Origin of the sequence: Ensifer sp. SL37 (assembly GCF_026672675.1) — a bacterium.
Classification (GTDB): domain Bacteria; phylum Pseudomonadota; class Alphaproteobacteria; order Rhizobiales; family Rhizobiaceae; genus Ensifer; species Ensifer adhaerens.
In genome coordinates, this window is sequence record NZ_JAPPRN010000002.1 from 574,550 (window position 1) to 661,389 (window position 86,840).

Below are 86,840 nucleotides of genomic sequence, written 5' to 3' on the forward strand. Positions count from 1 at the left end.
TCACGATTAGATTATACGCAAATAAGATCCGGTGGGTCGCGTGTATAAAGTGGCGAATAATATTAAATCGTGATTCTGGATATGGCGAAAAATCGCCATGGCGCTCATTTTTTATTATTACTATGTGGCTGCTCTCGCAGTTTGTTCATTGGAACATGCATTCTGTGCTGAACAGAGCGTCGCCAATTGCCGATCCCGCTTGCGAACGTTCGTGAGTTTGTCTGTCGCTTGCACCTCGGGTGGCGATCTCGAGGAGTTGCAAATTCCAGCGTCCGTCCGGCTTCTTATTTTACGGGTTGCGGTTGAGTGTGGCGCCTCCGCTGATGCTTCTGTCAGGGAACCCCGGAAGCGGTCGAGTTGCTTTCTGGCTGTTTTGGGCGAAGCAGGATATCCCAAACGAGCCCGCCAAGTGTCGCTCCAAGGAGCGGCGCGCACCAGAACAGCCATAATTGCGTCAAGGGGAGCGCGCTATCGGCAAAGAATGCCGTTGCAGTCGATCTGGCCGGATTGAAGGATGCGTTGCTCACCGGGATCGAGACGAGGTGGAGTAAGGTGTAGCTGAAGCCCAGGACCAAAGCGGAGCTGCTGGCCGGCGCTTGCGTGACTGCCGCTGCGATGCTGACCGATAGAAAGAGCGCGGTCAAAACAATCTCACAAACGGCAACCGCTACCCAGTCAAACCCACCTGGAGATCCCAAATCATAGCCGTTGGAAGCGAATGCGCCGGCGACGAAAGCATCCTGACCCGACGCTATGATGTAGAGCACGAAGCTTCCCGATGTCGCACCAGCGCATTGTGCCGTCCAGTAAGCTGGAAGGAGCTTGCAATCGAATCGACCCGCAATGACATGACCAAGGGTTACGGCAGGATTGAAATGCCCGCCAGATATGGGACCGAAGGCGTAGACTATTGCCATCATCGCAAGGCCAAAAGTCAGGGATGTTTGTAGAAGGCCCGCGAAAGCGTCACGCCCGGCAGCGCTCAGAACCGCACTTCCGCATCCCGTGACGATCAAGGCAAAGGTCCCAACAAATTCCGCAAGAAATGCCCTTACCTTGTCGTGTGGCCCCAGCATGTTGCGCATCCAACTACGTACGATACCCGGCTGACCAAAATACGCGAGCGTATCAGCTACCTTTACCAGCGCCGCAATTGCGCGCTCAGGCGCACGATCTCATAGATCGACGCAGCTCGAATCTAAAACGCTGTGACATCGGAATTCGGCAAACGCGCGCCAGCATTAGCTTGTCGACATGGATCAACATGCGAATCAAACCTCTCCCCTGGTTCCTCTTGACGCATACGGTGTGCTTTGCCTGGCGTTATATGCAAATAGGGAGGCTTGCTACCCTGCCAGTCCAGCGAGATTGTTTGCCAATCGGGCGGCAACGAAGGGCTCCGTAATTGCTTTGCTTGAACTGCTTGAGGATTGCCGTGGATGTTCAAATTGTTCAATAGCGACCGGCCAGTCGTGCGCTGCTCCACATCTGATGGCTTGCGGCGGACCGGCGCGCTGTCGATGGCCAGCACCAACTTTCGCGCAATGGCACGCTCGTCGAGCCCTCCGGTACGAGGCGAGGCCAGGAGCCACGAGGAACGACAACCCGTCGTGCGACCCGGCGCTGGGGCGGTCATCGAGCGCTTGCGGCAGAACTTGGAGCGATCGCATTGCCTCTGCGCGCTGGCAACGGTTTGCAACCTCACGCCATTAAGCTCAACCGTCAAATTTGGCCAAGGGATGTGTCCAGACAAGCGAGCCCCATAAAAGCCCCGGAATTCCTGAGGGTGAAGCGATGGGACATTATCGCTTCACCCGGGTTGAAAAGTCACTTGGAAGCGGACGCCTTGCGCCTGCTTCATGCCTTGGCGCGCAATACGCCTATGGTCGAGCATAGCACCTTGACAACTGACATCATTCATAATCGGCTGAGTAACGCGATGGGTCGAATTGCGCAGGGATATAGCGGTCATGTTCACGGGAAACGCGCGATCTGGACTCGCCCGAAAGAGCTCGGAAATAGAGCCGATCGTTGAAGCCCCCGGCAGGTCTGGAGCGGGTTTGATATGTCAGCTTCTCAAACACGTCGGGGTTGTTGCCAATGCGCAAAGGCGCCGCGCCCAGCGGCCAGTTCGAGACCTTGACGATGCGCGTGTGAAAGGCAACTTGTCTCAAGTGACCGCGTGAAAAGCGCTCGTCGATGACGAAGTAGCGCTCGCCGAGCTCAGCGCTGTCGTTTAACTTCGCAGCTTCCTTCATGTTTTGTTCGAGTTTACGCTGGTGCTGCAGAGGGACTGGGACGGTTGCAAAATCCTCGCGGCTATCTTCATATTCGGAATAGGACGAGAACGCATTGCTGTTTTCTCCGCTCTTCGGATCGTAGGCAATCTCGCGCGTCAGCATGCCGGCTGCCTTCTCGTTGAAAGCCTTGTAGCCTGTCCCCTTATGTAGGGCGGAAAGTTCACCTTGCGTTTCGAGCAATGCCGCCGGTTTCTGAGTGTCGACCGCTCCTGACCTCACGCCATGGCGCCCACCTTCATGCCGCTGCGCTATAAACTTGGCATCGCTGACGGTACCGTTGATCCCCATCCCTACGCCAGCCGATTGTTGAGCCGTGTCACGCCAGGAGTCCCGCAGTTTGTCCTGCGCTTCCTCGTGCATTTTGCCGGCCTGTTCGAGCCGCGTTGCGGCGTCTTTTTGCTTTGCGCGATCGGCGGCCTGAAGATGCCAGCGACCTCCACCTGCACGCGTTGCGTTGTGCGCGGCAGCTCGCATGGTGCTATCAAAGTCCTTGCGTGCGACGTCCACCACATGGCCAGTGGCCTTTTCCGCAACCTTTGCGTCAACGAGCCTGCCCAAACCACGCAGAGCCGTCACAGTACCAATGGCTAGCCCACCGATATCTGAGACGACCCCGAGAACCGACTGAAGGATGTCAAGTGTTGCCTTGGTGTCGCGCGCATCAATGGTCTTGTTGAGTGCCTGATCGTTTTTTTCGATGAGGTCTGCAGCTGACTTGTAGAAGTCGTCGGTTGCGGCGCTTATTTGGTTTTCGAGATCGGTTATTCCGGTTTGGCCGCGCCCTTCGGTAACGATATCGATGAGGCGAGCTGGATCGACGCCCTTGTTGTAGGCCTCTTGCATCGCTTTATGATAGTCGCCGAACTTCTGTTGCAGCGCCTGGCCGGCAGCGACGAGCTGCTTGAGGGTGTCGCTGTTTTGTCTTTGCACGCTGGAGGGATCGACCCCAGATGCGGTTGCGGAAAAACCGTTTTCTGGCATGTCCCGCAAGTCATTGATCACATCCGTGAGCTTGCTGCTGACTTTGGCGATGGCATCCTGACGATGCCCTTCGACGCGGTCGAACAGGCCTTGGGCTTCATCTGCAGAAACTCGGCCGGATATGAGGCGTTCTGCGAAGCGATCTCCTGCTGGATCCCCAGGGCCGGCGCCAACATTTCCCACCAGATTGTTGCCGGTGACGATGCGGTAGTGATCAATCTGTTCTTGCGATAGGTTGGCCGACAGGCTCAGGTCACCGCCGCCTTCATTATCGCCAAGGTTTATCGCCGGAGGACGCGAAAATGCATCGCGCTTGCCAGCGGACACATCCGATACCGCTCCTGAAGCGAGCTTGAATGAAAAGTCCGGCGCCTGATTGTTGTCGACTGACAACTCTACGGTGGCATTTTCGTCTGGGACAAAATCAAAATTGAATACACCGTCGTCGCTGCCGTCGTCACCATCTTGAATGTTGCGCATACCATTACGGTCGCGAATGCTCAGCTGAGCCCCCACTTGAATGTTGGAGCCCTTAAGCATCGCTCGTTGCGAGGCATCGAACGGATTTACCATTTCGGCTTGTTCGAGAGGCGCTTGCGGCGCTGCTCTCATGCCCGTCTTGGTTCCGGCAATTGGAGTGCGTGCAGAAACGGGCCCGGTTTTCGAGATGTCGCCCTGGATCCCGCCCTGAACCTGGGGCGGTAGTGTAGTGCTGGGATAGCTGGACGAGATTGTGGTCATAGTCGCTCCTGTTTGCAGATGATTGCAGTCGTGCAGGCGCGCTCCGATTCCAAGCAATATTCGTGTTGATATACGTGCCTTACTCTGTCACGCCGAACTGCGCCTACGTGACGCAGGTCAACATCAATAGATAAAATACAACAATACAAAATAGTAATTCTTACGAGAATGAGGCCTTGCAAACTGGATTTGCATGCCTTCGATCATGCATTTGGACTTCGTCATGGAACCAATAGGTGCGAACTTCTTCGGGCGGTCGAAAACGATACGCGGCGGACGTACTGAGGGTCTGTAGCCTGCGTATGTCCGGTTCTTTAGCCTAATCCAAAAGTGCCGAGATAGACCGTGGAAGGCATTAGAGTGCCGCCCATCCGAGCGGGCGACTTATCTTGGAATGACCGCAACTTTCCTGAAGATCAGGCGCGGCAGCGGCAAGGTGATAACCGAGATTGGCAGTCACGGACCATTTAGACGTTCTGGGGTGGTTTCAAGGCCTGATCAACGCTCGGGAAGAAATAAGGCTGTCATCTTTTTGAGACTATCGTTTTACCTTTGACAGCCGGCGACGATTGATGCGTGGCTCAGTCGGAGCCCCGTTCGTAAGCGTCTGCTAGCGATCAGGCTGAAAGCTTGCCAGTCGCCGGTCTTGCGGGACAACTGGGAGGCCGATGTATTTGCCTTTGCAGGTGCCTGCGCGGCTGCAAGGTGGCGTGAGCGCTATCAACGTCCCGACGGAAATGTCGAGCAGCACTTTGATCACGCCTGCATCTTCTCTCACGATGATGTCGTTGCCCGCCTTAACTGCAACATGTCGCTCGAGTTAAACGCAGGTGCGCATCGGCGGCCGCTTTGTCTGTGCGGTCCGACATGGCGAGCAGTTGCCAGATACCACATTCCCATCTTATGAGCGGTCGACACGTTAGCGATTTTGCCGACCGCTATCGTTTTGTCCTTCCCGATTCTGGCTGAGAATTGGCATGCCTCCACCTTTCGTGGAGGCATGCTTCTCGGCATCGGCCGGATTACCCAGGCGCAAATACGTCTGGCTTAGTTGGAGCCGGCTCCCGTACCGCTCGCCAAGCTCTCTACGACCTGGTCGATCGAGAAACTCCCAGGCTTCTGCCTCGGAGGAAATTCCTGGAAGGTGGAGAGGAACTTGCCAACATATTGCTGTGCCGGGACCAGCAGGAAGAGGTGTTCGACACGCCAGCGCTCGTAGTCCATGCCTTCATGGTCGGCCGTTTCAAAAGGATCGGAACGAAGATTGAACAGCTTGGGCACACGCAGCGGCACGAAAGGCTCCTGCCAGACGTCGAACCCTTCCCCGCGTTGCTCGGCAAATACGAGCTTCCATTGATCGAAGCGCAATGCGACCAGGGACCCGTCGTCATTGAAGTAGAAGAACTCGTGGCGAGGGTCAGGTCCCTTTCCGGCGAAGTAGTCCATCTGGTTGTAGCCGTCGAGGTGAACCTTGAAGGTCTTGCCGCCGACCTCAAGTCCGACTTTAAGTTTGTCGGCGATATCGGGCTCGCCGATCGCCGCCATCAACGTCGGTATCCAGTCTTCGTGGGACACAACGTCGTTGAGGATGGTGCCCGGTTTGATGACGCCTGGCCACCGCACCAGCGTGGGAACACGGTAGCCACCCTCCCAATTCGTGTTCTTCTCGCCGCGGAAAGGCGACTGTCCGCCATCGGGCCATGTGAACTTTTCAGCGCCGTTGTCAGTCGAGTACATGACGATGGTGTTCTCGTCCAAACCCAGTTCCTTGAGCTTGTCGAGAACTTGGCCTACATGGCCGTCGTGCTCGACCATGCCGTCCGGGTAGATGCCGAGGCCAGTCTTTCCTTCACTCTCTTTCTTCAGTCGCGTCCAGATATGCATGCGGGTGGAATTCCACCACATGAAGAATGGCTTGTCCGCATCCTTCGCCCGCTCCATGAAATCCAGCGCTTTTTCGGTGACCTCGTCGTCGATCGTCTCCATGCGCTTCTTCGTGAGCGGCCCCGTATTCTCGATTTTCTGGGTGCCATCCTCGGCTGCCCAGGAATGGATGACGCCCCGCGTTCCATACCTCTTCTGCATTTCGGGGTCTTTGAAGTAGTCGGGATACTCTGCTTCGTCTTCCGCGTTCAGATGATAGAGAGAGCCGAAGAACTCATCGAAACCGTGGGCGGTCGGCAGGTGCTCGTCACGGTCGCCCAGATGGTTCTTGCCGAACTGACCGGTCATATAGCCCTGAGCCCGGAGCAGATCCGCAAGGGTCGGGTCGCTGGCTTGCAGGCCCTCCTTGGCTCCCGGCAAGCCAACTTTTAAAAGACCGGTGCGAAAAGGGGTCTGGCCGGTTATGAAGGCTGCTCGACCCGCGGTGCAGCTCTGCTGGCCGTAGTAGTCCGTGAAGAGCGCGCCGTCTTTCGCGATGCTGTCGATGTTGGGTGTCTTGTAACCCATCATGCCCTGATTGTAGGCGCTGATGTTCCAAAGCCCAACGTCGTCGCCCCAAATAACGAGTATGTTCGGCCGCTTCTGCGGCTGGGCCAAGACCGGTTTAGCCATCCCGCCTGCCACCATGGCTGATATCGCAAAAGCCGAGGCCGCGCCAATAAGAACATTGCGACGTTTGATGCACAGTCCCGCTTGCTTCTGATTGATTGGCGGTTCAGCCTGTTCTTTGTTCTTTGTTCTTTGTTCTTTGTTCTTTGTTCTTTGTTCTTCGTCACGAGCTCCGTTCAAAAGTTGAGATATCAAACCATGGGGATGCCTCGACGACATCGCGTGGCCGGACCCGACATGAAAATGGGGCCGCTTCGACCAGCTACCACACAAAGCGGCTAATGGTGCAATAAGGCGCGGCCCCATGGAGGACGCCAAATATTGAGGCCATCTCGAAGCAACAAGCTTCTTTGCCGATAAGTAATAGTGCCTGTACCTCGGTCGTGTTCCTCCTAGTACCTCTGCACAGAGGATTTGACGAGTTGGTTGGGTTGCAGCGTGGGTAGGCAGTTGTTGCTGACGAGCAGTTCGATGCTGCGGGCGACGCCGGGTTTCCTTCGGATTAATCCGGCCCGCTCGAGGGAGAGCACCATTTGGTGGACGGATGGTGGGGTGACGCCGAAATAGCGTTGCAGGTCACGCTCGGCCGGCGGCCGTTCGTTGATTTGGCTATAGGCCCAGATGAAGGCGAGGTACTGGCCCTGCTTTTCGGTGAAGTGGGGTGGCGCTGCCGGCTGCCCGTCAAGTAATTGATTCATTTTTCGATTCATCCGGAACCTCCGCAATTGAAGGAGGCTTTCCGGATGAATGTACGCCATCGTGTCGACCTCGACCAACCCGAACGCGACGAACTCTTGAGCATGCTGCGCGGCGGCAAGCACCCGGCGCGCAAGCTCAAGCGGGCGCAGATCCTGCTCGCCGCCGAGGCGGGGCTCAGCGACGAGACCATCGCCGCAACGGTGGCGGTCGGCGGTTCCACAGTCTACCGCACCAAGCGTCGCTTCGTGGAGATGGGCCTGGAGGCGGCGCTTGGCGAGGAGCCGCGCCCGGGCGCGCAACGCAAGCTGACCGGCAAGGAGGAAGCCCTGCTGGTGGCCACCGCCTGCTCCAGCCCGCCGCCGGGCTGCGCCCGCTGGACGCTGGAGCTGCTGGCCGACGCGTTCGTCAAGCTGACCGAGCACGAACAGCTGTCGCGCGAGACGGTGCGCCGGCGCCTGGCCGAGAATGATGTCAAGCCATGGCGCAAGGACATGTGGTGCATTCCCAAGATCGATGCCGAGTATGTCGCGCGCATGGAGGATGTGCTCGACCTCTATGCCGAAGCGTCCGACCCGCAGCGGCCGGTGGTGTGCTTCGACGAAAGCCCGACCCAGCTCATCGGCGAGGTGCGCCAGCCGATCCCGGCCGAACCCGGAAGGCCGCAACGCTACGACTGCGAGTACAAACGCAATGGCACTGCCAACCTGTTCGTCTTCCTCGACGCGCACCGATCCTGGCGCAAGGTGAAAGTCACCGAACGGCGTACGGCCGAGGACTTCGCCCACTGCATGCGCGATCTCGTCGATGTCCATTATCCCGAGGCCGCCTGCATCCGCGTGGTGCTCGACAATCTGTCGACCCACACACCCGCTGCGCTCTACCAGGCCCTGCCGGCCGACGAGGCGCGCCGAAGCCTCAGAAGGCTGGAATTCCACTACACGCCCAAGCACGCCAGCTGGCTTAACATGGTCGAGATCGAAATCGGCGTCCTGCGCGGCCAATGCCTCAACCGCCGCATCGAAAGCCGCGACCGCCTCGTCGACGAGGTTGCAGCCTGGGAACGCCGACGCAACGCCAGTGGTGCCCGCATCAAATGGATGTTCTCTACCGAGAAGGCCCGCGTCAAGCTGGCCAAAGCCTACCCAAAACCAACGGCCAAAGAATCATAACCTCTGTGCAGAGCTACTAGAAAAGATCGGACCCTTGGCCGGTGCATCCCCTCAGGGACACCGGCCATTTTTTTCTTGCATGATCCTTTGGTGTCGGGCCGGCCTGCAAAATTGCCTGGGCGAAGCACAGCAACCAGCTGTCGACTTGCACACCGTCCGATAATCTCTTCTGGAAGCGTTTCTGCGTTTTTGTGTTCGATGAGGCGCGGTCGGAAGCGGGATTGTCTTGGGCTTGCTGATAGGGCAGTCACATTGCATGCTCAATAAGAGCAAAGCCGGATGGCACGCCGAGTTCCATGGTGGCGGACGCCACCGCAGCGGTATGGCGCCACGGTCGCCTGGTTTGCGTCTAATTACGAAAACTCAGGCCGTTCCGAAAAGGAGGCAATCCGCTATCGCGCCAAGGGACAGGCCGATGATCAGCGGCGCAGGTTCGTGTCCATCGAGCCACGCGATAGGGACCGCCGATCATGGTCTGTGCTCATCCCTTTTGAATCTTGTTCATAGGTTTTGGTAGGAGGGCGCTTCCTGCGCCGCAAAACCAATGCGCGCTCGCCGAACTCCAAATGGCGATGTGCTCTTAAGAGAAGCGCGTCACATGGAAAGGCCTGGGTGCATATGCGCTAACTTAAGGTCTTCTGATGCCTTCTGGCGGCGTTTGCCTGGCTTTCGCGACGTCGCGGGGGATCGCAGATATGGCGCATGACGGTGGAAAATCGCTTGGTGATTTTCTTTGCCGTCCGCACTGTCAATATTGCAGAGAGGATCGTATGCTTCAGGAGGCTATGCAACCTCGACAACGACAATGACCTGAGCGCCTGAGATGTCGTCTTCACAGGGGGGAGAGTCGACAGCGTCGGTGACGGCCTCGTCGATCAACAGCGCTACGATTAGATGCGCCATGAGCCAGCTTCGTGCGAGACGCTCGTCCCTGGCTGGCAGTTTGTGGATGCCCAAGCCGCTCTTTAAGCGTTTGAAGGCAATCTCTACCTGCCAGCGCAGCCGATAGGTATCGAGAACATCCTTGGCGGTCATCTCGCCGGCCGATATCGACGTCAGCAGAAGCAGAAACCTTGACGTAGCAACCGTCAATGGATGCATTGCTTTGCCATCTGCGCGTTTTTGATGTCGGCGGCGGGCGGCCTTTTCTGCGCGAGCCGTCGCTTCCTCGTCTTTCCGCCGGACAATGAGCCGGGCATGAAACAGCGGTTTGCCGCGGTGTTTGCAGCCGGGGCCGGAATATTCGACCCGCACCTCTTGTTCGCAAACGTCACCGGGCATCATCGTGCTATAAATTGTATTCCAGTCAATCAACCGGCCATCGAGCGACGTGAGCCTGACATTGGACCAGGCCATACGCACGATGAAGTCCGCCCCGGCGGACACGACTTTTTGGAGCGCCGGAGCGCGAGCATAGGCGCGATCGCCAAGAACGATGTCGCCCGGATTGATGGGTACGCGTGAAAAGCTTTCGCCACCGTGAACGTCCGTGAATTCCAGATGCGTGAAGCGGGCACGTGCCGGTTCGTATGTCGCGTGAAGCCTGAAGTCCGTGCCGTCGCTGCCGGGCCGCGAGATGGAACTGCCATCAACAATACGCAGCCGGCGTGTGCCTATAGAACCGACCGTGTTAGAAACATTCCGCAGCAGCGCTCCGGCGATGTCTCCCAGCCAGTCGGCCAATCCGCGCAATCGCTTCAAAAGAGCAACGTCGGAAATCGCCGCCACATCATTCAGACCAGCCCAGGCGGCGGCTGAACGCAAGCTCATGCCGCCGGGCCCGTAAGCCAATGCCAGCCGCAGCAAGGTCGCGGCGTCACCAACACCACGTCGCCGCACAAGCGCACCCGAAGTACGCGCGGTCGCGCCGAGATCAATGACACGCTCCAGCTTCAACAGCAGCCTGGACCAATCGGGATCGATGGAATCAGTTGTTCGCATCTACCTTATGAATCACAGACAGATTCAGGCCGTCTAGCCCTTAAGTTAGCGCATATGAGGCCTGGGTGCTCCTTCTCGGCGAGCAATTCAACCAAGTCCACAACCTTTTGCCTGATATCGCTGTTCTTGATCAATACAAATGATCGATTGAGCGATATGCCGTCGATGGACGCCAGAAAATCCAGTATCTCATTTTCTGAGTGTGGCTCAGGCCCTTTCTGCGCGTCGATTTCGTCGAAAAAGAACCACGGCTCCACACTCAGTGCCTTGGCGATTTGGTCGAGACGGCTCGCCCCGACGCGGTTGCTTCCCTTCTCATATTTTTGAACTTGTTGAAAGGTCACGCCAATTGCGTCGCCCAGATCTCCTTGTGTCATCCCTTGCCACAAGCGCTGATTGCGGATGCGTCGCCCTATATGAGCGTCAATCGAATTTGCACTCTTCTTCCGTGCTGCCATTTTCAAGACTTTCACTTTTCAATCATTGAATGCATTTCCGCGTCCTGTCTTGGTATTGGCTCTGGACGGGCTATATATGTTGGTTTCGGCGATATATGCACGGCGAAAACCACGTGAATTGGGATAGGTGTTTTCAGTAGGGTTTCCCTTGCGCCAATATCCACCTTCTGTTCAGGCCTTGCTCTGGCCATTTGTTGTGGCAGCTCGCCTCTTCACAATGCCTTCCAAGTCAGCTGGTTCTGCAAACTCTCGGGGGTTCCGGCTGCATGCCGGGAAGAAGCTTCCCCTTCGTCCGTACCTCTCGGCCGAAAGAGCTGGGTGCGACCGTTCTTGATCGCAAATAAGCCGTATTACCTGCTTTTCCGTTCATGCAGTGCGTATTGAACTACTCGTCTTGGTTCGGCTTATCGGCATTTGTCGAGATGGACTGAAGTTGAATGCCAGGCCCGTCCGCAAGGGTATAGGGAAGAATGACGCGGACGTTTCTCCTGTTCTGGTCATAGTCGGCTTCCGAGAGTGACGCCTGGGCGATCGGTCTATCGAGCGAAGCAGATTTGATGACGACGGCTTCGTCTGATAGGCGGCCCCTTCTGTCACGTGCCGCTGCGACGCGGATCTTGTATTGTTGGAAATTGCATCGAAGGAAACTGCTTTCCTCACGATAGCGATATGCCGATGGCATCTCGCTATAGGACCTGCCGTCCTTGGTCGAGACCATGTCCGCAGTTTCCTTGCGCCGGTTTTCCAGTATGAAGAGGTCCATCTCAGCCCCGCCGCAGATCGCACTGCAGCGTTCGAGCTGCCGCTCGGCGTCCTTTCGCCCGACAAACTGTGAATTCGGAGTTGGAAAATAATACCCGTCGGAAAGTCGCACACAAAAGAGCAGCATCTTCTTTGAGAACTTCGGGGAGCGCGATCGCTCGCGGCGCGGCTCCGAGCGCTTTTTTTCATTGGTGGGGCGACAACTTTTCGGCGCGCGGCGAGGGGGGGAGCGGAATTCCTTTGAAAGGCCCCCCAATTGACCGATCTGGGTGCGCACCTGTAGCGCACGGCTTGCTAGGTCCCGGCAAGGATCGAAGAAGCCTCCAGATGACCTGAAGGTGCACTTCCTTTGCTGCTGCAGCCGTTGGATTGCACCCAATTGCCTAGACAGCGAAACGAATTGGGGGGATGACCGTACGGCTGTCTTGGGCGGATTCGCGCACAGTTTCTCGTCAGCGGCAGCGGCGCAAAGCGAACAAAGAACAGCCAGGCATACAAGGCATAAAAGAACCATAAGGCGCATAAGTGGGACACCCGCAGCTACTCAAGCAGAGCAAATCGGCCAGTGTCGCACTTGCGGTTGGATCCTGGACGTCATCCACCCAGCCGCACACAATCCCAACAGCCTTAGCTAAGGAGCTTTTGGAATTGTGTGCTTATATGCAAATAGGTGTATTGGGTTGCTTGCGATCGGATATCCGCGGTTCGCAGACGGCGTAAATTGATGTTTCAGTACGGCCGTCGCATGCTGAGTTGTCCTCCGTGCGGCGAGAGAGGTTTGCGCAGGTTCAGCGTAAGGATCCGTATTGGCGTGTGCCTTGAGCCGGCGTTGTGTGTGTGCCGGCGCAACTGTGTTGAAGATGGGAGTGGGCCTCCCGGAGCCGACCTGCAGGGGCTGGCTTCAAACCACTCCATGCTGCTGCGCTCAAGAGGCGTGGTGGTGAGCGATGGAGAAAAGGCGGCGCGCGACGCCGTCAGGTGTGTGACGAGAAGATGAGCGAAAGCGAACCGCTGACGACATATCGAAATGGGTTCAGACGCTGTCAAAACGGGCGTGGGTTAGTGGCGCCCGGAAGAGCATGGACGGCACCTGTTTACGGGCCATGCGGCAGCCGGTGTATAGGCGGCATGATCTCGCCACAGGCTTCAGCACGGAACAAGGGAACCTGGCATGGGATGCCAAGGGAAATCCGCAAGTGACCCAAACCATGAGGGAGAATACCGAAGCCCATGTCAGGGGCGGAGTGACCCGTAGTAGTGATGAAACGTCTGTAATGGACGCGGAGCGAAGGGGGCACGTCGCCCGGTCCGGGATTATGCGTCAACCGGTTCTTCCGGGAGGAGGGGAGTGTCAGGAATTCTGTGCGGTGGGCCGGTTTCATCAGTTGAAGAACCGCTCGCCGAAGATGACGGCGAACTGTGTCTTTGCCTCGATCCACTCCCTCGGCGCGCGCTTCCACTGCTCGGCCGCATTGTTGAGGACCAGATATAACAGCTTCATCGCGGCTTCGTCACCCGGGAAATGGCCGCGCGAGCGCACTGCCCGACGAAGTTTCGAGTTCAACGCCTCGATGGCGTTCGTCGTGTAGATGATGCGGCGGACGCCCTCTGGGAAGGCGAAGAAGGGAACAACGTGTTCCCAATTGCGCCGCCAGCTTTGAGAGATGGCAGGGTATTTCTGGCCCCAATACCCTTCCTCGAAAGCCTCCAGCGCCTTCATTCCAGCCTCGGCATCTCGAGCACGATAGATGGCTCTCAACGCCGGTACGACGGGTTTGCGATCCTTGTAGGACACGAACTCCAGAGAATGCCTGTGAACGGTCGTTGAGAAGTGCGGCTATTCGCTGCCGAGAGTTCCACAGAGGTTTTTCGGCAGTGACTTGCTTGTTCTGAAGCGGATGGGATTGGCTGGCCCCTATGCTTGCCTGCGCGCAGGCAAGCATAGGGGCCAGTGCGTCGAGAAGTATACCAAACGGCTTTTGGGTGAAGGGGTGAGGACTGGTGCAGCCGCAGCGCGTGCCGTAATCTTTGCGTCGATTGATGAAGGCAGGCACAGCGCCGAACGAACGGCTAATTCTACCCGGCGCCGCGCCCTACACCGTGCGGAACACGAATGCCGGGTTATTATGGCGCAGACGGAGCCTCGCGTCCATGTCATGACAGCTGCCGAAGGGCGGATGAACATGATACCGGACGCTTCTTTCTCTGCGAACGTTGTCGGACGCAGGTGCTGATCTGCCGATGTTGTGACCGCGGGCAGATTTATTGCGCCGGAGGCTGCGCTCGTGTTGCCCGTGCCGCGCGCCGTCGGGATGTCGCCAGGCGTTATCAGACGAGCCGGAACGGCCGCTTCGCTCATGCAGCCCGCAGCCGCCGATATCGGGCCCGGCACAAAATAGTGACGCACCATGGTTCACTCACCAGCGATGCCGATGTTGATGTAATGGCGGCTTCGGTGACGACACCGAACAAGGCGTCCGACACTGCTGATACGCCGTCCTTGACCGAGCCTGCGATCCCTGAAGGATTGCCGACCGGCGTTCTGGGGCATCATTGTCACTGGTGTGGCCGCTGCTGCTCGCCGTTTGTCCGCCGTGAGCCCCTGCGTCGTCGCCGAGCCATCCCGATGTCCCTATCCAGAGGATGACGATGGCCATATCTGCCGAACTGCAGGCTCAGATCCTGCGCTACCACCATGTCGAGAAGTGGCGGGCCAACACCATTGCCCACCAACTCGGCGTCCACCATCATACCGTTCAATGCGTGCTGGCCCGTTCCGGGCTGGTGCCGCATGGGCCGCGAACTCGGCCAAGCCAGATCGACGCCTATCTGCCGTTCATTCTGGAGACCCTTGAGGCATTCCCCACCCTGACGGCAGCCAGACTCCACGCAATGGTCTGCGAGCGGGGATATCGTGGCGACGGCGGTCACTTCCGCCATATGATCGCCCGCCACCGACCGCGCCAGAAGGCCGAGGCCTATCTGCGCCTGCGCACCCTTCCTGGAGAGCAGGCCCAGGCCGACTGGGGCCACTTTGGACAGATGCAGATCGGTAGGGCACGTCGTCCCCTCATGGCCTTCGTCATCGTGCTGAGCCAATCCCGCCGGATCTTCCTGCGCTTCTTCCTCGATGCCAGGATGGAAGCGTTTCTGTCCGGTCACGCCGAAGCCTTCGACAGATGGGGCGGGGTTCCCAAGGTCGTGCTCTACGACAATCTGAAGAGTGCCGTGCTCGAGCGTCATGGCGATGCCATCCGCTTCAACCCCACTCTGCTCGCCTTTGCCGCCCATTATCGATACGATCCCCGTCCGGTCGCTGTCGCGCGGGGGAATGAGAAAGGCCGCGTCGAGCGCGCTATTCGCTATATCCGCGACAACTTCTTTGCCGCCCGCAGCTTCAAGGATCTCGATGATCTCAACGCCCAGGCCGATGCCTGGTGCGAGGGCGTTGCCGCCGACAGACTGTGCCCCGGTCTCGATATGACCGTCAGGCAGGCCTTCGCCCTCGAACAGCCCTACCTTTTGCCATTGCCAGACACCTCCTTTGAATGGCCGGCCCAGATCGCTGTTTCCATCGGCAAGACCCCTTACGCCCGCTTCGATCTGAACGACTATTCCGTCCCGCACGCCTACGTCCGGTGCAGCTTGAGCATCGTGGCCACGCAGAAGGAAGTCCGCGTCCTCGATGGTGCGAAGGTCGTTGCCTGTCACGTTCGCAGCTATGACAAGGGTGCTCAGGTGGAGGATGCCGCCCACATCAAGGCTTTGGTTGACGAGAAGCGTGCCGCCCGACGACACAGCGCCACCGATCGGCTGGCTGCCGCCGTTCCCGCCAGCACCGCGCTTCTTGAGCGCGCGGCACAGAACGGTCATTCCCTGCATTCCGCCATCATCGGCCTGAACCGGCTGCTTCAGCACTACGGAGCCCGCGAACTGCAAGCGGGAATCCTGGAGGTCCTGGCGCTCGAAGGGCCATCGCCCCATCCCAATGCCGTCCAGCTGATCCTGGAGCGCCGACGGGAACGGCGGCGCCAACCGCCGTTGCTGCACGTCGCGCTGCCCCGGCATGTCCAGGACAAGGACAGTCCTGTCCGGCCCGCTCGTCTCGACCTCTACGACCAGCTCAAGGAAACCTCAGATGACAAGTCATGATCAAAGCGATGCCCTCAATCGCGCCGCCCGGTTGCACCTGCACGGTCTTGTCGCTCACTGGCAGGACGCGCTTGAAGGCGGGTGGGCGCTGACACTTCTCGACTGGGAGGAGAACGAACGCGCCAGGCGTAGTCTGGAACGACGGCTGAAGGATGCCAGGATCGGACGCTTCAAGCCGCTCTGCGACTTCGATTGGTCCTTTCCGACACGATGCGACCGGCAGTCCATCGAAGCGCTCATGCGTCTCGACTTCATCCGTGACGCCGCCAATGCCGTCTTCATCGGCCCCAACGAAGTCGGCAAGTCAACACTTGCCCGCAACATCGCCCATCATGCCGTCCTCAACGGCCACACCGCCCTGTTTACCAGCGCCGGCCAACTGCTGGGCGAACTGGCTGCCATCGACAGCGCTTCCGCGCTCCGCCGGCGCCTGGCCCATTACATCGCTCCAGCCCTCCTCGTCATCGATGAGGTCGGATATCTCTCCTACACCAACCGGCATGCCGACCTGCTCTTCGAGCTGATCAGCCGACGCTACGAGGCAAAGAGCACCATCGTCACGACCAATCGCAATTTTGCCGACTGGCACGAGGTCTTTCCCAACGCCGCCTGCGTCGTGTCGATGGTCGATCGTCTCGTCCACAATGCCGAAGTCATTGCCATCGAGGGCCAATCCTACCGGCTCAAAGAGGCCACCGAACGATCGGAACTGCGCACCGAGCAGAGAAGGGCGCAAAGGCCATGACAAAAGCCCCCGCGAAACCTGGGTTGCCGCTCTCCTTGTCCGTCGAGATCCCGACAACCTGGACACCGGAACAGGCCCTGGCCGTCTTCGAACTGCTGACCGAAATCCGCGACAGGGTCTGGCACCAATACAACGTCCAGATCCAGACCGAGCTCCAAAACCAGCGCCTGCCAAACAAATGATCTGACAGCCCACCGAAAGCACGCTGCCTTATTCCGATTTCTCGGCAGCGAATAACCGCAGTTTTAGGCGACCGCTAACATCATTCCCTGGGCTGTGTTCGAGAAGCCGTTGGCGAAGGCATTGAAGCGATCCGACGGATCAAAGGGCGGGCGTCCGCCGTTCCCGGTAGGGCTGATGTTCAAGATCCTGGTGCTGCAGGCGCTCTACAATCTCTCCGACGACCAGGCCGAGTTCGTCATCCAGGACCGGTTGTCGTTCATGTCTTACCCGACAGGCGATGCACGCATCGCCGATAGGGCGGTTTCTCGGGCTCGGCCTTTCCGACAAGGTTCCGGATGCCAAGACGATCTGGCTGTTCCGCGAAAGCCTGGTGCGGGCCGGTGCCATCGACAACCTATTCGCCCGTTTCGACAAGCATCTGTCACGGTCGGTCTACCTGGCCAAAGGTGGTCAGATCGTTGATGCAACGATCATCCAGGCGCCCAGGCAGCACAACAGCCAGGACGAGAAAGACGCGATCAAGGCTGGTGAGATCCCGCACGAGTGGAAGGACAAGCCCGCCAAGCTTACCCAGAAGGATCGCGATGCGCGTTGGACGGTGAAATATTCCAAGGCGAAGCAGCCGACACAAACGCCGACATCAGCCGCGACCAAGCAGCATGACATCGCCATTCCAATGTTCGGTTACAAAAACCATGCCGGCATCGACCGGGCGCATGGGTTCATCCGGGGATGGACGGTGACGAGTGCGGCCGCCCATGACGGCGCTCAGCTCAGAAACGTCGTCGCCAAGGACAATACTGCCTCGACGGTCTGGGCCGACAGTGCCTATCGCTCGAAGACCAACGAGGAGTGGCTGAAAGACAATGGCCTGAAGTCGGACATCCACCAGCGAAAGCCGAAGGGCAAACCAATGCCGGAAACGATGTCGCGGGCAAATGGGCGACGATCAAAGATCAGGTCCGCCGTCGAGCACGTCTTCGCCAGGCAAAAGGACAAGATGAAGCTCTTCATCCGCACCATTGGCATCAGCAGGGCGACGGTGAAGATCGGCATGGCCAACATCGCCTACAACATGCTCCGCTATGTCTTCCACGAAGGGCGACGCGCCACCGCATGAAGCATGCCGCCCCGAAAGGGCCGTGACACCACGAAATCCAACGCAAAATCGGAAGCAAAAACCGCCAACAGCCATCAAGCCGCGCCGCCGATCACCAATTCAGCAGTATTCGAGGCCTCCGATTGATTGTGAGAGCGTGCCGTTGATCGGTTAAGACGGCGGGCGGGCGTGTACCTTCTTCGCCTATTAGCTCAAATGAAAGGTAGCGGGATCTCGTCCGTCCCTTTGTCGGCTTGGGGCGGTTATCGGTCATTCAGGTGGCGCCTCATCGCAAATCTGACTGACCGGTGGCCCAGCGGCGGCCTGAGCCTGGCGTATTCTTGGCCGCCCGGGCTTTTGGTCGTCGCTGGATGAAACTTCACCGGGCGGTCGAAAAGCGCTCTTTGCTATCAGAAACCCTGTGATGAACTTAGAACATTCATGGCCGTCATTTCCACTTCCACGTTAACCGTCAATCCTGTGAATATCGTCAGTTCGTCGGTTACGCGAAGATCAGTGGAGGCGAGCGGGTCGATGACCGCCAAGGTCTTGCTCTTCGGAGCGCTGACTGCGCCGCGCCCGATCACAGCGCGCACCTGAACCACCCATCTGTTGACTGAAAAACCGCCTGGACAAACCGGGCAGGGAGTACGGAGATTTTCATGAATTTGAACAAGCAGACGACCTGGATCGTCGTCGCGATGATCATGGGCGTTGCCGTTGGATACGGCTGCAACGTGCTCTCGGCCAGCCCGTCGGCAGCAAAGGATATCGCGGACTGTTTCGCCTTGGTGACCGACATTTTCCTGCGCCTTATCAAGATGATCATAGCGCCGCTGATTTTCGCCACGCTCGTTTCCGGCATGGCTGGGATGGGCGATGCCCGGACTGTTGGGCGTATCGGCGGCAAGGCGCTCGGCTGGTTCCTGATGGCGTCGTTGACATCGCTTGCAATCGGCCTCGTTTTTGCCAATCTTTTTCAGCCCGGTGCCAATGTTGGCGTGCCGTTGCCCGATCTTGCGGCCGCGGCGACCCTGAAGAACTCCTCGCTCAATATCAGGGATTTCATAACCCACGTCTTCCCCCGCAACATCTTCGAGGCGATGGCGACGAACGAGATCCTTCAGATCCTCGTCTTCTCCGTATTCTTCGGCCTTGCCCTTGGTAGCCTGAAAGACACGAAGGCTCGCGGCCTGATCGATGTCATTGAAGGTGCAGTCCCTGTTATGCTGAAGGTGACGGACTATGTGATGCGTTTCGCACCCGTGGGTGTCTTTGCTGCCGTCGCCAACGTCGTCACCATTCAGGGTCTCGGCATCCTGATGGTCTACGGCAAATACGCAGGCACATTCTACGCAACGCTTTTTGTGCTTTGGGCCGTCTTGATCGGCGCAGGCTTCTTGGTGCTCGGCGCAAACGTGTTTCGCCTGGTCAGGGAAGTGCGCCAGCCGATGCTGGTGGGATTTTCCACCGCCTCCAGCGAAGCGGCTTACCCGCGCGTCATGGAAAAGTTGGAAGGTTTCGGCGTGAACGAGCGGATCACCGGCTTCGTCCTGCCGCTCGGCTATTCGTTCAACCTCGATGGATCGATGATCTATACGACGTTTGCAGCTCTGTTCATATCCCAGGCCTATGGCCTGCCGCTCACGATGGAGCAGCAGATCGTCATGCTGCTTGTCCTCATGGTATCGAGCAAAGGCATCGCCGGCGTGCCCCGCTCCTCGCTCGTTGTCGTGGCCGCCGTCCTGCCGATGTTCAACCTGCCGGAAGAAGGCGTATTGTTGATCATGGGCATCGACCACTTCCTTGACATGGGACGTACAGCCACTAACGTCCTCGGCAACGCTATCGCCACCACAGTCGTCGCCAAGTGGGAAAACGCCCTGGAGATCTCCGATGAGTACGAAGCAGACAGCCGAACGCGCGAGACATCGGCTGCGGCTGAGTAGGCAAAAACCCGGAACGAGCTGCCCGGTTCACTTCAGAATGCGGGCAGCAGCGCGCACTCACCCTTTGAAGTCGCTCTAGTTGACGATCGTCGCCGGCGTCTTCCGCCCTGCAAAGACCTGGATTTTCGGAACTCCACGAACTGGTGTTTCCCGAGCCTTACGCGATCATCCTGAACGGCCAGATCAACAATGTGGGTCGCCTTTATGGTTGCTGGTGATCCAATTATCTATCGACGGCCATGCTAGTAGCTCTGCACAGAGGTTATGATTCTTTGGCCGTTGGTTTTGGGTAGGCTTTGGCCAGCTTGACGCGGGCCTTCTCGGTAGAGAACATCCATTTGATGCGGGCACCACTGGCGTTGCGTCGGCGTTCCCAGGCTGCAACCTCGTCGACGAGGCGGTCGCGGCTTTCGATGCGGCGGTTGAGGCATTGGCCGCGCAGGACGCCGATTTCGATCTCGACCATGTTAAGCCAGCTGGCGTGCTTGGGCGTGTAGTGGAATTCCAGCCTTCTGAGGCTTCGGCGCGCCTCATCGTACCGGCAGGGCCTGGTAGAGCGCAGCGGGTGTGTGGGTCGACAGATTGTCGAGCACCACGCGGATGCAGGCGGCCTCGGGATAATGGACATCGACGAGATCGCGCATGCAGTGGGCGAAGTCCTCGGCCGTACGCCGTTCGGTGACTTTCACCTTGCGCCAGGATCGGTGCGCGTCGAGGAAGACGAACAGGTTGGCAGTGCCATTGCGTTTGTACTCGCAGTCGTAGCGTTGCGGCCTTCCGGGTTCGGCCGGGATCGGCTGGCGCACCTCGCCGATGAGCTGGGTCGGGCTTTCGTCGAAGCACACCACCTACCGCTGCGGGTCGGACGCTTCGGCATAGAGGTCGAGCACATCCTCCATGCGCGCGACATACTCGGCATCGATCTTGGGAATGCACCACATGTCCTTGCGCCATGGCTTGACATCATTCTCGGCCAGGCGCCGGCGCACCGTCTCGCGCGACAGCTGTTCGTGCTCGGTCAGCTTGACGAACGCGTCGGCCAGCAGCTCCAGCGTCCAGCGGGCGCAGCCCGGCGGCGGGCTGGAGCAGGCGGTGGCCACCAGCAGGGCTTCCTCCTTGCCGGTCAGCTTGCGTTGCGCGCCCGGGCGCGGCTCCTCGCCAAGCGCCGCCTCCAGGCCCATCTCCACGAAGCGACGCTTGGTGCGGTAGACTGTGGAACCGCCGACCGCCACCGTTGCGGCGATGGTCTCGTCGCTGAGCCCCGCCTCGGCGGCGAGCAGGATCTGCGCCCGCTTGAGCTTGCGCGCCGGGTGCTTGCCGCCGCGCAGCATGCTCAAGAGTTCGTCGCGTTCGGGTTGGTCGAGGTCGACACGATGGCGTACATTCATCCGGAAAGCCTCCTTCAATTGCGGAGGTTCCGGATGAATCGAAAAATGAATCAATTACTTGACGGGCAGCCGGCAGCGCCACCCCACTTCACCGAAAAGCAGGGCCAGTACCTCGCCTTCATCTGGGCCTATAGCCAAATCAACGAACGGCCGCCGGCCGAGCGTGACCTGCAACGCTATTTCGGCGTCACCCCACCATCCGTCCACCAAATGGTGCTCTCCCTCGAGCGGGCCGGATTAATCCGAAGGAAACCCGGCGTCGCCCGCAGCATCGAACTGCTCGTCAGCCACAACTGCCTACCCACGCTGCAACCCAACCAACTCGTCAAATCCTCTGTGCAGAGGTACTAGCCGAACCAACTGCTCTGTTCCTGGGCGGTAGCGGCCGGTAGAAAAGTGCAATGACGCGTCGCATCGGCAAGACCGTGCAGTCTCGGTTGGTGATACCCCGCCTGGCACGGTGCGGCCCGTCAACTTCTGATCGCCATCGACCGAGAGCTGCGATCTCGCAGGCTCGTCCCATGACGTAAACTTCAAACAGCTATCGGTGGCGACTGTTGCATCAATAGGTCAGTGTCACAACGACCGTATCGGTGTAGGTGCCGGGGGAGGGAGTTTTTTGTGGAGGCACGCGCCCATAGACCGGCAACACTTGGGCTGCGCCGTTTCCAGTGCCTGGGATGGTACTGCCGGAAGTTGTCGCATCGCCCCACGGCTGAGATCGGTTCGCATCCTTGTAAAGACCGTAGGTCACGGTTTCCGATCCTTTCGACATTTTGCGCGCTGTCGGTGCTGAATTGGCCGTGCCGCCGTTCAAGGAGATTGAATAGGTCGTTCCTGGGGTGCAGGTCGCCGTCACCGAACCGGAGGCGTCGACATTTGTATTGAGCACTCCCCTGGTGCCGAAGTCGATGTTCTGCACGGCAATAAGGCAATTCGCAACAACGCCTGCATTGACGGCAAATGAGGTCGTTGCGACCGTTCCCGTGGCCGAATCACAGTTGCTTCCATTGTTGTAGCGATATCGAAAGGGTGTTTGCGTTCCCGAAAAGGTCGAGATGTATGTTCCAACCTCGGCCGCTGGTTGATTGGGCAATACCGATCCATAGACGGTGATCGCTTCTGAGCCCGTTCCAAATAGGCCGAGAGTTATTGCGTAGGCCGGAGAGCGGTCGGCGTAGGCCCAGCTATAGGATCCCCAGGTCATGCTTCGCGCAGAATCCGAATAGAGCTGATAGTTCAGAGCGCTGGACCCACTCAGCATCTGCCGCGCTGCACTCGAGGATGCGCCTGCGCTCCCGGCTGCGAGATTTGGGCAAAGCAGGACACGTCTGAGCGGGGTTCCGGTGCAGTTGACGTTGATGACCGCGGTAGACGTGGCCCCGGCGCCTGACAGCGTATTGACGGCGCTGAAGTTCATATTGGAGGTGCTGAAGCTGCAACTTTGCGCAAAGGACAAAGAAGGCATCACCAGGGGCAGGACGAAAGCGAAGGCGCGACGCATCCTTTGATCCTCTCACATGCATCTGACATCGTTGACTACAATCTGTTTCCCCGGCTGAGGCGTGTAGGAAAACTCGGCCCCGCACGCGCCTCCACCAGGAAGCATGACGTCGATTGTGTTTTTTGGCCGAAGATTGCGAATGTAGGCATGACCGTCATAGCCGATGACAAATTCGTCGCTGCCGTGCTGTAGCTTGCCTCTGAGGCCTGCTGGAAGCGGCCTTCCACTCTCATCCTTGATCGTGACGATTGCGGCATGTGGAGCGTCTGAAACGCCGAACCTGACGACGACCCCGCTACGGTCTGCAGGAACGACAACATCTCTCGTTGCCGGCACGTCGGCATCGACGGGAAGGTTTTTCGGATCGACCGACACGGTGTTCGGCTCGTAGGAATTGAGGTCCGGCACAAGGATCCGCCCACGGCTGTCCGTTTTACCGACGGGTCTGTTTTGCAGCTGAACTTCGACCCCGGGCGTCCCAACGTCGACGATGGCAAAAGCATCATCGATGCGATTGGTGGCAAAGACGTCGCCGCCTGCGATCACGACGGCGCCGTCCATTTGAGCGGTTGCGCGGACGTCTCCACCATATTGCTGGACGCCGCCTTCGAACCTGGCAAAGGGCGCACGATAGCTGACTGCGGCTTCCCGGTTTGACACTTTTCCTTCCGAAGTTCGAGCGCGCCAACCGACGCTGCCGTTTTCCTGCTGTTCGGATTTGGAAACGTCCGCAATGACGTTGATGCCGTCTGGTCCACTCTCGATGCCCGTATTGGCCGAAATGTTGCCATCGAACGGGACCGAAACGCCGGCAAAGATCCCGAAACTGTCGTTGTCCTCGATATCGGCGAAAGCCGAGGCGTAGAACGTTGCGCGCTTGAAGGTCTGGCTGTAGGAGACGCCGGCAATCCGGTGCTCTTCGCCATCAGCGCTTTCCAAACGGGTGTAGGAGAAATTGAGGCTGGATAGGTCGAGTGGTGCCGGAGCACTGACGGTCACCTGATCGAGCGCGCGGGGTACACCTGCGCCGAAGGCCGGCGTATCCCCGGCATTGTTTTGCGCGGGCGCGGCCGTAACGGACGCAATATCACTGTAATTGTGAAGGGCGCGCTGCATGCGTGCATAGATCGACCAATCGCCGTAGCTCAGTTCCAATGAGGCGTTGACGAGCCCACCGGAGCCGGCGTCGCTTTTACTTCCGGCAACGGCCACCGACGCTACTCCCCATGCTCCAACCGGGAAGGCCGTACCAATGCCACCGTTGAAGAGCTCTTCTCCGCCCTCAAGATGGCTCTCCAAAGTGAGCCAATCGGTCAGCCCATAGCGGGCAGTTGCCACCCCCATGACACGTTCGTCGTAGTCGTCCGATCTAATTCCAAAGTTGCGCCGCGGAGCGCCGGCCTCCACCGAAAAGTCGAACAATCCTGCGCGAAGGAGCAAGTTTGACGAATAGAACGGCAGCGTCTCGGTCGTTTCGCGGCCGAGGCTGTCGCGCAAGACAATGCGAGCCTCACCCAAGCCTGAGAACGTGGGAAAGTTGGTAACCTGAAACGGACCAGCTGGGACGTCGCCGGTATAGTTGCGAACATTCTGGCTGTAGATCTCAAGTGTTGATGGAACCGCTGCCGTTCCTTCAAATGCCGGGAGCGGCTCAGTGACAAGGTCGGACCGGAGAGAAAAGTTACGCTGCACCTGAAGACCGCCCAGATAGACCGGTCGTGTCCAGGAAAGCCCACCGGTGGTCACATCGCCCATTCGATAACTCAACAGGCGATGAGGGTCGGAATAGCTCCAGGTTGTGTTGAGACGGGTGACGCGGTCCAGCTCGCCATCGGAATAACCGGCGAGGAACGACTGGCTGAGTGTTCCATAGGGGCTGAAAATGCGCGCGTCGAACGATCCGGATATCCCTTGAAATATGTTCGCATCGTCTTCAAAAAGGGTCCTGGAGCTGGCAAAGAGCGAGTAGTTGAGCACGCCGCCTGAGCCGGACCGTGGCTCTGGAACGTCACCTTTCTGCTTTTGCCCGAGGTCGATTAGGCGCGGTGTGCGGCCATCGTCCGACGTCGTGACGTAAAGCCGCTGGGCCTCCTCGTCTATGCGGAATGACAGGTCGTCGAGATCGTTCAGCTTGACTGGAGCATCGTCGGCCGCGCCTGCCGGTGGTTTGATCCCCACTTGGCGAAGTTCTTCGGCGGTTGCAGTGAGCGAACCGTCCGGCTGTTGCCGGAACGTGCCGATCATCTTCATCGAAACATTGTTGATGAACACTTCAAGCAAGACGCAGCGCGCGTTCGAATGCGTTTGACGGTTTTGGACCATCACCGGTTCGCCAGGCACTTCCTGTGCGTTTAGTGCCGAGACCGAAAGAATGGTCCCGGCAACGGCGACCCCTGTTCTAATGCTTGCTAATTGCGATATTCGCATCGAATGGTCCGAGATCGCTCTGACCCTGCAGCGTCACTCTGCCGCCGGAGAGTGATTTTGCTTTGCCAATCCGCCACTGCATCGTCGCGCCGCCAAGAACGTAACCGACGAGGCCGCCGCGGCCGCCGACATTTGTCTTTCCGTGCCTGAGCGTTGCGTTCGAGAGACGGAAGCGTTTGTCACCGTTGTTCTTGCCGGTCAAAAACAGGCTGCCGCCATGCTGGCTGAGACCCCATGAGACATCGGAAGCCTTGGCGTCGGGGTTCCGGAAGAAGACGGGAACCGAGTGACGCATGATCAGCGTCACGGTGCCAGCTTGCGCCCGCGAGGCATCCGGCAGCTCGTCCACGATGACGCGGTAGCTTTCTTCCTTGTGGACCGGAGCGTTGCTTGTTCGCACGACCCGAACCACATATTCGGCGTTTGCACCCATTTGGGTGGCCGGTGGGCTTACGACCACGTCTGTGGTCGGCTCGAGCTGCTCGGCGCCGTCCTTCTGGCTCCACCTGAAGACCCGGACTTGGACATTGATGGGACGATCGCTGTCATTGGTCAGGTTGAGCATAGCGGCGCTCTCGGGCGCAGCAAGGTCTAGATTGGTCGGCGCCACTCTCAAGGACGCCGCATTTGCAATAGGCGTTGTCAAATACAAGAGTGCAGTCACCGAGACGCCTGAAAGCATCCGTCGCATTTTCGAGCCTCCGGGAGAGTGTGTGAAAGAGCGTGTGGAGCAGGGACCTAATATGTGACGGTAATCGCCACGGTGTCGCTATAGACACCAGCCGCCGGTGTGACTTGCGGTGGAACCCGGCCATAGACGGTCAATTTTTGCACGTCACCGTTGCCAGTTCCCGCGACGGTATCAGTCCCGATGGTGACACCCCATAGCTGGGTCCGAGCAGCGTCGCGGTAGAGCGCATAGTTGACGGTCGCCGCGGATGGACCTGTCATCTTGCGGACGGCCGTTGTTGCACTTGCACCCGCTCCGGCGCTCAATCCAACATTGTAGGTTTGTCCAGTGGTGCATTGAACGCCAATATTGCTTGCCTGGTCGATGTTGGCAGCGATGACGCCCGCCGTGCCGAAATCGAGATCGCTGGCGGTCTGGATCTTGCACTCCGCCTGGATTGTGAGGCGCACAGTCATATTGCCTGTGGCGGTCGCGGCGAGGGCAGGCCCCATTGGTGTCGATAATGCGAGGCCGACAATTGTGGCGACGCGTAGCGCTTTTAGCATCAGTGTTTCTCTCTCAAAATAAGCAACGAATTGCTCTGATTGTCGCTCTGACGGGGTCATTCAGCCGTTTGCATGGAGACAACCGATCCCACCTGAATGACCCCTGACCGCTCAAGAGGGCGGGTTCGATTCGCTACCATAGATTTAGCCTAATGGCGCAATAAGGGCTTGGGTTGCTGACGCGGAGCGCGCTTGACGCGATAAGCCGCGTTCGAGGGTTGTAAGGGAATTTTCAGAAAATGCATCGCCCTGATAGATGATGACCCCGAAAGCTGGTATTGGTCGTCGTCTTTCATTCCCATCACCGCCATGTTGTGTGACTTGCGTCCTCAATTAACTCAGGCGAAATTGGGGTTTATCCACCTTGTTGGTCTATTCGGATCGGAGATGCCGGACACCAGATTGACGAAGGACGGAAACGCAGCAATTTAGACAGGATCGTTCCCATCAATTAAAGCGTTATACCAGCGATGAGTGTTTCGATCGGCTGCTTCAAGTTCAGCCATTGCAGGAAGAGCCCGGGCGCCATTTGGGTGGCCAGGTTCCTCAGGAAATGGATCTGGCGACGAGAAAATCCCGCAGGTAACAGCGTGGAGACCGGTGGTTGCGGGAACGCGAGGGCTTTGCATTCACGCAAGTTTACCGAAATTCGGGCCATAGGATACTGCGCTCAGGGTTGTTTCCGTGGACCATGCCACGGCTGTGCCAAGAGCGACGCCACGGGATTGGTATTGCGTGGACGGCATTGGGCACATAAATTGATATCGACCAAAAACGAAGGTGTTTTTTACGCTTGCCCGATGAACGAAGGACATCGCCAGGAACCGCATCCACTCGAGCGCCTCAAAGACCAACGGATGGGGAAATCAGGGCTCAACTGGATCGAATTCGTTCGAGTCCGGAGTTCGGTGTGCCCGAGCGCGCGTCACGATTTCTCCTCTATGTCGTTGATCAAGCACTCGCCGGCCGGGCGAGTGACATTAAAGCCTACACGATCGCTACCGAAGTGTTCGGCAGGCCCGGTTCGTTCGATGCGCAAACGGACTCGATCGTTCGCACAGAGGCCGCTCGTATCCGTGAAGCACTCCGGCACTACTACCTGACTGCCGGCAGACACGACGCAGTTGTGATCTCGATCCCCAAAGGCGGATATTCTCCGACCTTCTCTCAGTCTCTGTCGGCAGATTTGGAAGATGTTGGTGAGGCGGCGTCTCAACCGCACCGGTTGGGATGGCGATCGCGGTTTTCCATCATTCTGACCATTGTTGGCGTGGTTCTTCTGGTTGTAGTTTTTGGTAGCCGATGGGGGATGTTGTTGATCGGTGCTCCGGGACAACATGCGGTGGACAACCTTTTGCCAGGCAACCCCGAACTCCTTGTTGAGCCTTTCAAGGATCTGTCCGGGGTTGGCGAATCGGAAATGATCGCGCGAGGATTGACGGCAGAAGTTCTTTCGGAAATTTCCAGGTTTCGGGAGATCGTCACCAGAATGGAAAGGCAGGCCGGCGAATCCAGTTCGCAGGGCCCGGCGCGTTATCGTCTGCAGGGTGAGGTCCAACTCGAGGAAAGCAAACTTCGGCTCAACATTCGCCTGATCGAAGCGCAGGATGACGCGGTGATCTGGGCCAAGAGCTACAGCGAGAGCCGTAAGGTACGGGACGTATTAGACCTTGAAGCGAGCGTGGCTCAAGACGTAGCAATGACACTGGCACAACCATACGGCATTATCTTTGGCGCTGCGGCCGCACGGGTCGCCGGCTCCCAGCCCGAGGACTGGGACGCATACGCCTGCACGCTCGCCTATTATGGGTATCGCACCAGCCTTAATCGCGAGACCCACGCAACCGCGCAGCACTGCCTGTTGAAATCGGTCGAACGTTTTCCGACCTACGCAACCGCCTGGGCGCTCCTTGCCATGACATACATAGACGAGCTGCGCTTTCGGTACCTGTTGAAGACCCAATCCGTTCTACCGCTCGGCCGCGCGGCCCAAGCCGCACGCCGCGCGGTCGAACTAGATCCGCACAATGTCCGTGGTCTTCAAGCCCAGATGATTGTCTTTTTCCTGTTTGGCGACATAGACACGGCGTTGGTTCTCGGCGCACGCGCCTATTCGCTCAACCCCAATGACATGGAGCTGCTTGGTGAGTATGGCTTCCGCCTTGCTGCCTCCGGTCAATGGCAAAAAGGCTGCGATCTTGTCCTGCAGGCGGTCACGCGAAATCCCAGTCCCTATGGATACTTCGCAATGTTTCTAGCGGTGTGCTCTTACATGCAGCGGGATTATCCGGCTGCGGAACGGTGGGCCGCCATCTCGGATCTGCAAAACAATTCACTTTTTCATTTCGTTCGCGCTGCGATCTTCGGCCAGCTTTCGGATACGACTGCTGCGTCCCAAGAGCGGCACTGGATCGAACAGAACGCAGCAGAACTCCTTGACAATGTTCATCGTGAGCTCGCTGCCCGCTTTGTCCTTGCTGATGACCAGGCCCATTTCCTGGACGGTCTGAGGAAGGCAGGGTTACCAATTCCCCGGGCTGCAACAGGCGTCCAAACTCCGGGCCGGCAATGAAATTGATTGTGCTCGATCTCAAGCCGCCCTTGCGCTGCCCTTACGATGCCGCCTCGTTTCTTGTGTTTGATCGACGACGCTGGAGCAGTTTCTAACGCGGACTGCCGGTTCCTCCATAACGACCGCCCTGAACCTGGGTCGCGCTTTCTAACCGAAATAGCGCCTGCGGCATTCCTGATCCGCTGAAAGCCAGACTGACCGGTGCGGCAGGACGCCAACTCGTAGCCAATTGGGTGCATCTTTGTGGGATGCCTCTCAATCGCTGTAGCGAATTCTTCAAGAAACTGTTTCGCGCTGCCTGATCGCCCGCGTCTATCCAGTTTGCCGGGATCTAATTGGGAGACCCAATTAAAAGAGGTTGACGCTGTTTGGACCGACATAAGGTAAACGCGCAAATCTCTGCACCTTTTCATTGATGTTTAGGTGATGGAGTCTGCGTGAGCTATGGCGGGAAATGGGTGACGAGGCCGATCAGGCGGCGCGATGGTCAGGGGTCGTCGTTTCGGCGACACCGTCGGTGAATTTGACGCCGGCGATGACCTTTGGCAACTGATTTTCGCCCTTCAGCCGGCGCCAGGTTTTGGCGGCGCTCATGACGAGCTTGAAGACCATGAGCCGTGCTGTGTTGTGGGACAGGCCTCCCTTGGTTCGCACCGTGCGGTGCCTGACGGTGGCGAAGACGCTTTCGATCGGGTTCGAGGTGCGCAGATGGTCCCAGTGTTCGGCCGGGAAGTCGAAGACGGTCAGCAATGCCTCGTGGTCCTTCGTCAGGCAGTTGACGGCCTTGGGATATTTGGCCTTGTATTTGTCGACGAAGACGGCGATCGCGACCTCGGCGGTTGCCCGATCCGGGGCATCGCGGACCTCCCTGAGATCGGCCTTCATGTTCGGCTGCACCGACTTCGGCACCTTGTTGAGGATGTTGAGGAGCTTGTGTTGGCAGCACCGTTGATGGCGGGTCGAAGGGAATATCTCCTCCAGCGCCTTCCAGAAGCCGAGCGCGCCGTCGCCCACGGCAATTTCTGGCGCAATCGAAAGCCCGCGGGCCTTCAGCCCGACGAGCAGCTCGCGCCAGCTCTGGGTGCTTTCGCGCACGCCGACTTGAAAGCCGACAAGTTCCTTCTTGCCTTCCGGCGTCGCGCCGATGACGACCAGCATGCAAGCGGCATCGTCCTCAGAGCTGGCTCGGGAAATTTGAACAGCGGGGATAAGTGGAATTTCTGCCTGACTTTGGCATAGATGCCGGAAACAGGAGAGACCATGACGAGACGACCGCGCCGGAACCACAGCCCGGCTTTCAAGGCGAAAGTGGCGCTTGCCGCGATCAGAGGCGAACAGACGCTGGTGGAACTGTCCCAGCAGTTCGACGTGCACGCCAATCAGATCAAGCAGTGGAAAGACCAGCTCCTTGAGGGGGCGACGGGCGTTTTCGGCGATGAAGCCAAGACAGAACCGACGACACCCACAGTCGATGTCAAAACACTACACGCCAAGATCGGCGAGCTGACGCTGGAGAACGATTTTTTGTCCGGTGCGCTCGGCAAGGCGGGATTTATAGCGCGACATCGCAGATGACATAGCGAGCGACATCGCTGGTGACTGATTCTACGGCCACATTTAGGTAGTGACTGATCCGTTTCTTTTGATCAAGAGCGATGTCGCTGATCGATGTCGCTGGCGCTGGTGGCCACTGTCGCTGAGTGCCGTTGCTCTGTGGCTGTTCGGCGTCGGAAGCTTTCGACATTCATCTCGAAGATGGTTGCATGGTGCACGAGCCTGTCGATGGCGGCGATGGTCATGGCTTTGTCGGGAAAGAGGCTATCCCAGGCTCCAAATGGCCGGTTTGCTGTAATCATGATGGATCGCCGTTCGTACCTGGCGGCAATGAGCTCGAACAGCACACTGGTCTCGGCTTGGTCCTTGTGAACGTAGGACAGGTCATCAAGGATGAGCAGATCGAATTTGTCGAGCTTGTCGATGGCGGCTGTCAATGCGAGTTCCTGCCGGGCCGTCTGGAGTTTTTGAACGAGATCGATGGTTCTCGTGAACAAAACCCGCAAGCCTTTTTCGACGAGAGCAGCACCGAGGGCCGCACTCAAGTGGGTCTTGCCTGATCCTGGCGGTCCAAACATAAGGATCGTGCCGCCTTTGGCGAGCCAGGCATCGCCTGCTGCCAGCGCCATGACATGAGCCTTTGAGATCATGGGAACGGCTGCGAAGTCGAAGCTGTCGAGGGTTTTTCCGGCTGGTAGCCGGGCCTCGGCGAGATGACGCTGGATGCGCCGTTGCACGCGCTCGGCCATCTCCAATTCGCAAAGCGTGGCCAACAGCCGTGCACTCGGCCAGCCTTCGCGGTCGGCCCGTTGAGTGAGTTCAGACCAGAGGCGTGCGAAGGTGGGAAGCCGCAAGTTCGCCAGCATGAGCGGCAGTTTTGCGACATCGACGGATGAGGTGTTCATTGCATTGCTCCTGCTGTGAGAAGGCGGTCATAGTCGGCTGCTGTGGGCAGCACGACCTCGATGTCGGGGACGCTATTGCCGGCGACATCGAAGCGGGATTGCAAGGCGGCCAGATCGGGCAGCTTCCTTGCGTCGAGGATCATCTCCAATGCCAATGCGAGTTCGGCTTCGCATGCGCAGGAATGGGCAAGCCAGAGAAGGCCGACCATGGTTTTGCAGGCGGTGCGCTGATCGAGCCTCTTGTTCATGGCCTGCCAGGTCCGGGCAAAGGCGGCACGGGGAAACAACTGGTCGCGGTAAACGAGATTGGCCAGCGCTTGCGGCTTACGGCGAAGGCTGTGAATGACATGGCGGTAATCGACGACATGTGCGTGTTGGCCGCTCTTGCCACTGGACGGTGGACGTCCGCGCGGCAGGGTAAAGGCATGGCTGGATGCGAGATAACATTCCAGGCGATCGTCGTAGAGCCGGACCCGCAGGCGGTGGCCGATATAGGTGGAGGGGGCGGTATAGAAGACCCTGCGCAAGGTGAAGCCGCCAGACGACGTCACCACAACGACGGCATCATCGTAATCGGTGGTCTTGCGTTGCGGTAACGCCCTGAGATGATCCATCTCGACGGCCAGTTCCTGTCGGCGCAAGGCATTATGCCTGCTGATCTGCTCGGCGACGAAGCGGCGGTAGTCGTCGAGCGTGGCGAAGTCTGCCGAGCCGCGCAACAGCAACGCTTGTTCGAGCCTGTCCTTCAAATGACCATTGCGGCTTTCAATGCTGCCGTTTTCGTGGGCGACGCCGCGGTTGTTGCGGGTCGGCGTCATCTGGTAATGGGCGCAAAGTGCCTCGTAACGCCGGGTCAGGTCCTCTTGCGTCTCGTCGGCACGGTTGGTGAAAGCCGCCGACAACGAATCGCTGCGGTGCTCAATCGGACAAGCACCCAGGCTCCACAATGCGTTCTGCAGGCCGCTGGCCAGAGCAGTAAAACTCTCGCCGCCCAGAACGACTTCACCGTGTTCCCAGCCGCTGTAAACCAGAACGAAGTGGTACAGCCGATGGTCAAGTGGCACGCCGGCAATGGTCACGCCCAGCGACCGGCAGTCGGTAAAGTCTGACATGCCCTGGCGACCGGGTGGATGGTTCTGGCGGAAGATCACTTCCTGTTGCGGCCCATGGGCGGCTTTCCATTCCCGCACGCGCCGCTCAAGAGTGCGCCGTGCCGCTGTCAGCTCGCGCTCGGGGTAGCGCAGGCAAAGGTCACGCAGAATGGTCACCGGACGCAAGTTCGGCGCGCGCTCGAGAAGCGGAACCACCTCGCTTTCCCAGAGATCGGTGAAAGGATCGGGCCGAGCCGCCGCCGTGGCCGCGTTGCGCCTTTTTCTCGGAGGGAAGGCGCGGGTCTTTGTCGAGCCGAAAGGCGGTGCTGGCGCTAAAGCCAGACATCGCCGCGGCGGTTTCCCGAGGATGTTTTTTGTTCAATCTCATATACAGTCTCGCTTGCTGATCCGTGATCGGTTTGCCTGGCATCCAGGTCCTCTTCCTCGCAGTTGAAGATCCAGGACTTAAGGCAATCGTCGCGGCCGAAGGCGCGGAAAAATCCGCGCCGCGCGGGGCCAACCTACGGACGGGCTACGCCCATCCTCCGGTCGGCCCCGCGCGTCACCAGCGATGTCGCTGAGTAGTCAAGTGCGATGTCGCGCAGCAGGGATTGCTGGGCGGAAAGAAATGATCGACCGCACGCACAGACTGTCGGTCGTGCGCCAGGCGAAGCTTCTCGGCTTCAGTCGTGGCAGCGTCTATTATTCTCCGCGTCCAGTGTCGGACGGCGATCTGGCGTTGATGCGCCGGATCGACGAACTACATCTCGACTACCCGTTTGCCGGGAGCCGGATGTTGCAAGGGCTTTTGAAGGCGGAAGGACTGCAAGCGGGACGGTTGCACGTCGCCACGCTGATGAAGAAGATGGGCATCGAGGCGATCTACCGTCGCCCGAACACCTCGAAACCGGCACCAGGTCACAAGGTCTATCCCTATCTCCTGCGAAAGCTGGCGGTCACCAGGCCCAATCAGGTCTGGGCGATGGACCTGACCTATATTCCGATGGCGCGCGGCTTTGTCTATCTCTGCGCTGTCGTGGACTGGTTCAGCCGGAGGGTTCTGTCGTGGCGGCTGTCGATCACGATGGAGACGGCCTTTTGCATCGAAGCGGTCGAGGAAGCACTTGCTCGGTATGGAAAGCCCGACATCTTCAATACGGATCAGGGCTCGCAGTTCACCTCCGTCGACTTCACTGCCGTGCTGAAGAAGGCTGAGATCGCCATCTCGATGGACGGCAAGGGCGCGTGGCGGGACAATGTCTTCGTCGAGCGGCTCTGGCGGTCGATCAAATACGAGGAGGTCTACCTCCACGCCTACAAAACCGTGTCCGAGGCCCGCGTTGGCATCGCTCGATATCTGTCCTTTTACAACACCCGACGCCCACATTCATCCCTTGACCGGCAGACGCCGGATCAGGCTTACTTCAACGCGCTGACACCGATGATGGCGGCAGCATAATCGAGGCGGAAATCCACTTAGCAAAACGCCCGAAACTGTTCAGACAAACCGAGCCAGCTCTCACACCAGCTGCGCCTCCGTTGGATCGCACCTGCAGATAAGCTTCGTACACCTTCTGCTTACTGATATTGAACGGCTTGCTTTGCGTATCCATCAACGTCCTCCTGTTGCCAGTTGTGTTGATAATATGCCCACCTGATCCGACCTCTTCGCTCCAGCTCCATTACGAGCCTTCATCGCTACTACAAATCGGTCCGTCCCAGTGCTCCGCATCGGTACTCTCGCCTCACGGTTTTCTCCGCTTGTGCTTCTCCCTTTGCATCGGAGCGACTGGTTCCTGCAGTTCCGCGACAATGCCTGCATCCGCTTCACGCCCCCTCAACGCCGGTCGCCGCTTGCCCGGTCACCAGGCATCTGACAAGCTGATCCCAGAGAGACGAGAAATCTCTGGTTTTGACGACAGGTTTCACGTTACGACGCTTCATCGGAAGGTTCATTTTCATTCGTCTCTCGGATGCGTACCGGCCCAGGGTATACCCTGGACTTGGCTCCAACGCTTACGACCACGTCTCTTAAACGCAGCCGCTTGGAGTGGTTTGGACCCAGCTCCTGAAAGCCGAGCCCGAGGGGCCATCCCTCATCATCATCGCAGCTTTACGCACACAGTCTGTCAGGCCATCTAGACCATCCTTTCCGTGTGCTCTGCAGCACACTCTCGTCGCCATGGATGACGGTCTGGGATCGCAACCGCAGCTTCAGTGCGTCATAGACGCGAATGAGGTGTCTCTCGCTCGAACCGATCACCCAATGGCCCAGAGCGCCACGGCTGACAGGAACGCCAGCGCGCTCGAAGGCTTGCGCCAGACGATAGAGCGGCGTCTCGTCGACATATTTGTGAACGAGCGCGAAGGCCAGTGTCGAGGCGGTGGCAATACTGCCTGGCAATGGCTGTGCGGGCATCGGTGCCATAACGATGGGGGTGATGATGCCCGTGCGCTCGCAGTTCCGGCATGCGTATTTGGCCCTGGCGTTCTGCAGAACCGTGGCCTTCACCTCGATATGCAGTTGCTCGGTAACGAGTTCGCCCATGCGATGCATCTGATGGCTGCAGCACGGGCAGACCTTCTGATCGGCGGCAAGGTCATACTCAACGCGTTGGCGGGGCAGATTTGCCGGAAGAGGTTTGCGCCCGCGTTTCTTGCCCGCGGGCTTTTCCACCTCCGGCAATCCCGTATCGGGAAGCTCAGTGGCGTCGGTCGCGTCAATATCAGCGAGACCCTCGTCGTGCCGCCGATCCGGAAACCCACGCGGAGATGATGAAAACCATCAAGGCCCATTCGCCGCAATCATGGGCGCATATCAACATGCTCGGGGAATATGACTTCTCCGACAAAAAGCTCGCAGACAGCTTCGGCATCCTCCCCCTGAAAACAAGCCCTTGAAACCAGGCCGAAAATGGGGGAGCAAAAATCCCCAATTAGGCCAAGATTTCAATGCCTTGGCCGAAATCGTATGTCGCATTCTGCACCTTTGCGGGGACGGACCCAATGTTCGTGAAAGTCATGCGGCGGACCGTGGCCGGATCGACCGAAAACATAGAGGCTATGCGGTCGACCTGATCTTTGGTGAGATCTAAGTGTAGGTTCCGATGCGGTGGCTAGCCTGATCGCCACGATCGTGGAGGCGGAAAACACGCTACGCGGCATTGCCCGCGGCGAGAAACGAACGAAGCCTCGCCTTGGTATCTGTGATTGCCTGGCCGCCCACTATTGCCGCCCCCCGACGGCTATCTGGAGCTTGGAAGGGAGTTTGAAATTCATGTCGGCCGACCGGCAGCACTGGTGGAGATGTTTACCCGCGGCGAACTTGATGCGGCGGCACGGCCGCTGTTTCACTATGAGAGCGCCCCGGATCTTGTGATTGAGCTGCCATTGGCCTTTGTGCGCTGCGCTGACTGGAGCAAGGCCGGCAAACGCGATGAACCGCTCCCGGTCATCCTCGAGACCAGTCAGTCGCCCTATAGCTATTATGCCAAGCGGCTGCTTTCCCCGCGCCGGCGTGGCGCACAACGTAGGCGCCTACTGCATGTTTTTGTCCTTTAATCGTACCCGATTAAAGGACAAAAACATGCAGCACTCCAAAGGTCGCTGTCCGGTACGACGTCGCGGCCTCCGTTTGGTAGGCGCCAGCAACTCCGTCGATGCGATCATCCATTCAGACACGATTGCCCATGCTCCCCTTGCCCTCGCGCACCACACAGCGGAAGCCGACATGCGAGATGGATGTGTCGATCGGCTGCGCCATACGCGCCGCCGGTCGATAGCGCCGGCAGTAGTTAGGGGCGCACAGATGCGAGCCGCCCTTGGTCACTTTGCGTGGAATCGTCATGTCGAGCTGGTGCAGGTTGTCGCTGGCTTCGCGGGTGGCCCCACGGGGTATCGCCGCCGTGCAGCAGTGTCTGTCGATCTTGCCATGCTCCTGATACCAGTCGGCGGTCCATTGCCAGACATTGCCGGCCATGTCGTAGAGCCCGTAGCCATTGGCCGGAAACGAACCCACGGGTGCGGTGTACTCAAAGCCGTCTTCGCGTGTGTTGTGGAAGGGGAATTCACCCTGCCAGATGTTGGCCATGTGTCGGCCGCCAGGGGTCAGTTCATTGCCCCACACGAACTCGGCACCATCGAGACCGCCACGGGCGGCAAACTCCCATTCGGCTTCGGTCGGCAGTTCCTTGCCGACCCATTTCGCATAGGCCTCAACGTCCTCCCACGCGACATGCACGACCGGATGGTCCATAAGCTTACGGATCGAGCTCGACGGGCCGCGCGGATGACGCCAGTTGGTTCCTGGCGCATAGACCCACCAATTGTAATGGTTCCGGATGTCGACTGGCCCGCTGGGTTTCCTAAACATGGTTGAGGACGGAACACGCATTTTCGGTTCGGCGCCGGGATAGGTATCCGGATCCGCCGGTCGTTCTGCCAAGGTCACATATCCGGTCTCTTTTACAAAGTTCGCGAAGTTGCGATTGGTGACGGTATATTGGTCCATCCAAAACCCGTCGACTCGCACCCGGTGTACCGGCGCTTCTTCCGGGTAGTGGTTTTCCGATCCCATCATGAACGGGCCACCTGCTATCCATACCATGGCGGGATACGGGGCGACTTTGGCGTGGTCGCTCATCCGTTCTTCTCCAAGTTGGGGCGCCCACGGACATACGGGAACGACACCATGGCGCCGATGAAGAGGACGGCGAGTGTCGCTTTCTCGTGCGAGAAGTTGAGGCGGGTGATTGCGGTCGTCAACCCGGGATCGCGGGCGTTTGTGGCCAATGCCAGTACCTTACAATGATCGTCGTTCGGCCCGTCGGAAGCCGATCCGCCAGCTTTTTGCTGCGGTTTCGGCAAGCTGGTGACGAGAAAGATGCTGATGTAGATCGCCAGGGGGATAAGCTGTTCCAGCGTCATCTCGGAAAAGGCCGCCTATTCTTCAGTGCGTCGCGGTGGGAAGCAAGCGACGGCTGGCCGTCGCCTGCTGTTTCCGGCGGTGCGCCGTATCGACTGAGCGCCACGCTTGTCGTCTTGATCAGTTGGCGCCGGGACCTGAGCCGCTCGTCAGGCTCTCAACCACCTGGTCGATCGAGAAACTCCCAGGCTTCTGCCTCGGAGGAAATTCCTGGAAGGTGGAGAGGAACTTGCCAACATATTGCTGTGCCGGGACCAGCAGGAAGAGGTGTTCGACACGCCAGCGCTCGTAGTCCATGCCTTCATGGTCGGCCGTTTCAAAAGGATCGGAACGAAGATTGAACAGCTTGGGCACACGCAGCGGCACGAAAGGCTCCTGCCAGACGTCGAACCCTTCCCCGCGTTGCTCGGCAAATACGAGCTTCCATTGATCGAAGCGCAATGCGACCAGGGACCCGTCGTCATTGAAGTAGAAGAACTCGTGGCGAGGGTCAGGTCCCTTTCCGGCGAAGTAGTCCATCTGGTTGTAGCCGTCGAGGTGAACCTTGAAGGTCTTGCCGCCGACCTCAAGTCCGACTTTAAGTTTGTCGGCGATATCGGGCTCGCCGATCGCCGCCATCAACGTCGGTATCCAGTCTTCGTGGGACACAACGTCGTTGAGGATGGTGCCCGGTTTGATGACGCCTGGCCACCGCACCAGCGTGGGAACACGGTAGCCACCCTCCCAATTCGTGTTCTTCTCGCCGCGGAAAGGCGACTGTCCGCCATCGGGCCATGTGAACTTTTCAGCGCCGTTGTCAGTCGAGTACATGACGATGGTGTTCTCGTCCAAACCCAGTTCCTTGAGCTTGTCGAGAACTTGGCCTACATGGCCGTCGTGCTCGACCATGCCGTCCGGGTAGATGCCGAGGCCAGTCTTTCCTTCACTCTCTTTCTTCAGTCGCGTCCAGATATGCATGCGGGTGGAATTCCACCACATGAAGAATGGCTTGTCCGCATCCTTCGCCCGCTCCATGAAATCCAGCGCTTTTTCGGTGACCTCGTCGTCGATCGTCTCCATGCGCTTCTTCGTGAGCGGCCCCGTATTCTCGATTTTCTGGGTGCCATCCTCGGCTGCCCAGGAATGGATGACGCCCCGCGTTCCATACCTCTTCTGCATTTCGGGGTCTTTGAAGTAGTCGGGATGCTCTGCTTCGTCTTCCGCGTTCAGATGATAGAGAGAGCCGAAGAACTCATCGAAACCGTGGGCGGTCGGCAGGTGCTCGTCACGGTCGCCCAGATGGTTCTTGCCGAACTGACCGGTCATATAGCCCTGAGCCCGGAGCAGATCCGCAAGGGTCGGGTCGCTGGCTTGCAGGCCCTCCTTGGCTCCCGGCAAGCCAACTTTTAAAAGACCGGTGCGAAAAGGGGTCTGGCCGGTTATGAAGGCTGCTCGACCCGCGGTGCAGCTCTGCTGGCCGTAGTAGTCCGTGAAGAGCGCGCCGTCTTTCGCGATGCTGTCGATGTTGGGTGTCTTGTAACCCATCATGCCCTGATTGTAGGCGCTGATGTTCCAAAGCCCAACGTCGTCGCCCCAAATAACGAGTATGTTCGGCCGCTTCTGCGGCTGGGCCAAGACCGGTTTAGCCATCCCGCCTGCCACCATGGCTGATATCGCAAAAGCCGAGGCCGCGCCAATAAGAACATTGCGACGTTTGATGCACAGTCCCGCTTGCTTCTGATCGGTCGTCGAACCAGTCTGCTCTTCGTTGTTCATTGCGAGCTCCTTTCAAGGGTTGAAATAACGAAAGACAGGAGGGCTTGCCTTGGCTGGCGTCACCTGACCGAACCTAACGTTAAAAAGGGGGAGGTCGAGAATCGACTAGCACGCATTGTGACTAATGGCGCAATAAGACAACAGGGCCACTGATGCGGCGCGCGCTGACGGTTCATGGAATGAGACGATCCCGTCGATTAATGCATCCTTCTTTGCGGATAAGCAATTGTATCTGTAGGTTATTTCCTGTTGGCCGGTGCATCCCTTTAGTAGGCACCGGCCTTTTCTTGGCGCGATAATGCATGGTGCGCCGGTTCGCCCGGCTAGAGGCAAGGAAACTGCTTTTCATGTTTTCGACTATAAGCAGTGCCTTGAAGAGCGAAGATGTGGAGAGCGCTTCGACCTTGCAGCGAGGGGCCACGCGGTTTTCTTGAGCCGGCTTTTGTATCTGGGCTCTGCGGCCGGATATTCACCCGTGATCCGATTTCTTCAGCGGGACAAGGCGGCTATGTGGCTTCTACCGGTAGAATAGAGCCGCGCAATCATGGTCGCTGCAATTTTCTACGGCGCGCACGGCAACACCGGAACTATACTCACACGTAAGCTCTCGGGATAGGGTGATAGCGCAACCCTCAGGATGAGGTGCTGCCTGGACAAGCTGGCACGTTCCAGGTCCCTACCGCGGTCCCGCGCATTGCCGCGCGAGAAGTGTTCCCTATTGTCGCGCCGTAGACGATCGTCAGCCGGCGTGGGTAAAAGCGACCATACCCGAGCGCAGTTGGGTTAAGCCCGTGGATTTGGCGTCGTGTGGCAGGGGTTCATCGATCGCGACAAGGTTTTTTGGGAAAGACCGCGGTTCGGCCTACGATTGGGCGTCGCCCCAGCGGCGGCCAGAGCCTCAGCGGTTTGAAGCCGCCGCACTCCGGCCGCCGCCGTGCCACCGCTCATTCAGACTGCTATCCCACGCCATCTGAATGACCTCTCACCGCCCCCAGCTCGAAAGGGGCGGGAAGGGGCCTGCTACCCTGCACTGGTCCTAATGGGCGAAGAAGCAACACATCGGTCGATGTGGATCTGGATGGAACGCTTCTTTGCCAATAGGCTTTCGTATTGGCAAAGGTTCTGGACCTTTCTCTTTGAAGGTCGGATGACTTGGCCGGTGGCTCTATTGGGCTCCCGGTCTTTTTTTGGGGGGCGTGCTACGCCGTTGCAACGCCCGAAACAGATTTTTGCTGACCTATGGGCACGTTTCGGTGGAGAGCGACACGCAGTCTCCGGCGGCCCATTGCTTGGTGTGCGGCTGGTCTAGGGGTCGTGCGGCTGAGAGGAACAGGAAAGTGTCGTAAGGATCATTTTGGCTCGATGCAGCGATAGATGGTCGCCGGATGGACATTGAAGGTCCTGGCAACGGCGCTGACTGATTTGCCCTCGCTGACCAGCTGCCGCGCCAGCTCTGCCTGATCCGGGCGCATTTTCTTCGGGCGACCGAAAGCCACGCCACGTTTCATGGCAGCCTTTCTGCCTTCGTCGGTCCGGCTCAGGATGAGGGAGCGTTCGAATTGCGCAATTCCAGCGAAGACTGTCATGATCATCACCCCAGATGGGGATGTGGTGTCGGCCCACGGCTCGTCAAGCGATTGTAATCCAGCTTCTTTTTCGATGATGCGCTCGGCGATACGCAGGAGCTCGAGGGAGTGTCAGGAATTCTGTGCGGTGGGCCGGTTTCATCAGTTGAAGAACCGCTCGCCGAAGATGACGGCGAACTGTGTCTTTGCCTCGATCCACTCCCTCGGCGCGCGCTTCCACTGCTCGGCCGCATTGTTGAGGACCAGATATAACAGCTTCATCGCGGCTTCGTCACCCGGGAAATGGCCGCGCGAGCGCACTGCCCGACGAAGTTTCGAGTTCAACGCCTCGATGGCGTTCGTCGTGTAGATGATGCGGCGGACGCCCTCTGGGAAGGCGAAGAAGGGAACAACGTGTTCCCAATTGCGCCGCCAGCTTTGAGAGATGGCAGGGTATTTCTGGCCCCAATACCCTTCCTCGAAAGCCTCCAGCGCCTTCATTCCAGCCTCGGCATCTCGAGCACGATAGATGGCTCTCAACGCCGGTACGACGGGTTTGCGATCCTTGTAGGACACGAACTCCAGAGAATGCCGGATCAGGTGGACGATGCAGGTCTGGACGATCGTCTGAGGGAAGACTACCGTAATGGCTTCGGGAAAGCCCTTCAGGCCATCGACCACGGCGATCAGGATGTCCTGGCAGCCACGGCTTTTCAGCTCATTCATCACGCGCAACCAGAACTTTGCCCCTTCGGTCTGCTCGATCCAGAGCCCGAGGATTTCCTTTGTGCCGTCCGCCAGAACTGCGAGCGCGACATAAACGGCCTTGTTGCGAACGAAGCCTTCGTCCCGGATCTTGACCCGGATGGCATCGAAGAACACGAGGGGATAGCACAGCTCGAGCGGGCGGTTTTGCCACTCGCCAACGGCCTCCAGAACCTGGTCGGTCACCGCCGAGATCAGGTCCGGCGACACGTCGATACCGTAGATTTCTTCGAGGTGGCCCTGGATTTCCCGCACCGTCATGCCGCGCGCGTACATGGAAATGATCTTATCATCGAAATCGGGAAAGCGGCGCTGATATTTGGCGATCAGCTGCGGGTCGAACGTACCGGCCCGGTCGCGCGGGATGGTCAACGTCATCTTCGAGGTACCGGTCAGCACCGTCTTTTTCGAAGATCCATTCCGCCGATTGCCCGACGGTCCTTCGCTGCGATCGACGGCGAGATGTTCATCAAGCTCGGCGTTGAGAATACGCTCCGACAGTGCCTTCTTCAGGTCATCCAGCAAGCCGTCCTTGCCGAAAACATCGGATGGATCACGACCAGCAAGAAGTTGGTCCAGAAGTTCTTTTTCGATAGCCATGTGATGATTCGCTCCTTTTCATCATCATGGCCCACCGCACAGAATTCCTGACACTCCCGAGCTCGATGGTTGAGCGGGCGAGCCGATCGAGGCGGGTGACGACCAGAACGTCGTCTTTGCGCAGGTGCTCGATGACCTTTTCGAGTGCGGGGCGGCCGCGAACGGCGCCGGAGATTTTCTCTTCAAACACCCGTTCACAGCCGACAGCGGCAAGTCTGTCCTGCTGAACCTCCAGGCTCTGGTCATCGGTAGAAACGCGCGCATAGCCGAGCTTCATGCTGCGACCTCGGCATCTGTGCGAAATCTACTGCAAAAAGATCCGATTTCGCGCATATGATTTGCGAAGTAATTCGCCTTGCTTTCCGGGGTCGCCCACCCCCTTCGCACGATATGCCTACCCGCCACCTCACGGACATTCAGCGCCAGAGTTTTGCCCGCTTCGACGGCGAACCGTCGGCCGATCAACTCGCCCGGTACTTCCATTTGGACCGAACCGACCACGACCTCATCGGGTCTCTGCGAGGCGATCATAATCGGCTCGGCTTTGCCGTGATGCTGACGAGTGTTCGATTTCTGGGGGCGTTTCCGGTCTCGTCGGCCGATATCCCGGCGTCGGTTTTGTCGACAGTGGTCGAGCAGCTTGGCCTTGAACCCACGACAAGGATTGATGCCTATTTCGAGGGAAGTCGACGCGTCCGGCACTTGGCGCTGATCCGGGCGCATTGTGGCTTCACCGACTTCGGCGACAACCCCGCGGCCCGCTTCCGGCTGACCCGATGGCTCTACGCTCTGTGCTGGAGCGGAGATGATCGGCCCGGCCCCTTGATCGAGCGAGCCGCGGCATGGCTCATTGCCAACAAGGTGCTTCTGCCAGGCGTCACGGTTGTCGAACGATTGGTCGGGAGAATCCGCGACCGGGCGAGAGCGGGGCTCTGGCGCCATCTGGTCGCCGGCTTGAGTGATGATCAGCGCGCGCGCATCGCTGGGCTGTTCGACGCGAGCGATACCTCCACGTTCGCCGCCCTGGATGCTCTGCGGACCGTTCCTACGAAGCGGATGCCGACCGAACTCTACCGCCACCTCGATGAGCTATGGCGGGAAATGGGTGACGAGGCCGATCAGGCGGCGCGATGGTCAGGGGTCGTCGTTTCGGCGACACCGTCGGTGAATTTGACGCCGGCGATGACCTTTGGCAACTGATTTTCGCCCTTCAGCCGGCGCCAGGTTTTGGCGGCGCTCATGACGAGCTTGAAGACCATGAGCCGTGCTGTGTTGTGGGACAGGCCTCCCTTGGTTCGCACCGTGCGGTGCCTGACGGTGGCGAAGACGCTTTCGATCGGGTTCGAGGTGCGCAGATGGTCCCAGTGTTCGGCCGGGAAGTCGAAGAAGGTCAGCAATGCCTCGTGGTCCTTCGTCAGGCAGTTGACGGCCTTGGGATATTTGGCCTTGTATTTGTCGACGAAGACGGCGATCGCGACCTCGGCGGTTGCCCGATCCGGGGCATCGCGGACCTCCCTGAGATCGGCCTTCATGTTCGGCTGCACCGACTTCGGCACCTTGTTGAGGATGTTGAGGAGCTTGTGTTGCCAGCACCGTTGATGGCGGGTCGAAGGGAATATCTCCTCCAGCGCCTTCCAGAAGCCGAGCGCGCCGTCGCCCACGGCAATTTCTGGCGCAATCGAAAGCCCGCGGGCCTTCAGCCCGACGAGCAGCTCGCGCCAGCTCTGGGTGCTTTCGCGCACGCCGACTTGAAAGCCGACAAGTTCCTTCTTGCCTTCCGGCGTCGCGCCGATGACGACCAGCATGCAAGCGGCATCGTCCTCCATGCGTGCCTGAAGATAGACCCCGTCGGCCCAGATGTAGACGTAGCGGCGGGCTGACAGGTCGCGGCGTTGCCAGCGATCATAGTCGGCCTGCCACTCCTCCTTCAGCCGGCCAATCACCGAGGGGGACAGGTTCGGTGCGTCCTTGCCGAGTAAGGCGGCAAGCGCCTCCTGGAAATCGCCGGTCGAGATGCCGCGCAGGTAAAGGACCGGCAGCAGAGCGTCGAGGCTCTTCGTGCGTCGTGCCCACTTCGGCAGGATCGCCGACGTGAAGGTGATGCGATCCTCGCCGCAAGTCTCCAAAGCCCGGTCGCGCAGCTTGACGCGGCGCACCGCAACCGGACCGATCCCCGTCTGGATCGTTCTTTCAGGCCCATGGCCGTGCCGCACCACCCGGTCCCGCCCATCGCTCAGGCGTTCGCTGGCCATGGCCGCAAGAAACGCCTCGGCTTCCGCCTCCACGGCCTGTGCCAGAAGCCGGCGCGCGCCTTCGCGTAGAACCGATGTCAGGGGATCATCGAGCGTCTCGGGATGCGGAAAGGAAACAACAGTGCTATCTGTCTTCATGGCGTATCGCTCTTTCATGAGGTTCTGGCAGGCTTGTCACCCGCCTCGATACGCCGCCCTCATCAAACCGTCATCACCCAGTTTCCGTCATAGCTCACTGATATTGAACGGCTTGCTTTGCGTATCCATCAACGTCCTCCTGTTGCCAGTTGTGTTGATAATATGCCCACCTGATCCGACCTCTTCGCTCCAGCTCCATTACGAGCCTTCATCGCTACTACAAATCGGTCCGTCCCAGTGCTCCGCATCGGTACTCTCGCCTCACGGTTTTCTCCGCTTGTGCTTCTCCCTTTGCATCGGAGCGACTGGTTCCTGCAGTTCCGCGACAATGCCTGCATCCGCTTCACGCCCCCTCAACGCCGGTCGCCGCTTGCCCGGTCACCAGGCATCTGACAAGCTGATCCCAGAGAGACGAGAAATCTCTGGTTTTGACGACAGGTTTCACGTTACGACGCTTCATCGGAAGGTTCATTTTCATTCGTCTCTCGGATGCGTACCGGCCCAGGGTATACCCTGGACTTGGCTCCAACGCTTACGACCACGTCTCTTAAACGCAGCCGCTTGGAGTGGTTTGGACCCAGCTCCTGAAAGCCGAGCCCGAGGGGCCATCCCTCATCATCATCGCAGCTTTACGCACACAGTCTGTCAGGCCATCTAGACCATCCTTTCCGTGTGCTCTGCAGCACACTCTCGTCGCCATGGATGACGGTCTGGGATCGCAACCGCAGCTTCAGTGCGTCATAGACGCGAATGAGGTGTCTCTCGCTCGAACCGATCACCCAATGGCCCAGAGCGCCACGGCTGACAGGAACGCCAGCGCGCTCGAAGGCTTGCGCCAAACGATAGAGCGGCGTGCCGTCGACATATTTATGAACGAGCGCGAACAGGCGTGCTGATCCCGGTGCGGTCGCAGTTACGGCACGCATATTTGGCTCGCGCATTCTGCAGAACCGTGGCCTTCACCTCGATGTGAAGCTGCTCGGTAACCAGCTCGCCCATGCGATGCATCGGGTGGCTGCAGCACGGACAGACCTTCTGGTCGTCGGCAAGGTCATACTCGACGCGCTGGCGCGGCAGGTTCGCCGGCAACGGCCTGCGGCCGGGTTTCTTGCCGTCGGGTTTTTCGATCTCCGGCAATCCCGTGTCCGGTAGAGCGACGGCATCATCGGCGTCTTCGCTGTCCTCGTCCCCCTCAAGGGCAGCCTGCTCGGCTTCGTTGAAGATGCGATCCATGTGCTTTTCGCTGCGCGGCGCAAAACGATGCAACTGCGCCAGCGCCAGTTCTTCCTCAAGCTTGAAGACGCGCTGCGCGAGGATATCCTTCTCGGCCTTCAGCGCGGCGATTTCTGCAGCATTCGCCGCCAAAAGCGCCATCAGTTCCGCAACGGTTGGGATGCCGGTTCCTGTCATAGCAGCTTTGAATCTGAGCCGCACCCTTACGTCAACAGCCTTCAGCCGACAAACTCATATTGCCGAACAGGATGGCGCACCATCGCATCGAGATCGATGCCCTCAAGCAGCCAGCGCAACTGTTCGGTATCGAGCGCCACCACCGCCTCCTGCCGCTTGGGCCAGCGGAACTTGTCTTCCGCGGGCATCACCGGCGATCGCAAACAGACGGGTCTCACGATCGCGATTCCGGCGTCGCGTGAAAGGAACGAATATCACCCAGATTGAATTGTCACGAGATACGCCGCAATGGTGAGACCGGCCTGACGGCAGCATCGACAGCGCTGACGATTGCCGCCAGGTTCGACTGGTCGAAATACACGAACTTCACCGTTGTGGGGCGCAGCGCTCCGAATTGGCCGGTCTCCATTGCGCTGAAAGGTCGCTGCGCCAAAGCGCAACGGTATTCGTCCGGTTTTCTCGAGGACTAACCACTTGGCGCTTCGCGTTGTTCTTGTGGCGTTGTCGAGCGCGTAAACCATCTCTCGGCGCTCGCGATCGTCCGCCGGGGGTTAAAACAATTCAAATGGGGCTCCTAGTAGCTCTGCACAGAGGTTATGATTCTTTGGCCGTTGGTTTTGGGTAGGCTTTGGCCAGCTTGACGCGGGCCTTCTCGGTAGAGAACATCCATTTGATGCGGGCACCACTGGCGTTGCGTCGGCGTTCCCAGGCTGCAACCTCGTCGACGAGGCGGTCGCGGCTTTCGATGCGGCGGTTGAGGCATTGGCCGCGCAGGACGCCGATTTCGATCTCGACCATGTTAAGCCAGCTGGCGTGCTTGGGCGTGTAGTGGAATTCCAGCCTTCTGAGGCTTCGGCGCGCCTGATCGGCCGGCAGGGCCTGGTAGAGCGCAGCGGGTGTGTGGGTCGACAGATTGTCGAGCACCACGCGGATGCAGGCGGCCTCGGGATAATGGACATCGACGAGATCGCGCATGCAGTGGGCGAAGTCCTCGGCCGTACGCCGTTCGGTGACTTTCACCTTGCGCCAGGATCGGTGCGCGTCGAGGAAGACGAACAGGTTGGCAGTGCCATTGCGTTTGTACTCGCAGTCGTAGCGTTGCGGCCTTCCGGGTTCGTACGGGATCGGCTGGCGCACCTCGCCGATGAGCTGGGTCGGGCTTTCGTCGAAGCACACCACCGGTACCGCTGCGGGTCGGACGCTTCGGCATAGAGGTCGAGCACATCCTCCATGCGCGCGACATACTCGGCATCGATCTTGGGAATGCACCACATGTCCTTGCGCCATGGCTTGACATCATTCTCGGCCAGGCGCCGGCGCACCGTCTCGCGCGACAGCTGTTCGTGCTCGGTCAGCTTGACGAACGCGTCGGCCAGCAGCTCCAGCGTCCAGCGGGCGCAGCCCGGCGGCGGGCTGGAGCAGGCGGTGGCCACCAGCAGGGCTTCCTCCTTGCCGGTCAGCTTGCGTTGCGCGCCCGGGCGCGGCTCCTCGCCAAGCGCCGCCTCCAGGCCCATCTCCACGAAGCGACGCTTGGTGCGGTAGACTGTGGAACCGCCGACCGCCACCGTTGCGGCGATGGTCTCGTCGCTGAGCCCCGCCTCGGCGGCGAGCAGGATCTGCGCCCGCTTGAGCTTGCGCGCCGGGTGCTTGCCGCCGCGCAGCATGCTCAAGAGTTCGTCGCGTTCGGGTTGGTCGAGGTCGACACGATGGCGTACATTCATCCGGAAAGCCTCCTTCAATTGCGGAGGTTCCGGATGAATCGAAAAATGAATCAATTACTTGACGGGCAGCCGGCAGCGCCACCCCACTTCACCGAAAAGCAGGGCCAGTACCTCGCCTTCATCTGGGCCTATAGCCAAATCAACGAACGGCCGCCGGCCGAGCGTGACCTGCAACGCTATTTCGGCGTCACCCCACCATCCGTCCACCAAATGGTGCTCTCCCTCGAGCGGGCCGGATTAATCCGAAGGAAACCCGGCGTCGCCCGCAGCATCGAACTGCTCGTCAGCCACAACTGCCTACCCACGCTGCAACCCAACCAACTCGTCAAATCCTCTGTGCAGAGGTACTAGGCGGTTTCTCTGAGCTCGCGCACGCCCGCAATCGGAACTCTGCGGATTGCCGGGACCCGGCCTCGCCAGTCCATGTGGTCCCGGTCACTTCCACGGCGAGCAGCTGCCTCCGCGTCTCAGGTGGCCTCGCGACTGGGCGCCACTCCGGGTCAACGTGGATTGCTACGTCTTCATGGCATCCACTGCCCACTCCCTGCTGATCTCACGCACCCGTTTCGGTCTCCCGGATCGCGACCTGCGAACTATAGCTATTTATGAGTTATCTATACAGTAGATAGTCCTAAACTAGACGAATCTTAAGCAGCTCCTTGTTCCGAGAACACTGCGGACACAACGATCATACAGACAAGGTTTGACTATGACTGTGATTTCCTCTGCCTCTTCGACGATCAACAGGATTCCGGGAATGACCGCTGAAGGTCCGGTCCGGCCGGACGGCAAGCGGCCCAAACCGATGGCCGCTTCGCAGTCGCCTTCAGACAGTGCATTGGTGGTGGCTGGCGCCGTCAAGGCATCCTCACCAGTACAGTTCGTCGTGGATCAGCTGCGTGCGGCGCGAATAGATCCCGCAGGGAAAACCTCGATCAAGACGGGTATCGAGCTTAAAAGCCACGGCTATCAGGCCCCTGGCTGGGATGAACAAGATTCGCAAGTCTCAAACGTTCAGGCGGCGATCCAGGGGCAGCTGAAAGGGGTGCCCCCGCTCGACGTACCGTTTAGAGAGCACTTGGAAGCTTTCTATGATGATCCGCATCTGCGATCTAAGTTGAACGTCGCTGTGCCAAAGCTTCTTACCGAGACGGCGCCGCAGGCTCAAGGTCTGAGTGAAAAGGGTCGCAGCACAGTTTTGGGCCTGGCCTCGGGCGACAGGAACTACATCGCGGTTGTCCCGGCCATCAACGGATACCCTGCAAAGAACGCCTTGTTCATTTCAGAACGCAGCAACTTTACAGCGGAGCCATTATCGACGGTTGGCAACAATAACGTTGATGCTGGAGGTCAGCCGCTTGGACAAACGCCAGGCGTGCTGGTGCTGTTTGATACCGAGGGTAAAGTTAACTACCGTGAACTCAACAGCCAGCAAGATGCCTTCGATCTCCTGTCGGATCCGCGGGCCGCCAGGCAGCTGTTGCCCCACTTCAGCCATGCGGCACAGACAGCGCGCACGTCAGGCAACCAGTACCGGAGGGTGCCGGATGTGTTCGAAGCCTTTGAGAAAGGCCGAAAGGGAGAACTCGACAATTTTGCGTTCAGCATCGAGACGCCCAAGCAGGCGAGCGATGCGGGCGGCTATCTGCAAGCACGTGGCAAGCCCTATGACCCTAACAATGGCGGGGAAGGCAAGTCCTATGGACCTGAGAACCTGGGGGGCGCGCTTGCCGACTCCAATGTGTACATCGGCTTGGAAGATGGCATCCCGCTCTTGGCCAGTAAGGCGGACCTCGCTCTGGGAGCGGCAAGCGACCTTTTAAAGAAAGTCAGCGTCGCGGCTGCCATTGCCGCACCAGTTAGCGCCGCCACTCCTCTCCTCGAGGAGGCTGAGGTTGCCGCAGAGACAACAGCCGCAGCAGCGACAAGAGGTGCGGCCTCGGCTCAAGAGGCGGCCGCTGCCGAGCTCAAAGTCGCAGAGGACCTTGCATCGACCCAACCGCAAGCAGTGCCCGCCGAGGAAGGCCTCGAGACGGGGGCGATCACACCAAAAGGGTTCTTCAATCCGCCCAAGCGCGTGCCGGATGGACGGCTGGGTTATCTGGCCAGTCCTGATAAACCTATCAAGTGGCCCGACGAAGACGTTGACCCTGGGCTTGAGCCTAGCTCTTGGGCGTCATCTGACGACGGCGATTGGGACGCAGCTGAGGAAGGTGGAGATGAGGTGGTCGATAGCGCCCGACCGTCACGCTTTTTCGGTGGATCGTCGTCAAGTGAGTCTAGCCGCGCGGGCAGCCCCCTACCCGGCAGTACTATCGAAAACAACATAGAGTCCGATGACGACTTCTTCGCATATGACGTTGACAATGGCCCAGATGAGGCTGATGGCGCAGCTGGAGGCTTCGCTCCCGGCATCGCAAAAGCGAAGGATTTTAAGCTCGAGCAAAATGAACGCGCCGGAGGCCATGTCATTGAAAGGCACGTCGGAAAGAGCGCCGACTACCTTACGAACCGTCTCAGCAACGAACAGGGCCTGCTGAACGCATCCACCTTTCCCGACAAAGCCACCGCCGAGGCGGCCATACGCTCTATGCTTGATCAGTCAAATATCCTCAAATCGGGCAAAATTCAGAAACTGGTTTCCGGCAGAGGGGTTGTGGCTGAGCATGGCGACGTCATGGTCGTAGACGCGACGTTCGACCAGGACATAGGAACGGTCTTGGTTAAGGATGGCAAGGAGATGGTCGCAACGAATAAGGTCCATATGTATCTTAAGCAGGAACCTGACGGGAAGTGGGTTGTTGAAACGGCATACCCCGTGCTTGAGTATCCGAAGATCGATTTGTCTGGCCCAGGAAACAAGACTATCGCTTCCGTCCAGGTGCAGGAGCCGATTGCTTTGAGCGGTTACTTGGAAGCAGGCTCTGCGTAACGCATCGTCGTTGATGAAGCGCGTGGTCTGCACGGATTGTGGTACAAGGCTATCGGGTGAGATGCCTCGCTTGTCGATCGAGCGAGGCAAACAGGACCAAAGAAAACCCTCAGCGATCTTCACCAATCTCCGCACCACGCCTTCCAAATGATCGGCCTGTCCACAGCGGCGCGTATTCGGTGCATGGAACGCCTGGCCGAGCAGCCGGTCAATTGGCTGACGACAGAAGACGACGCTGTCGTCGCCCATCGGCGGCGTTTGATTCTGGCGGCGGGTGGGCATGCCCCGTTGATCGCCCATATCGTCACAACGCTGGAGCGGCGAGCGCAACGCTACCTCCCGACGAGCTGGCCTCCACCGGCTGCGGAGCTTCCAGCCGTTCTGGGCGCCTATGTAGTCGGCGCTGAAAAACCTCCCAACGCCCTGGAATTAGGGGATTCCCATCTGTTTTGAAGTATTGGAAACTGCCGGAAATCGTCGGTGATGTAGCTGATTTCTGGTGTTTTTGGTATGCGGCCAACTCGTCCCTCTTCCGGTAGAAATGATCTTTTTCGCGACCGTCTGGACGCGATCATCAACCCGCGCCACGCGCTGGTGCGATTGTCTGGCGTGATCCCATGGGCACGATTTGACGAGGCGTTCGGAGGGTTCTATCGGCCGGTCGGCCGCCCCGCCAAGCCGACGCGGCTGATGGTCGGGCTGCATTACCTGAAGCATGTCCACGACTTGTGTGACGAGGAGACGGTCGAGCGCTGGGTGGAGAATCCGTATTGGCGTGTGCCTTGAGCCGGCGTTGTGTGTGTGCCGGCGCAACTGTGTTGAAGATGGGAGTGGGCCTCCCGGAGCCGACCTGCAGGGGCTGGCTTCAAACCACTCCATGCTGCTGCGCTCAAGAGGCGTGGTGGTGAGCGATGGAGAAAAGGCGGCGCGCGACGCCGTCAGGTGTGTGACGAGAAGATGAGCGAAAGCGAACCGCTGACGACATATCGAAATGGGTTCAGACGCTGTCAAAACGGGCGTGGGTTAGTGGCGCCCGGAAGAGCATGGACGGCACCTGTTTACGGGCCATGCGGCAGCCGGTGTATAGGCGGCATGATCTCGCCACAGGCTTCAGCACGGAACAAGGGAACCTGGCATGGGATGCCAAGGGAAATCCGCAAGTGGCCCAAACCATGAGGGAGAATACCGAAGCCCATGTCAGGGGCGGAGTGACCCGTAGTAGTGATGAAACGTCTGTAATGGACGCGGAGCGAAGGGGGCACGTCGCCCGGTCCGGGATTATGCGTCAACCGGTGTCAAGCGAATCGAAGAATTGACCCCTGGAGGTGCGGACGAATTCTTGGACTAACAGGAGATAGTTCATGTATTCGTACGAAGACCGCATGAGAGCTGTGCAGCTCTACATCAAGCTTGGCAGACGCGTGAAGGCCACGATCCGTCAGTTGGGCTATCCGACGAAGAATGCTCTCAAGCAATGGTGCCGCGAGTACGAACGCGGTCCCGGCTTGTCGGCAGGTTATGTTCGCACCAAACGACGGTATTCGGATGAGCAGAAGCCGATTGCCGTTGAGCACTATCTGAGCCACGGCCGTTGCATAGCATGGACCATCAAGGCGCTTGGTTACCCTTGCCGTGGAAAGCTCTCGGCTTGGATCGACGAATATGAACCTGAACCGCGCCGGGTTTGCCGGAGGCCGTTTGGTTTAAGTTATGCAGCCATGGCTGGTTCGTCCAGCATGGCGTAATACTGCTCCTCGGCTTCGGCTGGCGGAATGTTGCCGATGGGCTCCAGAAGCCGTCGATGGTTGAACCAGTCGACCCATTCTAGGGTGGCGAATTCAACCGCTTCGAAGGTGCGCCATGGTCCGCGCCGATGAATGACCTCGGCCTTGTAGAGACCGTTGATCGTTTCGGCGAGCGCATTGTCGTAGCTGTCGCCGACGCTTCCGACGGAAGGCTCGATTCCCGCCTCGGCCAGTCGCTCCGAATACTTGATCGACACGTATTGGACACCGCGATCGCTGTGATGGACGAGGCCGCCGCCATGAACGGGACGCCGCTCATGAAGCGCCTGCTCCAGGGCATCGAGGACAAACCTGGCATGCGCCGTCCGGCTCACCCGCCAGCCGACAATGCGGCGGGCGAAGGCGTCGATGACGAACGCCACGTAGACGAAACCCTGCCAGGTGGCGACATAGGTGAAATCCGACACCCAGAGCCTGTTCGGCGCAGGAGCCTTGAACTGGCGGTTCACCCGATCAAGCGGGCTGGGAGCCGTCTTGTCCGGGATCGTCGTGCGGATCGGCTTGCCCCGGATGATACCCTGAAGTCCCATCGATCGCATGAGCCGGGCGACGGTGCAGCGGGCTATATCGAAGCCTTCCCGCTTCAATTGCCGCCAGACCTTGCGCACGCCGTAGACGCGGAAGTTCGCCTCGAACACACGGCGTATCTCGATCTTCAATGCAATGTCGCTGCGGGCGCGGACCGACAACCGGTCCACGTCCAGGCGTTTGGCAACGTTCTCGTAGTAGGTTGATGGGGCAATCGGCAGCAGTCTGCAGATCGGCTCGACCCCGAATACCGACCGGTGTTCGTCGATGAAGGAGATCATCGCTTCAATGGGCGGTCGAGCTCCGCCATCGCGAAATAAGCGGACGCTTTGCGCAGTATCTCATTGGCCTGCCGAAGCTCGCGGTTCTCCCGCTCCAGAGCCTTCATCTTCTCGGCCACTTCGCTGGGGAGTCCGGGCCGGGAACCATCGTCCACTTCCGCCTTCTTCACCCATTCATTGAGCGTCTGCGCCGTGCAGCCGATCTTGGCGGCGATCGAGGAAACCGCTGCCCATCGCGAGGAATATTCGCCTTGGTGATCCAAAACCATCCGCACTGCTCGGGCGCGGACTTCCGGTGAAAATTTGTTGGTTGTCTTGCTCATATCGGCTCCACTTTCTCAGAAGTTGGAGCCTCCGACAAACCCGGCGCGGTTCATTCCTTCTTGCCTTCCGGCGTCGCGCCGATGACGACCAGCATGCAAGCGGCATCGTCCTCCATGCGTGCCTGAAGATAGACCCCGTCGGCCCAGATGTAGACGTAGCGGCGGGCTGACAGGTCGCGGCGTTGCCAGCGATCATAGTCGGCCTGCCACTCCTCCTTCAGCCGGCCAATCACCGAGGGGGACAGGTTCGGTGCGTCCTTGCCGAGTAAGGCGGCAAGCGCCTCCTGGAAATCGCCGGTCGAGATGCCGCGCAGGTAAAGGACCGGCAGCAGAGCGTCGAGGCTCTTCGTGCGTCGTGCCCACTTCGGCAGGATCGCCGACGTGAAGGTGATGCGATCCTCGCCGCAAGTCTCCAAAGCCCGGTCGCGCAGCTTGACGCGGCGCACCGCAACCGGACCGATCCCCGTCTGGATCGTTCTTTCAGGCCCATGGCCGTGCCGCACCACCCGGTCCCGCCCATCGCTCAGGCGTTCGCTGGCCATGGCCGCAAGAAACGCCTCGGCTTCCGCCTCCACGGCCTGTGCCAGAAGCCGGCGCGCGCCTTCGCGTAGAACCGATGTCAGGGGATCATCGAGCGTCTCGGGATGCGGAAAGGAAACAACAGTGCTATCTGTCTTCATGGCGTATCGCTCTTTCATGAGGTTCTGGCAGGCTTGTCACCCGCCTCGATACGCCGCCCTCATCAAACCGTCATCACCCAGTTTCCGTCATAGCTCGCTTGTCCGGCTCGGATGGTTCAAGAATGTGCACGTGAAGGCGCCTAGCGCACAAGAGACACGCGCTCTCCTAAATGCCCGTCGGTTCATCGTCGACAAGGTGACAGGCATTGAGAATTCCATGCGCGCGAATTTGCGTAACTTTGGTCTCAAGGTTGGCATCGTGTCGCGTAGGATGTGGTCGAGCCGTGCACGGGAATTGGCCGCCGGAATCCCGGCATTGGAAATGCTCGTTGAAAGCATGTTGAATATCCGCGACGTATTGCTGCAGGAGCTGCGGACACTCGACCGCAAACTGCTCGAAACCGCTCGTGCCGATCCCGTCGTTCAGACGTTGATGACGGCACCGGGCGTTGGTGCAATTGTCGCGTTGACGTTCCGGAACGCGGTTGACGATGCCGGCCGCTTCAAACGCTCAAAAGATGTTGGACCATGGCTTGGCCTCACACCCAGTCGCTATCAGTCTGGCCAAGTTGATCGAAGTGGTCATGTCACCAAGGCCGGAGATGCATCCGTGCGAACCGCTCTTTACGAGGCTGCAACCACACTGCTTGGGAGAGTAGTGAAATGGTGTGCATTGAAGAACTGGGGTCTACGTGTTGCCCGGCGTAGCGGGATGAAAAAGGCAAGGGTCGCTGTTGCACGAAAGCTCGCCGTCATTCTTCACAGCATGTGGCGTTCGCAAGCTCCATTCAAATGGGCGACCGAAAAAGAAGTGCTCGTTTAATCGCGTCTACCGTCTGCCGCTGAAACGCAGGCAGGCGGTCACGGTGTCCCGAGCGGGACGAAGGTTGACTGAGTACGCATCTGCCAGAGTCGCTTCAAGCACGGGGTAGAGATTGTACCGTCCGCCTCCTTAGTTCGCATTTTGTGGCGGCAACGCCGACCACGGACAGAAGCATGGCCCTGCTCGTGGATAGCGAATTGACAGAACCTGCCCGATCACAGAAGCGGCAGATGCCAGGCAAACTTCGAAACGGCGACATGAGCAGCGAATGCCGTGGTCACCATGCCGCCATCCATCACGCGTGCTGGCGCGGGCGCTTGCACAACGCCACTCTCGCAGGCCCGGCAGGCATAACGTGGCCGGGTCGTCCGTTTCACCCGGACAACGGCAGGCACGATGTCGAGCGCCTCGTTGACATCCATGCCGATGCAATGCAGTTCGAACGAACAGCAGGGGCAAATCTTGCTCTCCGGCTCGATGACCTCTTCATAACGCGGAAGGTGCTTGGGCAAGTGTCCGATGTTGCGCGCTGGCGATCGCCGTGCTTGCGTTTTGTATTCACTGACCGGCGCGACATCGTCATTGGCAGCAATGGGAATGTCGCTCAGATCGCCAAGGTCAAGGATCGCCTGCGTTGGGTCGAGCGTCGTCATTTTCTCCGACTTCGCCCCAAAGAGCTGCTGCTCCAGGAAGGCAACGCGCGCTTTGAGATCGGCATTTTCCTCGTCGAGCGAGAGAATGATCCGGGTTAATTGCGCAGCATCCTGAGGCACGGGGGGGGGAAGCGGCATGGCAGATCCTACCATGCAAGCTTGAATCTACAAGCAAAACCAATAGGTTAAACCTACTTTCAAGGGGCGTTTTACCGGGTTCTGCGTCACCCTTGTCCAGTCGATACCGGCCAGCAAAAGCGAGAACTCTTCGCGCGTCATCTGCATGGCGCCATCGCGGATCGGCGGCCAAACAAACTTGCCCGCCTCCAGCCATTTCGTCGCCAGGATCATGCCGGATCCGTCCCAATAGATGCAGCGAAGGCGATCGAGACGCTTGGCACGGAACACAAACACGTCGCCGCAATACGGATCAGCAGCAAGCGCCGAAGCCACTAATGCCACGAGGCCGTTCATACCACGCCGGAAGTCGATAGGCTGCGTTGCAACCATGATCTTCATCCCATTCGGCGAAAGTGCGATCACCGGCGCCCTCGCAACGCCGCCACGATCGCTTGCGCCAACTCGGGCGCCACCGTCCCGATCACGGTCATGCGCGCGCCAGCAATCTCGATCTCAATCCGACCTGCGGCGAAGTGGGCGGCATCCGATTGAGAGCCCCGGTGGGCCGCTTGATCGCCGACCACCGTTACCGGCACGAACATCGCCTGCTGCGCACAGACCTTGGCCGAGGGACGAGTGGTCAGCCCAGCATCCCGACGCCAAACATTCAGCAAGCCCCGATTGACGCCCCAGCGCCGAGCAACGGCCGAGATGTTCACATCCGGTTCCGCGCTTTCCGCAAGGATGCGCGCCTTCTCCTCGTCAGTCCAATTCCGCCGCTGGCGACGACCGGTGATCACCTCGATCCGACGATATTTTCCCTCATGCCTGGCTTCATCCATGTCTTCATCCATGATTTCAAGCATGGCATCAGCGCGATCTCCAACCATCCCGTTCCGCTCCTATCGGTGAAGGAGCTTATCTCGCGGCCTCGATCACAAAAGGAAAGGTGGGCTGTTCGTAGCGCTCACTTTATAATGCTGACGGAACAGCTCGTAGCGCTGTGACCAATGTCCCTGGCACTGCTGGCTTCTCACAGACTATTCCGCAGGAAGTAACCGCTCTAGCAGACGGAAGTTGGGTGGTGTCCTGGAGGGATACTGTAATCCAAGGCGGGAGTGTCGCTGGCTATGAACTTCAGGTATTTAATCCAGATGGGAGTATGCGGGGCCCTGTGGTGGAAGAAACTATCGTAACCTACCTGGCGGATTTAGACGTAGTTGCACTCGACGATGGGGGTTGGGTATCAATATGGACAGGCACCGTTTCTGGTACAGCCGGTCTGTACCAGCAGGTGCACAATGCAGATGGAAGTCCCCTCGGTGTCGCTACCCTCCTCGACAGCCATCCTGATGGCGCAGTATCCAAGGATCCTAAGGGCGCGCTTCTTGCGGATGGCCGCTGGATTGTGGGGTGGAGTGAAGCATTTTTCAATGCTTGGCAGGTTTTCAACGCGGACGGAACTCCGGATGGGCCGCCTGTGCATTTTGCGGTGTCAGGCACTAACTTCTATGGCGGTGCTGACATCACCGGGCTAACAGATGGCGGCTGGGTTATCAGTTGGGTTGGGTACCTTCCGGACGGTGGTTCGGCAATCTATAATCAGGCCTTCGATGCAGAAGGCACGCCGCGTACTCAACAGCTTATACTTGCGGCTCCTCATAGCCCCAATCAAGATCCTCAGAGCTACGAGCCAGCTATTGCGGCTCTGCCGGACGGCGGTTGGGTCGTGACGTGGACGGCAGATACTGGAGTTGCCGCAGGATATGGCACCTACGACATCTATCAGCAGCGCTTTGACAGCGACGGCAATCTGCTGACCCCGAAGGATGATGCGGTGTTTCACACGATTGACGGATCCGGTGGTGCGGAGACGCTGTCGGGCGGCAATAACGACGATATCTTCGTTGTGCCCGATACGCTGTTTGCCGGCATTCATGGCAAGGCCGGTGTCGATACGCTGAAGCTGGACGGGACCGGGCTTCATCTCGACTTTGCCAGCGATGCCATCGCATCGGGTGTTGTCACGGGCATCGAGCACATCGATATCACCGGGACCGGCGGCAATACGCTTTCGGTCACCGCCCAGGACGTGCTCGATATGTCGGATACCACCAATCTCCTGATCGTGCACGGTGACCGCGGCGATACACTCAACGCCAGCGGCTTTACCGCCGGGGGAAGCGTGACGTCGAATGGTGAGACCTTCGATGTCTTTACCAGCGGTTCGGCAACGCTGTGGGTCGAGCAGGATCTCGGCACGGTCAACGTCGTCTAAGATCAGAGGTTTGTGAACTGCTAGACAGACGCCGGCGGGGCCAGTCCCCGCCGGCGTCTGCATGTGAAGGACAGAATGGCACCCGTCAGGTCGCAGCTGGTTTGCAGGCTCTGGCCTCAGCCTCAAGGTTCTGGCCGTGTGGCACACATTGTTTGCAACCGACATCAGGCCTGAAGTGCCTTTTTTTGCTTGCCCGCATGGTCCAAAGGGAAGGCTTGGACGGCCGTCGTGGGTGCGTGCGGTGCATGGGCGTTATTTGAGTATAAGCGAATGAACTTCCCACTCTCAAGGGAGGGGGCGAATCGCCCAATTCAATACACGAATGCGACGCTCTTATGGAAATTAAGTCAGTGCTTGCGGGAAAAGGGCACGGCGTGCCTGCTGCGGGATGCCTTCTGCAAAGCCTCTCATCTCTCGGCCCGGTGTTCCTGGTCGCCAAGGATGCCTCTTTCCGCCTGTCCCATTTCTGGTCTGGCTGGCCTTCGATCCGGCGGTCGCATTTTTCCAGGTTTCGCCGCCGCACATCCGCGCCCGGGTTCCGCTTGCGCAATGCCGTCGGCTGCCGACTGGTCATTCACGGTAAAGTCCACTGTGGTGCAACCCTGAGCGCACCCTGCGCCTATCCGCGTGAGGGCGCGCTATGACTTTCTTCGGATCTTCCGCAGCGCCAGCCAAGCTCGGCTATGCCGTCTTCACCTGCCTGGTGCTTGCTTCAGCCGGTTGTACGTCCGTCGTGCAATCAGGCGATGCTGCCGGTGCAAAGGGCGGGCAGGGCAAGGTCGGCGCCGAACACGTCGGGTCGGTGTCGCCTGCGGGCGCTGCAAAGCCCGGTTCAGGACCTGCGGGCGCATATGGCATGTTGGCCGCAAAGGCTCCCGGCACCTTGCCTGGCACGGTCGCAGCCGCCCTGGCGCTGAACGAGCGCATCAAGAGCGCCTCCAGCAACCTGCAGCTGGCCGGCGTCAATGTCGGCATCGCGCGTTCCGGCTATATGCCAAGCGTTTACGGCACCGGCGATCTTGGAGACGATGGTGCGGCCGACGCCGAGTTCGTCGTCAGCCAGCCGCTGCTTGATTGGGGGCGCACGAAAGCGGATGTCGCCAAGGCGCGGGCACTGGAGACGGCAAGCAAAGAGGAGCTTGCGGTTGAGCGCGAACGCGTCGCTCTGGAGGCGGCGCAAGCCTATATCGGTGTCATCCGGTCAGAGGCGCTGCTGGCGCTTGCAAAAGACAATCTCAGTGCACTCGAGCGCATCGCCGAGCTGGCGCAGGGCTTGGCGCAAGGTGGGCTTGGCGACAAGAGCAATGTCGAGTTTGCCAACGTTCATGTCGGAGAAGCCGGCGCGACGCTGGAAGAAGCCGACGGCGCACTGGTGCAGGCGCGCAGCGTCTATGCGACCCGGGTCGGCACTCAGCCCGGCACGCTTGCGAGCCTTCCGGTGATCGAGCTTGGCAAGATCTCGGATCTGCGCGCAGCCGTCGATGCAGCGCCGGCCGTGGTCGCGCTGCTTGCAAGGGGCGAGGCTGCCGGCCATGCCGCCAAGACCGCCCAGGCAGAGCTTTACCCAACGCTTGCGGGCGAAGCGTTCGTTCGCAGCGAAGATAATTTCGGCGGGCTGGTTGTCGGGGCGAGATTGCGCGGCAAGACGCCGACCTACAACGGCGCCAGCAACCTGATGCGCGTCGAGGCGGCGGAGCTGGCGTCCGATAGCGCCCGATCGGCGGCTGACGCCGAACGCCGGCAGGCGACCGAAAGGGTGGCAGTGTTCCAAAGTCAGGCGCCTGCGCTTAAAGAGCGTCAGACGATTTTGGCGAAGCAATTGGAAAGCGCCAGGGCGTTGCGCACCACCTACGAAGAGCAGTTCAAGCTCAATCAGCGCTCCTTGACCGACCTCGTGACGGTGCAGGGCGATGTCGTTCGCATCGAACGATCGTTGATCACGGCGAAATACGATTACTTCAATCTGCAATATTCGGCTGCGGAAGCTCTTGGCGTTCTTCTCGAGAAACTCATGGGTGAGAAAAGGCCTGCGCAAGACCAGATAGCGCAGCCCAAGCCGACAGCGCAACCGGAGAAACAAGGATGACACAGGCTTTGATCGCGCAGCGACCCGAAGGCAACGACAGCGCCCGGAGGGGGCCAAGGCCAGTCGCACCTACCGATCCGGTGCTCGAAGGCTTGTTGCTGCTGTGCCAGATGCATGACCGAACCGCCAGTGCCGCGCAACTGACCGCAGGCCTGCCCCTCAAAGACGGAAAACTCACACTCGACATCGTCGATCGAGCAGCCAAGCGCGCCGATCTCGATGCCCGCGCTCAAAAGGTTGCGCTCAGCGAGATCCGAAACGAGTTTCTGCCACTCATGCTGGAACTCACCGACGGCCGGATCGCGATCCTCGTCGAACGCCAGGGCGCGCATTACAAGGTCGTCTACCCCTTGATGCCAACGCTTGAGCTTCTCCTCGACGCCGAAGCCTTAGAGGCTGACTATTCAGGAACGGCCGTCCTGGTTGCGCCGGCGCCGCGACGGGACAGCCGTGCGGGAAATTTTGCTGCCGATCCCCATGAGCATTGGTTCTGGGGTGAGGTCAGGCGGCACTGGCCGCATTTCCTCGAAATTGCGATTGCAGCGTCACTCGCCAATGTCTTGGCGATCGCAACCGCCTTTTTCTCCCGCCACGTGTTTGACCGCGTGTTGCCCAATCTCGCGTTTGAGACCCTGTGGGTTCTTGCAACCGGCGTCGGCCTGGCGATCGCACTTGAGGCCGTGGTCAGGGTCGCCCGAAGCCATCTTATGGATGCAACCGGCCGTGAGCTCGATCTTGTGCTTTCGGCGCGTGTATTCGAACAGGCGCTCGGTCTCAGGCTTGATGCGCGGCCCAAATCGACAGGGGCCTTTACCAGTCAGGTTCGCGAACTGGATGCCGTGCGTGACTTTTTCACGTCGACGACAATTGGCGCGTTGAGTGACCTGCCCTTCGTGTTCCTCTTCATATTTATCATCTGGATCATTGGCGGACCGGTGGCCTATGTGCTGCTCGCGGCAATCCCACTTATCGTGATCCCCGGATTGATTGCGCAATGGCCGCTTTCGAGGGCTTCGCGCCAGCATCTGCGAGAAGGAGCGGTGCGAAATGGCCTCCTTCTCGAAGCGATGTCCGGTATCGAGACTGTAAAATCGCTGCAGGGAGAAAGCCGCTTCCAGCGGATGTGGGAGGAATATTCTGCACTTCTTGCCGGCAAAAGCATGCAGGTTCGCGGGATCTCGGGTAGTTTGAGCTACCTCGCGAGCGCCGTGCAGCAGGGGTCGTATGTGGCGGTCACTGTGGTGGCTGTCTACAGGATCGCCGAAGGCGAACTATCGACCGGCGCCTTGCTCGCCTGTTCAATGCTTGCCTCCCGCGCCATCGCGCCGCTGACCCAATTGGCTGGGATACTTGCGCGCTGGCAGCAGATGCGGGCAGCGCTTGCCGGATTGGAGCAGATCATGTCCGTGCCGGCGGACAGACCGGTCGGGCGCACCTTCGTGCACCGGCCATCGCTTTGCGGTGACTATCGTTTCGAAGGCATTACCTTTGGATATGATCGCGACGGCGGTGCGGCCCTCAAGATACCGTCTCTTGCGATTGAGCGTGGCAACAGAATTGCACTTCTCGGTACGATCGGCTCGGGAAAATCGACGCTGCTCAGGCTTCTTGCCGGACTCAGCCATCCGATCGAGGGACAACTTGCACTGGATGGCACCGATATCCGACAAATTGACCCAGCGGATCTGCGCCGGGCGATTGCCTATCTGCCGCAGGACGTACGCCTCTTTCACGGGACCCTGCGCGAGAACCTGACCCTTGGGCTCGCAAGCAAGCCTGACGAAGAGCTGCTCGAAGCGCTGACGTTTGCCGGAGCAGAGCGGCTCGTCATCGAGCATCCGCTTGGGCTTGACCGGATGATAGGGGAGGGGGGCACAGGTGTCTCAGGGGGCCAGCGCCAATGCATTGCACTGGCACGGGTTTGGTTGCGCGATCCTCGCATCGTGCTTCTGGACGAACCGACGGCAGCGCTCGACCACGCTCTGGAGCTGAAACTCATAGAGAACCTGAAGAGATGGTCGGAGGGTCGCACCTTGATTGTTTCCACTCACCGGCAGCCGGTCGTTGCGCTCGCTGAACGCGCACTTGTCTTGAACGCAGGTACCGTAGTTGCCGACGGGCCGAAACAAAATGTGCTGGAGGCACTCGCAGGTGCGCCCTCGTCTGCGGCACAGACCGCTCGGAGCAAGAAGGAAAGCGATCAATGAAGGTGCGGCCGATGAAGCGGGGGGGTATCTGGCAGCTTTCGGGCAAGTTCGACAGGAGGAGGAGCCGTCTTCTCGTATGCCTGATCTTTCTTGTCGTCAGCACGTTTCTCATTTGGGCCAGCAATGCTCCGTTGGACGAACTCACGCGCGGTCAAGGCAAGGTCGTACCCTTAAGCCGCGGCCAGATTATTCAGAGTTTGGAAGGTGGTATCCTCGAGCACATCGAGGTCTACGAAGGGCAGGAGGTTGCAGCGGGTGAGACGCTTGCAATCATCGATGATACCCGTGCACGTGCCGCCTATGAGGATCTTAAAGGACAGTCTGTGGCGCTCGAGGCGACACTCGACCGGCTGCGCGCCGAACTTGCCCAAGCCGATAAAATAGACTTCGGGCAAGACGTTGTCGGGGTCACGGATATCGTCACAGTTGAGCAAGAGCTCTTTGCAGCCCGGCGTCGCCACTTCAAGGAGGGCCTCGCCTCCCTGCAGGAACGCAAAGCCATCGTCAAGCAGGAGCTGGATCTCGTCCGTCCGCTGGTAAAAAGCGGCGCCACAGGTCAGGTCAAGCAGATTGAACTGGAGCGGGGGATGGCTGATATCAACGGGGAACTAACCGAGTTCAATAACAAGTACTTTCAGGACGTGAATGAGCAGATCTCGGCTAAAGGTGCTGAACTTGCAAGTGTGACCCAACAGCGCGTTCAGCGTCGTGATTCTCTCGATCAGACGATTCTGAAGTCGCCCGTGAAAGGCATCGTCAAGAACCTGGAAATAACGACAAAAGGCGGGGTGGTGCAGCCCGGGCAGAAAATCATGGAGATCGTTCCGCTCGAAGACCGGCTTTATGTCGAGGCGGAAGTTCGCCCGCAGGATGTCGCCTTTCTTCATCCGGGGCAGCCTGCAACCGTTAAGATCACAGCTTATGACTACACGATCTACGGCATGCTGACGGGGGAACTCGTATTCATCAGCGCCGATACGATCCTTGACGAAAAGCGCAAGGATCCGCAGCCCTACTATCGCATTCGCGTGCTCACAGACAGTGCGGCGCTTGAAGGCCCCGACGGCCTTCTTCCCATCAAGCCCGGGATGGTCGCAGAGGTGAACGTGCAGACGGGCAAGAAGACTGTTCTTGAGTATTTGCTGAAGCCTATCTTGAAAGCGACGGATGCGTTTCACGAACGCTGACGGCAGCGCGAGAGGCGGCGAAATTGCGGCAGGACCATAAGCAGTTGGTCGTGCCATGGTATGGCTCGACCTATTCGGAGGTCAGCCGAACCTGGCCGCCTCCTTCCGATCGCATTTCTTCATGATCGTTTCGACGTCGGAAGTGACATGTCTGTTGGGCGCTCCAAGGATCACCGGAAGACAACGCGGACCCGATCGCATAACGAGTGTGGTGCGACCGCCCGCGTGTATGCTTGGGACTGCGGTCATGATCCATGGATTGCCACGTGCACGTCCACGCCGGGCGACTGTTCCCGTCGTCAGATCGGACGGGCTACGAGAACATACTTATCTCAGATGAGAGATTGTTCGACCATCCTGCTCACCGATCACTGGGCCATTGAACCGAGCGCCGCTTATTTGCCCTTAACGGAAAATCGCGTTTAGACTGAAAGCTCTAGTCTTCCGTGTTGCAAGGGGCAAGCAGCTCGCGCCGTACCGTGGTGTTGTCTGTGTCCACGTTATCGATGTCCGTCAAAGGCTGCCGTGCTCATTGTGTTGATAGTCACGCTGGCGTGTCTTGCATGCTTCTCGATAAGTCCCTGGCCCTGTCGTGTCACGGATTTCCAGCGACCGCGATCGTAGGGACCAGAAGTGCGTGCGCGCCGCCGGCAATGTTCGTTCCATCGAAGGATAAGTGCGATTTGGAGGCTGATCTGTTCATCGTCAACGAGCTGAGATGGTTCGGAGCTGGGGGGGAGCGTGCGAATGACCACCTTTAGCAAAGCGGTCTTACTGCGATGAAGATGCTGGTTCGTGCCCTCACGATCTTTCTGTGGGTTTTTGTATCACTTGGTTTCCTCGCGCTTATTACGCTGCCAATCAGTCTTCAGACGCAGTTTGCCGCAAGTCTGGTGATTGCGGCGCTCATGGGTGCCATCAAGCTTGTGGACACGGACGGAAAATGGCGGTCCGTCGCGCTGGCTTTTGGAACGGCGATAATTCTTCGCTACGTGTACTGGCGCACCACCGCCACACTGCCGCCTGCCCATGAGTGGCAAAACTTCATTCCTGCGTTCCTGCTCTATCTCGCCGAGATGTATGGCGTAACCATGCTCGTCCTGAGCTTGTTCGTCGTCGCGATGCCGCTTCCAGCGCGGCCCCTAAGGGGGGCGCCGTCAGGCAATTGCCCAAAGGTCGACGTCTTTGTCCCAAGCTACAACGAGGATCCGGAGCTACTTGCCAACACGCTCGCTGCGGCCAAAAGCCTGGACTACCCTTCCGACTGCTTCACCGTGTGGCTGCTTGATGACGGTGGCACCGACCAGAAGCGTGAGTCCGAGAACCTTGTCGAGGCGAGGCACGCAACCGAGCGCCGTACTGCTCTTGAAGCGCTGTGCGCGGGCCTGGGTGTCCAATACCTGACGCGTGCGCGCAACGAGCATGCCAAGGCCGGGAACCTTAATAACGGAATGAAGCATTCGAAGGGCGAATTGGTCGCGGTTTTTGATGCAGATCATGCCCCGGCCCGCGACTTCCTGCTCCAGACGGTTGGTTACTTTGACGACGATCCTCGCTTGTTCTTGGTGCAGACACCGCATTTCTTCCTGAACCCCGATCCGATCGAGCGCAATCTGCACACATTCGAGAAGATGCCGAGCGAGAACGAGATGTTTTACGGCATCATTCAACGCGGCCTCGACAAGTGGAATGCTGCGTTCTTTTGTGGTTCGGCAGCCGTCCTGCGGCGAGAAGCGCTCGACGAGGTCAACGGTTTCAGCGGCATGAGCGTGACCGAGGATTGCGAGACCGCCTTGACGCTTCATGCGCGTGGCTGGAACAGCGTATATGTGGACCGGCCCCTGGTGGCGGGACTTCAACCAGCGACCTTTGCGAGTTTTATCGGTCAGCGAAGTCGCTGGGCCCAGGGCATGTTGCAGATCCTCCTGCTGCGATCGCCGCTCATCAAGCGCGGCCTGTCACTCTCGCAGAGGCTTTGCTACCTCTCATCAATGCTTTTTTGGTTGTTTCCCTTCTCACGGATGACCTTCCTGGTAGCGCCCCTCTTTTATCTTTTCTTTGGTCTTCAAATTTTCACAGCCTCGGGCGACGAGTTCGTCGCGTATACCCTCGGGTACATGCTGGTGAACATGACGATGCAGAATTATCTCTACGGTCCGTTCCGCTGGCCGTGGATCTCTCAGCTTTATGAGTATGTTCAGACACTGCATCTGCTTCCCGCTGTAATTTCGGTCTTGGTCAGTCCGCGAAAGCCGACATTTCGGGTTACTGCAAAGGACGAGTCGATCCTCAAAGACCGGTTGTCGGAGATCAGTTGGCCATTTTTCGTTGTCTTCGCTGTCCTGACAGCGGCTTTCGCCGCCACGATCTACCGGCTCTACGCCCAACCTTACAAGGCCGATGTTACAATCGTGGTGGGTGGTTGGAACCTGCTCAATCTCGTCATGGCCGGTTGCTCACTTGGCGTCGTGGCGGAGCGAAGCGAACTCACCTTGTCGCGTAGGGTCAAAGTGAACCGCCGCTGTGAGTTCCGGATGGGGCGAAATTGGCTTCCTGCGAAGGTGGACGATGTCTCAGCGAGTGGCGCCAGAATACAGATCTACGGATTTCCGAACCAAGATGTTGCCATCGACGCTGAAGGGGAGATCCGCTTCGTTACGAACAGTGGAGACGGAACGCCCGAGGTTCTGCCGGTACTCGTACGCAACTTCGAAAAGACGAAGGACCTTTCAATTCTCGGCTTGCGGTATGTGCCCAAAACCGCAAGCCACTATCGCCTGGTGGCGGACTTGATTTTTGCCAATTCTCGGCAATGGACCGAGTTTCAACAAGCGCGACGCGGTAATCCAGGTCTGGTGCGCGGCACGCTTTGGTTCCTAAGGCTGGCTTTTTATCAAACAGGGCGAGGCTTCCATTATTTGCTACGTGCAATTGGTGCCAAGGGAAGTGCAACCCAATGATGAGGATGATGTTTCTAGCGACGATGCTTCTGGTACATGGAACGGCGGCGTCACAAGGCGCCCCCTTCGACATGACGGGCGAACGGCCGCCGGAGCGCAACGCTTTCCACGGCCACCCTCTGGGAGGCACGGACGCACTCATGGGTGAAAGCACGGCAAGTCGTCGCGACAGCGAGGAACCGCGACGCTACATCCTGCCGCATGAAATGCTGACCTTGAGCGGCGAATTGGCGCAAAGTGCTTGGCCGATCTATCTGACGTTTGCGCAGGCGGCCGCTGCCGACAGGATCACATTTGCCTATCAGAACGCGATCGTCGTTGCGCCCGAAAGCTCCGTCCTTTCCCTGGTCGTCAATGGCGTGCTCGTCGGAGAGACGGCAATTGGATCTGCTGACGCGCCAAAGTCGATCAGCTACGCGGTTCCTGCGGGACTTCTGCGGGCAGGGTCGAACGAAATTCGCCTTCGCGCGCGACAACGCCACCGTACCGATTGCACGGTCCAATCGACTTACGAGCTCTGGACGAACATAGCCCCGGCTACCGCATTTATAGGGATGCGCTCGAAAACCGACACGCGATTGACAGCGCTTGAAGACATTCAAGCTGTCGGGTCCGGCAAATCGGGCAGCACCCGGTTTAATGTGATCGCTCCTGCAATGGGGCAGTTCAGGCAGGCCGCTCACATGATGAGGCTCGTACAGAGCCTCGCCTTGTTGGGCCGGATGCCAAACCAGGTTGTCGAGCTACGGCGCGATATGCCGGTCCTCGGCCAGCCGGGAGAGCTGACAGTTCTCGTCGGTTCATCCGATGAACTCGCTCCCTTGCTCCATGATCTTCCCAAGGAGGCGTTCGCTACGTCCGTGGCGAAGTTCGTTCAAGTCGGTCCTGACGGCCCGCAGGTGCTCCTCGTTACAGGACCGCATTGGCAGGCCGTCAATGAGGCTATCGAGATAGTTGCCGAATTGGTTGAGCGTCCAGCCGGCGCTGCGCGCGATCCTTTGAATATCGGGCATTCTTGGTTGACGGATGCGCCCCTGGTGAATGGTGGCGAGACACTGCCATTCTCACGACTGGGCGTCGAGACGAGCGAGTTCTCGGGGCGCCGTTTTCGCACGGGTTTTACCGTTGCTGTTCCCGCAGACTTTTATGCCAATGCCTATGGCGAGGCCGTGATCTATCTCGATGCGGCCTACGCCAATGTCGTTAAACCGGGAAGCAGGATCGATGTCTATGTCAACGGCAACATTGCGTCGACGATGCCGATCGATTCTGGCGGTATTATCAGGCACCTTCCAATCAAGCTGACGCTTCGCCATTTCCAGCCAGGCGTAAATCATGTCGAACTGGAAGCTGTCCTTCTGACACAAGCCGACGAGGAATGCCTGCCCGCGGGCGAGGCCTCCAGGGCGCCTCTCTTTGCGCTGTTTGAGAGCTCTGAGCTTGCCATTCCAGACTATGCCCGAATTGGGAGACGCCCCGACCTCGCAGCAACGATCGGGACCGGATATCCTTACGACGCAGGAACCGCGCCGATCGCTCTTTATGCCGGCGGTCTCGACCCAGACACTCTGTCGGCGGCCGCGACATTTGTTGCAAGGCTAGCGGTCTCAATGGGTAGGCCAATCGACCTTGAGATGATCGCGTCTCCGCTTGAGGCGAGCGCGAGAAACGCCATTCTCGTCGGTTCATTGTCACAACTTCCGAAAGTCGTCCTGGAGCAACTCGGAATTGATACACGCAGTCAGCTGTCATGGGGACGCAACGTGGAAAGGGCAGTGGGCGAAGGAACGCACATAACCTTTGAAGCTTGGCAAGTGCGCCTGAGTGAAGACGTGTGGCAAGATCCACTCGCGTCCCTTGAAAAGTGGATGAAGCGTCGCTTCGACGTATCAGTGAGCTCGCTGAACCCAGTGCCGAGCGCGCAGACGATCATCGCTCCACCAGCGGCCTCAAGCCTCCTTCTGGCTCAGGCCGCCGCGCCAAAGGGGGACGCTACCTGGACTGTGGTTACCGCGCCGACGTCGGCTCTCATCAAATCTGGCGTTTCAATGATCGTGGAGCCCTCCAGATGGGCGAAGGTTTCTGGCCGTATCTCGAGCTATGAACCTGAGGGGGACAAGATCGTAAATGTCGAAGCTCAGAGAGTGGAGTTCGTCAACACGCAACCGCCATCCTTTCAAAATCTTCGGTTGGTTGCGGCCAACTGGCTTTCAAACAATATCCTGCTCTACTCGGCATTCCTTGTCGGTATGGCTGTCTTTTTCGGGCTTGCGACCGCAACTGTGATCGCGAATTCCGGTCGCGGCCAATGATGCCATGGGTCCTTCACCTGCTCGCGTTGGCCAGGGGGACCGATCTCAGCCTGCTCGACTGGCGTTGGAAGTCAACGATGTGCCGTGGGCGACGCGTCATTGCCGCCGCCGCACACATTTTGATCGCGGTCGCAGCAAGTGCCTATGCCAATGACCTGAATGTGCCGGTGTCACGTCAGCACGGTGGGGTCCAGCCGCTTAAGCGTGCTCACTTCGAGGCAGAGACCATAGAGCCCGGGTTGTCCGCAGTTGACGAGACGGCGCTCGACTATTTTGCCTCTGTCGGAGACAATGAAAGGCTACAGGCGGGGCCAAGTCGCTGAGCGGCGTCGATCAGCCGTCGGATCTCCCCGGGACTGTAGATATAGGGCGTGCGGCGTTTGCGACTGGCGCGGCCGAACAGATCAGCGGAGGGAACTTCATGGCGCGGATCTTCGGCATGCAGCGAGAGCGCGAAGCGACGTACCGCCAACAGGCGGTTGCGACGTTGTTCAAGTGAAGGTGCCCGTAGCGCCCACACCTGCACGATCGCCGTCGTTATGACATGCTCTCCGCGATGCTCGGCAAAGGCGACTGCGGGTTTCGGTAATTCGCGGACAGCGGCTCCATTAAATCGCGGACAGCGTTTTCGCTAAATCCGGGACAGGGATTTCGCTAATTCCCGGACAGCGATTTCGGTAAATCCCGGACAGTCTTCTCGGCGACAAAAGATCGACTTTCGCCCGCGCCGTCTTTGTCGTATCCATCCGAGCAGGGCCGCAGGATTTTGAGCGCCGCGCGTGGTAACGTGGGTTCATGGAGATCGATGAGGACAAGATCGACGATGCGGTTTTGGCGCTGCTATGGCTGACGCTGCATAACGAACGCTGTGCCTGGAAGGGCTTCGACTGGGCAACGACGGATCGGCTTCACAAGAAGGGCTTGATCGGCGACCCAGTCAACAAGTCGAAGTCATTGATCCTGACCGATGAAGGCTTGGCGCGTTCGGAAGCATTGTTCCGGGAGCTGTTTACGCGACCGCCGCAATAGCCGTCCCTTTGTGTGTCTTCCATTGCCACGGCAGCAGTTCGTGCAGGCGGGAGACGGGAAGATCGGCGATGCGGCTAAACACATCGGCGAGCCACGCCTTTGGGTCGACGTCGTTGAGACGGCAAGTCGTGATGACGGAGAGCATGATGGCGGCACGATCGGCCCCACGCTGGGAGCCGGCGAAGGTCCAGTTTCGACGCCCGAGGGCAATTCCTCTCAGCGCGCGCTCGGCCGCATTGTTCGTGAGACAAATCCGGCCATCGTCGAGGAAACGGGCAAAGCCATCCCAGCGCTTCAGCATGTAATCGATCGGCTCGATCACCTCGGACGATTTGCTGAGCGAGGCGCGCTCCCGTTTCAGCCACGCGTGCATGTCATCGAACAGCGGCTTGCTCTTTTCCTGCCGCGCGGCCAGTCGTTCTGCGGCGCTCAATCCATTGATGTCGCGCTCGATCTCAAACAGCGCGTCGTACCGTTGGACGGCCTCCAATGCGATCGGCGAGATTGGCTTGCCCTTGCGCTTGCGGTCGCGGGCATTTTTCTGGATGTCGGCCAGTTCAAAGAATTTGCGCCGCGCGTGCGCATGACAAAAGGCGAAGGTGATCGGCACCGCTTTCTTTTCGGCGACACTGAGCGGCTCGAAGCCATTGTAACAATCACTCTGCAGAATGCCGCCATACGCGGCCAGGTGCTTCTGCGGATGCTCGCCGCGGCGGTCGCTCGACGCATAGTATATGGCCGCCGGCGCTGCCGCGCCGCCGTAGGGCCGGTCATCGCACACGTACGTCCATATTCGCCCGGTCGTGCATTTGTCTTTGGCCTGGATGGGAATGGTGGTGTCGTCGCCAAAAAGCCGCTCTACCGCGAAGACATGCGTTTCGATCAGATCAAAGATCGGCAGGAGCGCGGTACCGTTCCATACCCGACCTGGTCGGCCAACGTCGAGGTCGAAAGCTCGATGCCCTCGCATTTGAACCGGGTGCTCTGGCGGTTGAGCGGGCTATGCATGCCGAACTTATCGAACAGGATCGTCGCCAGCAGATGAGGACCGATAAAGCCGCGTGGCGTGGCATGGAAGGGTGCCGGCGCCTGGCTGATCTTCTCGCAGTCCCGGCAGCTAAATTTCTCGCGTACGGTTTCGATCACCTTGAACCGGCGCGGAACCTCCTCGAGCGTCTCGGTGACGTCCTCGCCCAGTTTCGACAGGCGCGAGCCACCGCAGCAGGCACAGGTGGTCGGGGGATCGATCACCACGCGCTCGCGTTCGATATCCTCCGGCCACGGCTTTCTCAGCGGCCGTTTGCGCGTGAACGAACGCACGCTCGCGGTCTTGGCGGCAGCCGCTTGCGCTGCGGCTTCATCCTCCGACGCCGCCATTACCAGCTCTTCGAGCTGCAATTCCATCTGGTCGATCAGGCGCGCCGTGCGCTCGGAACCCCGGCCGCGCAGCTCGCGCTTCAGCTTCTCGATCGCCAGTTCCAGACTGGCGATCAAAGCCTCGCTGTCCGACAACATGGCCTGCGCATTGGCGGCTTGCGCCACCGCAATGTCCCGTTCAGCGACGACGGTGTCGCGCTCGGCGACAACGACATCACGTTCAGCCTGTAACATCTCACGCTCGGAAAGCAGCGCCAGATAGGCGCTCGCAAAGTCCGCAGGAAGATCCACAGGCTTCGAAGTCATGAAGCCATTCGATCAGATTCATTCAATATTTTCAATGCAATAATGCTATCCGATCCGTGTCGGACGCCAGGTTTCCTGCGGATTGCGCCAGTCGATCCCGGACAACAAATAGGACAGTTGCGCCGGTGAGATCGCGACCGCCCCGCCCTCCATATTCGGCCAGATAAACCGGCCCTTCTCCAGCCGCCGGGTAAAAAGGCAGGCGCCCAGACCATCATGCCAGATGATCTTCAAAATATCCGATCTGCGGCCCCTGAAGACGAAGAGATGCCCTGACAACGGATCATGCTGCAGAACCTCCTGCACCCGAAGCGCCAGAGAGGGAAAGCCACAGCGCATGTCCGTATAGCCCGTCGAAAGCCAGACCTTGACCCCTGTTCCCATCGGAAACGGATTCACCGCAGCGCCTCCAGTCCGCGCATGATCCGAAGCAGCGCTTCAACGTCGACATCGCGGTCCACGATCACACGACGACCGTTGGCGCTGACAACCTCCATCCGGCCGGCGTTCGGCAACGACCCTGCTACCGGCTCTACCTCTGGGACAAGCAGCGCCGGCACAAAGCCGCCCACAGGCGACGCAACATCCAGTTGCCACGCTCGTGCGAGCCGGCGCCATTCATATAACTGCGAACGCGATATTCCATGTCGCCGCGCCGTCGTCGCACACAAGCCAGGTTCCGAATAGCTCTCCGCGACAATCTGCAGCTTCATCTCTTTGCTGAAGCGTCGCCGCCGGCCGCCATCGATAATCTCAAGTCGTTCCATTCCGCACTGTCCGTATTGACGTCAATAAGGACAGTCAGTGCCAAATCCGACAATTCCTACAAGGCGACCCACCTCGGACGCGTACTCTTTGTCATTCTGCACCTCGATTTGAACGAGGTGGGGTGAATGGCGAGACGGAAGCAGGCGAGACTTACGAGTGTGAAGGACATTCGATCGATTTTGAGACTGGCGCACGAACAAGGGCTTTCTGTTCGTGCGATATCGGAACGGCTGAAGATCAGCAAAACGACCGTGTCGACCTACCTTCTGCGGGCTCGGGAAGAGGGTCTGTCATGCTGGCCCCTGCCGCCCGGCCTTGATGACGACGCCGTTTTGCAGCGTCGCCTGTTCCACCGCCGCGGGCGGCCGCCGCAGGATCTGGATGAGCCCAGTTGGGCGAACATCGCCAGCGAGCTGAAGCGCAAAGGGGTGACGCTGACACTGCTATGGCAGGAATATCGGGAGCGGCACCCGAATGGCTATGGATACACATGGTTCTGCGAGCGGTTTGCCGTTTTCGAACAGCGAACCAATGCGACTTTCCGCAATCGCCACACCGCCGGCGCGGCGATACAGACCGATTATGCCGGACAGACCGTGCCCATCATCGATCCTCTAAGCGGCGAGATCCGGCCGGCGCAGATCTTAGTCGCGGTGCTGCCGGCGTCGCTCTTGACCTTTGTCTATGCGAGCTTCAGCCAGAGGCTGCCGGACTGGATCGAGGGCCAGCAACGGGCGCTGAGCTTCTTCGGCGGCGTGCCGAAAGCCATCGTCTGCGACAATTTGAAGGCGGGCGTTGCCAAGCCCTTGTGGTTCGAGCCGACGATCAACGCGACGTTTGCGGCCTTCGCCGAGCATTACGACACAACGGTCCTGCCTGCTCGTCCAAAACGGCCAAAGGCCAAGGAGCAGACATCACGATGCACCTTGTTGGATTTGTTGAGCGTCCATTAACCGGGGTTGGCGGCTACCATAGCGGCCGCCGACGCCTTTTGCGAGTCGGACGTTGCCCGGTGGCTCATACAGGTAGCGGTGGTTGGTAGCGTAGCGATGGCGCTTGAGAACACCATCACGTCCGAGTTGATGTATGGTTGTGGCGCTTACGCCAAATCGACGAGCCACTTCCTCTAGCATGCCGCTCTCGCGCAACCGTTCGAACCGGGTCTTCAGCCCATAGGCACGACGCACGAGCATCACTTTCTTCAAGGTAAAAGCCTCACCGCGCCAGTTACGATGCCCGAGTGCGTTGAGACGACTGGCAATCTGCTGGTCGTTGTCGGTCTCCAGCAGTTCGTTGATCAGTGCCACAACCGCTTCCGGGGTCTTGCGGATCACGGCCATGGGCCGGGGACGAGCTACTGCCAGGCTTTGCGTGCGACCTCCGCGCCAGCGTATGTGCATGTTGATCTTCTCGTCGACCAGCAGTGTCACGTCTTCGATGAGGAGACCAAGCATGCGTTTACGCTCGACCGGGCTCGTGCGCTCGTTGTTCCAGATGCGCGGAAAATCTGCGGCCAGCGCTCGGATCCGTTCCTGCATAGCGCCGTCCAGCAATGACTGGTCTGTCTCGTTCTGACGCTCATGTTCGCGCTGAAGCGTATCGAGGTCGCGAAGCTTGCCATTCCAGTCCGCTTCGAGTGCGTCGGCAACCAAGCGGTTGTCGGGATCGACCTTCAGATAGCGGCGGCGTGCGAGTTCAGCCTCATACCGGGCGCGCTGTAACTGCTTGTCGCGCAGCGAGGCGGCTTGTTCGACACGTTGCGAGATCTCCTCCTGCACCGCAAGTGCGACCTCTATCGCCGTGGGTGCCATTGCTTCGAGCAGCAACGCGCTGACCGCTTCATCGATCGCTGGTCCTCTTGCCCATTGGCAAGCCTTGCCCGCGTGGCGCACGACGGCCTCGTTGCAGATGTAATAGGGACGAAGCTTGCCCTCGAACTGTTCATAATGGACCCGCATGCGGGCGCCGCAACGACCGCACAAAACTCTTCCTTGCAATAAGCCGTTGCCCTGGCGAGGCATACGACCCCGCAGGCCCGGAGAAAAACCGACTGCATTTTGTTCGAGACTTGTTTGATTGCGCTCGAACTCGTCCCACGAGATGTAGCCTTCATGGGCCTGAGGGATGAGCACCTGCCAGTCGGACCTCGGCATCTTCTGCTGTACGGACTTAAGCTTGGCATTATAGACCGTGCGGGTGCGTCCGTATGCGAAAGCACCAGCGTATCGTGGATTGTGCAAAATCTGGATCACGCGAGAATGGTCGATCGCGCTCCACAGCACGTCGCCCTTGCCGATGCCGCGACGGACACGCCGGGGAAACAGGATCTTCTCGCTGCGCAGGCGGCGCACGACCGCACAGGCTGTGCCCACCTCCCGGAAGGTATCGAACAGCATGCGCACCGTGTCCTGGATCTGGCGATCCGGATCGAGCACCACGCGCATATCAGGCGTGTAGACCAGTCCGATCGGCAACGGCAACTCGAGCTCGCCACGACGCGCCTTGTTGAGAATGCCGCCTTGCAGTCGAGACTTCAGGATGTGCAGTTCGGCCTCGCTCATCGTGCCCTTCAGGCCGAGCAGCATACGATCGTTGAACGACGCCGCGTCGTAAACGCCATCTTCGTCCATGATGAGCGTGCGCGACATGGCGGCCAGTTCCAGAAGGCGATGCCAGTCCGCATTGTTGCGAGCCAGGCGAGACACTTCCAGCCCCAGCACGATCCCTGCGTGCCCCATCGCGACCTCGCTCACCAAGCGCTGAAATCCGTCGCGGTCCTGCGACTGTGCACCGGAAAGGCCGAGGTCGTTGTCGATGACGTGGACACGCTCAATCGGCCAACCCAGCGCCACCGCGCGGTCCCGCAGTGCATATTGCCGCTTCGTGCTCTCGGTGTTCTCAAACACCTGACGAAGGGAGGACTGGCGGACGTAGAGAAACGCATCGCGCCGCAGGTGATCGGCGCTAATCTTCATGGCATTATCAGTAGACATGGCTTCCTCCTGTCTCTGCTGCCAGCACCATATTGGCGAGCATGTGCACGAGCTGGCGATCGTGCGCGACCAGTGAAGTTGTCTTGAGCCGAGGCGTCGACTGCTGTCGCGCTATCGCGGATTGATGTGGTGCGATCAGTACTGCCAGGCCGCGCCACAGTCCGTGGAAGACGATGGCGCCCATGCGCCTCGCGCAAGCCGTACCGCAAATAACATCGGCGCGGAGCGCTTCGTAAACATCCTTGCCGTTCTCCGACATGGCGATTGCGTGCGTCGGCTCTTCATCGTTTTTTTTTACGCGCCACCGCGCGTTCGATGCTGCGAGGATGGACGCTGATGCCCAGTCTCGCATGCACTAGGTCCGCCAGAGAACGGGCCTGCAGTTGGCCGTTCGCATCGAGATGCTCCTCGACGAGACGCATCACCTCGCCAGTAAGCTTGTGGGCTGACTTCGGCCCGCGGGTGCGCGGCAAGAGGCCGGACATGCCATCGCGCTCGAACGCGGCCTCCGCTTGATAGTAGGTCTGCCGAGACAGCCCGAAAAGCGCGGCCGCATCCGCTTTGTTGGTGCCGTCTTCGCGGGCGTGCCGAAGCATCTCATACTTCACTTGCACGAGATCGAGTGGATCAAAGAAACCTGCTTCCCGGAACCAGGGGGCGCGGACGCCCTCGGGCTTGGGGTTCAGAGCGCCCATCTGGCGCAGGCGATCGGGCTTGCTTTCTTTGGTCATGGGAGCCTCCCTGTGTAATGCACATTATGCCGCACTTTGCTCACACGTCAATCAAATTATATCTCAAATACCGCCGAAACCCATGTAACATCGAGCCTTACCTATTGCTTGGACGATCAATGACATCGCGTCTCGGCATAATTAGGCTTACATATGCGGCGTAATTTACTTGACGCTTCGTCATTCTTCCTGGCGGCGCTTAATGTGATCAATCAACGACGCCAGCGCCGACAGATCGTCTGGGCGGGAGAAGGACCGACCTGCAGCAACCTGACTGAACAAGTCGGCCTCATTGACATCGGTCCACGAGGCCGGAAGCGAACGCAACCGTCCTTAGGCGTCGTAGAACATGACGCGGTCTTCGCCCCAGTTCTGTTTGCGTGTCGACAGCACGAAGCGCTGTCCGCGCCACGGATGGAACGGGTGCGTAACCTCGAACTCTATGCGGGCTTGAGTGTCAGTACGAACTGCAGTCCTGGACTTGAAAGAAGGCAAAGGTGGAAGGCAGCGTTCTCATCGTCGAGCGCTGGATCCTGGCGCGGCTGCGCAACGAGCACTTCTTCAGCCTTGCCGACCTCAACATCCGGATCAGCCAGCTTCTCGACGATCTCAACAATCGGACCGATGCGCCGCATCGGCAAGTCCCGGCGTCAGCTCTTCGAGGAAATCGAACGTGCGGCACTTGCGCCGCTTCCGGCAACCGCCTTCGAATATGCCGAATGGAAATCGGCGAAGGTCCATCCCGACTACCATGTCGAGGTCGATAAGGCCTTCTACTCTGTGCCGCATCGCCTGATCGGCCGGCAGGTCGAGGTTCGCTTGACCTCCCGGATCGTCGAAGTCTTCCACGATCACAAGCGTGTCGCCAGCCACCGCCGCACCTCGCAGCGCGCCGGGCACGTCACCGTCAGCGAGCACATGCCGAAGACGCATCAGCACTATGCCAACACCACGCCGGCGAGCCTGATCAAGCAGGCCGCGAAGGTCGGCGGCAATACGGCGATTCTGGTCGAGCGGCTGATGCGCGACAGGCCGCATCCGCAACAGGGATACCGCGCCGCGCAGGGCGTTCTGTCACTCTCGCGTCGCTACGGCCCCGAGCGTCTCGAGGCGGCATGCGAACGGGCGCTGACGATCAATGCGCTCAGCTATTCCTCCGTCAGCACCATCCTCAAATCCGGCCTCGATCAGGCTCCGCCCGCCGCCGAGCCGGTTAAGCCCGCTCCTCCACACAACAACATCCGCGGCAGCTCCTATTACCAGTGAAGAAAGGAAGCCTCTCAATGCTCACTCATCCAACCCTCGACCAGATGCTCGCTCTCGGCCTGTCCGGCATGGCGACAGCTTATCGCGAACTGAGCGACCAGCCGCAGGGCAACGATCTCAGCCGCGATGAATGGCTCGGCCTGATGCTCGACCGGGAGATCGCCGTTCGTGCCGACAAGCGCCTGACCAATCGGCTGGTAACTGCCAAACTGCGCTTCCCCGACGCCTGTATCGAGAACGACTTCGCCGCAACACGGGGGCTCGACCGTCGGCAAATCCTCTCGCTCGCGCAAGGAGCATGGCTCAAAGCCCATGAACATCTGATCCTCACCGGACAAACGGGAACAGGCAAAACCTGGCTCGCCTGCGCCATCGGACGACAGGCCGCGCGGCTCGACTATTCCGTTCTCTATGTCCGCATGCCCAGGCTCTTCGAGGATCTGGCGCTCGCCCGTCTCGACGGCCGCTTCCCACGACTGGTCGACAAGCTCGCCCGCGTCCAACTGCTGATCCTCGACGATTGGGGCACGCATGCCCTCACCGATCAGCAGCGGCTGGATCTCCTGGAAATCTTTGAAGAGCGCTATCGCAGGAAATCGACCCTCATCACTGCGCAACTGCCGGTCCCCCAATGGCATGAGATGATCGGCGAGCCGACGATCGCCGACGCTATTCTCGATCGCATCGTTCACAACGCCCATCGAATTGCCCTCGAAGGCGACAGCATGCGAAAGCCAAAATCACGGCCGCTCTTGACCACAACGCAAAACGACGAAATCAATAGCCGCTGACATCAACCAGGCGGACGAAAGTCGATCCCGTGAAACTGTCCGGGAATTAATGAAACGACTGTCCGCAATTTACCGGAATCGGTGTCCCGTTAATCCGAAATCCGCAGGCGACGAAGTTGCGCAGGAGAATACCCGGGGTCCGAAACTTGAATCCCAGGGCTTGGTGAAGCGCTGCATGATCGGCGAGGAGCTGGCTCAGCATGGCAGCTCTCGGAGCATGTCGCAGCCTATCTGGCGGAACGCTCGATGCTCGGCTTCAGGGCAGCGGCCCCGACGCTCGGCTGCTGAGGTCCTTTGCAGGTTTCGCCGACGAGTAGGACTGCGGCACACTGACCAACGACCTTGTCATCCGCTGGACAAAGGAGCGGTCGCGCATCAGTCTCCCCTTCACCTGGGCTGGACGGCTGGCAGTCGTGAAGCCTTTTGCGGCCTACATGACGCGCCTGGATCCGGCGACAGAGTTTCCAGAAACGCAGATATTCGGAAAGTCGCGGCGGAGACTGACGCCCCATATCTATACCGACGACGAGATCCTCGGCCTAATGGCCGCGGCCCGCGCGCTCCAATCGCAGGGTGAACTGCGATCGGTCGTGTTCGAGGCGTTGATCGGATTGATCGCCGCAACCGGCCTGCGCATTTCGGAGGCGATCAACCTGCGCTGCTGCGATGTCGATATCGAAGCCTGCTGTGCAACGGTGCGCATGACCAAGTTCCGCAAGTCTCGGCATGTGCCGTTTCATCTGTCGGTTGCCAACGCGCTTGGTTCATATCTGCATATTCGAGAGCGTTTCGTCAGGCTGGAGGAGGAGCAAGCTTTCTTCACCATCGCAAGTGGGCAACGCCTCAACAAGCGAACCGTTTACGGCGTCTTTCAACGACTTCGCCTCGCAGCCGGAATCGTGCCGCGCGGTTCCTATCCCCACGTTCGCATTCATGATCTGAGGCACACCTTCATCTGCCGCCGGCTGGAGCGCTGGCAAGCAGACGGATGCGACATCGACAACGCCATCGCGGCGCTCTCGACCTATGTCGGTCATACCAAAGTGTCAGACACCTATTGGTACATGACTGGCATCCCCGATCTGATGGCTATCGCCGGATCGCGTTTCGAAGGCTTCGCCCTCGGGGAGGACGCCCATGTCTGATCGCAAGGCGCCGTCCCTCTCTAACCTCGTCCAGCGCTTCTTTCTCGAGCATCTTGGCCAACACCGTGCCGTCAGTCGTCAGACGGTTGCAGCCTATCGCGATACGCTGAGGCTGCTCCTGGGATTTGCCGCACAGCGACTGCACCGAACACCAAGCGCGATTGCGCTGTTGGACCTCGACGCGCCGTTGCTCCTGGCGTTTCTTGATCATCTCGAGAACGAACGTGGCAACAGCGTGCGAAGTCGCAATGCGCGCCTCGCGGCAATACGGACTTTCCTAAAATACGCTGGACACCACGACATCGATGCTCTGGCCACCATCGAACGGGCGCTCGCAATCCCGCAAAAGCGATTTGACCGGCCCATGGTCGGCTTTCTGTCGAGAGATGAGATCCGCACCATCATCGAGGCCCCGGACGCTAGAACTTGGGCTGGCCAGAGGGACCGCGCCATGTTCAGCACCCTTTACAATACAGGCGCGCGTGTTTCCGAGATGATCGGCGTGCGCTGGGGCGATGTCGTGCTCGAAGGACAACCGGCTGTCCATTTACATGGCAAAGGTCGCAAGGATCGATCAGTACCGCTGTGGCGAACAACGGCTTCGCTGCTTCGTAGCTGGCGTCGGCGGCTCGGTGAGCCGCCTGCCGATGCGATGCTTCTTCCAAACCGCAGTGGTGGCCGGATGACACGCTCGAACGTGACGCAAAGGCTACAGCTTGCGGTCGAAGTGGCTGGGTGCAGGCACCCGGCGCTCATCGGTCGAGCAGTAACGCCGCACGTTATCCGCCACACGACGGCGATGCATCTGCTGCAGTCCGGCGTGGATATCACCGTCATCGCCCTCTGGCTCGGTCACGAGGACACTGCAACGACGCACATGTACGTTGAAGCCGACCTCACGATGAAAGAGCAGGCGCTGATGAAGCTGCAGCCCGCCGGCGCCTCTGCCGCACGCTTCCGAGCTTCCGACGAACTGATGACCTTTCTACAGTCGCTCTGATTATGTTGAGATCGTTGTGGCGGACACGGCCGCCGTGCTGCTTCCGCCACGATACCTGCGCATAATCCCAAGCTTCGCATAATTTCTTTTATGCAAAGATTTGCATAACGGGAAAAATTGGCTCTTCGCTGGCGCCGACACCGGCGCGGAGACCCTGGCACGGGCCATGACAATCATCGAGACAGCAAAAATGAACGGCATCGATCCGCAGGCCTACCTGGCCGACGTGCTCGACCGTATCCATGATCACAATGCGCGGCGACAAACAAGGTGAGATTCGTATTGCCTCACCCAAGAGTGTTCCCAAAGAACAATGCCGTTGCCTCACTCGGATGTTCTCGATTGCCTCACTGGTTGTTCCCGAGATCCAGCCTCTCCGATCCTCTATCGCTCGGTAATGATCTCATTGCGCGATCGCTACAATTTCCGTCTGCCGCGCGGCGTCGGCGAATGGCCCGAACACCAACGCATTGGCTTGCGCACTGCGCCAGATCTTCATTCGACGCTGCAGGGTCCGAATGAGGCCGTCGGGATACACGCCGGGGTATTTGACCTGCAAGCGTTCAAGCAACTCTCGTGAAGTTCGCCAAGGCTCAGCCTCGAACCATTCCTCGAGCTCGGCAGTGACGGCGAGGAGAGGATCGGGCCTCCGCCGCTCTCGCTTGGCCGCTGGCTTGGCGCGGGCGGTCGGTTTCACTTCACCACCACGCCAAGCAATCCGTAACCCGGACAGAAAGTCTTCGAGCGGCAATGCCTCGCCGTCGGTGGCAGGGGGAGCCATCAGGCTTGTCAGCAATTTCGACCAATCTCTCTTGTGCCAGGCGTATGTCGCGGAGCAGCCGAACCGGATCGAGCGTCAGGTACATCGCCTTGAGGCGAAGGCGTGTATCCTCCGGCGTGCGTGCATCGTCAAGCAGCCGCTGATAGGGTGTGGCAGGGCGATGATACAGAGGTGGCTCGGTTTGTTTGGACAGGTCTTCCCGGTTTTTAAGTGGAATCCTGCCTGTGGTTAAGCCGCTTCGGGCAGCGGTGTCGGGGTTAAGTAGGCCTCATCCGGAGTCTTGCCGTCAAGGCTCGAATGTGGCCGTCTCTGATTGTAGAAGTCGAGATACTTTCCGATCGATGCACGGGCCTGGCGGACGCTGTCGTAGGCCTTGAGGTAGACCTCTTCGTATTTCACCTATAGCGCGACATCGCAGATGACATAGCGAGCGACATCGCTGGTGACTGATTCTACGGCCACATTTAGGTAGTGACTGATCCGTTTCTTTTGATCAAGAGCGATGTCGCTGATCGATGTCGCTGGCGCTGGTGGCCACTGTCGCTGAGTGCCGTTGCTCTGTGGCTGTTCGGCGTCGGAAGCTTTCGACATTCATCTCGAAGATGGTTGCATGGTGCACGAGCCTGTCGATGGCGGCGATGGTCATGGCTTTGTCGGGAAAGAGGCTATCCCAGGCTCCAAATGGCCGGTTTGCTGTAATCATGATGGATCGCCGTTCGTACCTGGCGGCAATGAGCTCGAACAGCACACTGGTCTCGGCTTGGTCCTTGTGAACGTAGGACAGGTCATCAAGGATGAGCAGATCGAATTTGTCGAGCTTGTCGATGGCGGCTGTCAATGCGAGTTCCTGCCGGGCCGTCTGGAGTTTTTGAACGAGATCGATGGTTCTCGTGAACAAAACCCGCAAGCCTTTTTCGACGAGAGCAGCACCGAGGGCCGCACTCAAGTGGGTCTTGCCTGATCCTGGCGGTCCAAACATAAGGATCGTGCCGCCTTTGGCGAGCCAGGCATCGCCTGCTGCCAGCGCCATGACATGAGCCTTTGAGATCATGGGAACGGCTGCGAAGTCGAAGCTGTCGAGGGTTTTTCCGGCTGGTAGCCGGGCCTCGGCGAGATGACGCTGGATGCGCCGTTGCACGCGCTCGGCCATCTCCAATTCGCAAAGCGTGGCCAACAGCCGTGCGGCCGGCCAGCCTTCGCGGTCGGCCCGTTGAGTGAGTTCAGACCAGAGGCGTGCGAAGGTGGGAAGCCGCAAGTTCGCCAGCATGAGCGGCAGTTTTGCGACATCGACGGATGAGGTGTTCATTGCATTGCTCCTGCTGTGAGAAGGCGGTCATAGTCGGCTGCTGTGGGCAGCACGACCTCGATGTCGGGGACGCTATTGCCGGCGACATCGAAGCGGGATTGCAAGGCGGCCAGATCGGGCAGCTTCCTTGCGTCGAGGATCATCTCCAATGCCAATGCGAGTTCGGCTTCGCATGCGCAGGAATGGGCAAGCCAGAGAAGGCCGACCATGGTTTTGCAGGCGGTGCGCTGATCGAGCCTCTTGTTCATGGCCTGCCAGGTCCGGGCAAAGGCGGCACGGGGAAACAACTGGTCGCGGTAAACGAGATTGGCCAGCGCTTGCGGCTTACGGCGAAGGCTGTGAATGACATGGCGGTAATCGACGACATGTGCGTGTTGGCCGCTCTTGCCACTGGACGGTGGACGTCCGCGCGGCAGGGTAAAGGCATGGCTGGATGCGAGATAACATTCCAGGCGATCGTCGTAGAGCCGGACCCGCAGGCGGTGGCCGATATAGGTGGAGGGGGCGGTATAGAAGACCCTGCGCAAGGTGAAGCCGCCAGACGACGTCACCACAACGACGGCATCATCGTAATCGGTGGTCTTGCGTTGCGGTAACGCCCTGAGATGATCCATCTCGACGGCCAGTTCCTGTCGGCGCAAGGCATTATGCCTGCTGATCTGCTCGGCGACGAAGCGGCGGTAGTCGTCGAGCGTGGCGAAGTCGGCCGAGCCGCGCAACAGCAACGCTTGTTCGAGCCTGTCCTTCAAATGACCATTGCGGCTTTCAATGCTGCCGTTTTCGTGGGCGACGCCGCGGTTGTTGCGGGTCGGCGTCATCTGGTAATGGGCGCAAAGTGCCTCGTAACGCCGGGTCAGGTCCTCTTGCGTCTCGTCGGCACGGTTGGTGAAAGCCGCCGACAACGAATCGCTGCGGTGCTCAATCGGACAAGCACCCAGGCTCCACAATGCGTTCTGCAGGCCGCTGGCCAGAGCAGTAAAACTCTCGCCGCCCAGAACGACTTCACCGTGTTCCCAGCCGCTGTAAACCAGAACGAAGTGGTACAGCCGATGGTCAAGTGGCACGCCGGCAATGGTCACGCCCAGCGACCGGCAGTCGGTAAAGTCTGACATGCCCTGGCGACCGGGTGGATGGTTCTGGCGGAAGATCACTTCCTGTTGCGGCCCATGGGCGGCTTTCCATTCCCGCACGCGCCGCTCAAGAGTGCGCCGTGCCGCTGTCAGCTCGCGCTCGGGGTAGCGCAGGCAAAGGTCACGCAGAATGGTCACCGGACGCAAGTTCGGCGCGCGCTCGAGAAGCGGAACCACCTCGCTTTCCCAGAGATCGGTGAAAGGATCGGGCCGGCCGCCGCCGTGGCCGCGTTGCGCCTTTTTCTCGGAGGGAAGGCGCGGGTCTTTGTCGAGCCGAAAGGCGGTGCTGGCGCTAAAGCCAGACATCGCCGCGGCGGTTTCCCGAGGATGTTTTTTGTTCAATCTCATATACAGTCTCGCTTGCTGATCCGTGATCGGTTTGCCTGGCATCCAGGTCCTCTTCCTCGCAGTTGAAGATCCAGGACTTAAGGCAATCGTCGCGGCCGAAGGCGCGGAAAAATCCGCGCCGCGCGGGGCCAACCTACGGACGGGCTACGCCCATCCTCCGGTCGGCCCCGCGCGTCACCAGCGATGTCGCTGAGTAGTCAAGTGCGATGTCGCGCAGCATTCACCGACCGCCACAGCCGCTCGACGAAGACATTGTCCCGCCAGGCACCCTTGCCGTCCATGCTGATCTTGATCTTGTGGTCGAGCAGCACCTTTGTGAAGTCGTGGCTGGTGAACTGGCTGCCCTGATCCGAGTTGAAGATCTCGGGCTTGCCGTAGCAGGCCAGCGCTTCCTCGAGAGCCTCGACGCATGGCGCAGCGTCCATGGTGATCGACAACCGCCACGACAGAACCTTGCGCGTGAACCAATCGATGATGGCGATCAAATAGCAGAACCCGCGCGCCATCGGGATGTAGGTCAGATCCGTTGCCCAGACCTGGTTGGGCCGATCGACCTTCAGAGCGCGCAGCAAATAGGGATAGATCTTGTGCCCATCGCCGGGTGCTGACGTGCGCGGCTTGCGGTAAAGCGCCGCGATCCCCATGCGTTTCATCAGGGTCCGCACATGCAGTCGGTAGACGTCAAACGCCTTCGCGCGTCAGAAGCTTCTGCAGCATCCGGCTGCCCGCGAACGGGTAGTCCAGATGCAGCTCGTCGATCCGACGCATCAGCGCAAGATCCGCCGGCGACGCCGGTTGTGGCATGTAGTAGACGATGCTGCGACTGATCCCCAAAGCTCGGGCCTGGCGGGTGATGGACAGTTCGTGATCGCGGTCGATCATTTCTTTACGCTCCCCAACAGTCCCGCCTTGGTGAGCGCGCCGGATAAAAAATCGTTCTCCAGCGAAAGCTCCCCGATCTTGGCGTGCAGCGTCTTTACATCCACCGCAGGCTCCGACGGCTTTGATCCCGTGTCGAAGATCGCCGTCATGCCCGCAAGCGCCTGATCTCGCCACGTCGTGATCTGGTTGGCGTGAACGTCGTATTGTTGCGCAAGCTCCGATAACGTCTTCTCCCCCTGGATCGCAGCAAGGGCTACACGCGCCTTGAAGGCTGCGCTGTGGTTTCGGCGGAGCTATGGTCGGAAATGGGTGACGAGGCCGATCAGGCGGCGCGATGGTCAGGGGTCGTCGTTTCGGCGACACCGTCGGTGAATTTGACGCCGGCGATGACCTTTGGCAACTGATTTTCGCCCTTCAGCCGGCGCCAGGTTTTGGCGGCGCTCATGACGAGCTTGAAGACCATGAGCCGTGCTGTGTTGTGGGACAGGCCTCCCTTGGTTCGCACCGTGCGGTGCCTGACGGTGGCGAAGACGCTTTCGATCGGGTTCGAGGTGCGCAGATGGTCCCAGTGTTCGGCCGGGAAGTCGAAGACGGTCAGCAATGCCTCGTGGTCCTTCGTCAGGCAGTTGACGGCCTTGGGATATTTGGCCTTGTATTTGTCGACGAAGACGGCGATCGCGACCTCGGCGGTTGCCCGATCCGGGGCATCGCGGACCTCCCTGAGATCGGCCTTCATGTTCGGCTGCACCGACTTCGGCACCTTGTTGAGGATGTTGAGGAGCTTGTGTTGCCAGCACCGTTGATGGCGGGTCGAAGGGAATATCTCCTCCAGCGCCTTCCAGAAGCCGAGCGCGCCGTCGCCCACGGCAATTTCTGGCGCAATCGAAAGCCCGCGGGCCTTCAGCCCGACGAGCAGCTCGCGCCAGCTCTGGGTGCTTTCGCGCACGCCGACTTGAAAGCCGACAAGTTCCTTCTTGCCTTCCGGCGTCGCGCCGATGACGACCAGCATGCAAGCGGCATCGTCCTCCATGCGTGCCTGAAGATAGACCCCGTCGGCCCAGATGTAGACGTAGCGGCGGGCTGACAGGTCGCGGCGTTGCCAGCGATCATAGTCGGCCTGCCACTCCTCCTTCAGCCGGCCAATCACCGAGGGGGACAGGTTCGGTGCGTCCTTGCCGAGTAAGGCGGCAAGCGCCTCCTGGAAATCGCCGGTCGAGATGCCGCGCAGGTAAAGGACCGGCAGCAGAGCGTCGAGGCTCTTCGTGCGTCGTGCCCACTTCGGCAGGATCGCCGACGTGAAGGTGATGCGATCCTCGCCGCAAGTCTCCAAAGCCCGGTCGCGCAGCTTGACGCGGCGCACCGCAACCGGACCGATCCCCGTCTGGATCGTTCTTTCAGGCCCATGGCCGTGCCGCACCACCCGGTCCCGCCCATCGCTCAGGCGTTCGCTGGCCATGGCCGCAAGAAACGCCTCGGCTTCCGCCTCCACGGCCTGTGCCAGAAGCCGGCGCGCGCCTTCGCGTAGAACCGATGTCAGGGGATCATCGAGCGTCTCGGGATGCGGAAAGGAAACAACAGTGCTATCTGTCTTCATGGCGTATCGCTCTTTCATGAGGTTCTGGCAGGCTTGTCACCCGCCTCGATACGCCGCCCTCATCAAGCCGTCATCACCCAGTTTCCGTCATAGCTCGCCGCGCCGCGGAAACCGGCCAAAGCATGCAGGCAGGCAAGTTCAACATGGGCAAACGGCATGGTGCGCCAAATCGTACTCAGAGACCGATCGAACATCCATGCTGGTACTTCAAGAGATCTGCCAGAGGAAGCGCCGGAAAGGCTGCAACGGAAAACAGCGCCGCCCTTCGCGAGCACCTCATGAATATGAACGAGCCGCCCAAACCAGGGATGCCACGGGTATAAGAGCTCGCGAACTTCAATCCCGTGGGTGTTCCGTTGTCGCGTTGTACAACGAAATCCATCCCCATTCCGCCCTCAAGATGGCTTCCCCTCGGCAGTTCATCAGGGCTAATCAAACTAGCCGATCTGTCCGCTGAAACGGGGAGCACTCCACATGGCCTTAAGCCGCTTCGCCTCGGAGACCTCCATGCCGCACGGGTCAACGTCCTTCGTGGAAGACACAGCGCAGCAGCATCTCGGTCAGTTCGTCGCGACCCTGCGCGCAAGCTTGTTGGATCAGGCAAAGAAGCAGAGTATAATGCCAGGCCGGCTGATCGTCGCTATCCGATGTGGATACGTATTTTCTTGGGAGCCTGTCC

61 protein-coding genes, 19 pseudogenes and 1 other annotated feature are annotated in these 86,840 nt (G+C 59.3%); of the genes and pseudogenes, 32 read left to right on the forward strand and 48 right to left on the reverse strand.

Going from position 1 to position 86,840, the window contains the following annotated elements; all coding sequences use genetic code 11:
• Positions 1-332 precede the first annotated feature (332 nt).
• The 4 genes from OVA00_RS10635 to OVA00_RS10650 all read right to left on the reverse strand — a co-directional run bounded on the left by OVA00_RS10635 (position 333) and on the right by OVA00_RS10650 (position 7,273).
• Positions 333-1,085, reverse strand: a complete 753-nt coding sequence (locus tag OVA00_RS10635; RefSeq protein ID WP_268088809.1) for an aquaporin — start codon at positions 1,083-1,085, stop codon at positions 333-335.
• 828 nt (positions 1,086-1,913) lie between these two features.
• Positions 1,914-4,022 carry a hypothetical protein gene (locus OVA00_RS10640; protein WP_268088810.1) on the reverse strand — a complete coding sequence of 703 codons (2,109 nt, stop codon included), beginning with the start codon at positions 4,020-4,022 and terminating at the stop codon, positions 1,914-1,916.
• Positions 4,023-5,069: 1,047 nt separating this feature from the next.
• On the reverse strand, positions 5,070-6,881 hold the full coding sequence (locus tag OVA00_RS10645) for an arylsulfatase (protein ID WP_268088811.1): 1,812 nt from the start codon (positions 6,879-6,881) through the stop codon (positions 5,070-5,072).
• An 86-nt stretch (positions 6,882-6,967) separates the two neighbouring features.
• Positions 6,968-7,273, reverse strand: a complete 306-nt coding sequence (locus OVA00_RS10650; protein ID WP_268088749.1) for a LexA family protein — start codon at positions 7,271-7,273, stop codon at positions 6,968-6,970.
• A 45-nt stretch (positions 7,274-7,318) separates the two neighbouring features.
• On the opposite strand from OVA00_RS10650, the gene OVA00_RS10655 reads away from it, so the two are divergent.
• Positions 7,319-8,443: an IS630 family transposase gene (locus OVA00_RS10655; protein WP_268088812.1), complete on the forward strand. Its 1,125-nt coding sequence runs from the start codon at positions 7,319-7,321 to the stop codon at positions 8,441-8,443.
• Positions 8,444-9,226: 783 nt separating this feature from the next.
• Here OVA00_RS10655 and OVA00_RS10660 read toward each other — a convergent pair.
• From OVA00_RS10660 to OVA00_RS10675, 4 genes and pseudogenes are all read right to left on the reverse strand, one after another.
• A complete protein-coding gene (locus OVA00_RS10660; protein WP_268088813.1) occupies positions 9,227-10,384 on the reverse strand; it encodes a transposase in 1,158 nt (385 codons plus the stop codon).
• 5 nt (positions 10,385-10,389) lie between these two features.
• Positions 10,390-10,857, reverse strand: coding sequence for a helix-turn-helix domain-containing protein (locus OVA00_RS10665; RefSeq protein ID WP_268088814.1), 468 nt, complete (start codon positions 10,855-10,857; stop codon positions 10,390-10,392).
• Between the two features lie 370 nt (positions 10,858-11,227).
• Positions 11,228-11,881, reverse strand: a complete 654-nt coding sequence (locus OVA00_RS10670) for a DUF2865 domain-containing protein (RefSeq protein ID WP_268088815.1) — start codon at positions 11,879-11,881, stop codon at positions 11,228-11,230.
• 1,104 nt (positions 11,882-12,985) lie between these two features.
• Positions 12,986-13,417, reverse strand: a pseudogene (locus tag OVA00_RS10675) (transposase); the annotation flags it as partial.
• Between the two features lie 836 nt (positions 13,418-14,253).
• On the opposite strand from OVA00_RS10675, the gene istA (OVA00_RS10680) reads away from it, so the two are divergent.
• The 4 genes from istA (OVA00_RS10680) to OVA00_RS10695 all read left to right on the forward strand — a co-directional run bounded on the left by istA (OVA00_RS10680) (position 14,254) and on the right by OVA00_RS10695 (position 17,804).
• Positions 14,254-15,756: an IS21 family transposase gene (gene istA, locus OVA00_RS10680; protein WP_268088656.1), complete on the forward strand. Its 1,503-nt coding sequence runs from the start codon at positions 14,254-14,256 to the stop codon at positions 15,754-15,756.
• Entirely contained in the window at positions 15,743-16,501 is a 759-nt protein-coding gene (gene istB, locus OVA00_RS10685) for an IS21-like element helper ATPase IstB (protein WP_268088657.1), read from the forward strand. The genes istA (OVA00_RS10680) and istB (OVA00_RS10685) overlap by 14 nt, the downstream gene beginning before the upstream one ends.
• Positions 16,498-16,683: a hypothetical protein gene (locus OVA00_RS10690; protein WP_268088658.1), complete on the forward strand. Its 186-nt coding sequence runs from the start codon at positions 16,498-16,500 to the stop codon at positions 16,681-16,683. The genes istB (OVA00_RS10685) and OVA00_RS10690 overlap by 4 nt, the downstream gene beginning before the upstream one ends.
• A 278-nt stretch (positions 16,684-16,961) precedes the next feature.
• The gene (locus OVA00_RS10695; protein ID WP_442780484.1) at positions 16,962-17,804 is read left to right on the forward strand and encodes an IS5 family transposase; all 843 of its coding nucleotides are present in this window, start codon (positions 16,962-16,964) and stop codon (positions 17,802-17,804) included.
• Positions 17,805-18,193: 389 nt separating this feature from the next.
• Here the strand turns inward: OVA00_RS10695 and OVA00_RS10700 are convergent, their stop codons facing one another.
• Positions 18,194-18,379: a hypothetical protein gene (locus OVA00_RS10700; protein WP_268088816.1), complete on the reverse strand. Its 186-nt coding sequence runs from the start codon at positions 18,377-18,379 to the stop codon at positions 18,194-18,196.
• A 66-nt stretch (positions 18,380-18,445) separates the two neighbouring features.
• Here OVA00_RS10700 and OVA00_RS10705 point away from each other — a divergent pair, with 66 nt between their 5' ends.
• Entirely contained in the window at positions 18,446-19,732 is a 1,287-nt protein-coding gene (locus OVA00_RS10705; RefSeq protein WP_268088817.1) for a dicarboxylate/amino acid:cation symporter, read from the forward strand.
• 262 nt (positions 19,733-19,994) lie between these two features.
• On the opposite strand, the pseudogene OVA00_RS10710 reads toward OVA00_RS10705, so the two are convergent.
• A pseudogene (locus tag OVA00_RS10710) lies at positions 19,995-21,120 on the reverse strand (IS630 family transposase).
• A 45-nt stretch (positions 21,121-21,165) separates the two neighbouring features.
• Here OVA00_RS10710 and OVA00_RS10715 point away from each other — a divergent pair.
• Positions 21,166-21,471 (forward strand): LexA family protein, encoded by a 306-nt coding sequence (locus tag OVA00_RS10715; protein WP_268088818.1) that lies wholly within the window; start codon positions 21,166-21,168, stop codon positions 21,469-21,471.
• A 211-nt stretch (positions 21,472-21,682) separates the two neighbouring features.
• On the opposite strand, the gene OVA00_RS10720 is transcribed toward OVA00_RS10715, so the two are convergent.
• From OVA00_RS10720 to OVA00_RS10735, 4 genes are read right to left on the reverse strand one after another with little or no spacing between them, the layout of a single operon-like run.
• A complete protein-coding gene (locus OVA00_RS10720) occupies positions 21,683-22,624 on the reverse strand; it encodes a Csu type fimbrial protein (RefSeq protein WP_268088819.1) in 942 nt (313 codons plus the stop codon).
• 12 nt (positions 22,625-22,636) lie between these two features.
• Positions 22,637-25,051: a fimbria/pilus outer membrane usher protein gene (locus OVA00_RS10725; RefSeq protein WP_268088820.1), complete on the reverse strand. Its 2,415-nt coding sequence runs from the start codon at positions 25,049-25,051 to the stop codon at positions 22,637-22,639.
• Positions 25,023-25,742, reverse strand: a complete 720-nt coding sequence (locus OVA00_RS10730) for a fimbrial biogenesis chaperone (RefSeq protein WP_268088821.1) — start codon at positions 25,740-25,742, stop codon at positions 25,023-25,025. The genes OVA00_RS10725 and OVA00_RS10730 overlap by 29 nt, the downstream gene beginning before the upstream one ends.
• Before the next feature lie 47 nt (positions 25,743-25,789).
• Positions 25,790-26,287: a Csu type fimbrial protein gene (locus OVA00_RS10735; RefSeq protein WP_268088878.1), complete on the reverse strand. Its 498-nt coding sequence runs from the start codon at positions 26,285-26,287 to the stop codon at positions 25,790-25,792.
• 910 nt (positions 26,288-27,197) lie between these two features.
• On the opposite strand from OVA00_RS10735, the gene OVA00_RS10740 reads away from it, so the two are divergent.
• Positions 27,198-28,859 carry a hypothetical protein gene (locus OVA00_RS10740; protein ID WP_268088822.1) on the forward strand — a complete coding sequence of 554 codons (1,662 nt, stop codon included), beginning with the start codon at positions 27,198-27,200 and terminating at the stop codon, positions 28,857-28,859.
• Positions 28,860-29,330: 471 nt separating this feature from the next.
• Here the strand turns inward: OVA00_RS10740 and OVA00_RS10745 are convergent.
• Positions 29,331-30,047, reverse strand: a pseudogene (locus OVA00_RS10745) (IS256 family transposase); the annotation flags it as partial.
• Positions 30,048-30,119: 72 nt separating this feature from the next.
• Between OVA00_RS10745 and OVA00_RS10750 the strand changes: the two are divergent.
• Positions 30,120-30,383 (forward strand): annotated as a pseudogene (locus OVA00_RS10750) (transposase); the annotation flags it as partial.
• 122 nt (positions 30,384-30,505) lie between these two features.
• Here the strand turns inward: OVA00_RS10750 and istB (OVA00_RS10755) are convergent.
• Both istB (OVA00_RS10755) and istA (OVA00_RS10760) read right to left on the reverse strand, forming a co-directional pair.
• Entirely contained in the window at positions 30,506-31,318 is an 813-nt protein-coding gene (gene istB, locus OVA00_RS10755) for an IS21-like element helper ATPase IstB (protein ID WP_268088823.1), read from the reverse strand.
• Positions 31,315-32,839, reverse strand: a pseudogene (gene istA, locus OVA00_RS10760) (IS21 family transposase). The gene istB (OVA00_RS10755) and the pseudogene istA (OVA00_RS10760) overlap by 4 nt, the downstream one beginning before the upstream one ends.
• Positions 32,840-33,007: 168 nt before the next feature.
• On the opposite strand from istA (OVA00_RS10760), the pseudogene OVA00_RS10765 reads away from it, so the two are divergent.
• A pseudogene (locus OVA00_RS10765) lies at positions 33,008-33,868 on the forward strand (IS3 family transposase); the annotation flags it as partial.
• Here OVA00_RS10765 and OVA00_RS10770 read toward each other — a convergent pair.
• Entirely contained in the window at positions 33,834-34,022 is a 189-nt protein-coding gene (locus OVA00_RS10770; RefSeq protein ID WP_268088824.1) for a hypothetical protein, read from the reverse strand. The pseudogene OVA00_RS10765 and the gene OVA00_RS10770 sit on opposite strands and share 35 nt — an antisense overlap.
• A 548-nt stretch (positions 34,023-34,570) precedes the next feature.
• Positions 34,571-35,152 (reverse strand): annotated as a pseudogene (locus OVA00_RS10775) (IS66 family transposase); the annotation flags it as partial.
• A gap of 32 nt (positions 35,153-35,184) precedes the next feature.
• Between OVA00_RS10775 and OVA00_RS10780 the strand changes: the two are divergent.
• On the forward strand, positions 35,185-35,310 hold the full coding sequence (locus OVA00_RS10780; RefSeq protein ID WP_268088825.1) for a hypothetical protein: 126 nt from the start codon (positions 35,185-35,187) through the stop codon (positions 35,308-35,310).
• A 309-nt stretch (positions 35,311-35,619) separates the two neighbouring features.
• Positions 35,620-35,970 (forward strand): hypothetical protein, encoded by a 351-nt coding sequence (locus OVA00_RS10785; protein ID WP_268088826.1) that lies wholly within the window; start codon positions 35,620-35,622, stop codon positions 35,968-35,970.
• A 112-nt stretch (positions 35,971-36,082) separates the two neighbouring features.
• Here the strand turns inward: OVA00_RS10785 and OVA00_RS10790 are convergent, their stop codons facing one another.
• The 6 genes from OVA00_RS10790 to OVA00_RS10815 form a co-directional block, all read right to left on the reverse strand.
• Positions 36,083-37,051: a formylglycine-generating enzyme family protein gene (locus OVA00_RS10790; RefSeq protein WP_268088827.1), complete on the reverse strand. Its 969-nt coding sequence runs from the start codon at positions 37,049-37,051 to the stop codon at positions 36,083-36,085.
• Positions 37,048-37,335, reverse strand: a complete 288-nt coding sequence (locus tag OVA00_RS10795; RefSeq protein WP_268088828.1) for a hypothetical protein — start codon at positions 37,333-37,335, stop codon at positions 37,048-37,050. Before OVA00_RS10795 ends, OVA00_RS10790 begins: the two co-directional genes overlap by 4 nt.
• A gap of 118 nt (positions 37,336-37,453) precedes the next feature.
• On the reverse strand, positions 37,454-39,088 hold the full coding sequence (locus tag OVA00_RS10800) for an arylsulfatase (RefSeq protein ID WP_268088829.1): 1,635 nt from the start codon (positions 39,086-39,088) through the stop codon (positions 37,454-37,456).
• 1,349 nt (positions 39,089-40,437) lie between these two features.
• Entirely contained in the window at positions 40,438-40,770 is a 333-nt protein-coding gene (locus OVA00_RS10805; RefSeq protein ID WP_326494130.1) for a recombinase family protein, read from the reverse strand.
• Between the two features lie 45 nt (positions 40,771-40,815).
• Positions 40,816-42,018: an IS256 family transposase gene (locus tag OVA00_RS10810; protein ID WP_268088830.1), complete on the reverse strand. Its 1,203-nt coding sequence runs from the start codon at positions 42,016-42,018 to the stop codon at positions 40,816-40,818.
• Positions 41,972-42,295, reverse strand: a complete 324-nt coding sequence (locus OVA00_RS10815; protein WP_268088831.1) for a recombinase family protein — start codon at positions 42,293-42,295, stop codon at positions 41,972-41,974. Before OVA00_RS10815 ends, OVA00_RS10810 begins: the two co-directional genes overlap by 47 nt.
• A 113-nt stretch (positions 42,296-42,408) precedes the next feature.
• Here OVA00_RS10815 and OVA00_RS10820 point away from each other — a divergent pair, with 113 nt between their 5' ends.
• Positions 42,409-43,218, forward strand: a complete 810-nt coding sequence (locus tag OVA00_RS10820) for a DUF4158 domain-containing protein (protein ID WP_268088832.1) — start codon at positions 42,409-42,411, stop codon at positions 43,216-43,218.
• Here OVA00_RS10820 and OVA00_RS10825 read toward each other — a convergent pair.
• The 5 genes and pseudogenes from OVA00_RS10825 to OVA00_RS10845 all read right to left on the reverse strand — a co-directional run bounded on the left by OVA00_RS10825 (position 43,137) and on the right by OVA00_RS10845 (position 47,539).
• Positions 43,137-44,408: an IS256 family transposase gene (locus OVA00_RS10825; RefSeq protein ID WP_268088859.1), complete on the reverse strand. Its 1,272-nt coding sequence runs from the start codon at positions 44,406-44,408 to the stop codon at positions 43,137-43,139. The two genes, OVA00_RS10820 and OVA00_RS10825, sit on opposite strands and share 82 nt — an antisense overlap.
• Positions 44,409-45,085: 677 nt before the next feature.
• Positions 45,086-45,818: pseudogene (locus OVA00_RS10830) on the reverse strand (IS66 family transposase); the annotation flags it as partial.
• Between the two features lie 41 nt (positions 45,819-45,859).
• The gene (tnpB, locus tag OVA00_RS10835) at positions 45,860-46,006 is read right to left on the reverse strand and encodes an IS66 family insertion sequence element accessory protein TnpB (RefSeq protein WP_268088833.1); all 147 of its coding nucleotides are present in this window, start codon (positions 46,004-46,006) and stop codon (positions 45,860-45,862) included.
• An 83-nt stretch (positions 46,007-46,089) separates the two neighbouring features.
• Positions 46,090-46,251 (reverse strand): hypothetical protein, encoded by a 162-nt coding sequence (locus tag OVA00_RS10840; RefSeq protein ID WP_268088834.1) that lies wholly within the window; start codon positions 46,249-46,251, stop codon positions 46,090-46,092.
• Between the two features lie 161 nt (positions 46,252-46,412).
• Positions 46,413-47,539, reverse strand: a protein-coding gene (locus OVA00_RS10845; RefSeq protein ID WP_268088835.1) for an IS630 family transposase whose coding sequence is annotated in 2 segments (ribosomal slippage) — positions 46,413-47,000 and positions 47,003-47,539 — 1,125 coding nt in all. Because the reading frame shifts where the segments join, the coding sequence is not laid out codon by codon here.
• 45 nt (positions 47,540-47,584) lie between these two features.
• Here OVA00_RS10845 and OVA00_RS10850 point away from each other — a divergent pair.
• From OVA00_RS10850 to OVA00_RS10870, 5 genes and pseudogenes are all read left to right on the forward strand, one after another.
• Positions 47,585-47,890, forward strand: a complete 306-nt coding sequence (locus OVA00_RS10850; protein WP_268088818.1) for a LexA family protein — start codon at positions 47,585-47,587, stop codon at positions 47,888-47,890.
• Between the two features lie 406 nt (positions 47,891-48,296).
• Positions 48,297-50,471, forward strand: coding sequence for an RNase A-like domain-containing protein (locus tag OVA00_RS10855; protein ID WP_268088836.1), 2,175 nt, complete (start codon positions 48,297-48,299; stop codon positions 50,469-50,471).
• A 183-nt stretch (positions 50,472-50,654) separates the two neighbouring features.
• Positions 50,655-50,924: a hypothetical protein gene (locus OVA00_RS10860; protein WP_268088837.1), complete on the forward strand. Its 270-nt coding sequence runs from the start codon at positions 50,655-50,657 to the stop codon at positions 50,922-50,924.
• A gap of 57 nt (positions 50,925-50,981) precedes the next feature.
• Positions 50,982-51,248, forward strand: a pseudogene (locus OVA00_RS10865) (transposase); the annotation flags it as partial.
• A 584-nt stretch (positions 51,249-51,832) separates the two neighbouring features.
• Positions 51,833-52,153: pseudogene (locus OVA00_RS10870) on the forward strand (IS3 family transposase); the annotation flags it as partial.
• Between the two features lie 26 nt (positions 52,154-52,179).
• Here OVA00_RS10870 and OVA00_RS10875 read toward each other — a convergent pair.
• Positions 52,180-53,408 (reverse strand): IS3 family transposase gene (locus OVA00_RS10875; RefSeq protein WP_268088781.1). Its coding sequence is split into 2 segments (ribosomal slippage): positions 52,180-53,114 and positions 53,114-53,408, totalling 1,230 coding nucleotides; the frame shifts between segments, so codons are not numbered across the junction.
• Positions 53,011-53,127 (reverse strand) — a sequence feature (AL1L pseudoknot). Its footprint overlaps the gene before it by 117 nt.
• A 53-nt stretch (positions 53,409-53,461) precedes the next feature.
• Positions 53,462-54,088 (reverse strand): annotated as a pseudogene (locus OVA00_RS10880) (transposase); the annotation flags it as partial.
• Positions 54,089-54,104: 16 nt separating this feature from the next.
• On the opposite strand from OVA00_RS10880, the gene OVA00_RS10885 reads away from it, so the two are divergent.
• Positions 54,105-54,911, forward strand: coding sequence for an IS110 family transposase (locus OVA00_RS10885; RefSeq protein ID WP_268088880.1), 807 nt, complete (start codon positions 54,105-54,107; stop codon positions 54,909-54,911).
• Positions 54,912-55,132: 221 nt separating this feature from the next.
• Here the strand turns inward: OVA00_RS10885 and OVA00_RS10890 are convergent.
• The 3 genes and pseudogenes from OVA00_RS10890 to tnpA (OVA00_RS10900) all read right to left on the reverse strand — a co-directional run.
• Positions 55,133-55,702, reverse strand: a pseudogene (locus tag OVA00_RS10890) (IS66 family transposase zinc-finger binding domain-containing protein); the annotation flags it as partial.
• Between the two features lie 27 nt (positions 55,703-55,729).
• Positions 55,730-56,107, reverse strand: a complete 378-nt coding sequence (gene tnpB, locus OVA00_RS10895) for an IS66 family insertion sequence element accessory protein TnpB (RefSeq protein WP_268088838.1) — start codon at positions 56,105-56,107, stop codon at positions 55,730-55,732.
• The gene (gene tnpA / locus OVA00_RS10900) at positions 56,104-56,574 is read right to left on the reverse strand and encodes an IS66-like element accessory protein TnpA (RefSeq protein ID WP_268088839.1); all 471 of its coding nucleotides are present in this window, start codon (positions 56,572-56,574) and stop codon (positions 56,104-56,106) included. The genes tnpB (OVA00_RS10895) and tnpA (OVA00_RS10900) overlap by 4 nt, the downstream gene beginning before the upstream one ends.
• Positions 56,575-56,861: 287 nt before the next feature.
• Between tnpA (OVA00_RS10900) and OVA00_RS10905 the strand changes: the two genes are divergently transcribed.
• From OVA00_RS10905 to OVA00_RS10935, 7 genes are all read left to right on the forward strand, one after another.
• Positions 56,862-57,962, forward strand: coding sequence for a hypothetical protein (locus tag OVA00_RS10905; RefSeq protein WP_268088840.1), 1,101 nt, complete (start codon positions 56,862-56,864; stop codon positions 57,960-57,962).
• Positions 57,963-58,602: 640 nt separating this feature from the next.
• Positions 58,603-60,048, forward strand: coding sequence for a TolC family protein (locus OVA00_RS10910; protein WP_268088841.1), 1,446 nt, complete (start codon positions 58,603-58,605; stop codon positions 60,046-60,048).
• Complete coding sequence (locus OVA00_RS10915) at positions 60,045-62,255, forward strand: type I secretion system permease/ATPase (RefSeq protein ID WP_268088842.1); 2,211 nt, start codon at positions 60,045-60,047, stop codon at positions 62,253-62,255. Before OVA00_RS10910 ends, OVA00_RS10915 begins: the two co-directional genes overlap by 4 nt.
• Positions 62,252-63,442, forward strand: coding sequence for an HlyD family type I secretion periplasmic adaptor subunit (locus OVA00_RS10920; RefSeq protein WP_268088843.1), 1,191 nt, complete (start codon positions 62,252-62,254; stop codon positions 63,440-63,442). Before OVA00_RS10915 ends, OVA00_RS10920 begins: the two co-directional genes overlap by 4 nt.
• A gap of 788 nt (positions 63,443-64,230) precedes the next feature.
• The gene (bcsA, locus tag OVA00_RS10925) at positions 64,231-66,402 is read left to right on the forward strand and encodes a UDP-forming cellulose synthase catalytic subunit (RefSeq protein ID WP_442780487.1); all 2,172 of its coding nucleotides are present in this window, start codon (positions 64,231-64,233) and stop codon (positions 66,400-66,402) included.
• Positions 66,403-66,542: 140 nt separating this feature from the next.
• On the forward strand, positions 66,543-68,714 hold the full coding sequence (locus OVA00_RS10930) for a cellulose biosynthesis cyclic di-GMP-binding regulatory protein BcsB (protein WP_268088845.1): 2,172 nt from the start codon (positions 66,543-66,545) through the stop codon (positions 68,712-68,714).
• A 795-nt stretch (positions 68,715-69,509) separates the two neighbouring features.
• Positions 69,510-69,743 (forward strand): DUF6429 family protein, encoded by a 234-nt coding sequence (locus OVA00_RS10935; protein WP_192439505.1) that lies wholly within the window; start codon positions 69,510-69,512, stop codon positions 69,741-69,743.
• Here OVA00_RS10935 and tnpC read toward each other — a convergent pair.
• From tnpC to tnpA (OVA00_RS10950), 3 genes are all read right to left on the reverse strand, one after another.
• Positions 69,724-71,426, reverse strand: a protein-coding gene (gene tnpC, locus OVA00_RS10940) for an IS66 family transposase (protein WP_268088846.1) whose coding sequence is annotated in 2 segments (ribosomal slippage) — positions 69,724-70,653 and positions 70,656-71,426 — 1,701 coding nt in all. Because the reading frame shifts where the segments join, the coding sequence is not laid out codon by codon here. The genes OVA00_RS10935 and tnpC overlap by 20 nt on opposite strands.
• A 45-nt stretch (positions 71,427-71,471) precedes the next feature.
• Positions 71,472-71,825 (reverse strand): IS66 family insertion sequence element accessory protein TnpB, encoded by a 354-nt coding sequence (tnpB, locus tag OVA00_RS10945; protein ID WP_018237843.1) that lies wholly within the window; start codon positions 71,823-71,825, stop codon positions 71,472-71,474.
• Entirely contained in the window at positions 71,822-72,193 is a 372-nt protein-coding gene (gene tnpA / locus OVA00_RS10950; protein WP_250806925.1) for an IS66-like element accessory protein TnpA, read from the reverse strand. The genes tnpB (OVA00_RS10945) and tnpA (OVA00_RS10950) overlap by 4 nt, the downstream gene beginning before the upstream one ends.
• A 126-nt stretch (positions 72,194-72,319) precedes the next feature.
• Between tnpA (OVA00_RS10950) and istA (OVA00_RS10955) the strand changes: the two are divergent.
• A pseudogene (istA, locus tag OVA00_RS10955) lies at positions 72,320-73,126 on the forward strand (IS21 family transposase); the annotation flags it as partial.
• Here the strand turns inward: istA (OVA00_RS10955) and OVA00_RS10960 are convergent.
• From OVA00_RS10960 to OVA00_RS10975, 4 genes and pseudogenes are all read right to left on the reverse strand, one after another.
• Positions 73,109-75,187, reverse strand: coding sequence for a recombinase family protein (locus OVA00_RS10960; RefSeq protein WP_268088637.1), 2,079 nt, complete (start codon positions 75,185-75,187; stop codon positions 73,109-73,111). The pseudogene istA (OVA00_RS10955) and the gene OVA00_RS10960 sit on opposite strands and share 18 nt — an antisense overlap.
• Positions 75,177-75,446: a hypothetical protein gene (locus OVA00_RS10965; RefSeq protein WP_013850832.1), complete on the reverse strand. Its 270-nt coding sequence runs from the start codon at positions 75,444-75,446 to the stop codon at positions 75,177-75,179. The genes OVA00_RS10960 and OVA00_RS10965 overlap by 11 nt, the downstream gene beginning before the upstream one ends.
• A 22-nt stretch (positions 75,447-75,468) precedes the next feature.
• Positions 75,469-75,918 carry a helix-turn-helix domain-containing protein gene (locus tag OVA00_RS10970; protein ID WP_018210163.1) on the reverse strand — a complete coding sequence of 150 codons (450 nt, stop codon included), beginning with the start codon at positions 75,916-75,918 and terminating at the stop codon, positions 75,469-75,471.
• Positions 75,919-76,098: 180 nt separating this feature from the next.
• Positions 76,099-76,362: pseudogene (locus OVA00_RS10975) on the reverse strand (DUF5372 family protein).
• Between the two features lie 44 nt (positions 76,363-76,406).
• Between OVA00_RS10975 and OVA00_RS10980 the strand changes: the two are divergent.
• From OVA00_RS10980 to OVA00_RS11000, 5 genes and pseudogenes are all read left to right on the forward strand, one after another.
• A pseudogene (locus OVA00_RS10980) lies at positions 76,407-77,184 on the forward strand (Mu transposase domain-containing protein); the annotation flags it as partial.
• 17 nt (positions 77,185-77,201) lie between these two features.
• Positions 77,202-77,975: an IS21-like element helper ATPase IstB gene (gene istB / locus OVA00_RS10985; RefSeq protein ID WP_268088847.1), complete on the forward strand. Its 774-nt coding sequence runs from the start codon at positions 77,202-77,204 to the stop codon at positions 77,973-77,975.
• A 413-nt stretch (positions 77,976-78,388) separates the two neighbouring features.
• Complete coding sequence (locus OVA00_RS10990) at positions 78,389-79,120, forward strand: tyrosine-type recombinase/integrase (protein ID WP_268088848.1); 732 nt, start codon at positions 78,389-78,391, stop codon at positions 79,118-79,120.
• Positions 79,113-80,120: a tyrosine-type recombinase/integrase gene (locus OVA00_RS10995; protein ID WP_268088849.1), complete on the forward strand. Its 1,008-nt coding sequence runs from the start codon at positions 79,113-79,115 to the stop codon at positions 80,118-80,120. Before OVA00_RS10990 ends, OVA00_RS10995 begins: the two co-directional genes overlap by 8 nt.
• A 112-nt stretch (positions 80,121-80,232) precedes the next feature.
• Positions 80,233-80,394: pseudogene (locus OVA00_RS11000) on the forward strand (transposase domain-containing protein); the annotation flags it as partial.
• A 129-nt stretch (positions 80,395-80,523) separates the two neighbouring features.
• Here the strand turns inward: OVA00_RS11000 and OVA00_RS11005 are convergent.
• The 6 genes and pseudogenes from OVA00_RS11005 to OVA00_RS11030 form a co-directional block, all read right to left on the reverse strand.
• Positions 80,524-81,067 (reverse strand): annotated as a pseudogene (locus OVA00_RS11005) (transposase); the annotation flags it as partial.
• Between the two features lie 62 nt (positions 81,068-81,129).
• Positions 81,130-81,300 (reverse strand): annotated as a pseudogene (locus OVA00_RS11010) (integrase core domain-containing protein); the annotation flags it as partial.
• Between the two features lie 94 nt (positions 81,301-81,394).
• On the reverse strand, positions 81,395-82,207 hold the full coding sequence (gene istB, locus OVA00_RS11015; RefSeq protein WP_268088654.1) for an IS21-like element helper ATPase IstB: 813 nt from the start codon (positions 82,205-82,207) through the stop codon (positions 81,395-81,397).
• Positions 82,204-83,727, reverse strand: a complete 1,524-nt coding sequence (gene istA, locus OVA00_RS11020; RefSeq protein ID WP_442780478.1) for an IS21 family transposase — start codon at positions 83,725-83,727, stop codon at positions 82,204-82,206. The genes istB (OVA00_RS11015) and istA (OVA00_RS11020) overlap by 4 nt, the downstream gene beginning before the upstream one ends.
• A 179-nt stretch (positions 83,728-83,906) precedes the next feature.
• Positions 83,907-84,857 (reverse strand): annotated as a pseudogene (locus OVA00_RS11025) (IS3 family transposase); the annotation flags it as partial.
• Between the two features lie 32 nt (positions 84,858-84,889).
• On the reverse strand, positions 84,890-86,161 hold the full coding sequence (locus tag OVA00_RS11030) for an IS256 family transposase (RefSeq protein ID WP_268088860.1): 1,272 nt from the start codon (positions 86,159-86,161) through the stop codon (positions 84,890-84,892).
• Positions 86,162-86,840: the final 679 nt, after the last annotated feature.

Excerpts from the sequence above, each read along its gene's own strand:
- OVA00_RS10635 (WP_268088809.1), bottom strand. The coding sequence starts at position 1,085 with ATGCGCAACATGCTGGGGCCACACGACAAGGTAAGGGCATTTCTTGCG.
- OVA00_RS10640 (WP_268088810.1), bottom strand. The coding sequence starts at position 4,022 with ATGACCACAATCTCGTCCAGCTATCCCAGCACTACACTACCGCCCCAG.
- OVA00_RS10645 (WP_268088811.1), bottom strand. The coding sequence starts at position 6,881 with ATGGGGCCGCGCCTTATTGCACCATTAGCCGCTTTGTGTGGTAGCTGG.
- OVA00_RS10650 (WP_268088749.1), bottom strand. The coding sequence starts at position 7,273 with ATGAATCAATTACTTGACGGGCAGCCGGCAGCGCCACCCCACTTCACC.
- OVA00_RS10655 (WP_268088812.1), top strand. The coding sequence starts at position 7,319 with ATGAATGTACGCCATCGTGTCGACCTCGACCAACCCGAACGCGACGAA.
- OVA00_RS10660 (WP_268088813.1), bottom strand. The coding sequence starts at position 10,384 with ATGCGAACAACTGATTCCATCGATCCCGATTGGTCCAGGCTGCTGTTG.
- istA (WP_268088656.1), top strand. The coding sequence starts at position 14,254 with ATGGCCATATCTGCCGAACTGCAGGCTCAGATCCTGCGCTACCACCAT.
- istB (WP_268088657.1), top strand. The coding sequence starts at position 15,743 with ATGACAAGTCATGATCAAAGCGATGCCCTCAATCGCGCCGCCCGGTTG.
- OVA00_RS10690 (WP_268088658.1), top strand. The coding sequence starts at position 16,498 with ATGACAAAAGCCCCCGCGAAACCTGGGTTGCCGCTCTCCTTGTCCGTC.
- OVA00_RS10695 (WP_442780484.1), top strand. The coding sequence starts at position 16,962 with ATGCACGCATCGCCGATAGGGCGGTTTCTCGGGCTCGGCCTTTCCGAC.
- OVA00_RS10705 (WP_268088817.1), top strand. The coding sequence starts at position 18,446 with ATGAATTTGAACAAGCAGACGACCTGGATCGTCGTCGCGATGATCATG.
- OVA00_RS10715 (WP_268088818.1), top strand. The coding sequence starts at position 21,166 with ATGAATCAATTACTTGACGGGCAGCCGGCAGCGCCACCCCACTTCACC.
- OVA00_RS10720 (WP_268088819.1), bottom strand. The coding sequence starts at position 22,624 with ATGCGTCGCGCCTTCGCTTTCGTCCTGCCCCTGGTGATGCCTTCTTTG.
- OVA00_RS10725 (WP_268088820.1), bottom strand. The coding sequence starts at position 25,051 with ATGCGAATATCGCAATTAGCAAGCATTAGAACAGGGGTCGCCGTTGCC.
- OVA00_RS10730 (WP_268088821.1), bottom strand. The coding sequence starts at position 25,742 with ATGCGACGGATGCTTTCAGGCGTCTCGGTGACTGCACTCTTGTATTTG.
- OVA00_RS10735 (WP_268088878.1), bottom strand. The coding sequence starts at position 26,287 with ATGCTAAAAGCGCTACGCGTCGCCACAATTGTCGGCCTCGCATTATCG.
- istB (WP_268088823.1), bottom strand. The coding sequence starts at position 31,318 with ATGAACACCTCATCCGTCGATGTCGCAAAACTGCCGCTCATGCTGGCG.
- OVA00_RS10770 (WP_268088824.1), bottom strand. The coding sequence starts at position 34,022 with ATGGATACGCAAAGCAAGCCGTTCAATATCAGTAAGCAGAAGGTGTAC.
- OVA00_RS10780 (WP_268088825.1), top strand. The coding sequence starts at position 35,185 with ATGAAAACCATCAAGGCCCATTCGCCGCAATCATGGGCGCATATCAAC.
- OVA00_RS10790 (WP_268088827.1), bottom strand. The coding sequence starts at position 37,051 with ATGAGCGACCACGCCAAAGTCGCCCCGTATCCCGCCATGGTATGGATA.
- OVA00_RS10795 (WP_268088828.1), bottom strand. The coding sequence starts at position 37,335 with ATGACGCTGGAACAGCTTATCCCCCTGGCGATCTACATCAGCATCTTT.
- OVA00_RS10800 (WP_268088829.1), bottom strand. The coding sequence starts at position 39,088 with ATGAACAACGAAGAGCAGACTGGTTCGACGACCGATCAGAAGCAAGCG.
- OVA00_RS10810 (WP_268088830.1), bottom strand. The coding sequence starts at position 42,018 with ATGGCTATCGAAAAAGAACTTCTGGACCAACTTCTTGCTGGTCGTGAT.
- OVA00_RS10815 (WP_268088831.1), bottom strand. The coding sequence starts at position 42,295 with ATGAAGCTCGGCTATGCGCGCGTTTCTACCGATGACCAGAGCCTGGAG.
- OVA00_RS10820 (WP_268088832.1), top strand. The coding sequence starts at position 42,409 with ATGCCTACCCGCCACCTCACGGACATTCAGCGCCAGAGTTTTGCCCGC.
- OVA00_RS10825 (WP_268088859.1), bottom strand. The coding sequence starts at position 44,408 with ATGAAGACAGATAGCACTGTTGTTTCCTTTCCGCATCCCGAGACGCTC.
- tnpB (WP_268088833.1), bottom strand. The coding sequence starts at position 46,006 with ATGCCCGCGGAAGACAAGTTCCGCTGGCCCAAGCGGCAGGAGGCGGTG.
- OVA00_RS10850 (WP_268088818.1), top strand. The coding sequence starts at position 47,585 with ATGAATCAATTACTTGACGGGCAGCCGGCAGCGCCACCCCACTTCACC.
- OVA00_RS10855 (WP_268088836.1), top strand. The coding sequence starts at position 48,297 with ATGACCGCTGAAGGTCCGGTCCGGCCGGACGGCAAGCGGCCCAAACCG.
- OVA00_RS10860 (WP_268088837.1), top strand. The coding sequence starts at position 50,655 with ATGGAACGCCTGGCCGAGCAGCCGGTCAATTGGCTGACGACAGAAGAC.
- OVA00_RS10885 (WP_268088880.1), top strand. The coding sequence starts at position 54,105 with ATGAGGTTCTGGCAGGCTTGTCACCCGCCTCGATACGCCGCCCTCATC.
- tnpA (WP_268088839.1), bottom strand. The coding sequence starts at position 56,574 with ATGGTTGGAGATCGCGCTGATGCCATGCTTGAAATCATGGATGAAGAC.
- OVA00_RS10910 (WP_268088841.1), top strand. The coding sequence starts at position 58,603 with ATGACTTTCTTCGGATCTTCCGCAGCGCCAGCCAAGCTCGGCTATGCC.
- OVA00_RS10915 (WP_268088842.1), top strand. The coding sequence starts at position 60,045 with ATGACACAGGCTTTGATCGCGCAGCGACCCGAAGGCAACGACAGCGCC.
- OVA00_RS10920 (WP_268088843.1), top strand. The coding sequence starts at position 62,252 with ATGAAGGTGCGGCCGATGAAGCGGGGGGGTATCTGGCAGCTTTCGGGC.
- OVA00_RS10930 (WP_268088845.1), top strand. The coding sequence starts at position 66,543 with ATGGGTGAAAGCACGGCAAGTCGTCGCGACAGCGAGGAACCGCGACGC.
- OVA00_RS10935 (WP_192439505.1), top strand. The coding sequence starts at position 69,510 with ATGGAGATCGATGAGGACAAGATCGACGATGCGGTTTTGGCGCTGCTA.
- tnpA (WP_250806925.1), bottom strand. The coding sequence starts at position 72,193 with ATGGAACGACTTGAGATTATCGATGGCGGCCGGCGGCGACGCTTCAGC.
- OVA00_RS10960 (WP_268088637.1), bottom strand. The coding sequence starts at position 75,187 with ATGTCTACTGATAATGCCATGAAGATTAGCGCCGATCACCTGCGGCGC.
- OVA00_RS10965 (WP_013850832.1), bottom strand. The coding sequence starts at position 75,446 with ATGTCGGAGAACGGCAAGGATGTTTACGAAGCGCTCCGCGCCGATGTT.
- OVA00_RS10970 (WP_018210163.1), bottom strand. The coding sequence starts at position 75,918 with ATGACCAAAGAAAGCAAGCCCGATCGCCTGCGCCAGATGGGCGCTCTG.
- istB (WP_268088847.1), top strand. The coding sequence starts at position 77,202 with ATGCTCACTCATCCAACCCTCGACCAGATGCTCGCTCTCGGCCTGTCC.
- OVA00_RS10995 (WP_268088849.1), top strand. The coding sequence starts at position 79,113 with ATGTCTGATCGCAAGGCGCCGTCCCTCTCTAACCTCGTCCAGCGCTTC.
- istB (WP_268088654.1), bottom strand. The coding sequence starts at position 82,207 with ATGAACACCTCATCCGTCGATGTCGCAAAACTGCCGCTCATGCTGGCG.
- istA (WP_442780478.1), bottom strand. The coding sequence starts at position 83,727 with ATGCCAGGCAAACCGATCACGGATCAGCAAGCGAGACTGTATATGAGA.
- OVA00_RS11030 (WP_268088860.1), bottom strand. The coding sequence starts at position 86,161 with ATGAAGACAGATAGCACTGTTGTTTCCTTTCCGCATCCCGAGACGCTC.